General features: G+C 71.9%; 97 protein-coding genes, 1 tRNA gene and 1 pseudogene (1 of these 99 cut by a window edge). 54 read left to right on the plus strand and 45 right to left on the minus strand.

The window, feature by feature from the left end; translation table 11 throughout:
• The first annotated feature begins 445 nt into the window (after window positions 1–445).
• Window positions 446–1,804, plus strand: coding sequence for a pyridoxal phosphate-dependent decarboxylase family protein (locus tag ACZ7KF_RS31055; RefSeq protein ID WP_471082794.1), 1,359 nt, complete (start codon window positions 446–448; stop codon window positions 1,802–1,804).
• Window positions 1,801–3,213 carry a lysine N(6)-hydroxylase/L-ornithine N(5)-oxygenase family protein gene (locus ACZ7KF_RS31060; protein WP_471082326.1) on the plus strand — a complete coding sequence of 471 codons (1,413 nt, stop codon included), beginning with the start codon at window positions 1,801–1,803 and terminating at the stop codon, window positions 3,211–3,213. Before ACZ7KF_RS31055 ends, ACZ7KF_RS31060 begins: the two co-directional genes overlap by 4 nt.
• Window positions 3,214–3,232: 19 nt before the next feature.
• On the opposite strand, the gene ACZ7KF_RS31065 is transcribed toward ACZ7KF_RS31060, so the two are convergent.
• The gene (locus ACZ7KF_RS31065; protein ID WP_471082329.1) at window positions 3,233–5,038 is read right to left on the minus strand and encodes a bifunctional metallophosphatase/5'-nucleotidase; all 1,806 of its coding nucleotides are present in this window, start codon (window positions 5,036–5,038) and stop codon (window positions 3,233–3,235) included.
• 148 nt (window positions 5,039–5,186) lie between these two features.
• On the opposite strand from ACZ7KF_RS31065, the gene ACZ7KF_RS31070 reads away from it, so the two are divergent.
• Window positions 5,187–5,870, plus strand: a complete 684-nt coding sequence (locus ACZ7KF_RS31070; RefSeq protein ID WP_471082332.1) for an SIMPL domain-containing protein — start codon at window positions 5,187–5,189, stop codon at window positions 5,868–5,870.
• 135 nt (window positions 5,871–6,005) lie between these two features.
• Window positions 6,006–7,442 carry a pyruvate kinase gene (gene pyk / locus ACZ7KF_RS31075; protein ID WP_471082335.1) on the plus strand — a complete coding sequence of 479 codons (1,437 nt, stop codon included), beginning with the start codon at window positions 6,006–6,008 and terminating at the stop codon, window positions 7,440–7,442.
• 64 nt (window positions 7,443–7,506) lie between these two features.
• On the opposite strand, the gene ACZ7KF_RS31080 is transcribed toward pyk, so the two are convergent.
• A tRNA-Leu gene (locus tag ACZ7KF_RS31080) sits at window positions 7,507–7,581 on the minus strand.
• Between the two features lie 99 nt (window positions 7,582–7,680).
• Between ACZ7KF_RS31080 and ACZ7KF_RS31085 the strand changes: the two genes are divergently transcribed.
• Window positions 7,681–8,337 (plus strand): ANTAR domain-containing response regulator, encoded by a 657-nt coding sequence (locus ACZ7KF_RS31085; RefSeq protein WP_471082338.1) that lies wholly within the window; start codon window positions 7,681–7,683, stop codon window positions 8,335–8,337.
• A gap of 67 nt (window positions 8,338–8,404) precedes the next feature.
• Here ACZ7KF_RS31085 and ACZ7KF_RS31090 read toward each other — a convergent pair whose 3' ends face one another.
• The 9 genes from ACZ7KF_RS31090 to ACZ7KF_RS31130 form a co-directional block, all read right to left on the minus strand.
• Complete coding sequence (locus tag ACZ7KF_RS31090) at window positions 8,405–9,121, minus strand: ABC transporter ATP-binding protein (RefSeq protein ID WP_471082341.1); 717 nt, start codon at window positions 9,119–9,121, stop codon at window positions 8,405–8,407.
• Window positions 9,118–10,122: an ABC transporter ATP-binding protein gene (locus ACZ7KF_RS31095; protein WP_471082342.1), complete on the minus strand. Its 1,005-nt coding sequence runs from the start codon at window positions 10,120–10,122 to the stop codon at window positions 9,118–9,120. Before ACZ7KF_RS31095 ends, ACZ7KF_RS31090 begins: the two co-directional genes overlap by 4 nt.
• Window positions 10,123–10,127: 5 nt before the next feature.
• The gene (locus ACZ7KF_RS31100; protein ID WP_471082345.1) at window positions 10,128–11,954 is read right to left on the minus strand and encodes a branched-chain amino acid ABC transporter permease; all 1,827 of its coding nucleotides are present in this window, start codon (window positions 11,952–11,954) and stop codon (window positions 10,128–10,130) included.
• Between the two features lie 5 nt (window positions 11,955–11,959).
• Window positions 11,960–12,889, minus strand: coding sequence for a branched-chain amino acid ABC transporter permease (locus ACZ7KF_RS31105; protein ID WP_225822518.1), 930 nt, complete (start codon window positions 12,887–12,889; stop codon window positions 11,960–11,962).
• 111 nt (window positions 12,890–13,000) lie between these two features.
• Window positions 13,001–14,236, minus strand: a complete 1,236-nt coding sequence (locus tag ACZ7KF_RS31110) for a branched-chain amino acid ABC transporter substrate-binding protein (protein WP_471082349.1) — start codon at window positions 14,234–14,236, stop codon at window positions 13,001–13,003.
• Window positions 14,237–14,525: 289 nt separating this feature from the next.
• Window positions 14,526–15,155 (minus strand): Tat pathway signal sequence domain protein, encoded by a 630-nt coding sequence (locus tag ACZ7KF_RS31115; RefSeq protein WP_471082352.1) that lies wholly within the window; start codon window positions 15,153–15,155, stop codon window positions 14,526–14,528.
• The gene (locus ACZ7KF_RS31120) at window positions 15,152–15,577 is read right to left on the minus strand and encodes a hypothetical protein (RefSeq protein WP_471082355.1); all 426 of its coding nucleotides are present in this window, start codon (window positions 15,575–15,577) and stop codon (window positions 15,152–15,154) included. The genes ACZ7KF_RS31115 and ACZ7KF_RS31120 overlap by 4 nt, the downstream gene beginning before the upstream one ends.
• Window positions 15,578–15,686: 109 nt before the next feature.
• The gene (locus ACZ7KF_RS31125) at window positions 15,687–16,178 is read right to left on the minus strand and encodes a hotdog fold thioesterase (RefSeq protein ID WP_471082358.1); all 492 of its coding nucleotides are present in this window, start codon (window positions 16,176–16,178) and stop codon (window positions 15,687–15,689) included.
• Window positions 16,179–16,226: 48 nt separating this feature from the next.
• Window positions 16,227–18,539 (minus strand): FdhF/YdeP family oxidoreductase, encoded by a 2,313-nt coding sequence (locus ACZ7KF_RS31130; protein WP_471082361.1) that lies wholly within the window; start codon window positions 18,537–18,539, stop codon window positions 16,227–16,229.
• Window positions 18,540–18,776: 237 nt separating this feature from the next.
• Here ACZ7KF_RS31130 and polA point away from each other — a divergent pair, with 237 nt between their 5' ends.
• Both polA and ACZ7KF_RS31140 read left to right on the plus strand, forming a co-directional pair.
• Entirely contained in the window at window positions 18,777–21,503 is a 2,727-nt protein-coding gene (gene polA, locus ACZ7KF_RS31135) for a DNA polymerase I (protein WP_471082364.1), read from the plus strand.
• A gap of 568 nt (window positions 21,504–22,071) precedes the next feature.
• Entirely contained in the window at window positions 22,072–22,491 is a 420-nt protein-coding gene (locus tag ACZ7KF_RS31140) for a hypothetical protein (RefSeq protein WP_471082367.1), read from the plus strand.
• Here ACZ7KF_RS31140 and ACZ7KF_RS31145 read toward each other — a convergent pair.
• Entirely contained in the window at window positions 22,391–23,269 is an 879-nt protein-coding gene (locus ACZ7KF_RS31145; protein ID WP_471082370.1) for a DUF4184 family protein, read from the minus strand. The genes ACZ7KF_RS31140 and ACZ7KF_RS31145 overlap by 101 nt on opposite strands.
• Before the next feature lie 316 nt (window positions 23,270–23,585).
• Here ACZ7KF_RS31145 and ACZ7KF_RS31150 point away from each other — a divergent pair, with 316 nt between their 5' ends.
• The 3 genes from ACZ7KF_RS31150 to pgfA all read left to right on the plus strand — a co-directional run bounded on the left by ACZ7KF_RS31150 (window position 23,586) and on the right by pgfA (window position 26,675).
• Window positions 23,586–25,364, plus strand: a complete 1,779-nt coding sequence (locus ACZ7KF_RS31150) for a lytic transglycosylase domain-containing protein (protein ID WP_471082373.1) — start codon at window positions 23,586–23,588, stop codon at window positions 25,362–25,364.
• Window positions 25,365–25,519: 155 nt separating this feature from the next.
• Window positions 25,520–25,654: an SPW_0924 family protein gene (locus tag ACZ7KF_RS31155; protein WP_471082376.1), complete on the plus strand. Its 135-nt coding sequence runs from the start codon at window positions 25,520–25,522 to the stop codon at window positions 25,652–25,654.
• A gap of 28 nt (window positions 25,655–25,682) precedes the next feature.
• Window positions 25,683–26,675, plus strand: coding sequence for a cell envelope lipid trafficking protein PgfA (gene pgfA / locus ACZ7KF_RS31160; protein ID WP_471082379.1), 993 nt, complete (start codon window positions 25,683–25,685; stop codon window positions 26,673–26,675).
• Here pgfA and ACZ7KF_RS31165 read toward each other — a convergent pair.
• Both ACZ7KF_RS31165 and ACZ7KF_RS31170 read right to left on the minus strand, forming a co-directional pair.
• Window positions 26,665–29,373 (minus strand): ATP-dependent RNA helicase, encoded by a 2,709-nt coding sequence (locus tag ACZ7KF_RS31165; RefSeq protein ID WP_471082382.1) that lies wholly within the window; start codon window positions 29,371–29,373, stop codon window positions 26,665–26,667. The genes pgfA and ACZ7KF_RS31165 overlap by 11 nt on opposite strands.
• A gap of 199 nt (window positions 29,374–29,572) precedes the next feature.
• On the minus strand, window positions 29,573–30,409 hold the full coding sequence (locus tag ACZ7KF_RS31170; RefSeq protein ID WP_471082797.1) for a class I SAM-dependent methyltransferase: 837 nt from the start codon (window positions 30,407–30,409) through the stop codon (window positions 29,573–29,575).
• A 371-nt stretch (window positions 30,410–30,780) separates the two neighbouring features.
• Between ACZ7KF_RS31170 and rpsA the strand changes: the two genes are divergently transcribed.
• Window positions 30,781–32,271 (plus strand): 30S ribosomal protein S1, encoded by a 1,491-nt coding sequence (rpsA, locus tag ACZ7KF_RS31175; RefSeq protein ID WP_067042841.1) that lies wholly within the window; start codon window positions 30,781–30,783, stop codon window positions 32,269–32,271.
• A gap of 193 nt (window positions 32,272–32,464) precedes the next feature.
• Here the strand turns inward: rpsA and ACZ7KF_RS31180 are convergent, their stop codons facing one another.
• Complete coding sequence (locus tag ACZ7KF_RS31180; protein ID WP_471082386.1) at window positions 32,465–33,427, minus strand: right-handed parallel beta-helix repeat-containing protein; 963 nt, start codon at window positions 33,425–33,427, stop codon at window positions 32,465–32,467.
• Between the two features lie 225 nt (window positions 33,428–33,652).
• On the opposite strand from ACZ7KF_RS31180, the gene ACZ7KF_RS31185 reads away from it, so the two are divergent.
• The 3 genes from ACZ7KF_RS31185 to ACZ7KF_RS31195 all read left to right on the plus strand — a co-directional run bounded on the left by ACZ7KF_RS31185 (window position 33,653) and on the right by ACZ7KF_RS31195 (window position 35,759).
• Window positions 33,653–34,591 carry a PAC2 family protein gene (locus tag ACZ7KF_RS31185; RefSeq protein ID WP_471082389.1) on the plus strand — a complete coding sequence of 313 codons (939 nt, stop codon included), beginning with the start codon at window positions 33,653–33,655 and terminating at the stop codon, window positions 34,589–34,591.
• Between the two features lie 120 nt (window positions 34,592–34,711).
• Window positions 34,712–35,329 (plus strand): dephospho-CoA kinase, encoded by a 618-nt coding sequence (gene coaE, locus ACZ7KF_RS31190; protein ID WP_471082392.1) that lies wholly within the window; start codon window positions 34,712–34,714, stop codon window positions 35,327–35,329.
• Window positions 35,330–35,378: 49 nt separating this feature from the next.
• Window positions 35,379–35,759, plus strand: coding sequence for a tetratricopeptide repeat protein (locus ACZ7KF_RS31195; RefSeq protein WP_471082395.1), 381 nt, complete (start codon window positions 35,379–35,381; stop codon window positions 35,757–35,759).
• A 135-nt stretch (window positions 35,760–35,894) separates the two neighbouring features.
• On the opposite strand, the gene ACZ7KF_RS31200 is transcribed toward ACZ7KF_RS31195, so the two are convergent.
• Window positions 35,895–36,191, minus strand: a complete 297-nt coding sequence (locus ACZ7KF_RS31200; protein WP_471082398.1) for a DUF6343 family protein — start codon at window positions 36,189–36,191, stop codon at window positions 35,895–35,897.
• A 292-nt stretch (window positions 36,192–36,483) separates the two neighbouring features.
• On the opposite strand from ACZ7KF_RS31200, the gene ACZ7KF_RS31205 reads away from it, so the two are divergent.
• Together ACZ7KF_RS31205 and ACZ7KF_RS31210 are read left to right on the plus strand one after the other, a co-directional pair.
• Window positions 36,484–37,164: a class I SAM-dependent methyltransferase gene (locus ACZ7KF_RS31205; RefSeq protein WP_471082401.1), complete on the plus strand. Its 681-nt coding sequence runs from the start codon at window positions 36,484–36,486 to the stop codon at window positions 37,162–37,164.
• Window positions 37,165–37,284: 120 nt separating this feature from the next.
• Entirely contained in the window at window positions 37,285–37,734 is a 450-nt protein-coding gene (locus ACZ7KF_RS31210; RefSeq protein ID WP_471082404.1) for a DoxX family protein, read from the plus strand.
• A 122-nt stretch (window positions 37,735–37,856) separates the two neighbouring features.
• Here the strand turns inward: ACZ7KF_RS31210 and ACZ7KF_RS31215 are convergent, their stop codons facing one another.
• Window positions 37,857–38,600, minus strand: coding sequence for an RNA-binding S4 domain-containing protein (locus ACZ7KF_RS31215; protein ID WP_471082407.1), 744 nt, complete (start codon window positions 38,598–38,600; stop codon window positions 37,857–37,859).
• A 219-nt stretch (window positions 38,601–38,819) separates the two neighbouring features.
• Here ACZ7KF_RS31215 and ACZ7KF_RS31220 point away from each other — a divergent pair, with 219 nt between their 5' ends.
• Window positions 38,820–39,515, plus strand: a complete 696-nt coding sequence (locus ACZ7KF_RS31220) for a uracil-DNA glycosylase (RefSeq protein WP_471082410.1) — start codon at window positions 38,820–38,822, stop codon at window positions 39,513–39,515.
• A gap of 19 nt (window positions 39,516–39,534) precedes the next feature.
• Here the strand turns inward: ACZ7KF_RS31220 and ACZ7KF_RS31225 are convergent, their stop codons facing one another.
• Complete coding sequence (locus ACZ7KF_RS31225; RefSeq protein ID WP_471082413.1) at window positions 39,535–40,194, minus strand: GntR family transcriptional regulator; 660 nt, start codon at window positions 40,192–40,194, stop codon at window positions 39,535–39,537.
• A 144-nt stretch (window positions 40,195–40,338) separates the two neighbouring features.
• Here ACZ7KF_RS31225 and ACZ7KF_RS31230 point away from each other — a divergent pair, with 144 nt between their 5' ends.
• Entirely contained in the window at window positions 40,339–41,793 is a 1,455-nt protein-coding gene (locus ACZ7KF_RS31230) for an NCS1 family nucleobase:cation symporter-1 (RefSeq protein ID WP_471082416.1), read from the plus strand.
• A gap of 5 nt (window positions 41,794–41,798) precedes the next feature.
• Entirely contained in the window at window positions 41,799–42,515 is a 717-nt protein-coding gene (locus ACZ7KF_RS31235; protein ID WP_471082419.1) for an aspartate/glutamate racemase family protein, read from the plus strand.
• Window positions 42,516–42,565: 50 nt separating this feature from the next.
• Here the strand turns inward: ACZ7KF_RS31235 and ACZ7KF_RS31240 are convergent, their stop codons facing one another.
• The 3 genes from ACZ7KF_RS31240 to ACZ7KF_RS31250 all read right to left on the minus strand — a co-directional run bounded on the left by ACZ7KF_RS31240 (window position 42,566) and on the right by ACZ7KF_RS31250 (window position 44,345).
• The gene (locus ACZ7KF_RS31240) at window positions 42,566–43,021 is read right to left on the minus strand and encodes a GNAT family N-acetyltransferase (protein WP_471082422.1); all 456 of its coding nucleotides are present in this window, start codon (window positions 43,019–43,021) and stop codon (window positions 42,566–42,568) included.
• Window positions 43,018–43,437, minus strand: a complete 420-nt coding sequence (locus ACZ7KF_RS31245) for a RidA family protein (protein ID WP_471082425.1) — start codon at window positions 43,435–43,437, stop codon at window positions 43,018–43,020. Before ACZ7KF_RS31245 ends, ACZ7KF_RS31240 begins: the two co-directional genes overlap by 4 nt.
• A gap of 143 nt (window positions 43,438–43,580) precedes the next feature.
• Complete coding sequence (locus ACZ7KF_RS31250; protein ID WP_471082428.1) at window positions 43,581–44,345, minus strand: SAM-dependent methyltransferase; 765 nt, start codon at window positions 44,343–44,345, stop codon at window positions 43,581–43,583.
• 96 nt (window positions 44,346–44,441) lie between these two features.
• Here ACZ7KF_RS31250 and ACZ7KF_RS31255 point away from each other — a divergent pair, with 96 nt between their 5' ends.
• The 4 genes from ACZ7KF_RS31255 (at window position 44,442) to ACZ7KF_RS31270 (ending at window position 48,485) form a co-directional block, all read left to right on the plus strand.
• On the plus strand, window positions 44,442–45,227 hold the full coding sequence (locus ACZ7KF_RS31255) for a nucleotidyltransferase domain-containing protein (protein WP_471082431.1): 786 nt from the start codon (window positions 44,442–44,444) through the stop codon (window positions 45,225–45,227).
• Window positions 45,228–45,416: 189 nt separating this feature from the next.
• Complete coding sequence (locus ACZ7KF_RS31260) at window positions 45,417–47,306, plus strand: FUSC family protein (protein ID WP_471082434.1); 1,890 nt, start codon at window positions 45,417–45,419, stop codon at window positions 47,304–47,306.
• 204 nt (window positions 47,307–47,510) lie between these two features.
• On the plus strand, window positions 47,511–48,155 hold the full coding sequence (locus ACZ7KF_RS31265) for a DUF899 domain-containing protein (protein ID WP_471082437.1): 645 nt from the start codon (window positions 47,511–47,513) through the stop codon (window positions 48,153–48,155).
• 153 nt (window positions 48,156–48,308) lie between these two features.
• Window positions 48,309–48,485 (plus strand): hypothetical protein, encoded by a 177-nt coding sequence (locus ACZ7KF_RS31270; RefSeq protein ID WP_471082440.1) that lies wholly within the window; start codon window positions 48,309–48,311, stop codon window positions 48,483–48,485.
• Window positions 48,486–48,589: 104 nt separating this feature from the next.
• Here the strand turns inward: ACZ7KF_RS31270 and ACZ7KF_RS31275 are convergent, their stop codons facing one another.
• The 3 genes from ACZ7KF_RS31275 to ACZ7KF_RS31285 all read right to left on the minus strand — a co-directional run bounded on the left by ACZ7KF_RS31275 (window position 48,590) and on the right by ACZ7KF_RS31285 (window position 52,074).
• Window positions 48,590–50,524 carry an ABC transporter ATP-binding protein gene (locus ACZ7KF_RS31275; RefSeq protein WP_471082800.1) on the minus strand — a complete coding sequence of 645 codons (1,935 nt, stop codon included), beginning with the start codon at window positions 50,522–50,524 and terminating at the stop codon, window positions 48,590–48,592.
• A 234-nt stretch (window positions 50,525–50,758) separates the two neighbouring features.
• A complete protein-coding gene (locus tag ACZ7KF_RS31280) occupies window positions 50,759–51,151 on the minus strand; it encodes a hypothetical protein (RefSeq protein ID WP_471082802.1) in 393 nt (130 codons plus the stop codon).
• 152 nt (window positions 51,152–51,303) lie between these two features.
• Window positions 51,304–52,074, minus strand: coding sequence for an ATP-binding protein (locus tag ACZ7KF_RS31285; protein WP_471082443.1), 771 nt, complete (start codon window positions 52,072–52,074; stop codon window positions 51,304–51,306).
• A gap of 217 nt (window positions 52,075–52,291) precedes the next feature.
• Here ACZ7KF_RS31285 and ACZ7KF_RS31290 point away from each other — a divergent pair, with 217 nt between their 5' ends.
• The 3 genes from ACZ7KF_RS31290 (at window position 52,292) to ACZ7KF_RS31300 (ending at window position 53,990) form a co-directional block, all read left to right on the plus strand.
• A complete protein-coding gene (locus tag ACZ7KF_RS31290) occupies window positions 52,292–53,152 on the plus strand; it encodes a helix-turn-helix domain-containing protein (RefSeq protein ID WP_471082446.1) in 861 nt (286 codons plus the stop codon).
• Window positions 53,153–53,407: a DUF397 domain-containing protein gene (locus ACZ7KF_RS31295; RefSeq protein ID WP_225822550.1), complete on the plus strand. Its 255-nt coding sequence runs from the start codon at window positions 53,153–53,155 to the stop codon at window positions 53,405–53,407. It abuts the gene before it with no gap.
• Between the two features lie 112 nt (window positions 53,408–53,519).
• Complete coding sequence (locus ACZ7KF_RS31300) at window positions 53,520–53,990, plus strand: SAM-dependent methyltransferase (protein WP_471082449.1); 471 nt, start codon at window positions 53,520–53,522, stop codon at window positions 53,988–53,990.
• 113 nt (window positions 53,991–54,103) lie between these two features.
• Here the strand turns inward: ACZ7KF_RS31300 and pdxR are convergent, their stop codons facing one another.
• Window positions 54,104–55,576, minus strand: coding sequence for a MocR-like pyridoxine biosynthesis transcription factor PdxR (pdxR, locus tag ACZ7KF_RS31305; protein WP_471082452.1), 1,473 nt, complete (start codon window positions 55,574–55,576; stop codon window positions 54,104–54,106).
• A gap of 46 nt (window positions 55,577–55,622) precedes the next feature.
• Here pdxR and ACZ7KF_RS31310 point away from each other — a divergent pair, with 46 nt between their 5' ends.
• On the plus strand, window positions 55,623–56,141 hold the full coding sequence (locus ACZ7KF_RS31310) for a carboxymuconolactone decarboxylase family protein (RefSeq protein WP_471082455.1): 519 nt from the start codon (window positions 55,623–55,625) through the stop codon (window positions 56,139–56,141).
• A gap of 72 nt (window positions 56,142–56,213) precedes the next feature.
• On the opposite strand, the gene ACZ7KF_RS31315 is transcribed toward ACZ7KF_RS31310, so the two are convergent.
• The 3 genes from ACZ7KF_RS31315 to ACZ7KF_RS31325 all read right to left on the minus strand — a co-directional run bounded on the left by ACZ7KF_RS31315 (window position 56,214) and on the right by ACZ7KF_RS31325 (window position 59,531).
• A complete protein-coding gene (locus tag ACZ7KF_RS31315; RefSeq protein ID WP_471082458.1) occupies window positions 56,214–57,701 on the minus strand; it encodes a glutamate synthase subunit beta in 1,488 nt (495 codons plus the stop codon).
• A gap of 196 nt (window positions 57,702–57,897) precedes the next feature.
• Window positions 57,898–58,704, minus strand: a complete 807-nt coding sequence (locus tag ACZ7KF_RS31320) for a DUF2293 domain-containing protein (RefSeq protein ID WP_471082461.1) — start codon at window positions 58,702–58,704, stop codon at window positions 57,898–57,900.
• A gap of 134 nt (window positions 58,705–58,838) precedes the next feature.
• Complete coding sequence (locus ACZ7KF_RS31325) at window positions 58,839–59,531, minus strand: NAD(P)-dependent oxidoreductase (RefSeq protein WP_471082464.1); 693 nt, start codon at window positions 59,529–59,531, stop codon at window positions 58,839–58,841.
• A gap of 97 nt (window positions 59,532–59,628) precedes the next feature.
• Here ACZ7KF_RS31325 and ACZ7KF_RS31330 point away from each other — a divergent pair, with 97 nt between their 5' ends.
• Together ACZ7KF_RS31330 and ACZ7KF_RS31335 are read left to right on the plus strand one after the other, a co-directional pair.
• Entirely contained in the window at window positions 59,629–60,021 is a 393-nt protein-coding gene (locus ACZ7KF_RS31330; RefSeq protein ID WP_471082467.1) for a winged helix-turn-helix transcriptional regulator, read from the plus strand.
• Between the two features lie 305 nt (window positions 60,022–60,326).
• Window positions 60,327–60,959 carry a nucleoside/nucleotide kinase family protein gene (locus ACZ7KF_RS31335; RefSeq protein ID WP_471082470.1) on the plus strand — a complete coding sequence of 211 codons (633 nt, stop codon included), beginning with the start codon at window positions 60,327–60,329 and terminating at the stop codon, window positions 60,957–60,959.
• A gap of 215 nt (window positions 60,960–61,174) precedes the next feature.
• Here the strand turns inward: ACZ7KF_RS31335 and corA are convergent, their stop codons facing one another.
• Complete coding sequence (corA, locus tag ACZ7KF_RS31340) at window positions 61,175–62,302, minus strand: magnesium/cobalt transporter CorA (RefSeq protein ID WP_471082473.1); 1,128 nt, start codon at window positions 62,300–62,302, stop codon at window positions 61,175–61,177.
• A gap of 175 nt (window positions 62,303–62,477) precedes the next feature.
• On the opposite strand from corA, the pseudogene ACZ7KF_RS31345 reads away from it, so the two are divergent.
• Window positions 62,478–62,852 (plus strand): annotated as a pseudogene (locus ACZ7KF_RS31345) (class I SAM-dependent methyltransferase); the annotation flags it as partial.
• Window positions 62,853–62,859: 7 nt separating this feature from the next.
• Here ACZ7KF_RS31345 and ACZ7KF_RS31350 read toward each other — a convergent pair.
• From ACZ7KF_RS31350 to ACZ7KF_RS31365, 4 genes are all read right to left on the minus strand, one after another.
• Complete coding sequence (locus ACZ7KF_RS31350; protein WP_471082476.1) at window positions 62,860–63,888, minus strand: carbohydrate kinase family protein; 1,029 nt, start codon at window positions 63,886–63,888, stop codon at window positions 62,860–62,862.
• Window positions 63,885–64,793, minus strand: coding sequence for a pseudouridine-5'-phosphate glycosidase (locus ACZ7KF_RS31355; RefSeq protein WP_471082480.1), 909 nt, complete (start codon window positions 64,791–64,793; stop codon window positions 63,885–63,887). The genes ACZ7KF_RS31350 and ACZ7KF_RS31355 overlap by 4 nt, the downstream gene beginning before the upstream one ends.
• A gap of 218 nt (window positions 64,794–65,011) precedes the next feature.
• Window positions 65,012–65,566 (minus strand): methylated-DNA--[protein]-cysteine S-methyltransferase, encoded by a 555-nt coding sequence (locus tag ACZ7KF_RS31360; protein WP_471082483.1) that lies wholly within the window; start codon window positions 65,564–65,566, stop codon window positions 65,012–65,014.
• A 41-nt stretch (window positions 65,567–65,607) separates the two neighbouring features.
• On the minus strand, window positions 65,608–66,480 hold the full coding sequence (locus tag ACZ7KF_RS31365) for a glycerophosphodiester phosphodiesterase (RefSeq protein ID WP_471082486.1): 873 nt from the start codon (window positions 66,478–66,480) through the stop codon (window positions 65,608–65,610).
• A 278-nt stretch (window positions 66,481–66,758) separates the two neighbouring features.
• Here ACZ7KF_RS31365 and ACZ7KF_RS31370 point away from each other — a divergent pair, with 278 nt between their 5' ends.
• The 6 genes from ACZ7KF_RS31370 to ACZ7KF_RS31395 all read left to right on the plus strand — a co-directional run bounded on the left by ACZ7KF_RS31370 (window position 66,759) and on the right by ACZ7KF_RS31395 (window position 75,098).
• On the plus strand, window positions 66,759–67,637 hold the full coding sequence (locus tag ACZ7KF_RS31370; protein WP_471082489.1) for an MHYT domain-containing protein: 879 nt from the start codon (window positions 66,759–66,761) through the stop codon (window positions 67,635–67,637).
• A 40-nt stretch (window positions 67,638–67,677) separates the two neighbouring features.
• Window positions 67,678–69,807 (plus strand): excinuclease ABC subunit UvrB, encoded by a 2,130-nt coding sequence (gene uvrB / locus ACZ7KF_RS31375; RefSeq protein ID WP_471082492.1) that lies wholly within the window; start codon window positions 67,678–67,680, stop codon window positions 69,805–69,807.
• A gap of 172 nt (window positions 69,808–69,979) precedes the next feature.
• Window positions 69,980–70,558, plus strand: coding sequence for a TerD family protein (locus ACZ7KF_RS31380; RefSeq protein WP_471082495.1), 579 nt, complete (start codon window positions 69,980–69,982; stop codon window positions 70,556–70,558).
• Window positions 70,559–70,621: 63 nt separating this feature from the next.
• A complete protein-coding gene (locus tag ACZ7KF_RS31385; RefSeq protein ID WP_471082498.1) occupies window positions 70,622–72,610 on the plus strand; it encodes a TerD family protein in 1,989 nt (662 codons plus the stop codon).
• 223 nt (window positions 72,611–72,833) lie between these two features.
• A complete protein-coding gene (locus ACZ7KF_RS31390) occupies window positions 72,834–73,835 on the plus strand; it encodes a TerC/Alx family metal homeostasis membrane protein (protein WP_471082501.1) in 1,002 nt (333 codons plus the stop codon).
• A gap of 162 nt (window positions 73,836–73,997) precedes the next feature.
• On the plus strand, window positions 73,998–75,098 hold the full coding sequence (locus ACZ7KF_RS31395) for a calcium:cation antiporter (protein ID WP_471082504.1): 1,101 nt from the start codon (window positions 73,998–74,000) through the stop codon (window positions 75,096–75,098).
• A gap of 104 nt (window positions 75,099–75,202) precedes the next feature.
• Here ACZ7KF_RS31395 and ACZ7KF_RS31400 read toward each other — a convergent pair whose 3' ends face one another.
• Window positions 75,203–76,474, minus strand: a complete 1,272-nt coding sequence (locus tag ACZ7KF_RS31400; protein ID WP_471082804.1) for an MFS transporter — start codon at window positions 76,472–76,474, stop codon at window positions 75,203–75,205.
• Window positions 76,475–76,683: 209 nt separating this feature from the next.
• On the opposite strand from ACZ7KF_RS31400, the gene aroQ reads away from it, so the two are divergent.
• Window positions 76,684–77,157 (plus strand): type II 3-dehydroquinate dehydratase, encoded by a 474-nt coding sequence (gene aroQ / locus ACZ7KF_RS31405; protein WP_471082506.1) that lies wholly within the window; start codon window positions 76,684–76,686, stop codon window positions 77,155–77,157.
• Window positions 77,158–77,172: 15 nt separating this feature from the next.
• Here the strand turns inward: aroQ and ACZ7KF_RS31410 are convergent, their stop codons facing one another.
• From ACZ7KF_RS31410 to ACZ7KF_RS31430, 5 genes are all read right to left on the minus strand, one after another.
• Entirely contained in the window at window positions 77,173–77,958 is a 786-nt protein-coding gene (locus ACZ7KF_RS31410) for an amino acid ABC transporter ATP-binding protein (protein WP_471082509.1), read from the minus strand.
• A 19-nt stretch (window positions 77,959–77,977) separates the two neighbouring features.
• Window positions 77,978–78,913, minus strand: coding sequence for an amino acid ABC transporter permease (locus tag ACZ7KF_RS31415; RefSeq protein WP_471082512.1), 936 nt, complete (start codon window positions 78,911–78,913; stop codon window positions 77,978–77,980).
• Complete coding sequence (locus tag ACZ7KF_RS31420) at window positions 78,910–79,794, minus strand: ABC transporter substrate-binding protein (RefSeq protein ID WP_471082515.1); 885 nt, start codon at window positions 79,792–79,794, stop codon at window positions 78,910–78,912. The genes ACZ7KF_RS31415 and ACZ7KF_RS31420 overlap by 4 nt, the downstream gene beginning before the upstream one ends.
• 434 nt (window positions 79,795–80,228) lie before the next feature.
• The gene (locus ACZ7KF_RS31425) at window positions 80,229–80,885 is read right to left on the minus strand and encodes an MBL fold metallo-hydrolase (RefSeq protein ID WP_471082518.1); all 657 of its coding nucleotides are present in this window, start codon (window positions 80,883–80,885) and stop codon (window positions 80,229–80,231) included.
• A gap of 94 nt (window positions 80,886–80,979) precedes the next feature.
• A complete protein-coding gene (locus ACZ7KF_RS31430; RefSeq protein ID WP_471082521.1) occupies window positions 80,980–81,666 on the minus strand; it encodes a maleylpyruvate isomerase family mycothiol-dependent enzyme in 687 nt (228 codons plus the stop codon).
• Between the two features lie 224 nt (window positions 81,667–81,890).
• Here ACZ7KF_RS31430 and uvrA point away from each other — a divergent pair, with 224 nt between their 5' ends.
• Window positions 81,891–84,977, plus strand: coding sequence for an excinuclease ABC subunit UvrA (uvrA, locus tag ACZ7KF_RS31435; protein ID WP_471082524.1), 3,087 nt, complete (start codon window positions 81,891–81,893; stop codon window positions 84,975–84,977).
• Between the two features lie 200 nt (window positions 84,978–85,177).
• Here the strand turns inward: uvrA and ACZ7KF_RS31440 are convergent, their stop codons facing one another.
• Both ACZ7KF_RS31440 and ACZ7KF_RS31445 read right to left on the minus strand, forming a co-directional pair.
• Window positions 85,178–86,098 (minus strand): carbohydrate kinase family protein, encoded by a 921-nt coding sequence (locus tag ACZ7KF_RS31440; RefSeq protein ID WP_471082527.1) that lies wholly within the window; start codon window positions 86,096–86,098, stop codon window positions 85,178–85,180.
• Window positions 86,095–87,219 carry a LacI family DNA-binding transcriptional regulator gene (locus ACZ7KF_RS31445; RefSeq protein WP_471082530.1) on the minus strand — a complete coding sequence of 375 codons (1,125 nt, stop codon included), beginning with the start codon at window positions 87,217–87,219 and terminating at the stop codon, window positions 86,095–86,097. The genes ACZ7KF_RS31440 and ACZ7KF_RS31445 overlap by 4 nt, the downstream gene beginning before the upstream one ends.
• Before the next feature lie 360 nt (window positions 87,220–87,579).
• Between ACZ7KF_RS31445 and ACZ7KF_RS31450 the strand changes: the two genes are divergently transcribed.
• On the plus strand, window positions 87,580–88,008 hold the full coding sequence (locus ACZ7KF_RS31450; RefSeq protein WP_471082807.1) for a Rieske (2Fe-2S) protein: 429 nt from the start codon (window positions 87,580–87,582) through the stop codon (window positions 88,006–88,008).
• Between the two features lie 160 nt (window positions 88,009–88,168).
• Here the strand turns inward: ACZ7KF_RS31450 and ACZ7KF_RS31455 are convergent, their stop codons facing one another.
• Window positions 88,169–89,116: a hypothetical protein gene (locus tag ACZ7KF_RS31455; protein ID WP_471082533.1), complete on the minus strand. Its 948-nt coding sequence runs from the start codon at window positions 89,114–89,116 to the stop codon at window positions 88,169–88,171.
• 556 nt (window positions 89,117–89,672) lie between these two features.
• Between ACZ7KF_RS31455 and uvrC the strand changes: the two genes are divergently transcribed.
• From uvrC to pgi, 12 genes are all read left to right on the plus strand, one after another.
• Entirely contained in the window at window positions 89,673–91,895 is a 2,223-nt protein-coding gene (gene uvrC / locus ACZ7KF_RS31460) for an excinuclease ABC subunit UvrC (RefSeq protein WP_471082536.1), read from the plus strand.
• Window positions 91,892–92,902, plus strand: coding sequence for an RNase adapter RapZ (gene rapZ / locus ACZ7KF_RS31465; RefSeq protein ID WP_471082539.1), 1,011 nt, complete (start codon window positions 91,892–91,894; stop codon window positions 92,900–92,902). Before uvrC ends, rapZ begins: the two co-directional genes overlap by 4 nt.
• Entirely contained in the window at window positions 92,899–93,966 is a 1,068-nt protein-coding gene (locus ACZ7KF_RS31470) for a gluconeogenesis factor YvcK family protein (protein WP_471082542.1), read from the plus strand. The genes rapZ and ACZ7KF_RS31470 overlap by 4 nt, the downstream gene beginning before the upstream one ends.
• Window positions 93,957–94,946 carry a DNA-binding protein WhiA gene (gene whiA, locus ACZ7KF_RS31475; protein ID WP_061919442.1) on the plus strand — a complete coding sequence of 330 codons (990 nt, stop codon included), beginning with the start codon at window positions 93,957–93,959 and terminating at the stop codon, window positions 94,944–94,946. The genes ACZ7KF_RS31470 and whiA overlap by 10 nt, the downstream gene beginning before the upstream one ends.
• 174 nt (window positions 94,947–95,120) lie before the next feature.
• Complete coding sequence (locus ACZ7KF_RS31480; RefSeq protein WP_471082545.1) at window positions 95,121–98,075, plus strand: M14 family metallopeptidase; 2,955 nt, start codon at window positions 95,121–95,123, stop codon at window positions 98,073–98,075.
• 298 nt (window positions 98,076–98,373) lie between these two features.
• Window positions 98,374–99,381, plus strand: coding sequence for a type I glyceraldehyde-3-phosphate dehydrogenase (gene gap / locus ACZ7KF_RS31485; protein ID WP_225822585.1), 1,008 nt, complete (start codon window positions 98,374–98,376; stop codon window positions 99,379–99,381).
• A 136-nt stretch (window positions 99,382–99,517) separates the two neighbouring features.
• Window positions 99,518–100,729 (plus strand): phosphoglycerate kinase, encoded by a 1,212-nt coding sequence (locus tag ACZ7KF_RS31490; RefSeq protein ID WP_471082548.1) that lies wholly within the window; start codon window positions 99,518–99,520, stop codon window positions 100,727–100,729.
• Between the two features lie 3 nt (window positions 100,730–100,732).
• On the plus strand, window positions 100,733–101,509 hold the full coding sequence (tpiA, locus tag ACZ7KF_RS31495) for a triose-phosphate isomerase (RefSeq protein WP_471082551.1): 777 nt from the start codon (window positions 100,733–100,735) through the stop codon (window positions 101,507–101,509).
• Window positions 101,510–101,617: 108 nt separating this feature from the next.
• Window positions 101,618–101,854: a preprotein translocase subunit SecG gene (gene secG, locus ACZ7KF_RS31500; RefSeq protein ID WP_471082554.1), complete on the plus strand. Its 237-nt coding sequence runs from the start codon at window positions 101,618–101,620 to the stop codon at window positions 101,852–101,854.
• Window positions 101,855–102,099: 245 nt separating this feature from the next.
• The gene (locus ACZ7KF_RS31505; protein WP_003976875.1) at window positions 102,100–102,435 is read left to right on the plus strand and encodes an RNA polymerase-binding protein RbpA; all 336 of its coding nucleotides are present in this window, start codon (window positions 102,100–102,102) and stop codon (window positions 102,433–102,435) included.
• 194 nt (window positions 102,436–102,629) lie between these two features.
• Window positions 102,630–103,823: an MFS transporter gene (locus tag ACZ7KF_RS31510; RefSeq protein WP_471082810.1), complete on the plus strand. Its 1,194-nt coding sequence runs from the start codon at window positions 102,630–102,632 to the stop codon at window positions 103,821–103,823.
• 56 nt (window positions 103,824–103,879) lie between these two features.
• Complete coding sequence (gene pgi, locus ACZ7KF_RS31515) at window positions 103,880–105,568, plus strand: glucose-6-phosphate isomerase (RefSeq protein ID WP_471082557.1); 1,689 nt, start codon at window positions 103,880–103,882, stop codon at window positions 105,566–105,568.
• A 146-nt stretch (window positions 105,569–105,714) separates the two neighbouring features.
• Here the strand turns inward: pgi and ACZ7KF_RS31520 are convergent, their stop codons facing one another.
• The 3 genes from ACZ7KF_RS31520 to ACZ7KF_RS31530 form a co-directional block, all read right to left on the minus strand.
• Window positions 105,715–107,997, minus strand: coding sequence for an ABC transporter permease (locus ACZ7KF_RS31520; RefSeq protein WP_471082560.1), 2,283 nt, complete (start codon window positions 107,995–107,997; stop codon window positions 105,715–105,717).
• A 340-nt stretch (window positions 107,998–108,337) separates the two neighbouring features.
• Window positions 108,338–109,093 (minus strand): ABC transporter ATP-binding protein, encoded by a 756-nt coding sequence (locus ACZ7KF_RS31525; RefSeq protein ID WP_471082563.1) that lies wholly within the window; start codon window positions 109,091–109,093, stop codon window positions 108,338–108,340.
• Window positions 109,090–109,605 (minus strand): PadR family transcriptional regulator, encoded by a 516-nt coding sequence (locus tag ACZ7KF_RS31530; protein WP_471082566.1) that lies wholly within the window; start codon window positions 109,603–109,605, stop codon window positions 109,090–109,092. Before ACZ7KF_RS31530 ends, ACZ7KF_RS31525 begins: the two co-directional genes overlap by 4 nt.
• A gap of 123 nt (window positions 109,606–109,728) precedes the next feature.
• On the opposite strand from ACZ7KF_RS31530, the gene ACZ7KF_RS31535 reads away from it, so the two are divergent.
• From ACZ7KF_RS31535 to ACZ7KF_RS31545, 3 genes are all read left to right on the plus strand, one after another.
• Window positions 109,729–111,000, plus strand: a complete 1,272-nt coding sequence (locus tag ACZ7KF_RS31535; RefSeq protein WP_471082569.1) for an ABC transporter substrate-binding protein — start codon at window positions 109,729–109,731, stop codon at window positions 110,998–111,000.
• A 131-nt stretch (window positions 111,001–111,131) separates the two neighbouring features.
• Window positions 111,132–112,778, plus strand: coding sequence for a glycoside hydrolase family 13 protein (locus ACZ7KF_RS31540; protein WP_471082572.1), 1,647 nt, complete (start codon window positions 111,132–111,134; stop codon window positions 112,776–112,778).
• 38 nt (window positions 112,779–112,816) lie between these two features.
• Window positions 112,817–113,656 carry the 5' portion of an ABC transporter substrate-binding protein gene (locus tag ACZ7KF_RS31545; protein ID WP_471082575.1) on the plus strand. 486 nt of this gene lie beyond the right edge of the window, so 840 of the gene's 1,326 nt are visible here — the first part of the coding sequence; the start codon lies at window positions 112,817–112,819; its stop codon lies beyond the right edge, outside the window.

A 113,656-nucleotide genomic window follows, 5' to 3' on the forward strand; every position in this document is an offset into this window, starting at 1 on the left:
TGCCATGGCTCCGCCATGGCGCCCTCCTCCGCCTTGCGATGCACGGCACCAGACCCCGCTCCCTGATCCGGCCTGATCCAAACGAAAGACCCTAGACCTCTCGGCACCTTCCCGGCCGCCCCGCCCTTCGGACGGCGACGGGAATCCGGCGACACGCCCCGGTCGGCAGCGACCCGCCCCGGTCGGCGGCGGCTCCCCGCCCGCCTCAACAGCCTCTCCCGCTACGGCAGTACACACTTTCGGGTTTCGTTCGCCGGGCCTTCGGGACACGGGGCTCACTTCCGGTACAAGCTGGAACTCCACGCACAAGCCGGAAGCCCCGGGCCCCGAGAGCCCGCCGGGCGTCCCCGTGCCCGGAGGAGAGCCCATGAGCGGAGGAGAGGCCACGAGCAGGCCGCCCCTCGACTCCGGCCCGGACGGCCGGACGGCAGGCGGACAGCGGCCCATGAGCCCACCGCCGCTCGCCTCGGGCCCCGGCGGCCCCGAGGCCCTGCGCCCCCTCCTCGGCACCGTGCTCGACGCGCTCGCGGCCGGCGGCACCGAGCGCGGCGGACCGCTGCCCGCCGGCGGACCGGAGGCCGTCGCCGCGCGCGTCGCCGACGCCCTCGGGGACGTCCTGCCGGACACCGGCGACCCGGACGCCCTGCGCGCCCTCGTGCACACCCTCGCCGCGGGCGCCGCCGACCCCGCCGACCCCCTCTGCGCGGCCCATCTGCACTGCCCGCCGCTCGCCCTGGCCACCGCCGCCGACCTCGCCGCGAGCGCCCTCAACCCCTCCCTGGACTCCTGGGACCAGGCCCCGGCCGCCTCCGCCCTGGAGGCAGCGGTCACCCGCACCCTCGCCCGCACGGCCGGCCTCGCCGACGCCCTCGTCACCACCGGCGGCACCGAGTCCAACCAACTCGCCCTGCTGCTGGCCCGCGAGGCGCACGGCGGCAGTGTGCGGCTCGTGTGCGGGGCGGGCGCCCACCACTCGCTGCCGCGCGCCGCCTGGCTGCTCGGCCTGCCCGACCCGGTCGTGCTCCCGGCACCCAACGGCACCCTGGACCCGGCCGCCCTCGACGAGGCCCTCACCACGCTCTCCGGCCCGCTGCTGGTTGCCGCCACCGCCGGCACCACCGACGCCGGGCTCATCGATCCGCTGCCGCAGATCGCCGGCCTGTGCGCCGCGCACGGCGTCCGGCTGCACATCGACGCGGCCTACGGCGGGGGCCTCCTCTTCAGCGACCGGCACCGCGACAAACTCGCCGGCCTCGAAGCCGCCCACACCGTCACCCTGGACCTGCACAAACTCGGCTGGCAGCCGGTCGCCGCCGGAGTCCTCGCCGTCGCCCGCCCCGGCGAACTCGCCGTCCTCCACCAGCACGCCGACTATCTCAACGCCGCCGACGACACCGAGGCAGGACTCCCCGACCTGCTCGGCCGCTCCCTGCGCACCACCCGCCGCGCCGACATCCTCAAGATCGCCGTCACCCTGAAGACGCTGGGCCGCAGCGGGCTCGGCGCCCTGGTCGACCAGGTCTGCACCCGGGCCCGGGAATTCGCCGCGCTCGTCCGGGAGCACCCCGGCTTCGAGCTGTACGACCGGCCCGTCATCAGCACCGTGCTGTTCCGGCCCGCCGAGGCGGACGACGACGCCGTGGCCGCCGTGCGCCGACGACTGCTGTACGAGGGCCGGGCCGTTCTCGGGCGCGCCCGGCTCGACGGACGGCTCTGGCTCAAGGCCACCGTCCTCAACCCCCACACCCGGCCGGACGACCTGGCCCACCTGCTCAAACTCGCCGAAGGAAGCACCCCCGGATGACCCACCCCCCATGCCACGAGCCCGCCTCCCCCCGCGACCTGGTCGGCATCGGCATCGGCCCCTGCAACCTCTCCCTCGCCGCCCTCGCCCATCCGCTCGCCGAACTCGACGCGGTCTTCTACGACCAGCGCCCCGGCTTCGACTGGCACCCCGGACTGCTCATCGAGGGCGCCACCGTCCAGGTGCCGTTCCTCGCCGACCTGGTGACCCTCGTGGACCCCACCAGCCCCTGGAGCTTCCTCAACTACCTCAGGACCCGCGACCGGCTCTTCCCCTTCTACTTCGCCGAGCGCTTCCACATCCAGCGCGCCGAGTACGACGCCTACTGCCGCTGGGTGGCGGAGGGGCTGCCCGGGCTGCGCTTCCGCCACCAGGTCGACTCCGTGCGCTGGAACCCCGAACGGGACGTGTTCGAGGTCGACTTCACCCAGCTCGACGCCGAGGGCGAGGCCGAGGCCCTCGGCCGTACCTACGCCCGCAACATCGTCCTCGGCATCGGCACCGCCCCCTATGTGCCCGACCCCCTCAAGCCCCTGGTGGCGGCGCCCGGCGTGCCCGTCGTGCACGCCGCCGACTACCTCGACCACCGGGACTCCGTGCTCGCCGCCGGGCACGTCACCGTCGTCGGCTCCGGACAGTCCGGCGCCGAGGTCTTCCTGGACCTGCTCAAGCACCGCCCGGCAGGCCGGGAACAACTGCACTGGATCGGCCGCACCGAGGCGTTCGCCCCGATGGAGTACTCCAAGCTGGGCCTGGAACACTTCACGCCCGACTACACGCGCTACTTCCACGCCCTGGCCGAGCCCGTCCGCGACCGGCTGGTCGCGGCCCAGTGGCAGCTGCACAAGGGCATCGACGCCGGCACCCTCGCCGCCATCCACGACGAGCTGTACCGGCGGACCCTGGACGGCGGCTGGCCCGACGCCGTCCTCACCCCCGGCGTCCGGGTCCGCACCGCGGGCCGGATCGCCACCACCAAGATCGAGCTGCATCTGGAGCACCTCCAGCAGGACAGCCGCTCCCGGCTCATCACCGACGCCGTCGTCCTCGCCACCGGGTACCGCGACCGCCCCCTCGACCGGCTCCTCGCCGGCCTGGACCCCTATCTCCGCCGCGACAGCAGCGAACGCCCCCGCATCGACGAGGAGTTCCGGCTCGTCCTGGACCCCTCGGTCACCGGCTCGGTCCACGTCCAGAACGCGGAGCTGCACACCCACGGCATCGGCGCGCCCGACCTGGGCCTCGCCGCCTGGCGCAGCGCCACCATCCTCAACTCGGTCACCGGCAAGGACCCCTATCCGATGCCGTCCCGAACGGCCTTCACCTCGTTCGGGCTGGAGGAGCCGGCGGCCCGGGTGCCCCAGGGCAGACAGCCCAAGCGGCTCACCCCCCTCGTCGAGGGCAGGTGAGCCGCCGGCCGCGGGACCCCTAGAACACCGGCGTGCCGTTGCGCACCAGCTTCCAGTCCACGGAGGCGAAGTCCTTCGGGTCCAGGACGCCCTTCGCGGTCACCCACTCCGCGATCCGGGTGCGGATCTCCGTCGACTCCGCCCACAGCTCCTTGGCGGTGGCGACGTGCGGGAAGGCACCGCCGCCGTTGGCGCGGTAGTTGTTCACCGCGAACACGAACTGCCGGCTGTCGTCCAGCGCGGCCCCGTCGAAGGCGAGGTTCTTGATCCGCGAACCGGCCGGCTGGGCGATGTCGATGTCGTACGTCAGGCCCGAGACGTAGTCGTAGTTGTAGTCCGGGCGGTTGTTCGCGTTGGTCAGCTTGTCGACGTCGACCGTGGCGTCGGCGGCCGTCTGGACGTAGTACTCCGCCGAGTACTCCAGGTAGGCCCGCACCTGGGCGCCCGTCAGCAGCTTCGCGACCAGCGTGTTGTCGTAGACGTACAGGCTCGACAGGTCCCGGATGGTGACGTCGCCCGCCGGGATCTCGGAGGTCCGGGAGAACGGCGAGGCCTGGGCGATCACCGGCAGCGAGGCGTACTCGGTGCCCGCGAGCGCGGCCTTGACCACGTCCTCCTGGACCTTGGTGATCAGGTCGATGATCGGGGCGTCCTTGTAGCGGGCGTCCACGGTCGTCAGGGTCGCGGTCGCCCGGCCGACGACCTGGTTGACGTACGCGACGACCTTCTCGTGCTCGTCCTGCAGCAGCTTGGTGATCTTCGGGTCGTCGGCGACGGTGTTGGAGTTGCGCAGCGAGGCGGAGACCGACTCGACCTCCCAGCGGCCCTTGGAGAACACCAGCTCGATGTCGAAGAGGGTGAGCCGCTCGGCGTAGCACAGCGGCTCGGACAGCACGACGGTCTTGCCGGTCCGGTCGTTGACGACCTTCAGCTCCGGGATCTCCACGTGCGCGTGACCGACCAGGATCGCGTCGATGCCGGGCACCTGCTTGGCCACGTTGGCCGCCGCGTTCTCCACGTACGGCACCTGGTCGCCGTAGGACGACGTGCCGGAGGCACCCGAGTGCGCCGAGACGACGACCACGTCCGCGCCCATCGACCTCAGCTTCGGCACCCACGTGGCGGCCTGCTCCTCCAGGCCCGGGAAGGCCAGCTTGCCCTGGACGTAGGCCTTGTCCCAGATCGCGATGCCCGGGTTGGTCAGGCCGAGCACGGCGACCTTGACGGGCTTGGCACCCGGCACGTGGAACGTCTTCATGAAGTACGGCGGGAAGGCGGGCCGGAGCGTCTTCGCGTCCACGGCGTTGGCGCCGAGCAGCGGGAAGTCGAGCTGGTCCTCGAACTTCCGCAGCGTCTCGATGCCGTAGTTGAACTCGTGGTTGCCGAGGGCCGCCGCGTCGTACCCGATCGCGTTCATCGCCTGCGCCATCGGGTGCACCGGGCCGCCCTTGGCGGTGATCGGGTCGACCTTGGCGTAGTAGTAGGCCAGCGGAGTGCCCTGGATGGTGTCACCGGCGTCCAGCAGCAGGGTGTTGCAGCGGCCCTTCTCCTCGCGCACCTGGTTCACCAGCGTGGAGATGCGTGCCAGACCCATCGCGTTGCCCGCCTTGTCGGCGTACTCCGCGTCCTTGAAGTAGTCCCAGTTGAAGACGTGGCCGTGCAGGTCGGTGGTGCCCATGACGGTCAGGGAGTACCGCTTCACGGGATGCCCGGGCTTCCTGCCCTCCGCCGCCTCGGCCGCCGGGGCCGCCGCCGCGCCGGCGATCGCCACTCCGGCTCCGGTGACGGCGGACTTCTTCAGGAACTTGCGGCGGTTCAACGGCATGTCTCGGTCTCCTTGGCGAACAATGGACAACGCGCGTAGATTCTGACCTGAGCATGACTTACGGCAACAGGTCCGGGAGGTTGCGATCTGGTGACCTGTTCCCCGGGCCCCGGCCGCCGAAGCGGCCCCCGCGTGCCAGAGTGGGACCATGACCACCCCGTACGGCACCGCCGACGTCCCCCTTCTCGTGGTCCGCGGCGAGGCCGCGTTCGACGTCGAGCCCGAACTCGCCCGGATCGCCGTCACGGTGAGCGCCCGGGGCCGCGACCGCCGGGCCACGCTCGACGACCTCACCCGCCGCAACGCCCGCGCCCTCGACCTGGTGAGGTCCTACGGGGACGCCGTGACGCAGCTGTCCACCGGGGCCGTCTCGATCACCCCGGAACTCGCCGACCACGGCAGGGGCGAGCGCGTGCGCAGCCATCACGGCCGGGTCCAATGCAGCGCCGAACTGACCGACTTCACCCTCCTCGGCGAACTCACCGCCGCGCTGGCCGACTTGGAGCTGACCCGGGTCGACGGACCCTGGTGGTCGCTGCGCCCCGACTCGCCGGTGCACGCCGAGGCCCGGCGGCGGGCGGTGGGTGACGCGCTCCAGCGGGCCCGGGAGTACGCCGAGGCCCTCGGCACCTCGGTCGCCGCCCTCCTCGAACTCGCCGACACCGGCGTCGAACGCCCCCGCCCGGCCCGCGCCCCCTTCGGGCGGGGGATGCGCCGGGCGTCCCTCGCCGATCAGGAGCAGCCACCCGAGCCGCTCGACCTGGAGGTGCCGCAGCTGCGAGTCTCCGCTCAGGTGAGCGCGCAATTCAGCATGCGTCCCCCGCGTTTGTGATCACCGGCCCTTAATTCGCTCATAGGAGCGACCGGCCGCACAATTCAACAGTTGTCAATAAGCCTTTGCCGAAAGTGTGTTGAGTAGTCACGCAGGGCCAATTCTCTACCCACGGGTAAGCCCTAGGCTCGACTCATGCGCCGAGCGAAGATCGTCTGTACATTGGGGCCCGCCACCGACTCGTACGACCAGATCAAGGCACTGGTCGAGGCCGGAATGGACGTCGCCCGCTTCAACCTCAGCCACGGTACGCACGCCGAGCACGAGGAGCGTTATCAGCGTGTGCGAAAGGCGGCCGACGAGACCGGCCGCAGCGTCGGAATCCTCGCCGACCTTCAGGGCCCGAAGATCCGGCTCGGCCGATTCGCCGAAGGTCCCGTACTCCTTGAACGCGGCGACACCTTCACCATCACCGTGGAGGACGGCGTCGAGGGCGACCGCCACCGGTGCGGCACCACCTACGCCGGCCTCGCCGCCGATGTCAGCCCCGGCGAGCGCGTCCTCGTGGACGACGGCAAGGTCTGCCTGGAGGTCACCGCCGTCGACGGGCCCCGCGTCCACACCCGGGTGGTCGAGGGCGGGGTCGTCTCCGACCACAAGGGCCTGAACCTCCCCGGCGTCGCCGTCTCCGTCCCCGCCCTGTCCAAGAAGGACGAGGACGACCTGCGCTGGGCGCTGCGCACCGGCTTCGACGTCGTGGCCCTCTCCTTCGTGCGCAGCGGCGACGACGTCAGGGACGTGCACCGCATCATGGCCGAGGAGGGCCGCCGCCTCCCGGTGATCGCCAAGGTCGAGAAGCCGCAGGCGGTGGAGAACCTCGACGGCATCGTGGCCGCCTTCGACGGGCTGATGGTGGCTCGCGGTGACCTCGGCGTCGAGATGCCGCTGGAGCAGGTCCCGATCGTCCAGAAGCGTGCCGTCAAGCTGGCCAGGCGCAACGCCAAGCCGGTGATCGTCGCCACCCAGATGCTGGACTCGATGATCGAGAACTCCCGGCCCACCCGGGCCGAGGCGTCCGACGTCGCCAACGCCGTCCTGGACGGCACGGACGCGGTGATGCTCTCCGGCGAGACCAGCGTCGGCAAGTACGCCGTCGAGACCGTCCGCACCATGGCGAAGATCGTCACGGCGGCGGAGGAGGACATGCTGGCCAAGGGCCTGCCGCCGCTGACCGAGCGGAGCAAGCCGCGCACCCAGGGCGGCGCGGTCGCCCGGGCCGCCGCCGAGATGGGCGACTTCCTGGGCGCGAAGTTCCTGGTGGCGTTCACCCAGTCGGGAGACACCGCCCGGCGCCTCTCCCGCTACCGCTCGCCGATCCCGCTGCTCGCCTTCACCCCGGAGCAGGCCACCCGCTCCCAGCTCAGTCTCACCTGGGGCGCGGAGACCTTCCTCGGCCCGCACGTGGACTCCACGGACGCCATGGTCGACCAGGTGGACGAGCTGCTGCTGAAGTACGGCCGCTGCCGGAAGGGCGATGTCGTGGTGATCACGGCGGGCTCGCCGCCCGGCGTCTCCGGTTCGACCAACATGGTCCGGGTCCACCACATCGGCGAGGACGACAGCCCCCGGTGAACGCAACAGGGCCCCTCACCCGGAGGGGCCCTACGGAACACTGACCTTGGAATCCAAGGAAAAGTGCCCCGGGTCGGACTCGAACCGACACTGTACGGGTTTTGAATCCGTTGCCTGCTGCCAATTGGGCTACCGGGGCTCGCAGAATCCAAGGTTTCCCCCGACCCTCCGCGCGTCCACCATACCGTAGCTAGGTAGGCTCTTGTCAGCAGTACCCCTGCCTGAACGAGGAGCCCCTGTGACCGCCGAGTCGCCCCAGCCCGTAGACGCGCCCGACGACGACAAGTCGCACGTGCCTCCGCTGACGACCCGTGTCGTCATCGCCGAGGACGAGGCCCTGATCCGGCTCGACCTGAAGGAGATGCTGGAGGAGGAGGGGTACACCGTCGTCGGCGAGGCCGGCGACGGTGAGCAGGCCGTCGAGCTGGCCCGCGAGCACCGGCCGGATCTGGTCATCCTGGACGTGAAGATGCCCAAGCTGGACGGCATCTCCGCGGCCGAGAAGATCGCCGAGGAGTCCATCGCGCCGGTCCTGATGCTCACCGCCTTCTCGCAGCGCGACCTCGTCGAGCGCGCCCGGGACGCCGGCGCCATGGCGTACCTGGTCAAGCCCTTCAGCAAGAGCGACGTGGTCCCGGCCATCGAGATGGCCGTCTCCCGCTTCACCGAGCTGAAGCAGCTGGAGAAGGAGGTCGCCGACCTCACCCTGCGGCTGGAGACCCGCAAGCTGGTCGACCGCGCGAAGTCCATCCTGCAGACCGAGTACGGCCTGACCGAGCCGGCCGCCTTCCGCTGGATCCAGAAGACCTCCATGGACCGCCGCATGTCGATGCAGCAGGTCGCCGAGGCGGTCATCGCGGACAACGAGGAGAAGAAGTCCGCGAAGAAGGGCTGACACCTTCCCCACGACGAGGCCCGCGCCCCCGGAGAAGAGGGGCGCGGGCCTCGTCGTGTCCGAACGGTCAGTCCTCGCCCAGGTAGGCCTTGCGGACCGACTCGTCGTGCAGCAGGTCCTGGCCGGTGCCGGACAGGACGATGTTGCCGATCTCCATCACATGACCCCGGTCGGCGAGGGAGAGCGCCGCCTGGGCGTTCTGCTCGACCAGCAGGATCGTGGTGCCCTGCGACTTCAGCTCGGCGATCGTCGCCATGATCTTCTGCATCATGATCGGCGACAGACCCATCGAGGGCTCGTCCAGCATCAGCAGCTTCGGCTGGGACATCAGCGCCCTGCCCATCGCCAGCATCTGCTGCTCACCGCCGGAGAGGGTGCCGGCGGCCTGCTTCCGGCGTTCCCCGAGGATGGGGAAGAGGTCGTAGGCGCGCTGGATGTCCCGCTCGATGCCCGGCTTGTCGTTGCGCAGGAACGCGCCGAGGCGCAGGTTGTCCTCGATGCTCATGCGCGGGAAGATGTGCCGCCCCTCGGGGGAGTGGGCGAGGCCCAGCGAGACCACCTGGTGGGGCGGGACCTTCTTCAGCGATCTGCCGTTGAACTTGATCTGTCCGCCGACCGGCTTCAGCAGCCCGGACAGCGTGCGCAGGGTGGTGGTCTTGCCGGCGCCGTTGGTGCCGATGAGCGTGACCACCTGACCGGCATCGACCTTGAAGGAGATGCCCTTGACGGCCTCGATCTTGCCGTAGGCGACCCGCAGGTCCTCGACTTCGAGCAGTGCGGTCATCGGTCGTTCTCCTTGCCGGGCGCGGCGTCGGTCGTGGTCTCGGCGCCCTCCGCGGCGGCATCGGCGCCTGCCTCGGCCGTGGTGTCGGCGTCTGCCTCGGCCGTGGTGTCGGCGTGCGCCTCCGCCGTCGCCTCGGCGTGCGCCTCGGCGGCCTCCACCTCGGCCACCTCCTCGGCGCCGGGCGCGTTCTCGAACGGTTCGCCGAGGTAGGCCGCGATCACCCGCTCGTCGCCCTGGACGGTCGTGCTGTCGCCCTCGATCAGCTTCTCGCCCTGCACGAGCACGGCCACGCGGTCGCACAGGTTGAAGATGAAGCGCATGTCGTGCTCGATGACGAGGACGGCGATGCCCATGTCCCGGATCGCGAAGACCAGTTCCTCGGTGGTCCGGGTCTCCTGCGGGTTCATGCCGGCCGTCGGCTCGTCGAGCAGCAGCAGACCGGGCTCGCTGGCCAGCGCGCGCGCGATCTCCAGCTTGCGCTGCTCGCCGTAGGGCAGGTTGCGGGCGAGGTGCTCGGACTTGTGGTCCAGGCCCACGAACTCCAGCAGCTCCATGGCCCGGTCACGGGAGGCCTTCTCGGCCTTGTGGAAGCCGGGGCCGCGCAGCACGGCCGACCAGAAGCCCTCCTTGGTGCGGGTGTGCCGGCCGACGAGCACGTTCTCCAGGACGGTCATGTTGGCGAACAGCCGGATGTTCTGGAAGGTGCGCGCGATGCCGGCCGCGGTGACCTTGAAGGACTTGGGCGGCAGGACCTGGCCCTTGTACCGGACCTCGCCCTCGGTGGGCACGTACAGGCCGGTCAGGCAGTTGAAGAAGGTGGTCTTGCCGGCGCCGTTGGGGCCGATCAGGCCGACGATCTCGCCGGCGTTGACGGTGAGGTCGACGCCGCGTACGGCGGTCAGGCCGCCGAAGCGCATCGTCACGCCGCGGGCGTCGAGGACGGTCTCGCCGGGCGCGGCGGCGTCGGCGGTGGCGGCCTTCGTGGTGGTGTCGGTGGTCATGGTGGTCAGGCCCCCGCCTTCGTCAGGAGGGTGGGTGCTTCCGCGTCCTCGTGGAACTCGAGCTGGCGGCGCCGGTTCGGGATGAGGCCCTCGGGACGGAACCGCATCAGCAGGATGAGCGCGAGACCGAAGGCGAAGAGCTGGTAGTTGCCCAGGAACTGGAGCTTGTTCGGGATCAGGAAGAGCAGGGCCGCGCCGATCAGCGGGCCGCTGATGGTGCCCATGCCGCCGAGGACGACCGCGGCGAGCAGGAAGGCCGAGTTGGGCGGGATGGCACCGGCGAACAGGTACTGCTCGGGCGTCACGGTGTAGGTGACGTGGGCCTGGACCGTACCGGCGAGACCGGCGAGCGAGGCGCCGACGGCGAAGGCGATGAGCTTGACCCGGAAGCCGTTGATGCCCATGGCGAGCGCGGCGGTCTCGTCCTCGCGGATGGCCACCCAGGCGCGTCCGATGCGGGAGTTGCCGCTGCGGCGGAAGACCAGCACCACGATCGCGGTGATGAGCAGCATCAGGAAGAAGTAGTTGGCGAACCGGCCGATGGTGTAGCCGCCCATGTCGTGCTGGGCACCGAAGTCGAAGCCGAGGACGTCGAGGTTCGGGATCGAGGAGACACCGTTGGAGCCGTTGGTGATGTCGGGCCCGGAGGTGCCGTCGAGGTTGTTCGCCGTGATGCGGAAGATCTCACCGAAGCCGAGGGTGACGATGGCGAGGTAGTCGCCGCGCAGCCGGAGCGTGGGGGCGCCGATCAGCACACCGAAGACCAGCGAGGCGGCGGCGCCGACCAGGACCGCGGCCCAGAACGGGAAGTGCACGTCGAACGGCGAGCTGGGGGAGCCGGAGACCAGGGCCGCCGCGTAGGCGCCGACGCCGAGGAAGGCGACGTATCCGAGGTCGAGAAGGCCGGCCAGGCCGACGACGATGTTCAGGCCGAGGGCGACGGTGGCGAAGATGAGGATGTAGACGCCGAGGGTCGCGTACTGGTCGTTGGTCTGGGTGAAGGGGAACAGCGCCGCCGCGAGGAAGGCACCGGTGGTCGTGATGGCCTGGTGCCGGGAGGTGATCTGCGAGGCGTGGGCGATCAGGCCGGCCTTGTTCAGGGCGGCGAAGCCGAAGCCGGCGGTGATGAGGAAGCCGATGAACTGCTCGTCGTACTCGGTGCCGATGCCGTAGGTGAAGACGGTGAGGCCGAGCGCGAGGATCGCGACGATGATCAGGATCTCGGCGTACGACGGGAGCGCGGGCACGGGGCGCGGCGCACCGGCGGAGAAGACCGCCTTGATGGTCTCCCACTGGTACGCGGCCGAGTGCTTGAACTTCTCCCAGCCGCTGTCGTCGGGGTCGATCGGCTCGGGCTCGGGCCGCCGGAAGGGCAGGGCGAGCGCGCCGGTCAGGGCCGCGAGGCTGCCGGCGGCGGCGAGGAAGCCGCCGGGTTCGAGGTTGACCAGGCCGCCGAGTTCGGTGCTGATCGCGAGGACCGTGTACCAGCTGGTGGCGAAGGTGGCCAGGGTGGCGAACTTCAGGGCGGCGTCGGGACCGGCGGGTGCCAGCCAGCCGAGGCCGCGGACACCGTAGGAAGCGAGCGCGTACAGGGTGGCGACGAGCGCCCCGATGAGGACGAGGACCTGGAGGCCGCCCGGGTAGCCGTAGACGGTGAGGTCGCCGGGGAAGTCCGCCGTCCACGTCCAGGCGAGGAAGGTGGAGACGATCGTGAGCACGCTGCCGCCGAGGGCGAGGGCGCGAGCGGCCTTCTCGGGCAGCGGGATCAGGCCGGTGGGGGCGTCGGCCGTGCGGGCGCCGGGAGTGTCGGGTGCGGTGGTCTGTGTGGTCATCGGTGTCACGCCCTGTCCGCGACGCGCTCGCCGAGCAGGCCCTGCGGCCTGAACAGCAGTACGAGGATGAGGAGTACGAAGGCCCAGACGTCGGCCCAGGACTGGCTGCCGAACTTGTCCATGCCCGGGATGTCGGCGATGTAGGCGGTGGCCAGGGTCTCGGCCACGCCGAGGACCACGCCGCCGATCATGGCGCCGTAGATGTTCCCGATGCCGCCGAGGACGGCCGCGGTGAACGCCTTCAGGCCGAGGATGAAGCCCATCCGGAAGTTGATCTCGCCGTACTTCAGGCCGTAGGCGACGGCTCCGACCGCGGCGAACGCGGCGCCGAGCGCGAACGCGATCACGATGATGCGGTCGGTGTTGACGCCCATCAGCTTGGCGGTGTCCGGGTCCTGGGCGGTGGCCTGCATACCGCGGCCGGTACGCGTCTTCATCACGAAGTAGGCCAGGACGGCCATGCTGATCGGGGCGGCGGCGACCAGGAAGATGTCGCCGGTCTGGATGGTGACGCTGCCGATCTCGAACGGTCCGCCGGGGATCTGCGGGAAGGTGCGCGCGGACTTCGCCTCCGGGTACCAGGCCCACACCGCCTGCTGCAGCGCGAGGGAGAGGCCGATCGCGGTGATCAGGGGCGCGAGGCGCGGGGCGGTGCGGAGGGGCCGGTAGGCGAACCGTTCCGCCCCGACGGCGATGGCGACCGCGACGATGATGGCACCGACGATCATCAGCGGCAGCGCGAGCCACATGCTGGTGCCGCCGGGAAGCCAGAGCCAGACGGTGAGAGCGCCGAACGCTCCCGTCATGAATATCTCGCCGTGGGCGAAGTTGATGAGCTGGACAATGCCGTAGACCATTGTGTAGCCGATGGCGACCAGCCCGTACATGGATCCTAGTAGCAGGCCGTTGACCAGCTGCTGCGGCAGTTCGTTCACCGCATGTCCTCCGAGCGTTCGGAAAGTGCGAGGGAAGTGGCCGGATGCGAGTCCGCGCGGGGCGCCAGTGGAACAGCGCCCCGCGCGGCTCTTGAGTGGGTCGGGCGTGGATCAGCCGGAGTAGGTACCGGACTTGACGGGAACCCAGGCACCGTTCTTCACGGCGTACACGGTGAGCTGCTTGTTGGTGGCGTCACCGAACTCGTCGAAGGAGACCTTGCCGGTCACACCGTCGAAGGACACGCCCTGCATGGCCTCGGTGACCTTCGCGCGGCCGTCGCTGGGCAGCTTGCCGCCGTTGGCGTCGACGACCTTCTTCACGGCCTCGATGACCGCCCAGGCGGAGTCGTAGGCGTAACCGCCGTAGGCGGAGTACTCCTCCTTGTAGCCCGCGGCCTTGTAGTCGGCGACGAACTGCTTGGCGGAGGGGAGGTCCTCGACCGGGGCACCGACGGAGGTGGCCAGGTCGCCGGTGGCCTCGGAGCCGGCCAGCTTCATGAACGTGTCGTCCTTGATGCCGTCACCGCCGACCAGCGGGATCTTGGCACCGGCGGCCTTGATCTGCTTGCTGAGCGGGCCGGCCTGCGGGTACTCGCCGCCGTAGTAGACGACCTCGGCACCCGAGTTCTTCACCTTGGTGGCGACCGCGGAGAAGTCCTTGGCGTCGGGGTTGATGTGCTCGGTGCCGACCACCTTGCCGCCGAGCTTCTTGAACTCCTCGGTGAAGGTCGCGGCGAGGCCGGAGCCGTAGGTCTTCTTGTCGTCGATGACGAAGACCTTCTTCTTCTTGGCGGTGTTGTAGACGTACTGGGCGGCGAACGGGCCCTGGATGGCGTCCGTGGTCGCGGTGCGGAAGTACGACTTGTACCCGCGGACCTTCTTGGTCTGCCAGTCCGGGCCCTGGGTGAGGCCCGGGCCGGTGTTGGCCGGGGAGACCTCGACCAGCTTGGCGTCGTCGAAGACCTTCTGCATCGACTCGGCGACCGAGGAGTTCAGCGGGCCGACGACACCGAGGACCTCCGGCTCGGAGACGAACTTGGAGGCGTTCTGCTGGCCGGCGGACGGCTGCGCCTGGTCGTCGAGCGCCTCGACCTTGAAGGTGACGCCCTTGACGAGGTTCTGCTTGTTGGCGTTCTTGGCGGCGAGGTCCGCCGAGTTCTTGATGCCGAGGCCCATGGCGGACAGGTCGCCGGTCAGCGGGGCGTCGACGCCGATGACGACGGTCGTGCCGCCGTCGCCGGAGTCCGAGCCCTTCTTGTCGCCGCCGTCGCGCGAGCCGCAGGCGGTGAGGGTGAGCGCTCCCGCCGCCAGCGCGGCGGTGATGGCGATAAGCGAACGTTGACGCACGATCAGTCCTTTCCCCAGGCACAACCGCCTCCCCGTGGAAGCGGCCGAGTCGCGCGCCGCGCTGAATGGAGATTCGGAAGGCGCGGTGACTGGCCGTGACTCTAAGCGTGTGTGGGGAACGTGGAGGAGTGTCTGACCGAGGCTGTGACGCTCTTGTTATGACACGACGTAATGCAGAGCGGTACTGCGTGGGCGGGAAGGAGGAATTCAGGTGGATTCGCGGCGTCCGCATTTTGAGAACCCGCAGGACCCGCCATGATCCATTCAGGTGTCTCGGCCGTTTTGGTGATTACCCGGATCTGTTGCTGCAGGCTACCTCCAGGGCGCGTGAGAGGTCCCGCGCGTACCGCGGGCCCGGGATGAAGCTCTGCGTCTGTATTGCGCGCGTATTACGCAGAGTTACGTCCAGGAAAGGGAGGCTGGCGTTCCTGGGGACTTTCCCGCATTTCGTCACGTGCATCGTTATCGTGATCTTGCGGGCGGTACCCGCCTTTGTCTGGAACGGAACTGATGGCTCCGTGGTCAGCGAGAGCCCCGCGTACGGCTGCGTCACCCGGGCCACGGTGACCGGCGGACCGGACGTCACGCTCAGTAGGACGGCGAGGCTGAAGCTGCGCGGCGGGGCGCCCTCCGGAGTGGTCCGGCCGTCGAGGTAGGTCACGTCCACCACTTGGACGGGGTACGGCACCGGTGCGGGGGAGCGCGCGGTGCGCGGCTGCTGCGGCCGGGTCGCGTAGAGGTAGCCGCCGCCCGCCAGGAGGGCGATCGCGGCGAGGAGGGCGACGGCGATCCGCCGGTGGCGGGTGTACCGGGCGGCCAGGATGGCGCGCGCTCCTCCGGCCGGCCGCGGGTCCTCCGCCCCCGGGTCGTCCCACGCGCGTGTGCCCTCGCCGGGCTCCGGCGGACCGATGCCGGTCATGTCCAGGGGCCTCCGCTCGGGGTCCCGTGGCGATAGCGGTCGGCGCAGGCTCCGCGCACCTGACGGTCGATCAACTCCTGTGCCGCTCGGGCCCCCTGGCGTCGCTCGACGGCCCGCGCGGCGTCCACCACGTCCCTCAGGATCTGGTACTGCCCATGGGACAGGCCCATCGACTGGTAGTCCCCGTAGGTGCCGCCGTCGAGCACCTCGCGGGACCAGTGGCCGACGATCCTGGCGCAGAGGTCGGCGTCGGAGGTGGGGGTGGGGGCGGCGGGGGCGCTGGAGCGCGGGGAGCCCGGCGCGGGGAGGGGGCGCCGGGAAGCCGCGGGCTCGGCGCAGCCCGCCGCGCACAGCAGGGCCGGCAACGCCAGCCCGAGCACCAGGAACCTCACCCCCGGCCGGGGGCCTCCTCGCCGTCCCATGAGGCGAAGCTAAGGGGGCGGGACGGCGAGGGGCAACGCTCCGGCCGCGGACGCCCGGCTTCCGCCGCGCGCGGACCCGTCCGGCGGCCGAGCGCCGGCGTCGGGACGTTCAGCTTCCGGTGGTCTGCTCCGGGACGCCCTCGCCGGGCCGCACGTCTCGCAGCAGGCAGGTCAGCCGGGCGCTGCAGACCCGGCGGCCCTCCTCGTCGCTGATCACGATCTCGTACGTCGCCGTGGACCGGCCCCGGTGCACCGGCGTGGCCACGCCCGTCACCAGACCCGAGCGGACCCCGCGGTGGTGCGTGCAGTTCAGGTCCACACCCACCGCGATCTTCGAGCTGCCGCCGTGCAGCATGGAGCCGACCGACCCCAGGGTCTCCGCCAGCACCGCGGAGGCGCCGCCGTGCAGCAGGCCGTACGGCTGGGTGTTGCCCTCCACCGGCATGGTCCCGACGACCTTCTCCGCCGAGGCCTCGAGGATCTGCACACCCATGCGCGTGCCCAGATGCCCGGCCGAGAACAGGGCCGGCAGGTCCACGCCGAGCGCCGCGTACTCGTCGAGGACCTCCTGCGGGAACTTCACTCGCTGCTGCTCACCCATGGGGCCGGCTCCGTTCTTCGTCCACCTGTCCGCTCACTGAGCAAACGCTCAGTCGGTCGCCGATTGTTCCAGACGGCCGCCCGCGCTCCCGGTGTGATCTTCGAGACGTACGACGACGGACTTGCTGGCCGGGGTGTTGCTGGTGTCGGCGGTGGCGTCCAGCGGCACCAGCACGTTCGTCTCCGGGTAGTACGCCGCCGCGCACCCCCGGGCCGTCGGATACAGCACGACCCGGAAACCGGGCGCCCGCCGTTCCACCCCGTCCCGCCACTCGCTCACCAGGTCGACGTACGCTCCCTCGGCGACCCCGAGCGACCGCGCGTCCTCGGGGTGCACCAGCACCACCCGGCGCCCGCCCGTGATGCCCCGGTAGCGGTCGTCCAGTCCGTAGATCGTGGTGTTGTACTGATCGTGCGAGCGCAGGGTCTGCAGCAGCAGCCGGCCCTCGGGCAGCCTCGGGTACTCCACCGGCGCCGCCGTGAAGTTCGCCTTGCCCGTGGCGGTCGGGAAGCGGCGCTCGTCGCGCGGGGCGTGCGGCAGCGCGAAGCCGCCGGGCCGGGCCACGCGCGCGTTGAAGTCCTCGAAACCGGGGATCACCCGCGCGATGCGGTCCCGGACGGTCGCGTAGTCCTTCTCGAACTCCTCCCACGGCACGACGCTGCGCTCGCCGAGCACCCGGCGCGCGAGACCGCAGACGATCGCGGGCTCGGACCTGAGCTGCGGGCCCGCGGGCTTCAGGCGCCCGCGCGAGGCGTGCACCATGCCCATGGAGTCCTCCACCGTCACGAACTGCGCACCGCTGCTCTGCACATCACGCTCGGTCCGCCCCAGCGTCGGCAGGATCAGTGCCCGCGCGCCCGTGACCACGTGCGAGCGGTTCAGCTTCGTCGACACGTGCACGGTCAGCCGCGCGCGGCGCATCGCGGCCTCGGTGACCTCGGTGTCGGGCGAGGCGGAGACGAAGTTGCCGCCCATGGCGAAGAAGACCTTGGCCTCGCCGTCGCGCAGCGCGCGGATGGCCCGCACCACGTCGAAGCCGTGCTCGCGCGGCGGCGCGAACCCGAACTCCTTCTCCAGGGCGTCCAGGAAGGCCGGCGCGGGCCGTTCGAAGATGCCCATGGTGCGGTCGCCCTGGACGTTGCTGTGCCCGCGCACCGGGCACACGCCCGCGCCCGGGCGGCCGATGTTGCCGCGCAGCAGCAGGAAGTTGACCACCTCGCGGATGGTCGGCACGGCGTGCTTGTGCTGGGTGAGCCCCATGGCCCAGCAGACGATGGTCCGCTTCGAGGCGAGCACCATGCCGAGGACCTGCTCGATCTCCGCGCGCGTGAGGCCGGTCGCCGTGAGCGTCTCGTCCCAGTCGGCGGCGCGGGCTGCCTCGGCGAACTCCTCGTACCCGTGGGTGTGTTCGCGGACGAACTCCTCGTCGACCGCGCCCTCGGTCTGCAGGATCAGCTTGTTGAGGAGACGGAAGAGGGCCTGGTCGCCGCCGATGCGGATCTGCAGGAACAGATCGGTGAGGGCGGCGCCCTTGAGGAGGCCCTGCGGGGTCTGCGGGTTCTTGAAGCGCTCCAGGCCCGCCTCGGGCAGCGGGTTGACGCTGACGACCTTCGCGCCGTTCGCCTTGGCCTTCTCCAGCGCGGAGAGCATGCGCGGGTGGTTCGTGCCGGGGTTCTGGCCCGCGACGATGATCAGGTCGGCCTGGTACAGGTCCTCCAGCAGGACGCTGCCCTTGCCGATCCCGATCGTCTCGCTGAGCGCCGACCCGGACGACTCGTGGCACATGTTCGAGCAGTCCGGCAGGTTGTTCGTGCCCAGCTCGCGCGCGAAGAGCTGGTAGAGGAACGCCGCCTCGTTGCTGGTGCGGCCCGAGGTGTAGAAGACGGCCTCGTCCGGGGAGCCCAGAGCGGCGATCTCGTCGGCGACGATGCCGAAGGCCCGCTCCCAGGAGACCGGCTCGTAGTGCGTGCCCCCCTCGGGGAGGTACATGGGGTGCGTGAGCCGGCCCTGCTGCCCCAGCCAGTAGCCGCTGCGGCCGGACAGGTCCGCGACGGAGTGCGCGGCGAAGAACTCCGGCGTGACCCGGCGCAGCGTGGCCTCCTCGGCCACCGCCTTGGCACCGTTCTCGCAGAACTCCGCCGCGTGCCGGTGCTCCGGCTCCGGCCACGCGCAGCCCGGGCAGTCGAAGCCGTCCTTCTGGTTCACCCGCAGCAGCGTCAGCGCGGTGCGCCGCACTCCCATCTGCTGCTGGGCGATGCGGAGCGTGTGCCCGATGGCCGGCAGCCCCGCTGCCGCGTGCTTCGGCTCCGCGACCTGCGGCGCGTCCTGAACCGGATCACCCTTGGGCGGCTTCGTCGCCATCGCACGCTCCCCTTCGACTGCGTGTGAGAAGTACGCCGACGATCCTCCCACGGCGGACCGGCACCGCTGCCGTCCGGGCCGACGGAGGACGGCCCGCCCGCCCGCTCCACCGGCCGTCTCCTCGGCACCGGTCCCCTCTCCCTCCTCACCGGCCGCGCTTCGGCCGCTGTGGCGGCTCTCACATGCGCCGGAGGCGCGCGGCCCGGACTGTCAGTGGGGCGTGGCAGGATCGGGGGCGTGGCAGAGACAGCACCGAAGCAGACCGACAAGACCCCCGGCGGTCCCCGTCCCCGGCTGATGCTCATGGACGGGCACTCGCTGGCCTACCGCGCGTTCTTCGCGCTGCCCGCGGAGAACTTCACGACCGCGACCGGCCAGCCGACGAACGCGATCTACGGCTTCGCGTCGATGCTGGCCAACACCCTGCGCGACGAGGCGCCCACGCACTTCGCGGTGGCCTTCGACGTCTCCCGCAAGACCTGGCGCTCCGAGCGGTTCACCGAGTACAAGGCGAACCGCTCCAAGACCCCGGACGAGTTCAAGGGCCAGGTCGAGCTGATCGGCGAGCTGCTGGACGCGATGCACGCGCAGCGCTTCGCCGTGGCGGGCTTCGAGGCGGACGACATCATCGCCACCCTCGCCACCCAGGCCGAGGCCGAGGGCTTCGAGGTGCTGATCGTCACCGGCGACCGCGACTCCTTCCAGCTGGTCACCGAGAACATCACCGTGCTCTACCCGACGAAGGGCGTCTCGGAGCTGACCCGGTTCACCCCGGAGAAGGTTTTCGAGAAGTACGGCCTGACGCCCGCCCAGTACCCGGACTTCGCCGCCCTGCGCGGCGACCCGTCCGACAACCTCCCGGGCATCCCCGGCGTCGGCGAGAAGACCGCGGCGAAGTGGATCAACCAGTTCGGCTCGTTCGCCGAGCTGGTCGAGCGGGTCGAGGAGGTCAAGGGCAAGGCCGGCCAGAACCTCCGCGACCACCTGGAGTCGGTCAAGCTCAACCGCGTCCTCACCGAGCTGGAGCGCCAGGTCGAGCTGCCGAAGTCGGTCGCCGACCTGGAGCGGGCCCCGTACGACCGCAAGACCGTCGCGATGGTCCTGGACACCCTGGAGATCCGCAACCCGTCCCTGCGCGAACGCCTCTTCGCCGTCGACCCGGGCACGGAAGAGGCGGAGACCACCCCGGTGGTCGCCGAGGGCGTCGAGATCGACGGCACGGTCCTGGGCACCGGCGAGCTGGCCCCCTGGCTCGCCGGGCACGGCACCGGGACCCTCGGCGTCGCCACCGTCGACACCTGGGCGCTGGGCACCGGCTCGGTCGCCGAGGTCGCCCTCGCGGCGGCCGGGGGAGCGGCGGCCTGGTTCGACCCGTCCGAACTGGACGAGGCCGACGAGAACGCGTTCGCGGCCTGGCTGGCCGACCCGGACCGCCCGAAGGTGTTCCACAACGCCAAGGGCGCCATGCGCGTCCTCGCCGAGCACGGCTGGAGCGTCGAGGGCGTCACCATGGACACCGCGCTCGCGGCCTACCTGGTCAAGCCCGGCCGACGCTCCTTCGACCTGGACGCGCTGTCCATGGAGTACCTGCACCGCGAGCTGGCCCCCGCCGCCGCGGCCGACGGTCAGCTCGCCTTCGGCGCGGACGACGGTGCCGAGGCCGAGTCGCTGATGGTCCAGGCCCGCGCGGTCCTGGACCTCGGCGAGGCCTTCGAGGGCCGTCTGGAGGAGGTGGGCGCCGCCGACCTGCTCCGCGACATGGAGCTGCCCACCTCGGCCCTGCTCGCCCGCATGGAGCGCCACGGCATCGCGGCCGACCGTACGCACCTCGAAGCGATGGAACAGATGTTCGCGGGTGCGGTGCAGCAGGCCGTGAAGGAAGCGCACGCGGCGGCCGGTCACGAGTTCAACCTGGGGTCGCCCAAGCAGCTCCAGGAGGTCCTCTTCGGCGAGCTGGCCCTGCCGAAGACGAAGAAGACCAAGACCGGGTACACCACCGACGCCGATGCGCTGGCCTGGCTCGCCCACCAGACCGACAACGAACTCCCGGTGATCATGCTCCGCCACCGTGAGCAGGCGAAGCTGCGGGTCACCGTCGAGGGCCTGATCAAGACCATCGCGGGCGACGGCCGGATCCACACCACGTTCAACCAGACGGTGGCCGCGACCGGACGCCTCTCCTCCACGGACCCGAACCTCCAGAACATCCCCGTCCGCACCGACGAGGGCCGGGCGATCCGCCGGGGCTTCGTGGTCGGCGAGGGCTTCGAGTCCCTGATGACCGCGGACTACAGCCAGATCGAACTGCGCGTGATGGCTCACCTCTCCGAGGACGAGGGCCTGATCCGGGCGTTCACCTCCGGCGAGGACCTGCACACCACGGCCGCCTCCCAGGTGTTCGCCGTCGAGCCCGGCGCGGTGGACGCCGAGATGCGCCGCAAGATCAAGGCGATGTCGTACGGCCTCGCCTACGGTCTGTCCGCGTTCGGCCTCTCCCAGCAGCTGAACATCGAGGCGGCCGAGGCCCGCGCCCTCATGGACGCGTACTTCGAGCGCTTCGGCGGGGTCCGGGACTATCTGCGCCGGGCGGTGGACGAGGCGCGCGCGACGGGCTACACGGCGACGCTCTTCGGACGCCGGCGCTATCTGCCCGACCTCAACAGCGACAACCGGCAGCGCCGCGAGGCGGCCGAGCGCATGGCTCTCAACGCGCCCATCCAGGGCACGGCGGCGGACATCGTCAAGATCGCCATGCTCAAGGTGGACAGCGCGCTGCGCGAGGCGGACCTCCGGTCCCGCATGCTCCTCCAGGTCCACGACGAAATCGTGCTGGAGATCGCCCCCGGCGAGCGGGCGGCGGCCGAGGAGATCGTCCGCCGGGAGATGGCCGGCGCCGTCGACCTGAGGGCTCCGCTGGACGTCTCGGTGGGCGTGGGCCCGGACTGGGAGTCGGCCGCGCACTAGGCTGCCGCGCGGCAGCGGAGGGGCACCACGGCCGAGCGCACACGGGCGCCACAAGCCCCTGTGCGGCTCGACGCCCCCTCCGCCGCCGCACAGCCCGACGCGCCCCCTCCCGGTCGGCGCGCACCGGCCGCCACGCACCGGTCGGGCCGGGCCGAGTCGGGCTGGACCGAGCTGGGCCGGGCCGAGTCGGGCTGGACGGAGCTGGGCTGGGTCGAGCTGGGCTGGACGGAGCTGGGCTGGGCCGAGTCGGGTTGGACGGAGCTGGGCCGGGTCGGGACGGGCTTGGCTGGGCTGGGTCGGTCTGGGTCGGGTCGGGATGCGCCGGGTCGGTCCGGGTCGGGATGCGCCGGGTCGGTCCGGGTCGGGATGCGCTGGGTCGGGTCGGTGGGGGCTCCGGGGCGCAGCGGCGGTCCCTCCCCGCGACGCGAGCCGGTGGTGCCCGACCCGCCGTGACCGGAGGGGCCCTTACGCCACTCGCACCCACCGGGCCGAACCCCCGGAGGGACCCGTCACTCTCGTGGCCCCCGCCAGAACGCCCCGCACCCCCCGCAGCCGCAACACTGCGGGCATGGGTATACGCATGCTTCACCGCCGGACGCCCGAGGCAGCCACCGGGGTCTGGGCGGACACCGCCTCGGCGCAGGCCATGCCCGCCGCGCCGGTCCCGGCCCTCGCGGCCGACGCAAGCACCGCCCGCATCCCGGCCGACCTGGCCACGACCGTCCGCACGGTCACCGAGGACCTCCGGCGCCGGCTCACCGGCCGCCCGGCCCACCTGCCCGACTGGCGCCAGTGGACCGACCTGGCCCGCGGCTACCTCGCCCTCACGCTCGCGGCGATCCCGAGGACGCGCCCCCGGCCCACCCTCACGGTTTTCGTCGCCTCCCTCACCGAGCGGCCGGCCGCCCCCGCCCCGCACCGACCATCTCACCGGGATCCCCGGGCCCCCCAGGACCCCCGGGACCAGCGGCCGGACGCCAGACCCTGACCCCGACGGCGTACACCAGCACCCCCAGGACCACTCCCGCGCCCGCCCCGAAGCACAGGGTGGGCACCAGCTCCCACAGCGGCGCGGCCGTACCGCGCGCCTCCCGCCACTGCGCCGTCCGCTGCACCGCCCCGGCCACCGCGCAGCCGCCGATCACCGCGAGCGCCCACCACCGGTCCCGCGCGGACAGCACCGGCACCCCCGCCGGTCCCCCGTCCGGCGCCCGGCGCAGCGCACGCACCGCGGCCACCGCGATCAGCAGGGCACCCGCCACCGACGACCCGTACTGCAGCCAGGTGAACAGCGGCATGCCCGCCGGACGGGCCCGCCCGACGGCCGGAACCAGCCGCGTACCCCACCGGTCGTGATGCGTGAACGCGTCCCACACCACATGGGTGAGCGCACCGAGCACCGCGGAGGCGTACCACCGCCCCGCCGACACGGCCCCCAGGCGCGCACGGGGCGCACCACAGCGCAGCAGCCCGGCCGGCCGGCCCTGCCGGGCGCGCGGCAGCAGCGCGAGCAACGGCTCCCGGACCAGCAGCCACAGCCCCGCGAGCGCCCAGGCGATGAGCACGTCCACCGTGACGACCCCGGCGAACCCGTGCGTGACCGTGCCGAACTCCATGCCCCCCGGCAGGACACCGGCCGCGAAATAGGGCATGTCGGGCGCGAAGGAGCCCGTGACGAGCACCACGGGCACCAACGGCCCCCGGCCGCGCCCGTCCCGGCGGATCGCGGGCAGCACGGCCGCCGCATGGCTGAGAGTGAACGGCAACGGAGCCCCCAGAGCGTCGACGGCCCGGACTTCGGTGCCGGTGATCAGTCCCGGCCAGTATGCGCGACCGCCGTCCGGGCGCGTCCAGGGCGACGACAGTTGGCCAACCGGTGAAATACGGGAGCGAACAGGTGCCCGCTCACAGCAAGTTGTCGTAGGGTCACCTGGGTCACCGTGCGGGACGCACGGTCGTACACACGTCGCAGGGATGGAAGGGCGGCACAGGGGCAACCACAGCACCGGCTCAACCGTCACACCAGAGCGAGGCAGACAGGCGGAGACGGACGCACGGGCGTCCATGGGAGGGGTTCACTCTATGGCGGCGCATTTCGGCAGGCGGCTGCGCAAGGGGGCGGCGACCACCGCGGTGGCCGCGGCGGCGGTCGCGGCTCTCTCCGCGTCCCAGGCTCCGGGAGTGGCCGACGAGGATCACGGCAGACAGACGGCGACCGGCGCCTCCGCCCCGGTACCGGACGGGTCCGCCGGCGGCAACGCCACCGGCAACTCGCCGTACTACACGGACCTGCCGCCCCTCAACAGCCCCAACCCCAGCCCCTCCTCCAGCGCCGGCACCCCCGTCTCCCGGGGCGGGGGCGAGGCCGGCGTCCCGGCGACGGTGCTCGACGCCTACAAGAAGGCCGAAGCCGAACTGCGCTCCAGCAAGCCCGGCTGCAACCTGCCCTGGCAACTGCTCGCCGCCATCGGCAACGTCGAGTCCGGACAGGCCCGCGGCGGACAGGTCGACGCGAACGGCACCACGCTGCACCGGATCCTGGGCCCGCAGCTCGACGGCAACGGCTTCGCGCTCATCGCGGACACCGACGACGGCGCGTACGACGGCAACAGCGCCTACGACCAGGCCGTCGGCCCCATGCAGTTCATCCCGTCCACCTGGGCCTGGGCCGGCCGTGACGGCAACGGGGACGACAAGAAGGACCCCAACAACATCTACGACGCCGCGCTCGCCGCGGGTCACTACCTGTGCCGCAACAGCTGGGACATGTCCACCGAGGACGGCCTGCACCGCGCGATCCTCAGCTACAACAACTCGCAGGACTACCTCAACCTGGTCCTGAACTGGATGGAGTACTACCGCAAGGGCACCCACTCCGTCCCCGACGGCTCCGGCGACCTGCCCGAGCACCGCAGCGACAACGGCTCCGGCCACACCACGTCCCCGCAGCCCTCGAACCCGCCGAGGACCGAGCCGGACCAGAAGCCCGACAAGCCCGGCGGCGGCAAGGGGCACGAGGGGAACGGCGGCAACGAGACGCCCGCCCCCAAGCCGCCGAAGCCGCCGAAGCCGCCGAAGCCGCCGAAGCCGCCGTTCCCGCCGGTCCCGCCGACCCCTCCGAGCCAGACGGACCTGGTGGACCACCTGGAGGACGCGGGCACGGAGAAGCTCACGGCCATGGCCGGCGACGCCTTCACCGAACGGATCGGCACCCGCGCCGAGACCAAGGCCGGCAAGTCGGTCGCCAAGATCAGGGTCCGGTTCACCATCACCGGGGACACGGACGCCACCTTCGACGGCGGCGAGACCGTGGCCACGGTCGCGACCGACGCCAAGGGTGTCGCACTCGCCCCGGCGCTCCAGGCGGGCGAGAAGACCGGCGCCTTCAAGGTCACCGCGGCCGTCGTGGGCCGCTCGGTCGAGGGCGTCGACTACACGGCCACCGTCACCGCGCGCGCCGCCGACACCCTGGCCCGCACCAGCGACACCCCGCTCACCTGCACCGCGGGCGGCGAGTTCGCCGACCAGGTGCAGGTGAAGGCGACGTACAAGGGTGCCGTCGCGGACAAGGTCGCGGCGACCGCCACCCTCGTCACGTCTGCGACCGACGCCACGGAGAACGACAAGGGCCCCTACTTCAAGGACGCCGACGGCAAGACCGTACGCACGCTCGCCGGCCTCCAGACGGACGCGAAGGGCCTGATCACGCTGCCGAAGCTGTACGCGGACGACACCACCGGAACCTTCCTGCTCCGCATCACCACCACGGGCGGCGCGACGCTCACCGTGGAGCTGACGGTCACAGCCGCTGCCGCCGATTCCCCCGAGACCCCCTCCCCGAGCCCGTCCGCCTCCTCCTGAGCCCACGCGAGGGCGCCCTTCCCGCACCGGCGGGGAGGGCGCCCTCGTTCGTGCGTGCACCGCTGTTCTCATCTCGCCCGCCCGTTGCTACGGTGCCGGACCTGACGCACCATCAGAACCGCTCAGGACACCGACCGTCCGCCGGGAGGCCCCGCATGCGCGCCCTGATCGCCGCCGCGACCGGTCTCGCCCTCGCGTTCGCCCTGGTCCTCGCGATCAGTGCACTGGGCTCGCCGTCGGGCCGCACGTCCCCCAAGCCGCTGCTGACGACGGTGCCCTCGCACCCGTAACCGCGCCCGTCCGGGAGGGAGGCCTTCCATGCGCCGCAAGGCAAGCCTGGTCCTGCTCGCCTGCGCCGTCTTCTGCGCGGCGCTGGCCCCGCTCCTGCGCTGGTACGCCTTCCCGCGCCTGGCCCGGATCCCCGCGAACCAGTACCAGGACATGGTCCTGGAGGCCAGGGACGCCACCCTCCTCGACTACGGCACCATGCGCGCGAAGAAGGTCTCCAAGGTCACCATCGTGCAGACCCTCAAGGGCGATGTGGAGGCCGCGGAGAAGATCGAGAGGACGGCGGGCCGGCCGGTCGTCGTCTGGGACGGCCTGTCCTACGTCCAGGGCCCCGACGGCAAGATGGTCTCCAAGGTGCCCGAGCGGTACGTCTTCGACGCCCACAGCCAGGACCCCGTGCACGCCACCGGCGAGACGGTCGACGGCGACCCGGTGAAACGCGAGGGCATCGAGTTCAAGTGGCCCTTCCTGACGCAGAAACGGGACTACGAGTACTTCGACGCGCAGACCCGCACCACCAGCCCCATCCACTACCGGGGCACCCGGACCTTCCGCGGCCTGACGGTCTACTTCTTCGAGCAGACCGTCCCCTGGACCAGGGTCACGATGCCGAAGACCATGCCCGTGCAGGGCATCACACCGGAGTCGGTCGCCAAGACCGGCACCACCCGCTGGTACTCCACGGTCCGCAGGTTCTGGGTCGAGCCGGTCACCGGGGCACCCGTGTACGGCGAGGAGATCCACAAGGAGGAACTGCGCGGCGGCACCCTGCTCGGCGGTCGCCCCCGCGTCACCGCCTTCGCCGGGCACGTGAAGATGCGCGCGGACTACATCGACCACACGGTCGCCCTGGTCAAGCACAACCGCACGCTCGTCCTGGCCCTCACCTCCTACGTCCCCGGGGGCTCGCTCGCCCTCGGCGTGCTGCTCCTCGCCCTCGCCCTCTGGCTGGAGGCCCGCGCCCGCCGCCCGCGGGACCCCGCCCCCACGCAGTCGGAGGAACCCGAACCGGTCAGCGCCTGAGCCGCGCGTTGGTGTGCCGCGTGGGCTCCGCCGTCGCCGGGTCCTCGGGCCACGGATGCCTGGGGTACCGGCCGCGCAGCTCGGCCCGGACGGCGCGGTAGCCGTCCCGCCAGAAGGAGGCGAGGTCGGCCGTGACGGCGGCGGGCCGGCCGGCCGGGGAGAGCAGATGCACGAGCAGCGGCACGCCCGCCACCGTCGGCGTCTCCCGCAGCCCGAACATCTCCTGCAGCTTCACCGCGAGGACCGGGCGCTCGGGATCCTGGTAGTCGATCCGGATCCTGGACCCGCTCGGCACGGTGATCCGCTCGGGCGCCAGTTCGTCCAGCCGGGCCGCCTCCCCGCCCGCCCAGGGCAGCAGCCGCGCGAGGGCCTGCCCGGCATCGATCCGCGCGAGATCGGTGCGCCGCACGGCCCTGCTCAGCTCCGGCTCCAGCCACTCGTCCACGCGCGCGTGGAGTGCCGCGTCCGACACGTCCGGCCACGGCTCCCCGAGATGCGCCCGCAGGAACGCCAGCCGCTGCCGCAGCACCTGCGCGTCGGGCGACCAGCGCAGCAGCCCGAAGCCGTCCTGCCGCAGCCCTTCGAGGAGGGCGCCGCGGACGAGGGCCGGCTCGGCGCCCTTCAGCGGCCGTACGGCCAGTTCGATCGCCCCCAGCCGTTCGACATGCCGGGCCACGACCTCCCCGTCGGCCCAGTGCACCTCGTCCCGCTCCGCCAGCAGGGCCCCGGCGGCGGCCAGCGCCACGTCCTCCGCCACGGCGGCCCCGAGCCGCACGCGCGCGTGCCCCTTGCCGGAGGGCCGGTCGGCGACGGCCACGACGATCCAGGGAGCGCCGCCCAGAGCGGATCCCTCGGACAACTCGGCCCGGGTCCCGGACGCCATGAGATACGAACCACCGTCCAGCTTGGCCACGCGCTCGGGAAAGGCAAGGGCGGCGACAAGCCCGACGACCCCGTCGTCCTCCCCACCCCCGCCCCACACCCGGACCCCGCCGTTCCCCCCACCGGCAGCCACGGCACGCCCCGGCCCCGCACCGACCCCCGCCCGCCCCGGCCCCGCACCGACCCCCGCCCGTCCCTGCACCCCGCCGCCCACTCCGCGGCCCTGCTTCTCGCCCGCCGCCGGGTGCTCCCGCCTCCCGGCCTCGCCGGCCGGTCCTGCCCCGGCGTTCACCCGGTGCCGGTGGTCATGGGTGGGCGGGTGGGCGAACTCCGTGGAGACGGCACGCAGCCGCCGCACCTCCGCGGCCCACCGCCCCGCGTAGGCGTCACCCCCGCGCCGTACCCGCCGCAGAGCACCCGCGAGATCGTCCCCGTACTCCCGCGGCACCTCCTCCGACAGCAGAGCGACGACCTCGGCCCCCGCACCGGCCGTGTCCCGCAACGCCCGTCCCAGCCGAGGGTGCACCCCCAGCCGAGCCAACCGCACGCCGGACTCCGTCGCCCGCCCGGCGGAGTCCACCGCTCCCACGGCCGACAGCACCTCCCGCGCCGCCGCCATGGCCCCGCCCGGCGGCGGATCGAGCAGCGCCAGCCCGGAGGCGTCCGGGTCGCCCCAGCAGGCCGCCTGAAGGGCGAACGCGGTCAGGTCGGCCAGCTTGATCTCCGGAGCGGGAAACGCCGGCAGACGGCCGTCCTCGGCCTCCGCCCAGCACCGGTACACCGCACCGGGCGCCTCCCGCCCGGCGCGCCCGGCCCGCTGCCGTCCGGCCGCCCGCGACGCCCGTACGGTCGTCAGCCCGCTCAGCCCGCGCGCGTGATCCACCCGCGGCTCCCGCGCCAGCCCCGAGTCGACCACCGTCCGCACCCCGGGCACGGTCAGCGAGGACTCCGCCACGGCCGTCGCCAGCACCACCCGGCGCCGCCGCCCGGCCGCCAGCACCGCGTCCTGCACCGCGGCCGGCGCCCGCCCGTGCACCTGGAGCACCTCGACGTCACCGAGGTCCCCCAGCAGGGCCGCCACGCGCGCGATCTCGCCCATGCCCGGCAAGAAGCACAGCACGTCCCCGGCCCGCTCGGCCAGCGCCCGCCGCACCACCGACGCCACGTGCGCCAGCAGCGCCGGATCCACCCGCATCCCGTGGGGCGGCCGGACCGGACGGGCCGGCGGCGACCACACCACCTCCACCGGATGCGCCGCACCCGCCGCCTCGACGACCGGTGCCCCGCCGAGCAGCCGCGCCCACCCCTCCGCGTCCGTGGTCGCCGACGCGGCCACCAGCCGCAGCTCCGGCCGCAGCGCCTGCCGTACGTCCCACAGGAACGCGGCCACCGTGTCGGCGTCCAGATGCCGCTCGTGGACCTCGTCCAGGACGACGACGTCCACACCGGCCAGCTCCTGGTCGCGCTGGAGCCGCTGCAGCAGGACACCGGTCGTCACGACCTCCACCCGCGTGTGCCGCCCCACGGCCCGCTCGCCGCGCACCGTGAAACCGACGCTCCGGCCGGGCTGCTCGCCCAGCAGCCACGCCATCCGCCGGGCCGCCGCCCGCGCCGCGATCCGCCGCGGCTCGGCCACCACGACCCGCCGCGCCGGACCGCCCCCGACCAGCCCCGCGAGCACCAGCGGCACCAGCGTCGTCTTGCCGGTGCCGGGCGGTGCCACGAGCACGGCGGTGCCGTCACCCTCCAGGGCGTCGGTCAGGGCGGGCAGGGCGGACCGCACGGGCAGTGCGTCCAGAGCGTCGTAACGGATCACGCCCCCAGTGTCGTACGAGGACCGAAACGGCCCCGCACGCGTGCGTGCGGGGCCGCAGGTACGCCGCTCACACACACGCGTCACGCACACGCGCGCGCGTGTGCGTGTGAAAGGAGGTGCCGCGTGCGCGTACGTGAGAGAAGGCGCAGGGACGCGTACGGGAAAGGAGGTGCGGGCAGGCGCGCGGCGGCGGCTGCCCTCAGTCCCGCTCGCACACGAAGATCGCCGTGCCGGGGATCAGGTTCCCGCGCAGGGGCGACCAGCCGCCCCACTCCGAGGTGTTCCAGGCCGGCCACTCCGGCTCCACCAGGTCCACCAGCCGGAAACCGGCGGCCACGACGTCCCGCACCCGGTCGCCGAGCGTCCTGTGATGCTCGACGTAGACCGCGTGGCCCTGGTCGTCCTGTTCCACGTAGGGCGTGCGGTCGAAGTAGGACGCGGACACCGACAGGCCCTCGGGGCCCGGCTCGTCCGGGAACGCCCAGCGGATGGGGTGCGTCACCGAGAACACGAACCGTCCGCCCGGTCGCAGCACCCGGCGCACCTCGCGCAGCACGAGCCGCGGATCGGCCACGAACGGCAGCGCCCCGTACGCGGAGCACGCCAGGTCGAAGGAGGCGTCCGCGAAGGGCAGCGCGCCGGCGTCGGCACAGACCAGCGGAAACGATCCGCCGATGCGCAGCGCGTGCTGCAGCTGGCGGTGCGAGAGGTCCAGCGCCACCGGGTGCGCGCCCTGGGCGGCCAGCCAGCGCGCGCACTGCGCCGCGCCCGCGCCGATCTCCAGGACGTCCTTGCCCTTCAGCTCCTCCACCGGACCGAGCAGCTCGGCCTCCACCTCGTCCAGGCCCTCCGGGCCCCACACGAAGCGGTCGTCGCCGAGGAACGTGCCGTGCTCGATCTGGTACTCGTCCGCGTTACGGTCCCACCAGCCGCGATTGGCCCGGGAACTCTCCGTGACATCCGCGTCACGTCGCGTGGCCTCCGGCTCGAAACCCTCGGAGACCTCAGGGTCGTGCGCTTCCGACTCTTGGATGATCGGCTCCCTCGTCGTACTCTTCCGTCCAACCCGCCGGAGGTCCGCGCGGAAGGGTTCCCATGGGCCTGTGTGGCCCGTTGGGGTGAATATTCCGCCGGGAATGCGGCGATCCGCCCCGGGTGGGCGCCTTCGCGCATTGACCCTGTCCGGCTGCCCCCGTATGCTACAAGTTGCGCTGCGAGCCTGCGCACCTCAGACGTAGCAGGCTGCGCTCGCATCTGTATGTATGTCCCCTCGGTTGTCGAGGCGCCACCGGGCACCCGGTGCTCAATGTGGCGCTTCCTTGGCTGTCCGGCTTCTGCAGAGCGAAACGGGCTCCCGGCGTAAGCAGTACCTACGACTTCAATGTCCGTACCGGAGCCCTTTCCCACATGACGAGCAGCACCGAGACCACCGCCACCACCCCGCAGGTTGCGGTCAACGACATCGGTAACGAGGAAGCCTTCCTCGCAGCGATCGACGAGACGATCAAGTACTTCAACGACGGCGACATCGTCGACGGCGTCATCGTGAAGGTCGACCGGGACGAGGTCCTGCTCGACATCGGTTACAAGACCGAAGGTGTCATCCCGAGCCGCGAGCTCTCGATCAAGCACGACGTCGACCCGAACGAGGTCGTGGCCGTCGGCGACGAGATCGAGGCCCTGGTCCTCCAGAAGGAGGACAAGGAAGGCCGCCTGATCCTCTCGAAGAAGCGCGCCCAGTACGAGCGTGCCTGGGGCACCATCGAGAAGATCAAGGAAGAGGACGGCATCGTCACCGGTACCGTCATCGAGGTCGTCAAGGGTGGTCTCATCCTCGACATCGGCCTCCGCGGCTTCCTCCCGGCCTCCCTGGTCGAGATGCGCCGCGTCCGCGACCTCCAGCCCTACGTGGGCAAGGAGCTCGAGGCGAAGATCATCGAGCTGGACAAGAACCGCAACAACGTGGTCCTGTCCCGCCGTGCCTGGCTGGAGCAGACCCAGTCCGAGGTCCGCCAGACGTTCCTCACGACCCTCCAGAAGGGTCAGGTCCGCTCCGGTGTGGTCTCCTCGATCGTCAACTTCGGTGCCTTCGTGGACCTGGGTGGCGTCGACGGTCTGGTCCACGTCTCCGAGCTGTCCTGGAAGCACATCGACCACCCCTCCGAGGTTGTCGAGGTCGGCCAGGAGGTCACCGTCGAGGTTCTCGACGTCGACATGGACCGCGAGCGTGTCTCCCTGTCGCTGAAGGCGACCCAGGAAGACCCGTGGCAGCAGTTCGCCCGCACCCACCAGATCGGCCAGGTCGTGCCCGGCAAGGTCACGAAGCTGGTGCCGTTCGGTGCGTTCGTCCGCGTGGACGAGGGCATCGAGGGTCTGGTCCACATCTCCGAGCTGGCCGAGCGCCACGTGGAGATCCCGGAGCAGGTCGTCCAGGTCAACGACGAGATCTTCGTCAAGGTCATCGACATCGACCTCGAGCGTCGCCGCATCAGCCTCTCGCTGAAGCAGGCCAACGAGTCCTTCGGTGCCGACCCGGCCTCGGTCGAGTTCGACCCGACCCTGTACGGCATGGCCGCGTCCTACGACGACCAGGGCAACTACATCTACCCCGAGGGCTTCGACCCCGAGACCAACGACTGGCTCGAGGGCTACGAGAAGCAGCGCGAGGAGTGGGAGCGCCAGTACGCCGAGGCGCAGCAGCGCTTCGAGCAGCACCAGCAGCAGGTCATCAAGTCCCGCGAGGCCGACGCCGCTGCCGCGGCCGAGGGCGGCGAGGCTGCGGCTCCGGCCGCGACCGGCGGTTCGTACTCCTCCGAGGGTGCCGACACGTCCGGCGCGCTTGCCTCGGACGAGGCGCTTGCCGCGCTGCGCGAGAAGCTGGCCGGCGGCCAGAGCTGAACGCTGCCGCTGAGGCTTAGCCGTTAGTGCCGAGGGGCCGTACCTTTCGAGGTGCGGCCCCTCGGAGTTTTCCGCACCCGGCCCCCGCGCTTCGGGCGTCGGGCCGGTGGTGGCCGGTCGGGCGGTTCCCGGGTCTCCCGGCGGGCGCCGCGTCCCCCGTCAGGACGCTCTCCGGCGGGCGCCGCGTCCCTCGTCAGGAAGTGACCGGGATGTTCGTCAGACCCTTGCCGCCTGTCACCGTGTTGCCGGTGTAGACCGTCGTCCTGCAGCTCGCGCTGTTGTTGGTGACGTCGATGGCGAGCTGGGTGGAGCCGGTGGCACCCGACAATGTCGACTTGTTGCCCTTGAACACCGTGCCGCAGCCCCAGCCGGACTGCTGGGTGTGGGTCTGGTAGCCGTCGTTGGTGGTGTTCTTGCCGGTGTTGTCCTGGACGAGGACGTCGTCGCCCTTCACGTCGACCCAGGAGTCGTCGTAGTTGGCGCCGGTCAGACCGCTGCCGTCGAAGGTGTTGCCGATGATGCGGGCACCGGTCGTGCCCTCCTTGATGTCGATGTTCTCGCCGCCGACGTCCGGGCCGATCGTGTTGCCCAGGATCTGGATGCGGTCGCTGTTGTCGGACAGCGTGTTCGCGGTCCCCACGTACACGCCCTCGCCCATGCCCCGGCCGTCGTTGCCGGTGTCGTAGATCTTCGAGTTCCTGATCACGCCGTCCGTGCTGGAGTTGCGGAAGTGCACGCCCTCCATGTCCAGGTCGTGCACCGTCACGCCGTCCACCACGACACCCCTGGACGCGTCGATCATGATGCCCTTCTGGCCGCCGGTCACGGTCAGGCCGCCGACCGTCCAGTAGGAGGCGCCGTTCAGGTGCAGTCCGTAACCGCCGCCGGCGGTGAGCACGGCCCGGGGGGAGCCGGTGAGGGTGATGCGGGCGGATGCCGTGGCCGGGGTGGTCGCCTTGAAGTTCCCGGTGTAGGTGCCGTCCGCCAGGTGGATCGTGTCGCCGGGTGCGGCGGCGCCGAGAGCGGTCTTCAGCTGGGCCGCGGTCGTCACCTCGATCGTGGTGGCGGCCGCGGAGGGGCCGCCGGCGGTCAGCAGCAGGCCGCCGGCTGCGAGCGCCGTGGCGAGCAGGGAAGTGAGCGGTGTGCGTATGCGCATGGGGCTCTCCTGTCGGACGGATCGATCGGTCTCATACATGAACGATGGTTCGATCTCATACATGAACGATGGACGCCAACGTGAACGCCGATGGCCGTGAAGGTACGGACCAGGTGACGGGGCGTCAAGATGTCCCGCGCGAGATCGCAGATCAGCGGCGTGTCGCGGGAATTCCCGCATTCCAGGGCGCGTTGTCCAGGGGGAACACGAGGAGGAGCGGTCACAGTGCTTGATCCGCAGGGTTTGTACGCATGGGAGCCGAAGGGCCTCGCCGTGGTCGACATGGCGCTCGCCCAGGAGTCGGCCGGCCTTGTCATGCTCTACCACTTCGACGGATACATCGACGCGGGTGAGACCGGAGACCAGATCGTCGACCGGCTGCTCGACTCACTGCCCCACCAGATCGTGGCCCGGTTCGACCACGACCGGCTCGTGGACTACCGGGCCCGGCGGCCCCTGCTGACCTTCAAGCGGGACCGCTGGACGGACTACGAGATCCCGGCCATCGAAGTCCACCTCGTCCAGGACGCCACCGGTGCCCCCTTCCTGCTGCTGTCCGGTCCCGAGCCGGACGTGGAGTGGGAGCGGTTCGCGGCGGCGGTGCGCCAGATGGTGGAGCGGCTGGGTGTGCGCCTGTCCGTGAACTTCCACGGCATCCCGATGGGCGTGCCGCACACCCGCCCCGTGGGCCTGACCCCGCACGGCAACCGCACCGACCTGGTCCCCGGCCACCGCAGCCCCTTCGACGAGGCGCAAGTGCCCGGCAGCGCCGAGTCGCTGGTCGAGTACCGCCTCATGGAGGCAGGGCACGACGTCCTGGGAGTCGCGGCGCACGTCCCGCACTACATCGCCCGGTCCGCGTACCCGGACGCCGCGCTGACCGTCCTGGAGGCGATCACGGCCGCCACCGGCCTGGTCCTGCCCGGCGTCGCGCACTCCCTGCGCACCGACGCCCACCGCACCCAGACCGAGATCGACCGGCAGATCCAGGAGGGCGACGAGGAACTGACCGCGCTCGTCCAGGGCCTGGAGCACCAGTACGACGCCGCGGCCGGTGCCGAGACCCGGGGCAACATGCTGGCCGAGCCCGTGGAGATCCCCTCCGCCGACGAGATCGGGCAGGAGTTCGAGCGGTTCCTGGCGGAGCGCGAGGGCGACAACTGACCCGCGCCCGCCGAGGCGCGGGGCCGCGTCGATGTGCGGCCCCACCACGCGGGCACGACCGGTTCCGTCGGCCCGCACCCGTCGGACCGGCCGCGGGGCGAAGCGTCTAGGCTTCCGCTCATGCTGACAGTGGGCCTGACCGGCGGGATCGGCGCCGGCAAGAGCGAGGTGTCGCGGCTGCTCGTGGAGCACGGGGCCGTGCTGATCGACGCGGACCGCATCGCGCGTGAGGTCGTGGCGCCGGGCACCCCCGGCCTCGCGGCCGTGGTCGACGCCTTCGGAGCGGACGTCCTGGCCGCCGACGGCAGCCTGGACCGCCCCCGGCTCGGCTCGATCGTCTTCGCCGACCCGGACAAACTCGCCGTCCTGAACTCGATCGTGCACCCCCTGGTGGGCGCCCGCTCCCGCGAACTGGAGAGCGCCGCGGCCGAGGACGCCGTGGTGGTCCACGACGTGCCCCTGCTCACCGAGAACGGTCTCGCCCCGCTCTACGACGTCGTGATCGTCGTGGACGCGAGCCCCGAGACCCAGCTGGACCGGCTGGTGCGGCTGCGCGGGACGACCGAGGAGGACGCCCGCGCGCGCATGGCCGCGCAGGCGACGCGCGAGCAGCGCCGGGAGATCGCCGACATCCTGATCGACAACGACGTACCCCTGGACGCGCTGAGGAAGCGCGTCGCCGAGGTCTGGGACGAGCTCGTCCGCCGGGCCCGGCGGGAGGCCACGGACGCGGAATAGGCGGCCGGTCCGGGGCGTTGAAGCGCTGGAGCAAGGGAAGGACTCAGCCGTGCCCGAGACCAGCGGTTCCACCGGACGTACTCCGGAGACGCATGTCATCGACTTCCGCGCTGCCGAGCAGCTGCTCAACGCGCGGGATCCGCGGGGCGCGGTGAAGCTGCTCGACGGAGTCATCGCCGCGCATCCCGAGAACACCGCCGCCCGTCTGCTTCGTGCGCGTGCCTTCTTCGCCGCCGCGCAACTGCGGCCCGCCGAGCTGGAGTTCACGATCGTGCTGGAGCGCGAGCCGGACAACGCGTTCGCGCACTTCGCCCTCGCCCGGACCTATGAGCGCCAGGGCCGCCCCGACCAGGCCAAGCGCCATTTCAGGCTGGCAGCCGCGCTCGACCCCAACCCGCGGTACCTGCGGGCGGCGCGCTTCGAGGACTGACGGCCGGCGAGCCGACGGTGCGCGGCGTCGACACGGCCGCTCGGCGGACGGTGCGCGGCGTCGGCACGGCTCCTCGGCGGACGGTGCGGGGCGCCGGCACGGCCGCTCGGCCGGAGGGGCGCTGGGTCGTGCCGCTCAGGGGTGGCGGTGCCTCGGCGGACCCGGATACGGCGGCCCGCCCTCCGGCGGCGGGTACGGCGGAACGTCGCGCCCCGGCTGGTAGTGCGGGCCCTGCCGGATGTGTCTGAGGATCATGGCCATGTCGATGGTGACCAGCAGCCACAGCACGCCGCAGGCCGCCGCCCAGCCCGGGCGCCCGACCAGCGCGAAAGCCGCCGTCCCGAAGACTGTCCAGACCAGTCCCCACACGCTCAGCCAGAACCGCGCCCGCAGTGCACTGCGCGCGGTCACCGGTTCACTGCCCGTACGCATCGGATCACCGCTCCTGCTGGCAACGTACTCCTCGACGCGCACGTCCATCAACACCCGACGGGCGGGCCCACCACGGGATCCCGGCCGCGATCTCCCGGTACCTGCCGGTGACCTGGCTGCCGCGCCCGCCCTCCGTGGGGCGGGCGGTCGGCGGCCGTCGGCGGCCGGCCGGCTGCTCGTACATCGGGCACGGAGAGTTCCCGTTCCGGGCTGAATAGCTCGAACGGGTGAACTGGGGGAGTGTGGGAACGGGTGTGCGGGAGCGGGCCGTTGTCCGGGCATGAGGATCGACATGCGTGAGGGATACGAGGGCACGGGACCGGGAGCGATCACCCCGGACGGCTGCGCGGTCGAGCTGTACACACGGCTCCCGGTGGGCGACGAGCCGGACATCATCGCGGCGGCGGTGCCGGCCGGGGCGCACATCCTGGAGCTGGGCAGCGGGGTGGGCCGGGTGACCCATCCCCTGCTGGAGCGCGGCTTCACGGTCACGGCGGTCGACGAGTCCGCCGACATGCTGGCCCGGGTCCGCGGGGCGCGCACGATATGCGCCGCCGTCGAGGAGCTCGACCTCGGCGAGAAGTTCGACGTGGTGATGCTCGCGTCGTTCCTGGTGCACAGCGGTGACGAGGAGGTGCGCAGGGGCATGCTGCGCACCTGTGCCCGGCATGTGGCGGAGGGCGGCTGTGTGCTCATCCAGCGGGAGGGCCCGGACTACCACACCGACGTGCCCAGAGAGCGGGTCGACCCCAGCGGCTTCACGGTACGGATCGCGTCGGTGGAGCCGGCCGGGGAAGGGGTGAACTCCGTCCGCGCGGAGTACGCGTTCCCGGACGCGGTCTGGACACAGACGTTCCTCGCCAGACCCCTGACGAAGGAGCAGTTCGAGTCTGCGCTGGCCGAAGCGGGACTGGAGGTGGACCGCTATCTGACACCGGACGGGATGTGGGTGAGGGCGGTGCGCGCGGCGTAGGGGCGTAGGGGAGGACAGGGCGGACGGGACGGGGTGATGGTCTCGCCGGCGATGAGTTCTCGGCCTCTGATCGGTCTACCTCCATGAAAGCAACCGGCACCGCTTCATCAGGAGACCCTCATGTCCGAGACCACCGCCCCCGTCAGCTCCCCGACATCCGTGGGCTCCACCGGCTCGCCCACCGGCCGGGTACGGGCGGCCCGGGGCGCGCTGCGGACCGTGCAGATCCTGCTCGCCCTGTTCTTCGGCATCGCGAGCGCCCTGCCCAAGCTCATAGCGCACCCGACGGCCGTCGAGTCCTTCGACAAGATCGGCTGGGGCAGCGGGGCGATGTACACCATCGGCGCGCTCGAACTCGCCGGAGCGGTCGCGCTGTTGATCCCGATGCTGCAGTCCGTGGCCGCGATCGCTCTCGGTGCGCTCATGGCGGGAGCGTTCATCGTCCAGCTCACCGCGTTCGACGGCCAGAACGCGGCGACCCCGCTGATCCTGATCGCACCGCTCGCCCTGATCGCCTGGACCCGCCGGGCGCACAACGGCGACCTGCTGCGGCTGCTGAGCCGACGGTGACACCGCCGACGGTGGCGGGCACGGCCGGGAGGGCCGTCCCCGCCACCTGGGCGCTGTGAGCCTGGGGCGGCGATGAACGCGGTTGGGCGTGGGGAGGCAGTGCTGGGTGGCTCCTCGTCCGCTCACCGTCCGCGCGGGGGCCCACCCGAGCCGCCGGGTGCACCGGAGCCACCGCCCGCCCCGGCGCTTCCGGAGCCCCCACGTCGCCCACGCCCGCCGGAGCCGCCCGAGCCACCGGGCCCGCTCGCTCCGGTGAAGCCTGCGAAGCCTCCGGGGGCGCCCTGGGCGAGTCCGCGGAGGCGTTCCAGTTCGCGGCGGTCGCGCTTGGTGGGGCGGCCGGTGCCGGGGTCGCGGAGGCCCGCGGGGGCGACGGCCTCGCGGGGCGGAGGCGGAGGGGAGTTGTCGATGTAGCACTGGACGGCCACGGGCGCACCGACCCGCTTGCGGATCAGGCGCTTGACGATCACGATCCGTTCCCGGCCCTCGTGCCGCAGCCGTACCTCGTCGCCCACGCGCAGGGAATAGGCGGGCTTCACCCGCTCGCCGTTCACGTGGACATGTCCACCCCGGCAGGCGGTGGCGCCGAGAGAGCGGGTCTTGATCAGACGGACGGCCCAGATCCAGCTGTCGACGCGGACGGATTCGCCGTTGGCGGGCCCGGCGGCCTCGGCGGCGGCCACCGCCGCGGCGATCTTGGGATCGAGCGGTTGCCCGGCAGGGGCGGAGCCCGTCCCAGCAGACCCGCCAAGCTCACCGGTCCCGTCAGCACCAGAGCCGACGGCGCCGGCCCCGCCGGTTCCGCCAGGGCCGCCGGTTTCCTCGCCGGTCGCACGGTCCACGTTCTCGTCCGCATCCTCGGAAGCCATGCCCCGACCCTAACGCCCGGGGGCCGCCGAGCCGGAAGCGTTTTTCGGTGACCGCGCCGGCCATCACCCAGCGTGCACCGCGGACCGCCGACCGCCGACCGCCGACCGCCGACCCGCCATGCCGCCGACCCCGACCGTCCGCCGCGCCCGCCATGCCCCCCCGCGCCGCATCGATCCTCGCCCTGCTCAGGCCGGCCTCACGGGGCATACGGTGACGACATGGACGACAGCAGCGCCCTCGCCCGCCTCGATCGGCGCGTCGCCGACTGCCGGGCCTGTCCCCGGCTGGTCGACTGGCGTGAGGAGGTGGCCCGTACGAAGCGAGCCGCGTTCGCCGACTGGACGTACTGGGGACGGCCGGTGCCCGGGTTCGGCCCGGCCGACGCCCGGCTGGCGATCATCGGACTGGCCCCGGCCGCGCACGGCGGCAACCGGACCGGCCGTATGTTCACCGGCGACCGCTCGGGAGACGTGCTGTACCAGGCGCTGTACGACGTGGGGCTCGCCTCGCAGCCCACCTCCGTCAGCGCCGACGACGGCCTCCAGCTGCACGGCGTGCGGGTCACCGCGCCCGTGCACTGTGCGCCGCCCGCCAACAAGCCGACCCCCGGGGAACGCGACACCTGCCGGCCCTGGCTGGTCCAGGAGCTGACGCTGCTGCGGCCGATGCTGCGGGCCGCGGTCGTCCTCGGCGCCTTCGGCTGGCAGGCCGCGCTGCCCGCGTTCGCGGAGGCGGGCTGGACGGTGCCCCGCCCCCGTCCTGCCTTCGCTCACGGCACCCGGGTCGCGCTCGACGGCCTGGACCTCTTCGGCTGCTTCCACGTCAGCCAGCGCAACACCTTCACCGGGCGGCTGACCGCCGAGATGCTGCGCGAGGTCCTGCGCGGGGCGGCGGAGGCGGCCGGGCTGCCGTGACGAGTCCCGGGGGCCTCCCTCAGCCGGCCTCGGAGTCCTCGCCGAACAGGTGCCGTACCGTCGAGCGGTAGTTGGCGCGGACGTGGCCGAGGGCGTGGGTGCGGGCACGGTCCGGGTCGCCGGAGGCGATGGCCTCGTACAGCTCGCGGTGTTCGGCGAGGAGTTGGGGCCATTCCTCGTTCCGCCGGGTGAGCCAGCGCAGGCGGCCGTCGACCGGTTCCATGACCGAGATCAGCAGGCCGTTGCCGGCCATGGCGAGGACGCGGTCGTGGAAGCGCGTGTTGACGTCCGTGATCGCCTCGGCGTCCTCGTCCTTGGTCGCCAGGGCCGCCTGGTCGAGCAGGTCCCGCAGCTCCGCCAGCGCCTCGGGGGTCGTCCGGGCCGCCGCCAGCCCCGCCGCGTACACCTCCAACGCCTCGCGCAGCTCGAAGAGTTCCCTGACATCGGCCGGGGTGAGCCGGCGCACGACCGTGCGGCGGGCCGACTCGAAGAGGACGAAGCCCTCGGCGACCAGGGCGCGGATCGCCTCTCGCACCGGCACCCGCGAGACGCCGAACCGCTCGGCCAGTTCCCGCTCGACGAGCCGGTCACCGGGGCCGAGGCGCCCGGCGATGATGTCCTCCCGCAGGCTCGCCAGGACCCGTTCGCGCACCGCGCCCAGGGGTTCGGTCTTCGTCATGGGCCCATCTTCGCCGAAGCCGGCGGTCTTTTACGGGGCCGTAATGGCGACGACATCGGTCCGAACGCTTGACGGCGGGACCATGGCGGCAGTTTGGTATACCAAACGGCCGCCGTCCTCCGTCCCCTCGTCCATGGAGGCCCCGTGTCCCTCGCCGACCGCACCCACGCCACCGGCGCCCCCGCGTCCGGCCCCGATCCCCGCCTCGTCAACGAGGACCTCGCCCCCGCGAAGCAGCGGAACTGGAAGGTCTTCGATCTGTTCGCCATGTGGATGTCGGACGTCCACAACCTCGGCAACTACACCTTCGCCGCCGGCCTGCTGGTCCTCGGCATGAACGTCTGGCAGGTCTTCACCTCCCTCCTCGTGGGCTTCGTGCTGATCTACGCCGGCATGAACCGGATGGGGAGGATCGGCCAGCGGCACGGGGTGCCGTTCCCGGTCGTCAGCCGCATCAGCTTCGGCGTCTGGGGCGCCAACATCCCGGCGCTGATCCGGGCGGTGATCGCCATCATGTGGTACGGCATCCAGACCTATCTGGCCTCCGTCGCCGTCAATGTGATGCTGCTGGCGGCCTGGCCGGGCCTGGAGTCGCTGACGCACCACTCCTTCCTCGGTCTGGACGCGCTCGGCTGGATCTCCTTCGTCTCGCTCTGGCTGCTCCAAGCACTGATCATCAGCCGGGGGATGGAGTCGGTACGGAAGTTCCAGGACTTCTGCGGCCCGGCGATCTGGCTGGTGATGATCGCGCTGGCGGTGTGGGTGCTCGCCGAGGCCCACTGGAGCATCTCGCTGACCTCCACCCCGCACCCGGTCTCCGTCGGCGAGCAGTGGCGGCAGTGGTTCGGCGCGATCGGCCTGATCCTCGCCACCTACGGCACGCTCATGCTGAACTTCTGCGACTTCTCCCGCTTCGCGCCCGACCACAGGACCGTCCGCCGCGGCAACTTCTGGGGTCTGCCGATCAACTCCACCGCGTTCGTGGTCGTCTCGGTCATCGTCACAGCGGGCTCGTCGGAAGCGTTCGGGCAGGCCATCACCGACCCGGCGGAGCTGGTCGCCAGGGTGGGCAACACCTGGGTGCTCGTCGTCGCCGCGCTGACCTTCGCCATCGCCACCATGGGCGTCAACATCGTCGCCAACTTCGTCTCACCGGCGTACGACCTCGCCAACGTCTGGCCGCAGAAGATCACCTTCAAGGCGGGCGGCCTGATCAGCACGGTGGCGGCCCTGGTCGTCACCCCCTGGAACCTCTTCTCCAACCCGACCGTCGTCAACTACTTCCTCGGCGGACTCGGTGCCTTCCTGGGCCCGCTCTTCGGCGTGATCATGGTGGACTACTACTGGGTGAAGCGCGGCACGGTCGACGCCGACGCGCTCTTCGACGCCCGGCCCGGCACCCCGTACCACTACCGCAAGGGCGTCAACCCCAAGGCGCTGTGGGCGTTCCTGCCCTCCGCCGCGGTCGCCGCCGTCCTCGCGCTCGTGCGGAGCTTCAGCGCCGTGTCCCCGTACTCCTGGTTCATCGGCACCGCACTCGCGGCGGCACTGTACGCGACGCTGTGCCGTCGGGAGCGCGCGGCGGCGGGGGAGGGCTGACGGGCGTGCGGATCATCGTCACCAACTGCAACACCACGCGGGAGATGACCGAGGAGATCGTCCGCGGCGCCCGGGGTGCCGCGGGCCCGGGCACCACCGTCGCCGGCCTGACCCCCGGCTGGGGCCCCGAGTCCGCCGAGGGCTGGCTGGACAGCTATCTGTCGGCCGCGGCCGTCCTCGACGCGCTGCGGACGTACGACGGTCCGGCCTACGACGCGGTCGTGCTGGCCGGGTTCGGGGAGCACGGGCGGGAAGGCGTACGGGAGTTGGCGGACGTGCCGGTCGTGGACATCACCGAGGCCGCGGCACACCTCGCCTGTCTCCTCGGGCGCCGCTACGGCGTCGTCACCACCCTCGACCGGTCCCGCGGCCAGATCGAGGACAGCCTGGAGACAGCGGGCGTGGCCCGCAACTGCGCCGCCGTCGTCGGCAGCGGCCTCGGCGTTCTCGATCTCGCCGCGGATCCGGCCCGTACCGAGGCCGCGTTCCTGGCCGCCGCCGAACGCGTCCGGGACGCCGGCGCCGAGGTCCTCGTCCTCGGCTGCGCCGGGATGACGGGTCTGCAGCGGACGGTGGGCGAGAAGCTGGGGCTGCCGGTGGTCGACGGCGTCGGGGCGGCGGTGAAGCTCGCGGAGTCGCTGGTGGGCCTGGGACTGACGACGAGCCGGGCGGGCGGCTATGAGAAGCCGCTCCCGAAGAGAAGGGTGTGGGGCCGGGCGTGACGGACATCCAGGGGCTCAGGGGCGCCGGACGGGGCGGATATCCGGGAGGCTCAGGGCTGCCAGACGTAACGGACGTCCGGTTCGCGCTCCTCGTTGCCGCTGCCGTCCGTGTGCTCGGCGGCGACGAAACCGTGCCGCTCGTAGAAGCGATGGGCGGGCTCGTTGACCTGGAACGTCCACAGGCTCAGCCCGCCCGGAGCGCGCTCCTTGGCCAGCGCGACGAACCGGTCCCCGATGCCCCGCCCGCGCCACTCGGGCGCCAGGTACAGCTGGGACAGCAGGGCCCCCTCCAGGACCATCAGGCCGACGACACCCGTCCCGGCCGCTTCCGCGACCCAGGTCTCCCGCGAGGGCACCACGACGTCCCGGATGTAGTCCCGGACCTCGTCGTCGGTGCGCGCGCGGACGACCGTCGGCAACGCGGCGTCGAAGGACCGCAGATAGACGTCCGCGGCGGCGCGGGCGTCCGCCGCCACGGCACGGCGCAGCACCACCGCGCCCGTCATCGGTCCCCGCCTTCCCGCTCGGGCACCACGGCCGTCGCCGTGATCTCCACCAGCTGCCCGGTGTACCCGAGACAGGAGACCCCGAGCAGCGTCGACGAGTGCGGACCCCGGCTCAGGCCCGACGCCTCCACCACGTTCCACACCTCGGACAGGGTGGCGGGCTCGCTGCTCACCACGTACACCTCGGTCGCCACCACATGCTCCAAGTCGCTGCCGATGGACAGCAGTTGCTCGCGCAGATTGGCGATCACCTGCTCGGCCTGGCGCACCGGATCCCCGGGCCCCACCAGCTCGCCGCCGGCGGTGAGCGGCACCGCCCCGGCGAGGAACGCGAGCTTCGTGCCGGCCTCGACGACGGAGGCGTGGGCGTAGGTGGGCGGAGGGAAGAGAGCGGGGGCGGTGACGCGCCGGATCACGGAAGCGGCTCCTGAAGGATCGACGAACGGCCTGCCGGACGGATCGACGTACGGCCTGCCGATGATGGGACGTTCCCGGCCCCGCCCGCATCCGAATTACCGTCCGGACGCGCCGGCCAAGCCCGCGACGACCGCGCCGGCGGTCACCTCTTGCGGGCGGTCACCAGGGCGAAGGAGAGGAACTCCCCACCGTCCTCGGTGAGCATGTCGATCACTGGCTGGTCGGCCGCCGCGCCGTCCGGCCGCTGCTCGGCACAGGCCCGCGCCCACAGCAGCCAGTCCCGCCAGGCGTCCTCCTGGAGCCGAGCGGACGTGACCTCCACCAGCTCGGTGATCTCCCACTGGAAGCGCCACCACTCGGGCGTGTGCCAGGCGATGGCCTCCCAGCCGACCACCCGCTTGATGTGGTCGGGGATCGCGCCGAGTGCGCGGACCTCCCGGGTCATGCCGGGCGTGGCCACGCCCAGTTGGCCGCCGGGGCGCAGGAACCGCACCAGGTAGGGCAGGTAGCCGTCCGCCGTGCCGAAGTACTCGAAGGCGTCGATGCTCACGATCGCGTCGAAGCTCTCCGGCTCGAACGGCAGGACGTGCGCCTCCGTCCGTACGGCCTCGACCCGGTCGGCGACCCCCGCCTCGGCGAAGACCGCGGCCGCGTCCCGCGCGGGGATCCACCAGTCGGCGGCGACGACGTCCACGCCGTACTCACGGGCCAGGAACACCGACGTGGCGCCCTTGCCGGAGCCGAGGTCCAGGACCCGCATCCCGGGACGCAGATCGAGGTCCCGGGCCAGGTCCTCCAGGAGCCACAGCGGGTTGGGTCCCATGTCGAGACCGACGAGCCACGCCGGGTCGTAACGGGACGAGCGCGGGTAGCGGTCCGGTCGTACAAGATCAGTCAAAGCAGTCACGATCACGAACTCAAATCGACGCCCCGTCTCCGTACAACTCGATTTCCGTCGGAATTTCAGGAGCGGAACTCCACGGGTCCGCGCCAGGCTGGACACATGCCCCAGATCTCCGACGCCGACTTCCTCGCCGTCACCGCCGACCGCCTGGCCGCCCTCCCCACCGTCCGGGCGGTGGCCCTCGGCGGATCCCGCGCCGCGGGCACCCACCGCCCGGACAGCGACTGGGACCTGGCCGTCTACTACCGCGGCCCCTTCGACCCGGACGACCTGCGCGCGGTCGGCTGGCCGGGCGAGGTGTCCGAGATCGGCGGCTGGGGCGGCGGTGTCTTCAACGGCGGCGCCTGGCTGACCATCGACGGACGCCGGGTCGACGTGCACTACCGGGACCTGGACGTCGTCGAACACGAACTGACCGAGGCACGGCAGGGCCGCTTCCGGGTGGAGCCGCTGCTGTTCCACCTGGCCGGGATCCCCAGCTACCTGGTCGTCGCCGAGCTGGCGCTCAACCAGGTGCTGCGGGGCGACCTCCCGCGCCCGTCCGGGTATCCGCCCGAGCTGCGCCGCACCGCCGCCGACCGCTGGTCCGGCACCGCGCGCGCCACCCTCTCCTACGCCAAGGCCCACCACGCCCCGCACGGCCGCCTCACCGAGACCGCCGGAGCCCTCGCCACGGCCGCCACCCAGTCCGCCCACGCCGTGCTCGCGGCCCGCGGGGAGTGGGTGACGAACGAGAAGCGGCTGCTGGAGCGGGCCGGGCTGCGCGGGATCGACGCGGTGGTGGACGCCCTGCGGGCCGAGCCCGACGCCCTCGCCGCCGCCGTGGCCGAGACCGAGGAGATCATCGCCGGTGCGTTGCGCACCGCGCGCCCGTCCCCTTCGTGAGAACGGCGCGGGCGCTCGCGGGCATCCGTTCCTGAGGGCACCGAAGGCATTGCGTTCATAAAGAAACCGGACGTCCGTGGCATCTTTCACCTCCCTGAAACGTGATCGTCCCGTTTGCTCAGGGAACGCGATCTACCGTGGAACCACCTCCACCGGCCACCGTCGTCCGAAGGCCCACCCCGCCCTCGTATGAACAGGAACCCCGTGACCCGGCTCGCCGTACCCCTCTGGCTCGCCCACGCCTTCCGTGCCCAGCGCGGTCCCGTCCCCTGGAGCGCGGTCTGCCGAGGGGCGCTGGCCGCCGGACCGCTGCTGCTCGCCGGGCTGCTCCTCGGGCAGCCGGCCGACGGGGTGCTCGCCGCCATCGGCGCGATGCTCGCCGGCATCAACGACCGCCCCGGCGGCCGGCGGGCGTCCGTCCAGCGACTCGGGGCCCCCGCCCTGGCCGGAGCCCTGGGGTTGCTCGCGGGAACGTACGCGGGTCAGGGGCTCGCCGCCGTACCGCTGACCCTGGCGCTCACCGCGCTGGGACTGGTCGCCGGCGGCATCAGTGCCGTCGGGCCCGTCGCCTCCGCCGCCGGTACGCAGCTGCTCGTCGCCGCGGCCGTCGGCGCCGGGATGCCGGCTGCCGAGAGCGGCTGGCAGCGGGCCCTGGCCTTCCTGGCCGGCGCCGGCTGGCTGCTGGTGCTGCGGCTCGTCCTGCCCACCCCCGGCTCCCTCGCCGGTGACTTCCGGTTCGACGGGGAGCGGGCAGCGGTCGCCGACGTGTACGACGCGATCGCCGCGCTCGTCGATGCCGCGGGCGGCGAGCGGGCCACAGCCCGACGGGCCGCGCTGACCGCCGCGCTCGACCACGCCCAGGACGCCCTCGCCGGCCCCCGGCTGCGCCGGTACACCGGATCCGCCGCCGAGCGCCGACTGCACGCCCGGTTCGCGGCGGCCCTGCCCCTCGCCGAGGCCGCCACCGCCCTCCACTGGGCCGGGGAGCCCGTGCCGGCGCGGGCGGCGGAGGGACCCCGGCGGCTCGCCGCCGCCGTCCGCGGTGACACCGGGACCGGCCCGCTGCCCGCGCCGCACCTCCCCGGCGCCCGGCTTCGCTCGCGCGGCGGGACCCCCACGATCCCCGCCCTGCGCGCCCTGGACGACGCCCTGCTGCGTGCCGCCGAGGCCTTCGACCGGGGCGAGGGCGCCGAGCGCGGGCTGCTCGGCCGGCGCCGCGGGTTCCGGGACGCGTTGCGGGCCGCGCTCGGTGCCGGCGGACGCGAGTACGGGCTGCGTGTCGCCCTCTGCTTCGGCGCCAGCGCCGCCATCGCCCAGGCCCTGCACCACACCCGCTGGTACGGGCAGCACGCGCACTGGTACTGGCTGCCCGCCACCGCCGTCTTCCTCGTCAAGCCCGACCTCGGCCCGCTCGCCTCGCGCGTGCTGTGCCGGGCCGCCGGCACCGTGCTCGGCGCCGTGGTGTTCGCCGGCCTCGCCGCGCTGCTGCCCCGCCCGGCCGGGCTGATCGCGCTGGTGGCGGTGTGCGGTGCCGCCATACCGGTCGCCACCCGGCACTTCGCGGCGCTCACCGCAGTCGTCACCGTCCTCGTCCTCGCCCTGGTCATGGCCGGCGGCGAGCCGCAGGCATCGGTCAGCCGGATCGGCGAGACCCTGCTGGCCTGCGCGCTCGTGCTGGTCGTCGGGCACCTGCCGATGCCGGGAAAGCGGGGCGGCGGGGTGCGCGACCGGCTCGCGGCGGCCGGCGGCGCCGCGCACGCCTATCTCCTGCACGTGCTCGGCGAGACCGACGACCGCGCCGAGCGGTGGGCGCTGCGCCGGGAGGCCTACCGCACCCTCGCCGAGGCCCGTACCGCCATCGCGGTCTCCGCCGCCGAACTGCCCGCCCTCGCCCGGCACACCGCGGGCACGGACGCCGTCGCCGAGGAACTGGAACGGCTCGTGGACACCACCACCGCCTGCGCCGTGCACCTCGACGACAGCGGGCGGCTAACCTCCCGGCACCTTCGCCAACTGCGGGAAGCGGTGGGGGAGCTGGAGCGGCGCGGGGTGCGGGTACCGCTGCCCACGGCCGCGTAGCCGTACGGGGCGCCGCCCGGCCCCGGCAGGAGCCGGGCGTAGGACGAGTGCGCGGGTGCGCGGATGCGGGTGCGTGGGTGCGGCCCCGAGCCCTGGCCGACAACGATCCGCCGAGGGTTGGCCGAAAAAATCCCCCTGTCCGGCGATGAGTTCCGCTCCCGTCGGCGGTCACCACCCCGAACCGACCGTCGGACAGGAGGGCCCATGTCGCTTCCGGAGATCGTCTCGCGCGAGCAGTGGCGCGCGGCGCGCGAGGAGTTGCTGCGCAAGGAGGAGGCGGTCAGACGGGCGCGCGAGGTCATCGGCGCCGAGCGCCGGCGGCTGCCCATGGTCGAGGTCGACCCGGAGTACGTCTTCGAGGGCGGCGACGGCAAGGCCACCCTGCTCGACCTCTTCGAGGGACGGGCGCAGCTCGTCGTCCATCACTTCATGTTCGCGCCGGAGTGGGCGGCCGGCTGCCCGTGCTGCGCGGCCTTCCTGGACCAGGTCGGCCACCTCGCCCATCTGCGTGCCCGGAACACCTCCTTCGCGGCCGTCTCCCGGGCGCCGTTCATCCGGATCCTGCCGTTCAAGGCGCGGATGGGCTGGGCGGTGCCCTGGTACTCCTCGTCGCACAGCGACTTCAACCGAGACTTCGAGGCCACCGTCGACTCGGGCGGCGGCCAGGTCGAGCGCCCGGGGCTCAGCTGTTTCCTGCGCGACCACGACCGGGTCTTCCACACCTATTCGGTGTACGACGACGGGCTGGACGAACTGGGCACCACGGCGGCCCTGCTCGACCTGACCGCGCTCGGCCGCAGGCCCGCCGGCAGCGACCGGCTCCGCCTGCACGACGAGTACGACTTCTGACACGGAGGGTGCGGTTCGTGTCACAAGGTGAACGGATCCTCACGGTCCGCGCCGAACCAGTGTCGGTAATGTCTCAGTCGGGTGACTGAGCGAGCCCTTTCCCCTCTCCAGAGCGTTAACTCCCTTACGGACGAGGCTTTCTGGAGGTGCGAGATGGTGAACGGGCGAACGGTGCTCGAACGCTTTCCCGCCGGTGGTCCGCGGGGCTCCTGGCCCGCGGAGGAGTTCGCGCACGCCCGGCGTCTGGAAGGGCTGCCCGCCGAGGTCGTCATGGACCTCGCGACGGACACGTTCCTGGTGATCGTCCGCGGTGGAGAGGCGGCCGAATGAGCCGGCTCCGGCTTCGGATCCGGATCCGGGGCCAGGGCCGGGGCCGGGGCCGTGTCCAGGCGGGTGCCGTGGCGGGGTTCGGGGGCGGGTGACGCCGGGGTGACTCAGGCCGGCTTCGGCGCGGGTACCTTCCGTGGGGTCCGTGCCGGGCTCTCCGCCGTGAACTGCCGCGCCTGCAGCGAGTACAGCTCCGCGTAGACACCGCCCCTGGCCAGCAGCTCCTCCGGAGCGCCGGACTCCACCAGACGCCCGTGCTCCAGCACGTGCACCAGGTCGGCATGCCGGACCGAGGCCAGCCGGTGGGTGATCAGGACGACCGTCTGCCCGCCGCCCGCCAGCGCGCGGATCTTCTCGAAGACCTCCAGCTCGGCCCGCGCGTCCAGCGCCGCCGTCGGTTCGTCCACGATCAGGATGCTCCCGCGCCGATAGGCCGCCCGGGCGATGCCGAGCCGCTGCCACTGGCCGCCGGACAACTCGTGCCCGCCGCTGAAGTTCCGGGCCAGCAGCGTGTCCAGGCCGCGCGGCAGCTCCCCGACCACCTCCTCGGCCCCCGCCTCGGCGATCGACGTGGCCAGGCGCTCCTCGGTCATGGGCGCGGCGGAGCGGCCGACGGCCACGTTGACCCGGGCGGTGAACGGCCAGCGCTTGAAGTCCTGGGCCACCATCGCGATGCGCTCGGCGAGCAGCCGCCGGTCGGCACGCGAGGCGTCCACCCCGTCCCACAGGATCCGGCCGCGGTCCGGCGTGTACAGCCCCGCGAGCAGCTTGACCAGCGTCGTCTTGCCCGAGCCGTTCTCCCCGACGAGCGCGATGATGCGGCCGAGGGGGAGGGTGAGGGTGACGTCGTCGAGGGCGGGGCGGGCGGTGTGCGGCAGCGCTTCTCCCGGCGGGGCGTCCGCCGGCTCCGGGCGCGGATCGCTGGGATAGCTGAACGTGACGTGCTCGAAGCGGATCTCCTCGGGGTCCTCCGGCAGCGGCTCCCCGCCCACCGGGATCGCCCGCTCGGCCGCCGCGGTGTACATCCGCTGGAGATCACCCACGAACAGGGCCTCCTCGTGCAGCTGGTTGATCTCCAGGACCAGCGTGTCCAGGCTCGCCGCACCCGTACGGATCGCGATCACCGCCGTACCGGCCACCGACAGGGCCATCGCACCGGCCAGCAGCAGCGCACCCAGCGTCGCGTACGTCGCGAGGGTGGCGAGGCCCGTCCAGGTCGCGGCGATCAGACCGGTCCGGGCGGCCAGCCGGGACAGCCGGGCCTGCTCCGCCTCCGCGGTCTCCGACATGGACCGGAAGTGGCGCAGCAGGAACGGCCCCACGCCGTGCACCCGGATCTCGGGGGCGGCGGCCGGCTCGGTGAGCAGGCTGCTGATCAGCTGGCCGGCCCGGGCGTGCTGCACCCAGGTGTGGAAGGACTCGTAGCGGCGCCGGGCGTTGGTCAGCGCGCTCCAGGCGCTGGGCAGGGTCATGGTGACGAGCAGGGGCAGCAGCAGCGGATGCAGCACGGTCAGGACGCTCGCCGCGGCGACCAGCGAGATCATCGCGTTGATCACCCGGGCGCTGTAGCTCATCATGTGCCGGGCGGACCGGGCGCCGTACTGGGCCGTGTCCAGCAGCTTGTGGAAGGCGTGGTCCTCGATCGCGGCCAGCTCGACGTTGGCCGCGCGCTCCAGGTACAGCTCCGTCGCCACCCGCTCCACCTTGGGCTCCAGCCGTCCCGTGGCGTAGGTGGAGGCGGCCCGCAGCAGCGCGGCGACCAGCATCACGGCGGCCATCACGACGAGGGCGGGGCCCGCCGAACGCAGCCGCTGCTCGATGTCCGAGCCGGTCAGCAGCTTGCCGAGCGCGTTGTTCACGGCGAGCAGGCTCACCGCCTGGGCCGCGCCCCGGCCCACCTCGGCGGCCAGCACCACCCTGGCGGCCCGCGCGTCGGCCTGCCGGGCGAGCCGGAGACTGGACGCCAGCATTCCGGGGAGCCGGACCAGCATCGCCCGGAAGCTCAGCGCCAGGAAGGCGTCCGCGTGCTGGTTCCAGCCCATGTCGTAGCGCAGCGGCCCGCCGAACAGCAGCCGTTCCGACGCCGACACCACGGGCTCGGCCGCCTCGCGTCGCTTCCTCACCGTGACCTCCCGGACCCCGACTGGACGGCCACTATCGCGGCCTGGGCCGCGCCTCGGCAGGGCGCGAGACGGAGTACGAGGGGCGCGGAGGAAGCGCGAACGCGATGCACGGGGCCCGACGGGACCCGACGGGCTACGTCGAGACGGCTGTGGCTACGCCGAGACTGCCCGGGACCAGTCCGGTGCCGTTCCCGTCACCCGGCACAGGGCCAGGTACAGCGGGATCGGCGGTGTGTACGGGACCGTGCCCTGCGGGCGGTGGATCAGCCGGGCGGCGCCGGTGACCAGGGCGCCGGTGGCGTAGTGGGCCGGGGCCGGCCAGGGGAGGGCGTAGTCGGAGTCCGACGGAACGATCCACCACCAGTGGGAGCCGTCGGTGTACACGCAGCCCACCCGCGGCAGCTTGGGTACGACGAGCGGGCCGAGGCGGTCGGGCACGGCCACGGCGTCACAGCCGAGCGGAGCCGTCATGCCCTCCGGCAGCGACAGCCGGTGACCCCGGTCCGGGGCCGGTCGCCGGCGCTGCAGACGTACCAGGGTGTCCAGACCGAGGGCCTGCGCGCCGAGGGAGTGTTCGGCGCCGGCACGCCCCTTGCTGTCGCGCCCACTGCCGTCGTGCCCACCGGTACTGCGCTCAGCGGCGGCGCGTTCCGGGCCGGCACCGATGCCGCCGGGCTGCCCTGAGCCCCCGGTGCCCGTCACGGCCGCTCCCCGGGAAGCCGCTGCTCCGGCGCCCGGTACCGCCGCTGCTCCGGCGCCGTGTGCCGAAGCCGCTCCGGACGGGTGACCTGCCGGTGCTGCTCGGGCTCCGCCTGCCCGCCCTGTTCCTGCTCCCGCCGGCTCGCTTCGGCCGGCCGGTCCTCGTCGGAGTCGTCGGGGCGGCCCGGCTTGGGGCGGGCGCCCCAGCCCAGGTCGCCGCGCGGCTCGGCGATGTCGTGGCCGGTGTCGGCCCCGCGGTGCAGTTCGGCCCAGACCAGCAGGCCGGGGCCGTGCTCCTGGGCACCCCAGGCCCGGCACAGCGCGTCGACGAGAAGCAACCCCCTCCCGTGCTCCTCATCGGGTCGCTGCGGAGACGGATGGGGTTCACCAGGAGCACAGCCCTCGTCTCGTACGGCGATGCGCACCGTGTCGTCGTGGTCGTGCAGTTCGCACACGACCCGGCTGCCGGCCGTGTGCACGATCGCGTTGGTGACCAGCTCGGATATGACCAGAGCCGCGGTGTCACAGGTGTCCGCGCAGACCGACCAGCCGGACAGCCGAGCGCGCGTCAGGCGTCTTGCCTGGGCGGCGGAACCCGGATGTGCGGCCAGCTCGAAGTGGAACCTGCGCCGGGCGGCGCCCCCGAGGGGGGATGTTCCTCCCCCCGGGCCCGAACGGGCTTGCGCGGGGGGACTCCCGGCGGCACCGAGACCGGAGGGGTCTGCGGCGGCGTCTGTTCCTAAGGGCGCGGACGGAATCACGCTTGCCACTATCTCCCCGCCGTGGACACTTGGCAAGGGTCACTCTGAAAATTGCAGAGTGCAGTGTGACTCGGTCAGAGGCCGTGGCACACTGCTCGCAACAGCACCTCGCGCGGCGCCAATTGAAGTCCTCGGAGATCCGACCCGGTCTTCGAATGAACCTTCGAATGGCGCCGTAGGGCTGTCAGGAAACTTTCGGTGGAGGCTTTTCGGTGGAGGTGGGAGCGTGAGCGAACCGCGGTCCGCGCCGACGGTGGGCCAGGTGGTCCTCGGCCGGCGCCTGCTGGACCTGCGGGAACGCGCCGGACTGAAGCGCGAGGAGGCCGCCCGGGTCCTCCGAGTCGCCCCCGCCACCGTCCGCCGCATGGAGATGGCCGAGGTCTCCCTCAAGATCCCGTACCTGCAACTGCTGCTGAAGGCCTACGGCGTCCCCGACGACGAGGCGGAGGTCTTCGTCCAGCTGGCCGAGGAGGCGAACAAGCCCGGCTGGTGGCAGCGGTTCCACGACATCCTGCCGAACTGGTTCTCGATGTACGTGAGCCTGGAGGGCGCGGCCAGCCTCATCCGCTCCTACGAGCCGCACTTCGTCCCCGGCCTCCTCCAGACCGAGGACTACGCGCGCGCGGTGCTGAAATCCGGCGCCATCGGCCAGACGAGCCCGGACGACATCGAGCGGCACGTCGCGCTGCGCATGCAACGCCAGGACCTGCTCACCCGTTCCGACGCCCCCCGCTTCTGGGCGGTGATGGACGAGACCGCCCTGCGCCGCCCGGTCGGCGGCCCGGAGGTGATGCGCGCGCAGATCGACAAGTTGCTCCAGGCCACGAAGCTGTCCCATGTGACGCTCCAGGTCGCCCCGTTCGAGAACGGGCCGCACCCGGGAACGTACGGACCCTTCGTGCTGTTCCGATTCGCCATGTCAGAACTGCCGGACATGGTCTACAGCGAGTACCTGACCGGCGCCGTCTACCTGGACGCGCGCACCGAGGTGGCGACCCACCTGGAGGTCATGGACCGCATGGCGGCGCAGGCCGCTACGGCACAACGCACGAAGGAGATCCTCCGGGATCTCCGCAAGGAGCTGTGAATGGATCGCATCAAGCCGCGCGGACGCGTCTACAACGGCATGCCCGCGCGGGAGTTGGGCAGCGAGGGGTGGCACAAGCCCTGGAGCGGCGGCAACGGCGGCAACTGCCTGGAGGCGATGAAGCTGGCCGACGGCCGGATCGCCGTGCGCCAGTCGACCGACCCGGACGGCCCGGCGCTGATCTACACCATGGCCGAGATGACCGCGTTCATCGAGGGCGCCAAGGCGGGGGAGGCCGACTTCCTGCTGTCCTGAACTCACCGGCGGACCGGCCCGTGTGCCCGTCGACTTTTTTGTGCTGTGCCCCACTTGCTTATCGTGAATCCGACGTGATCACCCGACGCGTTCGACGCTTACGGAATGCCGCATGACAGGGCAGGACCCGACGGCCATCGAGATCGACACCAGCAAGCCGCACCCCGCGAGGATGTACGACTGGTATCTCGGCGGCAAGGACAACTACCCCGTCGACGAGGCGACGGGCCGGCAGCCGCTGGCCCTGGAGCCCCGGGTGCCGGTGATGGCCCGGGTCAACCGCACGTTCATGCACCGCGCCACGCGCCGGCTGGCCCAGCAGGGCGTACGGCAGTTCCTGGACATCGGCACCGGCATACCCACCGAGCCGAACCTGCACCAGGTCGCCCAGCGGACCGCCCCCGACGCCCGGGTCGTCTCCTGCGACAACGACCCGATCGTGCTGGCCCACGCGGCGGCCCTGCTGCGCAGCACCCCGGAGGGCGCCACCGAGTATCTGCAGGCCGCCGAACTGGGCGAGCCGGTCCCCGGCCAGGACGACGGCGTCATCCCGGGATACGGGGCGGTGGCACGCAAGCCGTAGCACGAGGGCGGCGAGGCGCGCGGGTGCCCACGTCACCGCCGCCGACCCCCGCTCTCCGAACCGGCCCACCCCCACGACCTCCGGATCGGCCCACCCCGACCGTTCTCCCGGGCTCACCCCGGCGGCAGCACCTCGCACAGCGCCTCCAGCGCCGCCCCGTAGGCATGTTCGGCGGGGGCCGCGTACCCCACCACCAGGCCGTCGACGGCCGCCGTCGGACTCTGCGGATGCCGGAACGCGGCAAGACCGTCGAGGGCGACGCCCTGCCACACGGCGGCCTTCAGCGTCGACCGCTCCGTGCCGGGCGGCAGCCGCAGCACCGCGTGCAGTCCGGCCGCGATGCCCGTCACCTCGATGTGCGGCGCGTGCTCGGCGAGGGCGGCGACGAGCCGGTCACGGCGGCGCCGGTACGCCTGCCGCATGCGCCGCACATGACGGTCGTACGATCCGCAGGCGATGAAGTCCGCGAGAGCGAGCTGGTCCAGGACGCTCGCCCATGCCTCCCGCTCGCCCTTCGCCCTCAGCACCGGCTCCACATACCGTTGCGGCAGGACCATCCAGCCCAGCCGCAACGCCGGTGACAGACTCTTGCTGACCGACCCGATGTAGATCACCCGGTCCGGATCGAGCCCCTGCAGCGCGCCGACGGGCCGGCGGTCGTACCGGAACTCGCCGTCGTAGTCGTCCTCCAGCACCACCGTCCCCCGCGCGCGTGCCCAGTCGATCACCCCGGCCCGACGCTCCGGGTGCAGCGGGCCGCCGGTCGGGAACTGATGGGCGGGCGTCAGCAGCACGGCCCGCTCGCGCCCGAGCCCCTCCACCCGCGCACCGTCCTCGTCGAGCGGCAGCGGCACGGTCCGCACGCCGGCCGCCGCGAGCAGCTCCCGGTGGAAGCCCAGCCCCAACGCCTCCACGCCCAGCGGACCGCGCAGCACCCCGCCCCCGCCCGGCCCGTCCCGCGTACCCCGGTCGAACAGCAGCCGCAGCGCGTGCGCGAAGCCCGAGCAGATCACGATCCGGTCCGGCTCGGTCCGCACCCCCCGCGCGCGTGCCAGGTAGTCCGTCAGCGTCTCCCGCAGCTCCCGGCGCCCGGCGGGATCGCCCGGCCCGAACACCTCGCTCGGAGCCTCCTGCAGCGCCCGGCGGTAGGAGGCCGCCCAGGCCGCGCGCGGGAACGCCGACGCGTCCGGCGTGCCCTGCCGCAGGTCGTGCCGCGGCCCCCGCGCGCGGAGGGGCGCCTTCACGGGCGTCCGTACGGCGTGGCGCAGCGGCCCGGCGTCCCCCCGCCGCCCCAAGGACGAGGGAAGCACCCCCGCGGCGACCCGCGTCCCGGAACCCTGCCGGGCGGTCAGCCAGCCCTCCGCGACCAGCTCCGCGTACGCGTCGGCCACCGTGTTGCGGGCCACGCCCAGGTCCGCCGCCAGCGACCGGTACGGCGGCAGCCGGGTGCCCGGCGCCAGCCGGCCGCTGCGTACGGCGTCTCGCAGCGCCCTGGTGAGCGCCGCCCGTCGACCCCCCGGTCCCGACAGCTCCAGGTGCAGATCGGCACCGATCCGCTCCGCGGAATTGACCCATGATTCCGTCATGGAAATGCACCCTACAGCCGGTCTTTCCGACCCATAGATTAAAGACATGACGACGAACACGAACCCCGCCGCCACCGACATCACCACCGGGATCGCCGCCGCCGAGGCCGCCCGTACCCGCCTGGACTTCGCGAAGGCGGCCCCGAAGGTCTTCCGTGCGATCATCGGCTTCGACGCCGCCGCCCGTCAGGGGCTCGACCCGGCCCTCGTCGAACTGATCCAGATCCGCGCCTCGCATCTCAACCACTGCGCCTACTGCCTGCACATGCACACCAACGACGCCCGCAAGGCCGGCGAGAGCGAGGACCGGCTGCACCTGGTCGCCGTCTGGCGAGAGGCCCGGCACTTCTTCACCCCGAAGGAACAGGCCGCCCTCGCCCTGACGGAGGCGGTGACCCTGGTCGCCGACGGCGGCGTCCCCGACACCGTCTACGCCGAGGCCGCCGCCCAGTTCGACGACGAGGAACTGGCCCACGTCCTCTCCCTGATCCTCACGATCAACACGTGGAACCGCGTGGCCCTGGCCACGGGCAAGGTGGCGGGCACGGACGAGCGCAGGGGCTGACACCGCCCCCGTAGCGTCCCTGTGTACCTCCCCCCGTGCATCGCCGCCCGACACCCGCCCCCTGACGAGGCCTCAGACCACCATCGGCCGGTCCGTGGCCGAGATCGGGGACGGGAGCCGGGAACTCCCCGTCAGATAGTGGTCGACGGCCGCCGCGACCGCCCGTCCCTCCGCTATCGCCCACACGATGAGCGACTGCCCGCGCGCCGCGTCCCCGGCCGCGAACACCCCGGGGACATTGGTCGCGAAGCCGTCGTCCCGGGCGACCGTGCCGCGCGGCTGCAGCGCCAGCCCCAGCTGGTCGATCAGCCCGTCCTCCCGGTCGGGCCCGGAGAATCCGAGGGCGAGCAGCACCAGGTCGGCGGGGAGCGTCCGCCCGGTGCCCGGCACCGCAAGGCGTTGCTCGTCGACCTCCACCAGATGCAGTGACCGCACATACCCCCGCTCGTCTCCGGTGAAGCGGAGCGTGGACGCCGCGAACAGCCGCGCGTCCGCGTCCGCCGCCGGTGCCGTGCCCAGTTCCCCCGCCTCCTGGTGCGCGGCCGACAGCCGGTAGATCTTCGGATACGTCGGCCACGGCTCGGTGTCCTCGTCGCGCTCCGCACCCGGCTGCGCGTAGATGTCCAGCTGGGTCACGGACGCGGCCTTCTCCCGCACCGCGGTGCCCAGACAGTCCGCCCCGGTGTCACCACCACCGACGATCACCACATGCTTGCCGGCGGCCGACAGCGGCGAGACCTCCAGATCCCCCTCGCACACCCGGTTCGCCAGCGGCAGATACTCCATCGCCTGGTGTATCCCGTGCAACGACCGGCCCGGCACGTCGAGTTCCCGCCACGCCGTCGCTCCCGTCGCGATCACCACCGCGTCGTACCGGGTCCGCAACTCGTCCGCCGGAACGTCCCGGCCGACCGCCGTCGACGTACGGAACTTCGTCCCCTCGGCCCGCATCTGCTCGATCCGCCGCTCCAGATGCCGCTTCTCCATCTTGAACGCGGGGATGCCGTAGCGCATCAGCCCGCCGATCCGGTCGTCCCTCTCGTACACCGCGACCGTGTGCCCGGCACGGGTCAGCTGCTGCGCCGCGGCGAGTCCGGTGGGCCCGGAGCCGATGACGGCGACCGTCTTCCCGGTCAGCCGCTCGGGCGGCCGGGGCGGTGTGAAACCCTCCTCCCACGCCTTGTCCGCGATCGCGCACTCGACGTTCTTGATGGTGACGGCCGGCTGGTTGATCGCCAGCACGCACCCCGCCTCGCACGGCGCCGGACACAGCCGCCCGGTGAACTCCGGAAAGTTGTTGGTGGCGTGCAGCCGGTCGCTCGCGGCCCGCCAGTCCTCCCGGGAGACCAGGTCGTTCCACTCGGGGATGAGATTGCCCAGCGGGCAGGCCTGATGGCAGAACGGGATGCCGCAGTCCATGCAGCGATCGGCCTGCTTGCTGATGATGGGCAGCAGCGCTCCCGGGACGTACACCTCGTCCCAGTCCCGCACCCGCTGCTCGACGGGCCGCCGCGGCCATTCCTGGCGCGGCGTGGTCATGAACCCCTTGGGATCGGCCATGGTGTCTTCCTCGCGTACGGGCACCGGAGGCACCGGGTGTACGAAGGGCCGTGCGTCATCGGGCGGCACTCTTCCGGCCACGATACGTCCGCGCCGACGGCCGCGCAGAGTGGCGGACAGCGCTTTCTCCACGGGTTCCTCGGCCCACGGCCGGCCGGCTCCGGCCGCGCTCAGGACCGCCGCTCAGGACCGCCGCTCAGGGCCGCCGCTCAGGGCGGAGCCGTGGGAGTCCCGGAGGACGGAGGGCCTGGTGAGCCGTAACGGCCCGTCGATCATCTCCACGCCCGCGCTCCGTTCCACCCGGGCCGCGCCCGGCACCCTGCTGTCCCTCCCGCCACTCCCGCAACACGGTCTCCACGACCGGCGCGATCCGACGCCGTGCCTCGTACCGGGGTGTCCCGCTCATCAGCAGCTCGTCGTAGGGCGTGTCCACATGTCTGACACCCGCCACGACCGCCGAGATCACCGCTCCCTCGGTCAGCGCCCGCCCGGCCGCGCTGCGCCCGACCCGCCCGCTGCCACGCACCGACGCGTGGGCCGCGATGCCCCGGGCCCGCTCGGCCGGACAGCCGGGGAACAGCCGCAGGATCTCGGCCGCGAACGCAGCCGCGAACCGTTCGTCCTCCGCCGCCCTGTGCCGCGCGTCCCGGGCCCGCCGTCGCCGCCGCGCCTCCGCGTCCGCGAGACAACGGGCCTCGGCCCGGGCCAGCGCGTCCTCCTCCACGAGCACGCCCTGACGCTCGTAGCGGCTCCTGCGCCGGTTGAAGCGCACCACGACGGCCGACAACGTGCTCTCCTCCCGCGACCTGCGGGTCAGAGCGGTGTCGCCCCGCGGCAGGAACACCAGATGCCCGAGGTCGGCACAGTCCAGGCACCGCGGTACGCCCTCCTCCAGCACCAGCAGCGACAGCGGACCGCGCTTGCAGCCGGCGCACCGCTTGCGCTTCAACGGCTGGAAGACGACAAGCCGACCCGGGGAGCGGGGAGTTGCGGGGAGCGCCATACGCGGTACTTTCCCCGCCGCCGGCCACGTCTCCCACGCCGTCTCCTCGTCCGCCGATCCCGCCGCCGTACTCGCTCCCGCCCGTCCTCCGGTCCCGCCCCCCGGTGCCTCCTCCGCCTCTGCGCTCCTCGGAACTACCCCCTCTCGTTGCGGAAGTTGAACACCGACACCCGCGTACGGTGCCGCTTCGGTCCCTCGATCTCGTCCACCGTCGCCACCGCGAGATCCGCGTACGACAGCCACGGCTCACGGTCGTCGCCGGGCACCCGCTCCCCGCCGAAGCGGTACCGTCCGGTCCGGGCACCACCCTGCTCCAGGTGCCCGGCGGGGGTGAGCATCACCCAGTCGACGGGCCCGTCCCCGCGTTCCCGCAGCCGGTGGAGCCCGGCGGTGTGGGCCAGCGCGAACGGCCGGATCTCCGGCGGGAACGCGAGCGGGTCGTCCATCACGGGCCGCCCGTCCGCGCCGAGCAGGTTCGCGCCCAGGCCGACCGCGACGAGCCGGCCCACACCTGCCGCGGCGAGCCCGTCGAGCAGCGCGTCGGCCGCCGCCACGAAGAACCCGGGATCCAGCGTGTCGAAGCCCTGCTCCGGCCCGCTGAACGGCGAGACGGCGTGCACGGCGCCGGCATGCCCCGCAGCGGTCCGGGCGACCGCTACCGGATCCGTGACGTCACCCCGCACGACCGTGACGCCTTCCGCGCCGAGATCCGGATACCGCGCCGGATCCCGCACCACGGCCGTCACCGCGTACCCACGCGCGCGTGCCTCCGAGGTCACCGCCCGGCCGGCCCGGCCGCCGGCGCCGAAGACCACGATTCCGCTCATCCCAACCTCCCAGTCGTCGCACGCTGTTCGCGTCCGACCAGGACGTTAGGAAGCAGACCCCCGGTTACCGCAACGGAACCGGCGCTACCCTCGACGCATGACCGACGCGACGGACCGCGACCGTCCCGCACCTCTCGATCCCGACATGTTCCACCCCCTCTGTCCGTCCACCGCCATGCCCGTCCGGGTCGGTGACAAGTGGTCCGGCATGGTGATCCGCTGTCTCCAGAACGGTCCGCGCCGCTTCGGTGAACTGAGGGTCCCGCTCAAGGCCGTCACTCCCAAGGTCCTCAGCGAGACCCTGCGCGCGATGGAACGCGACGGCCTGGTGACCCGCACCGCCTACGACGAGAACCCACCCCGCGTCGAATACGCCCTCACCTCCCTCGGTCGCACCCTGATCCCCCTGCTCGACGCGGCCCGCGCCTGGAGCGAGACCCACCTCCCCGCCCTGCTCGCGGCCCGCCGCGCGGCCAGCCCCCTCGACTGACCGGCACCGCCGCTCCGGACCGGCACCGCGGGACCACCTCGGCCGGCCCACACCCCTGCGACCAGGCTCACTCCGGCGCCTCCCGCGCCTCCCGCGCCTCCCGCGCCTCCCGCGCCTCCCGCGCCTCACCGACCGGCCGACCGGGCTCGCTTCGGTGCGCCCACCGCCTCACCGACCGCACGCCGTCGTTCGCCACCCCTGTCCGAGGGGCTTCCTTCACGGCGGTCCTGTCGGCGGCCTTCCACCATCCGGTTCCCGCACCGGCAGCCGCGCCGCTCTCCCGGGCCACCCGGCATCATGGGCCTGTGCGACTCGAAGCGATCACCTGGGACCGACTGGCCGAGCAGCTCGCCGACCGGCTGGCCGGTGCGGCACCGGACGAGGGAGGGGCCTGGCAGCGCGCCGGCTTCGACGGTGCCCCGGCCGCTCAGCCCGGAGACCTGGCCGTGCGTGTCGGAGAGGCGCTGCGGGTCCGTGGCCGGCCCTCGCTGGTGATAGGGACCGAGGGCTTCCTGCGTCCCGCCTCGCTGCGGCTGGAACACGGGCGGCGGGACGCGGAGTCGTATTACAGCGGGTGGTTCGACACGGGTGCCCTCTGGCGTGAGGTCTTCGGCCCGCTCGACCCCGGAGGCAGCGGGCGGGTCCTGCCGGACTTGTGGGATCCGGCCACCGACCGGGCCACCCGCAGCCCCTACGTCCACCTCCCGCCCGGCGGGATCCTGTTGCTCCACGGCCCCCTCCTGCTGCGCCACTGGTTCCCCTTCGATCTCACCGTGCACCTCCTCCTCTCCCCGGGCGCCCTGCGCCGCCGTACCCCGGAGGCCGACCACTGGACCCTCCCCGCCTTCGAACGCTACGAGTCCGAGACCGACCCGGCGGGGACGGCGGATGTACTGGTACGCGCCGACGACCCACGCCACCCCGCCTGGAGCGGCTGATGCGGAATGCGCTGTCCGAGGCCCGGTCCGGCGATGCAGCCAGTCATGTGCCGACCCGGTCAGCCCCTGCCGGGACAGTCGAAGCGCTGCCGGGACGGCCCACCCCCTGCCGCGGCCACACCTCTGCAAGGCGGGTCGGATCCTCGCCGATCAGTCCCCGACGCGCCCCCGCTCCACCCCGGTGGCGCGCCCGCAGCCGCCGCGTGCCCCGGTGCTCAGAGCCAGCCGTTGCGCCGGAAGCCCCGGTACAGCGCCAGACACGCCCCCGCCATCACGGTCATCACCAGGGGATAGCCGAACTGCCAGTGCAGCTCCGGCATGTGCTCGAAGTTCATGCCGTACACCCCGCACACCATCGTCGGCACGGCGATCACCGCGGCCCAGGCAGTGATCTTCCGCATGTCCTCGTTCTGCGCGACGGTCACCTGCGCGAGATGCGCCTGGAGGATGGAGTTGAGGAGTTCGTCGAACGCGGCGATCTGTTCCTTGGCCCGGATCAGATGGTCGAGGACATCCCGGAAGTAGGCCTGTATCTCCGGGGCGACGGCCCGTATCGGCCGGGTGGCCAGGTCCTCCACCGGGCGGCCCAGAGGGACCACCGCCCGCTTCAGCTCCAGCAGTTCACGCTTCATCTGGTAGATGCGGCCCGGGTCGAGACGCGCGCCGTTCTCCGAGAACACCTCCGTCTCGACCTGGTCGATGTCGGCCTGCACCGCGTCCGTGACGTTCAGATACTCGTCGACCACATGGTCGGCGATCGCGTGCAGCACCGCGGCTGGCCCCTTGGCCAGCTGGTGCGGATCCGCCTCCAACTCCTCGCGCAGCGGGCCCAGTGAGCCGTGCCGGCCGTGCCGGACCGTGATCACGAAGTCCTCGCCGACGAACACCATGATCTCGCCGGTGTCCACCACCTCGCTGGTCGCCGTCAGCTGCTCGTGCTCCACGTAACAGACGGTCTTGAACACCGCGAAGAGCGTGTCCCCGTAATGCTCCAGCTTCGGCCGCTGATGCGCCTCGACCGCGTCCTCCACCGCCAGCGGATGCAGATCGAACAACTCGGCGATGCCGGCGAACTCCCGTTCCGTCGGCTCGTGCAGCCCCAGCCACACGAAGCCCTCGCCGGTCTTGCGCACCAGCCGCACGGCATCCACCAGGTCGGCGCACTCGGGCACGCGCACGCCGTCCTGGTACGTCACGCAGTTCACCACCGAGGAGCCCAGCGGCGACCTGGCGGGATGGCTCAGGTCCACGCGCGGCCGACGCCGGGCCAGCCGCGCCACCTTGCGCAGCCCGCCGACCCTGCCGAGGCCCGTGACCTTCCGCAGATTCCCTGCCATCGACATCTGGATCTCCTCGCGTGGATCTCCTCGCGGCACTTCCGCGCCTTGCCCGGCAAGTCTGCCAGCCGCGGGCACAGCGCGGGCAAGCCTGTGGGAACAGGGAGTTCCGCTTTGTTCCCGCCTGTGGACGGAGGACGCGCCGAACCGGACAAGCCGGGCGACTGGGGTGATCGGAGGCGTGACGCGATCTGATGGATACCTCCTGGACAACCAGCAGACCGAGGCGGGCCGGCGCTTCGACGCCTTCACCGCCCTCTTCGACCCCACGACCTTCCGGCACATCGAAGGACTCGGCATCGGGCCGGGGCGGCGCTGCTGGGAAGTCGGGGCCGGAGGAACCTCCGTCGTGTCGTGGCTCGCCGAGAAGGTGGGGCCGACCGGCCAGGTCGTCGCCACCGACGTCGACACCACGCGGCTCGCCCCTGCGGCACGGCCGCCGGTGGAGGTCCGCGTCCACGACGTGGGCGCCGAGGAGCCGCCGGGAGAGCGCTTCGACCTGGTCCACGCCCGGCTCGTCCTCGTCCATGTGCCGGACCGGGAACGGGCGTTGCAGTATGGGGCTACACAGCCTGATCGTCGGCGCCGCGGCCCTCGCGAGCCAGGACCGTCCTCGCCGTCGGCAGGCCGCCCGCGCCCGGGGACCGGCCCGGGGCGTCCCCGTCCGCCCAGCCCCCGTCGCCCCGACGAGGGGGTCTGCCGCCCACCCCTCGCACCGCCCGCGCGCCCGCCCGACAGCCGCATGCCGCCGCCTCCTCGGGAGCCGCGCCCGCGAGCAGGGCGGCGAGAAAGGCGCCGGTGAAGGCGTCACCCGCGCCCGTGGTGTCCCGAGGCACCGCGGGCTCGGCCGGGACCCGGACCTGTACGGTGCCGGACCGCGCCACCAGCGCCCCGTCCGTGCCCGCCTTGGCCACCACCAGCGGCACGAGACGGCTCAACTCGGCCGCCGCGTCCGCCGGCTCCGGCAGCCCCGTCAACAGACACGCCTCGTCCCGGCTCGGCAGCAGCAGGTCCACCTCCTGCGCGAACGCCAGGAAGCGATCCGCCCCCAGCTCTCGCAGAAAACCGGCGGACGCCGGGTCCAGGCTCACCGGCACACCACGTGCGCGTGCCGCCGCGAGAGCCGTCTCGGCGAGCGCCCGGCTGGACCGCGTGAACAGCAGGTAGCCCGACAGATGCAGCCGGTCCACTCCGTCGAGCAACGCATCCGACCAGTCGGCGGGTCCGAGCCGCAGGGACGCCCCGCTGTCCGTCAGAAAAGTCCGCTCGGCCGCCGCACCCGTGTCGACGAGACAGATCACCGTCCCGGTCGCCGCCTCCGGATCCACCACCAGCCGGGGCCGCACCCCCGCCGCGACCAGTTCCCGTTCGTGCCACGCGGCGGCGTCCGCGCCGACCCGCCCCAGCAGCCGCACGTCCCCGCAGCCCTCGTGGGCGGCCCAGCAGGCCACATTGGCGCCCGCGCCGCCCGGCAGCGTCCGGATCACGGCGGCCGTGTCGGTGCCGGCCGCGAGCGGTCCCCGATGCCGGGCGACCACGTCCGTGACCACGTCCCCGACGACCAGCAGCGCTCCGTTCCGGCCCGTGCTCACCCCCTGGTCCACGCCGTGGCGATGCGCGCCGCCAGCCGTACGTTCCCGCGCACCGCCGCCAGGTTGGCGCGCAGCGAGGCTCCGTCGGTGTGTTGGACCAGGTAGTCCAGCAGAAACGGTGTGACCGCCTGACCGGTGACCCCCTGCTCCGCGCAGGCGCGCAGCGCGTCGGCGAGCACACGCGCGTGCAGCTCGGGATCGAGCTGCTCCGCCTCCGGGACGGGATGGGCGACGATCAGCGCCGACGCCGGCGCGTCCAGCGCGTCCTGGCCGCGCATGACGGCTGCGACCTGCTCCGGGGTGTCCAGTGTCCAGTCGACGGGATGGCCCGAGTCCGACAGATAGAAGCCGGGGAACCGGTGCGTGCCGTACCCGGCGACGGCCACGCCCAGGGTCTCCAGCCGCTGGAGCGTCGCGGGTACGTCCAGGATCGACTTCACGCCCGCGCACACCACCGTGATCCGCGTGCGCGCCAGCAGACCCAGGTCGGCCGACTCGTCCTGGGTCACCGTCCACTCCCGGTGCACACCGCCCAGCCCGCCGGTGGCGAACACCCGGACCCCCGCCAGCGCGGCCAGCTGCGCCGTCGCCGACACGGTGGTCGCCCCGCTCGCCCCCGCCGCCACGGCGAGCGGCAGGTCACGGTGGCCCAGCTTGCGGATGCCGTCCTCGTTCGCGACCCGCTCCAGCTGATCCTTGTCCAGACCGACCCGGGGCCGCCCGTCGAGCACGGCTATGGTCGCCGGCACGGCGCCCTCCCGCCGCACCGCCTCCTCCAGCTCATGCGCCACCTGCAGGTTGCGCGGGCGGGGCAGGCCGTGCGCGATGATCGTGGACTCCAGGGCCACCACCGGCCGCCGCGCGTCGATCGCCTCCCGGACTTCTTCCGACACCACCAGCACCATGTGCCCGCCTCCTGTCCGTCGGTCCTTCCTCATCTCTGGCGGTCACCGGCCGCGGATAAACGCTTGTGACCCGTGGAGGACGCCACCGTCCCGGCGCGCAGGAAGGACCGGACGGGCGGCGCCGCCGGCGGAACCGGGCGGCATCTTCCGTCGTTCGGCGAGGCCGACGGCACCGCCTTCGAGGCGCGGCACCACGAGGACCGACCGTCTCCGGCCGGTCAGAACAGCGGCTCGGGCAGCACACCCTCCAGCGCGAGCAGCTTCCGCTTGGTCTCCAGTCCGCCCCCGAAACCGCCGATGCCGCCGTCGCTCTCGACGACCCGGTGGCACGGCACCACCACCGGCAGCGGATTGGCCCCCATCGCCGCGCCGACCGCCTGCGCCCCGCCGGGCTGTCCGACCCGGCCCGCCAGATCGCCGTATCCCACCACGCTGCCGTACGGCACGCCGGACGCCAGCTCACGCAGCACCTGCCGGTTGAACCCCGAGATCAGCGACCAGTCCAACGGCAGGTCGAAGTCGTGCCGCTCACCCGTGAAGTAGGCCCGGATCTGGCTTATCGCCGCTGCCAGCAGCGGTGCCTCGGGATCCTCCGCGAGCCGGCCGCCCAACCGGGCGGCCAGCCGCTCCAGCGCCCGGTCGCGCACCGCGTCCGAGGCGTGGAAGACGACGTTGACCAGGCCGTCCCGGGTCGCCGCCAGCATCAGCGGACCGATGTCCGTGCCGACCACGGCCCACACGACCCGCCGCTCGTCCTGCCCATGGCTGTCCATGCGCCCACGGTACGACCCACCACTGACAGCGCCCGCCCGGCTCAGTCCGAAGCCAGCGCCGCCCGCACCACGTCGGGCTTGTTGCTGATGATCCCGTCGACCCCGTAGCCCGCGACGTCACGGGCGGTGGCGGCGTCGTCCACCGTCCAGGCGAACACCCCGAGCCGCCGGCCGTGGGGCCCGGCGAGAGCGTGCACGGCCGAGACGTAGCCCGTGGTCAGCGCCCCGTGGGAGGGGTTGACCAGATCCGCGAAGCGTGCGAATTCGGGCAGCTGCGGCACGGTGGGGGCACCGAGGTAGGCGGTGGTGACCGCGGGCTTCAGCTCGTGGACGGTCCGCACACTGTCCGCGCTGAAGCTCTGCACGACCAGCCGTCGCAGATGCCCGCCGTCCAGCCAGCCCTCATTGCCGAGGAGCTTCAGCGTCTGCTGCTCGATGCCCGGGTACGACTCCGGGTTCTTGATCTCCAGCAGCAGTTTCTCGTGGTTGTGCTCGACCCGGCGCATGTACTGCCGCAGCGTCGGCACGCGCGCGCCCGCGTAAGCGGGGGAGAACCAGCCGCCCGCGTCCAGCCGGGAGATCTCGGCGGCTGTGAAGTCCTTCACCTTCCACGGCGCGCGGCCGGGAAAGACGTCCTCGACGTTCGTCGTGCGCCGCAGGCTGTCGTCGTGAAGAACGACCAGCTCGCCGTCCTTCGTGCGCTGGACGTCGTTCTCGACCCAGGCGAAGCCCAGCTCAGCGGCCTTGTCGATGGCAGGCAGCGTGTTCTCGGGTGCGTAGGAGGAGGCACCCCGGTGGGCGATCACCGTGGGCACGCGGTCCTCGTGGGCCCGGGCGTCGGACGTGGGGCTCAGCAGGACCGTCACCGCCCCCAGGGCCGCGGCGGCCGTGGCGGCTACTGCGCGTGCGTACATGCGTACTCCTCGCGTCGATCGGATACCGACAGCTCCAGCCTGACAGCAGAGGGTCAACGGCACCCGGGTGCACGATGACCACAGATTGAACGGAGATGTCCCAGGCCGCTCACCGGTGCCGCACATCTGGGGCAAGGCCGTGTTTCTTTGCCGGAAAATCGTTCGACCATTCCGGTGGGGGTCATACTCTCTGCGACAACCCTGACCGCCCGCGCGGTCCTGGGACGGGGGCACTTTCAGGTATTCCGGGACGCAAGAAGGCGGAAGGGCAGCCGCGGATGCAAGGCACGGTCGACGGATTCAGTTACGGGGCCGTCACCCCGTTGGTGGCCTATCTGATGGCCTGCCTCGGCGGCGCCCTCGGCCTGCGCTGCACCACACGGGCGTTGCTGGTCACCCACTCCCGGCGTCCCGCCTGGCTGGCCCTCGGCTCGGCGGCCATCGGCTCCGGCATATGGACCATGCACTTCGTCGCCATGATGGGTTTCACCGTCAAGGAGACGGCGCTCCACTACGACAAGCCGCTCACCTACGCGAGCCTCGGACTCGCCATCCTCATGGTCGGCGTAGGGATCTTCATCGTCGGCTACCGGGGCGCCACCGGCACCCCGCTCTTCACCGGGGGCACGATCACCGGCCTGGGCGTCGCCTCGATGCACTACCTCGGCATGGCGGGCGTCCACTTCCCCGGACGGTTCGGCTACAACACGTTCACCGTCGCCGCCTCCGTCGTCATAGCGGTCGTGGCCGCCACCGCCGCCCTGTGGGCCGCCGGACAGGTGCGCGGCTTCGTGTGGAGCGTGGGCGCGAGCCTGGTCATGGGGCTCGCGGTCAGCGGCATGCACTACACCGGGATGGCCGCCCTCAGCGTCCACCTCGACGGGGCCTCCCACTCCGCGGAGGGCGCGCCCGCGGCCTCCGCGCTCGCGCCGATGCTGATCGGTCCGCTCGCCTTCCTGCTCCTCGCGGGCGTCGTCGTGATCTTCGACCCGTTGTTGGTCACGGGCCGGCGCCACTGGACGCCCGTCGAGCACAAACCGGGTGTACCGGCCTCGGCCGTCGCCTCCCACGCGGACCGCCGCCCCACCCTCCACGAGGAACGCCACCCGGCTCGCCGGCCCGAGCACCACGGCTCCCGCACCCCGCAGAACCGCTGATCGGGACCCGTTGTCAGTGCGGGGTCGTACGGTTGATGACATGCGGCCCGTTTCCCACATCGAACGCACGGTGGCGCCTTTCGAGGTCGTCAGTCCCTACCAGCCCAGCGGCGACCAGCCGACCGCCATCGCCGACCTGGCCAAGCGCGTCCAGGCCGGTGAGAAGGACGTCGTCCTCCTGGGCGCGACCGGCACCGGCAAGTCCGCCACCACCGCGTGGATGATCGAGAAGGTCCAGCGCCCCACGCTGGTGATGGCGCCGAACAAGACCCTGGCCGCCCAGCTGGCCAACGAGTTCCGCGAGCTGTTGCCGAACAACGCGGTCGAGTACTTCGTCTCGTACTACGACTACTACCAGCCCGAGGCCTACGTCCCCCAGTCGGACACCTACATCGAGAAGGACTCCTCGATCAACGAGGAGGTCGAGCGCCTCCGCCACTCGGCCACCAACTCGCTGCTCACCCGCCGTGACGTCGTCGTGGTCGCCTCGGTGTCCTGCATCTACGGCCTCGGCACTCCGCAGGAGTACGTGGACCGCATGGTCCCGCTCAGGGTCGGCGACGAGATCGACCGGGACGAGCTGCTGCGCCGCTTCGTCGACATCCAGTACACGCGCAACGACATGGCCTTCACCCGGGGCACCTTCCGGGTCCGCGGCGACACCATCGAGATCTTCCCGGTCTACGAGGAGCTGGCCGTCCGCATCGAGATGTTCGGCGACGAGATCGAGGCGCTGTCCACGCTCCACCCGATCACCGGCGAGATCATCAGCGACGACCAGCACCTCTACGTCTTCCCCGCCTCGCACTACGTCGCCGGCCCCGAGCGCATGGAGCGGGCCGTCAACGACATCGAGAAGGAGCTGGGGGAGCGCCTGGCGGAGCTGGAGAAGCAGGGCAAGCTCCTGGAGGCCCAGCGCCTGCGGATGCGCACCACGTACGACATCGAGATGCTCCGCCAGATCGGCACCTGCTCCGGCGTGGAGAACTACTCGATGCACTTCGACGGCCGTCTGCCCGGTTCCCCGCCCAACACCCTGCTGGACTACTTCCCCGACGACTTCCTGCTCGTCATCGACGAGTCGCACGTCACCGTTCCGCAGATCGGCGCCATGTACGAGGGCGACGCCTCCCGCAAGCGCACCCTCGTGGACCACGGCTTCCGCCTGCCCTCCGCCCTGGACAACCGCCCTCTGAAGTGGGAGGAGTTCCAGGAGCGCATCGGCCAGACCGTCTACCTGTCGGCCACCCCGGGCACCTACGAGATGTCGCGCTCGGACGGCGTCGTCGAGCAGATCATCCGCCCGACCGGCCTGGTCGACCCGGAGGTCGTGGTCAAGCCCACCGAGGGCCAGATCGACGACCTGGTGCACGAGATCCGCAAGCGCACCGAGAAGGACGAGCGGGTCCTCGTCACCACACTGACCAAGAAGATGGCCGAGGACCTCACCGACTACTTCCTGGAACTCGGCATCCAGGTGCGCTATCTGCACAGCGACGTCGACACGCTCCGCCGTATCGAACTGCTGCGAGAGCTGCGCGCCGGTGAGTACGACGTCCTGGTCGGCATCAACCTCCTCCGCGAGGGCCTCGACCTGCCCGAGGTGTCCCTGGTGGCGATCCTGGACGCCGACAAGGAGGGCTTCCTCCGCTCCGGTACCTCGCTGATCCAGACCATCGGCCGCGCGGCGCGCAACGTCTCCGGCCAGGTCCACATGTACGCCGACAAGATCACCCCGGCGATGGAGAAGGCCATCGACGAGACCAACCGCCGCCGGGAGAAGCAGATCGCCTACAACAAGGCGAACGGCATCGATCCACAGCCGCTGCGCAAGAAGATCAACGACATCGTGGCGCAGATCGCCCGCGAAGAGGTCGACACCGAGCAGCTCCTCGGCTCCGGCTACCGCAAGACGAAGGACGGCAAGGGCGCCAAGGCCCCCGTTCCCTCGCTCGGCGACAAGGCGGCCAAGGGCGCCAAGGCCGCCAAGGGGAAGGCGGTGCCCACGGACCGTCCGGCCGCCGAGCTGGCCGAGCAGATCGAGGAGATGACCGAGCGGATGCGCGCCGCAGCCGCGGAGCTGCAGTTCGAGATCGCTGCCCGGCTGCGCGACGAGGTCTCCGAGATGAAGAAGGAACTGCGCCAGATGCGGGAGGCCGGCCTCGCCTGACCCTCCGCATCACCGCCGACCACGGCATTTACGCCAAGTGTTGCAACACCGACACAAAGCGCGGACCGGGGTCGGCACTGTCGGTGGCCCTGCGTAGGGTTCTGGACAACCGCGCGGGGCGCAGCAAGCAGCTCGGCGCGGCAACAGGGGACCGTCGAAAGGGGATTCAGCCGTGTCCGTCAACTTGTCCAAGGGTCAGGCCATCAGCCTGGAGAAGAAGGACGGGGCCTCCCTGACCGCGGTCCGCATGGGGCTCGGCTGGCAGGCGGCGAAGCGGCGCGGCCTGTTCGGCTCCCGCACCCGCGAGATCGACCTGGACGCCTCGGCGGTCCTCTTCGCCGGCGGGAACCCCGAGGACGTCGTCTTCTTCCGCCACCTGGTGAGCGACGACGGTTCCGTGCGCCACACCGGTGACAACCTCGTGGGCGGCGTCGGCCAGGGCGGGGACGACGAGGCGATCCTGGTGGACCTGCAGCGCGTCCCGGTCCACATCGACCAGATCGTCTTCACGGTGAACTCCTTCACCGGCCAGACCTTCCAGGAGGTGCAGAACGCGTTCTGCCGTCTCGTGGACGAGACCACCGGCCAGGAACTGGCCCGCTACACCCTGGCCGGCGGCGGCGAGTACACCGCCCAGATCATGGCCAAGGTGCAGCGGGCAGGCTCCGGCTGGACGATGACCGCCATCGGCGCCCCGGCCAACGGCCGCACCTTCCAGGACCTGATGCCGACGATCCTGCCGCACCTCTAGGGCGGGACCGCCGGCCCACCGGGCGCGGAACGCACGACGGAACGACACAGGGGGGCGACGGCGATGACGGCTGAGCTGGTGCGAGGGCAGAACCACCCGCTGTCCCAGGTGCGGCTGGAGATCCGGATCTCGGCCGGGGTGCCGGTCCTGGCCGGAGCCACCCTCGGTGACGAGCACGGCACCGTGCACGGCCGCGAGTGGGTGGCCCACTCCGGATCCCCCGTACAGCCCGGTGTCGAGACACCCCGGCAGGCCGCCGCCGAGCACCGCCTCACCGTCGACCTGGGCGCACTGCCCGAGGCCGTGCACCGCGTGGGTGTGTTCCTGGCCCTGCCGATCGGCACCACGGGCAGCCCGCTGCGCTTCGGTGCCGTCCCGGCCCCGCACACCACGGTGAACGGCCTCGACGGCACCGAACTCGCCTGCTTCACCCTCACCGGCCTGGACGCCGAGGCCGCGGTGATCGCCCTGGAGCTGTACCGCAGGCAGGGCGCCTGGAAAGTGCGTGCGATGGGCCAGGGGTATGCGGGTGGCCTTCCCGCACTCCTCGCCGACCAGGGGCTGCGCGACGCCGACGACCTCGCGACGGCCATCCACGAGGCGGCCGCCCACAGCCTGCCCCGCCCGATCCCCACCCCGTCGACCGAGCCGGCGTCGCGGACCGCCTCCACGGCCGCGCCGCAGACCCCTCCGGCACCGCCGCTCTCTCCCACCCCGCTGGCCTCTCCGGCTCCGCAGGCGGCTTCCGCTTCCGCACCGGCGGAGCCGTCCCACCCGCACGCCTGGCAGGACCCGCACGAGGGCAGCGGTCCGGACATCCGGCCTCCCGGCGGCCCGGTCGACTACACACACCCGCGCCGCGCCCGTGACACCCCGCCCCCACCCCCGCCCCCGGCCCCCTCGCTCGTTGACGGACAGGCCGCCCGGCCCGTCGCCGGAGACGCCGTCGGCTGGTCGATGGAGGAGCGGCTGTACAACCAGGTCTGGGGCATGTTCGAGGACCTGGCCCGCACCACGGCCGCCTACCGCAGGGCGGTCGAGTTCGCGGACTCCCGGTTGGAGCGGGAGCTGGACCAAGCCCTCGCCGACCCGCGCCAACGGCTCGGCACGGCGGGAGACGCCGCCCGCGAGGCGGCCCACGCTCGCCGGACCGAGCTGGCCGACCAGGCGCGCGCGGCTCTCGACCGCGACCTCGACCAGCTCACGGCCGAAGCCGAGGTGGTCGAGCCCGCGCTGTCGCCCGCCTGCGCCCGGTGGGACGACCCCGTCTGGCACGCCTACCGCGTCCCCGCCGAGTCGCCGATGGCCCTGCGGCTCGGCGATCTCCACCTCCCCGAAAGCGTCCCCCTGCGCATTCCCCTGCTGGTCCGGCTGCCACTGGAACGGGGCCTGTGGATCGACAGCGGTCCCGCGGCAGCCGACGACGACCACGTTGCTGACTGCGCCGAGCTGCGGCACCTGGCCATGGAAGCGGCGGTCGCCCTCGCGGCGCGCCTGCTGGCCGTCCACCCCGCCGGGGCGTTCGCCGTGCGGGTCATCGACCCGGCCGGTGCCGGGGCCCGGGCCCTGCTGCCGCTGACGCAGGCGGGAGTCCTCGCGGCGCCGCCCGCGACCGGCGCGGCGGGGGTCGCCCAGGTGCTGGAGAGGCTCACCCGGCGGGTCGACCTGGTGCAGATGGCGGTGCGCGGCGACGCGGCCGAGTCGCTGCCGGCCGACGTGGACACCGCGCGGCAGCTCCTGATCGTCAACGACTTCCCGCACGGCTTCGACGAGCGGTCGGTGACCCGGCTGCGCTATCTGGCCGACGAGGGGCCGGCCGTCGGCGTGCATCTCCTGCTGGTCGCCGACCGGGAGGACGCCGCCGCCTACGGGCCGTTGCTCGATCCCCTGTGGCGTTCGCTGCTGCGACTCACTCCCTTTCCCGACGACCATCTCGCCGATCCGTGGATCGGTCACGCCTGGACGTACGAGCCCTCACTCGTACCGGTCGGCAGCCGCGTCCTGCAAGAGGTCCTGGCCGAGGTGGCCAAGTCCCGCACCAAGCAACAGTAAAGGCGTATTGACCAGGCAACTTGGAATTTGTTTTACCAATCCCTTTACCTTTCCTTGGTGATTGGGGTACTGTCTTCCGTGCGGAGGGGAGTACTCCCTGATTGCGGCGCACCCGTCAGTACGGACCGTTTCGAGTCCCGGGGCGTCGGCCCGACGTGGGTGGAGGAGACCTCCGGCAGCGACAGCGCTGATGTGTTTGCCGTGACGTACTGCCGGAGGTGCAATGGAAGTCTCCCTGACCCTGTGGGTCCTCACCATCGCGGGATTGGCCGCCTTGATCGCGGTCGATTTCTTCATCGGTCGCAAGCCGCACGAGGTGTCGATCAAGGAAGCGGGAATCTGGACGGTCGTCTGGATCGCCCTGGCCGGGCTCTTCGGTCTCGGTCTCCTCGTCTTCGGCGGCGGACAGCCGGCCGGCGAGTTCTTCGCGGGCTTCATCACCGAGAAGTCGCTGAGCGTCGACAACCTCTTCGTCTTCGTCCTGATCATGGCGAAGTTCGCGGTGCCCGCCCAGTACCAGCAGCGCGTCCTGCTCGTGGGTGTCCTCATAGCCCTGGTCCTGAGGGCCGTCTTCATCGCCGCCGGAGCCGCGATCATCGCGAGCTTCTCCTGGGTGTTCTTCCTCTTCGGCGCGTTCCTGATCTGGACCGCCTGGAAGCTGGTCCAGGAGGCCCGCGCGGACGAGGACGACGAGGAGTACGAGGAGAACAAGCTGCTGAAGGCCGCGGAGCGCAAGTTCGGCGTGGCCGACCAGTACCACGGCACCAAGCTGTGGATCCAGCAGAACGGCAAGCGCGTCATGACGCCGATGCTGGTCGTGATGCTCGCCATCGGTACCACGGACGTACTGTTCGCCCTGGACTCCATCCCCGCGATCTTCGGACTGACCCAGGACCCGTACATCGTCTTCACCGCCAACGCGTTCGCCCTGATGGGGCTGCGTCAGCTGTACTTCCTCATCGGCGGGCTGCTCAGGAAGCTGGTCCACCTCTCGTACGGGCTGTCGATCATCCTCGGCTTCATCGGCGTCAAGCTGGTGCTGCACGCCCTGCACGAGTCCGGTGTCCATGTGCCCGAGATCAGCATCCCCGTGTCGCTCGGTGTGATCTGCGCGGTCCTCGTCGTCACGACGGTCACCAGCCTGCTGGCCTCCAAGAAGCAGGCGGCGGCAGAGGCGGCGAACGCCGCCGGCGAAGGCGCCCGCAAGGACAAGGCCGACGTCTGACCGCCGTCCGGGAAGCCCGCGCTCCCGCACTGCCCCTCAGTGGCATCTCCTCGCGACGCGGGGGGCCGGTCCCACCGGCACCGGCCCCCCGCACCGGAAAGGATGAGAGGTATCCGAAAAGAACGGAATGCGAACCCTGTACGCCTCTGCGACCATCGCCGCATGATCACTCGGCTCCGGTCGCTCACCCGTCAATGGACGATCCTCGTGCCGGTGCTCGCGGTCGTCCTGCTGGTCTTCACCTGGGGCCGGCACCTGCCCGGCGCAGTCGTGGCCCTGGTGACCCTCGTACTCGCCGGTGCCGTTCTGGCGGCGGTGCACCACGCCGAGGTGATCGCCCACCGGGTGGGCGAGCCCTTCGGATCCCTGGTCCTCGCCATCGCCGTCACGATCATCGAGGTGGCCCTGATCGTCACCCTCATGGCCGACGGCGGCGACAAGAGTTCCACCCTCGCCCGGGACACCGTCTTCGCCGCCGTGATGATCACCTGCAACGGCATCGTCGGGCTCTGTCTGCTGGTCGCCTCCCTGCGGCACGGCACGGCGGTCTTCAACCCCGAGGGCACCGGTGCGGCACTGGCGACCGTGGCGACGTTGGCCACGCTCAGCCTCGTCCTGCCGACCTTCACCACCAGCAAGCCCGGCCCCGAGTTCTCCTCGGTCCAGCTGACCTTCGCGGCGCTGTCCTCACTGATCCTGTACGGGTTGTTCGTGACCACCCAGACCGTGCGGCACCGTGACTACTTCCTGCCCGTCTCCCGGCAGGGCGAGGTCATCACCGCGGACGGTCACGCCACACCTCCGTCCGCGCGCACCGCCTGGATCAGCCTCGGCCTGCTCGGCCTGGCACTCGTCGGAGTGGTCGGCCTGGCCAAGAGCGTGTCACCCACCATCGAGTCGGGTGTGGCGGCGGCGGGGCTGCCGCAGGCGGTGGTCGGTGTGATCATCGCCCTGCTCGTCCTGCTGCCGGAGACGATCGCCGCGCTGCGCTCGGCACGCCGTGACCGGGTGCAGACCAGCCTCAACCTCGCGCTCGGCTCCGCGATGGCCAGCATCGGCCTGACCATCCCCGCCGTGGCGCTCGCCTCCATCTGGCTGTCGGGGCCGCTCGTCCTCGGCCTCGGCTCGACCCACATGCTGCTGCTCGCGCTGACGGTCGTGGTCAGTTCCCTGACCGTGGTGCCGGGCCGGGCCACGCCCCTGCAGGGCGGTGTCCATCTGGTGGTGTTCGCCGCCTACCTGGAACTGGCGATCAACCCCTAGCCGACGCCCGGCCCGCACCACGTCCGGCCGGCAGGCCCCACCGTCCGGCCCCCCACGTCCGGATGGCACCACAGCGTCCGGCCCGCCCCGGGTCCGTCTTCCGGTCAGCTCGTGACCGGTTCCACCGCCGGAGCCGGTACCGGGCGGGTCTCCGGCAGCAGTGCGAAACACACCAGGCTGATCAGCGCGATGCCCGTCAGATACGCCCCCACGCCCCACGGGACCCGTCCCCCACGCTCCGCGAGCGCCGTGGCCACGATCGGGGTGAGGGCGCCGCCCAGGACCCCGCCGAGGTTGTAGCCGACAGCGGCGCCCGTGCAGCGCACCCGGGGCTCGTACAACTCCGGCAGGTAGGCGGCGATCACCGCGAACATGGTGACGAAGGCGAGCAGGGCACCCAGGATGGCGACGAACATCAGCAGCGGCTCACCGGTCGCCAGCAGGGCGACCATCGGAAACATCCACAGGACGCAGGCCGCGCATCCGGTCAGGCACATCGGCCGGCGTCCGTACCGGTCGCCGAAGAGGGCGACGACGGGCGTCAGCACGCCGTTCACGACCACCGCGCCCATGATGCACATCAGCATGACCGTACGGCTCACGCCGAGCCGATCCGTCGCGTACGCCAGCGACCAGGTCGTCACCGCGTAGAACACCGCGTAACCGACCGCCAGCGCCCCCGCCGTCAGCAGCACCAGCCGCCCGTGGTGCCGTACGACCTCGACGAGCGGCACGCGCGCGGGGTCGTCGATCTCCAGGAACCGCGGGCTCTCCGCGAGGGACGAGCGCAACCACAGACCGGCCAGTGCGAGCACGCCGGCCGCCCAGAACGGCACGCGCCAGCCCCAGCCCGCGAACTCGGCGTCGGACAGCGCCGTGGACAGGGCGAGCATCACCCCGTTGGCCAGGGCGAAGCCGAGCGCCGGCCCCACCTGGGGGAAGCTCGACCACAGGGCGCGCCGCCCGGCGGGAGCGTGCTCGGCGGTCAGCAGCACCGCCCCTCCCCACTCCCCGCCGAGCCCCAGCCCCTGCAGGAAGCGCAGGACGAGCAGCAGCACGGGCGCGGCCACGCCGATGGATCCGTACGTCGGCACACAGCCCACCGCGACGGTGGAGGCGCCGGTGAGCAGCAGCGAGGCGACGAGCACCGGCCGACGCCCGCGCCGGTCCCCGAGGTGCCCGAAGAGCACCGAGCCGAGCGGCCGGGCCACGAACCCGACCCCGAACGTCCCGAAGGCCGCCAGCGTCGCCGCGACCGGTGAGAACGTCGGGAAGAACAGCGGCCCCAGAACCAGGGCCGCAGCGGTCCCGTAGACGAAGAAGTCGTAGAACTCGATCGCCGTCCCGGCGAGCGAGGCGGCGGCGAGCCGCAGCATGGACGGGGTGCTTACGGCGCGTACATCGTGCATGCTGCGTCAACTACCCACAGTGATCGAGGGTTACGGGGGCGTGCGGAGGTGATCACGGGACCAGGGTGAGCGCCGTGGCGACCGGCGTGCACGGCCCGCCGACCGCCCGGGCCGGCGTGATAGACCGGGTGCGAGCAGCGGTCGTAGACGCACCGCCCGAACCGACCGGAGGAATCGTGCCCCGCACCCTGGCCAACGCCCCGATCATGATCCTCAACGGGCCCAACCTGAATCTGCTCGGCCAGCGCCAGCCCGAGATCTACGGCAGGGACACACTGGCCGACGTGGAGGCGCTGTGCGCCAAGGCCGCGGCCGCACACGGCGGCACGGTGGACTTCCGGCAGTCCAACCACGAGGGCGAACTGGTCGACTGGATCCACGAGGCACGGCTGAACCACTGCGGGATCGTCATCAACCCGGGAGCCTACTCGCACACGTCGGTCGCCCTCCTGGACGCGCTCAACACCTGCGACGGCCTGCCGGTGCTGGAGGTGCACATCTCCAACATCCACCAGCGCGAATCGTTCCGGCACCACTCGTACGTCTCGCTGCGCGCCGACGGCGTGATCGCCGGCTGCGGAGTGCAGGGCTATGTGTTCGGCGTGGAGCGGGTCGCGGCGCTGATCGGGGCGGCGCGGGCGGACGCGTAGCCCCGCGCGCGGGGACTACAGCCGCCCCGCCTCCACGATCCGCCGCAGGAACCGCCGCGTGCGCTCCTGCCGCGGGTCGCCGAAGACCTGTTCGGCGGTGCCGCGCTCCAGCACGACCCCGCCGTCCAGGAAGCACACCTGGTCGGCGACGTCCCGCGCGAACCCCATCTCGTGCGTGGCCAGGACCATCGTCATGCCCTCGTCCTTCAGACCGCGGACCACCTCCAGCACCTCGCCCACGAGTTCGGGGTCGAGCGCGGCCGTGATCTCGTCCAGCAGCAACAGCCGGGGCCTCGCCGCGAGGGCTCGTACGATCGCCACACGCTGCTGCTGGCCGCCGCTGAGCCGGTCCGGGTAGGCATCCGCCTTGCCACCGAGTCCGAGGCGCTCCAGCAGGGTCCTGGCCCGCTCCTCGGCCTCGGCGCGGGAGGCACCGTGCACCCGGCGCGGCGCGAGCGTGATGTTGTCGAGCACGGTCATGTGCGGGAAGAGGTTGTACGCCTGGAAGACGACGCCGATCCGGCGCCGGACCGCGTCCTGGTCCGCCCGTGGGTCGGTGATCTCCTCGCCGTCCAGCCAGATCGCGCCGTCGTCGATCTCCTCCAGCAGGTTGGCACAGCGCAGCAGTGTGGACTTGCCCGAGCCGGAGGCGCCGATCAGCGCGGTCACCGTGTGCGGGGCGACCTCCAGGTCGACGTCCCGCAGGACGACCGAGCCGCCGAAGGTCTTGCGGACGGATTCCATCCGCAGGACGGGAGCACCGCTCGGGGGCGTGCTCACGGTGCTCTCATGCGTGCTCATCGGGATCCTCCCCAGGCGCTCACAGGGATCCTCCCTGGGCCCGCTGCCGGTCCATCCGGGCCGTGACCCAGTCGGTGAACCGGGTCATCGGAATGGTCAGCGCCACGAACACCAGGCCCGCGACGATGTACGGCGTGTAGTTCAGACTGCGGCCCACGATGATGTCGGCCGCCCGTACGGCGTCCACCGCGCCCCCGATGGACACCAGACCGGTGTCCTTCTGCAGTGACACCAGGTCGTTGAGCAGCGGCGGCACCTGGCGGCGCACCGCTTGGGGCAGCACGACGTAGCGCAGGGCCTGCCGGTTGGTGAGACCCAGCGAGCGCGCCGCCGCGCGCTGCGAGGGATGGACGGACTCGATGCCGGCCCGGAACACCTCCGCCACGTACGCCGAGTACGTCAGTGTCAACGCCGTGCCGCCGAGCAGCACCGGATCGACCGTCACCCCCTGCAGCCGCAGCGCCGGCACGCCCAGGACCACGATCATCAGGTTGATGATCAGCGGCAGACCGCGGAAGAAGTCGGTGTAGGCCGCCGCCAGCACCCGGAGCGGGAAGAACACCGGGCCGCGCAGGGTCCGTGCGATGGCGATCAGCATGCCCAGGACCAGCACGGCGGCACCGCAGATCAGCAGCAGACGGACGTTCAGCCACAGCCCGTCGAGGACCTTCGGCAGCGCCTCGCGCGCGTAGTGCGCGCTGAAGAACGTCTCCTTGGTGCGCGGCCAGCCCGGGGCCTCGACCACGACCAGGTAGAGCACGGCGGCCGTGACGAGGGTCGACAGCGCCGCGACGGCCGTGGCACGGCGGGCCCGCCCGCGCTGGTAGCGCTCACGTGCCAGCCGCCGCTCGGAGGGGACGTAGGCGTCGCCGGGGACCCCGTCACCGGCGCCACCGGTCATGTCACCCTCGTCGTCCGCCCCTTCTCGGGCCGACTCGCCCTTGACGACCGTCACTTGAGCACCGGAGCGTCGACGGCGTCCGAGAGCCACTGCTTCTCGATCCGGGCCAGCGTGCCGTCCTTGCGCAGGGCGTCGACGGCACCGGTCACGCACGAGGTCAGCGCGCTGCCCTTGTCCAGCACGAGCCCGAACTGCTCGGGCGTGCCGCCCTGGTTCTCGAACTGGCCGACGATCTGCGCGTCCGTCACCTCGGCCGCGGTGATGTAGAACGCCGTCGGCAGGTCGGTGACGATGGCGTCGACCTGACCGTTCTTCAGCGCGGACTTGGCCTGGTCGTTCTTGGCGTAGACGGCTGCGTCCTGCGTCGGCTTCACGAGGTCGGTGATGTAGTCGAGGCTGGTGGTGCCCACCTGGGCGCCCAGCTTCAGCTTCCTCAGGTCCGCGACGCTCGTCGCCTTGGCGGCCTTGCCGCCCTTGAGCGCGATGACGGCCTGGCGCACGTCGTAGTAACCGGAGGAGAAGTCCACGGCCTTCTTGCGCTCGGCACTGATCGACACCTGGTTGATGTCGAAGTCGAACGTCTTCTCCCCGGGCGCGAACGCCTTGTTGAAGGGCACGCTCTGCCATACGACCGCGCTCTTGTCGTACCCCAGCTGCTTCGCCACGGCGTAGGCGACCGCCGACTCGAAGCCCTTGCCGTTGGCGGGCTTGTCGTCCTTGAACCAGGGCTCGTACGCCGGTTCGTCCGTCGCGATCGTCAGCTTCCCGGACGTCTCGGTCGCGAGCTTGCCCTGGGCGCAGCTCTGCGCGGCCGAACCGGACGGGGCGGCCGATGCCTTCTCCTCGGGCTGCGGAGCGCAGCCGACGGCGGTGGCGAGCAGGGCTACGGTGGCGGCGGCGACCGCGCGGCGCAGGGCGCGAGGGGCAGGATGCATGGCGGGAGAGTGACAGCGAACGCCGCGTCTGTCCAGGTCAAGGCGGTCTTTGTCCGCATGCTGGGAACGGGTGTTGCGGCTGTGTGAACGCGGCGGTACGGCGCCCACGCGCGCGTGGGCGGGCCTGGGCCGCCGGCCGAGGGCGGGGTTGGAGACCGGCGGCCCCTACCGCTCAGGAGCCGTCATCCTGCGCGGGGCTGCTACCAGTTGACTGCGGACGACGGCTCTCCGGGAGTGCGTACGGGGGTTCGGTGCGTGCGAAAGGTTCACACGGGGCGCGCGGGAGTGGTACGCGCCGGGCGTTGGTGCGAGGCGTGCGCCCGGCGCGTGGGTGACTTGGGCCCGGGGGGCGGGTGTACGGCCTGCGCGCCGGAGCTTCTCCTCGGCACCAGGCGCTGGCCGAGGGGGCGCGCCGTGAGCCGCCCCGCGCCCGCTCACCACCCGCGCGCGTGCCACTCCGGCAGATGCGGGCGTTCCGCGCCCAGCGTGGTGTCGTTGCCGTGGCCCGGATACACCCAGGTCTCGTCCGGCAGCACGCCGAAGATCTTCGTCTCCACGTCGTGGATCAGGCTGGCGAAGGCCTTCGGGTCCTTGCGCGTGTTGCCGACGCCGCCCGGGAAGAGGCAGTCGCCGGTGAAGACGTGCGGATGGCCGTGCGGGTCGTCGTAGACCAGCGCGATCGAACCGGGCGTGTGCCCCACGAGATGGCGCGCGGTGAGCTCGACCTGGCCCACCCTGATGACATCGCCGTCGTCGACGGGGACGTCGGTGGGCACCGGGATGCCGGCGGTGTCGTCGCGACCGGCGTACGTACGCGCGCCCGTGGCCGCGACGACCTCGGCCAGTGCCTGCCAGTGGTCACCGTGCTGATGCGTGGTGACGACGGACGCGATGCCGTCGTGACCGATCATGCCGAGAAGCGTCCCCGCCTCGTTGGCGGCGTCGATCAGGAGCTGCTCGTCGGTGGCCCGGCAGCGCAGCAGATAGGCGTTGTTGTCCATCGGGCCGACCGCGATCTTGGTGATCATCAGGTCTTTCAGCTCGTGCACATCCGCCGGTCCGCCGACCTTGACCTCTCCGGAGTACGTCATGACGGCCAGCCTATAGCGGGGGAGCCCCCGTGGACGGCCGTCCGGCGGGCGGGCCCCGGGACGACCGTCCGGGCGGCCCCGGGCGGCGGTCCGCCTAGAGCGGAGGGAGCTTCGGCAGGGCCCCGCCCCGCACCTCCAGCGCCGCCCCGTCACGGCGCCCGGCGAGCCAGCCCACCAGGTCCGCCGGCCGGCCGGAGACCGTGACCTCGGGCTCGTCCGCCGCGCGCCCCGTGTCCCACGCGCGCGTCCCGTCCGTGACCCGGGTCGCCGGGACGTCGGGGTGGCCGGCGAAGCGATCGGTGAGGAAGCCGGTCTCCCGCTCCAGGAACTCTTCCGGAAGATCCTCCAGCTCGTAGCCGGTCCCCAGGTCGACGTGGTGCAGCTCCACCTCCCCCCACCGGCGGAACGGCACGCGGGACGCGGAGTCGGTGACACCGTTGCGCAGCTCCACGGTGCGCGACCAGTCGGCGGGCGCGTCCCCGGCCGCCTGGAAGCGGGCCGCGCTCTCCCGGACGTCGGCGACCTGCTCCGCCAGCGGCCGCGGGGCGTCCCGCTCGATGTCGGCGTCCCGTGCCGCGGCGCTCTCGTACATGGGCCGGCCGTCGAGGACGTTCACGAGCGCGTCCGCGTTCCGGGCGAGGTGGGCGAGGACGTGCCCGCGGCTCCACCCCGGAAGCCGTGACGGCTCGGCGAGCGAGGCGTTGTCCAGTTCGGCGACCGCGGTGAGGAGCCGATCCGTCGCTTCCCGTACACGGGCCAGGTCATGAGCGTGATCAATCATGGCGCCGACCCTAGTGCGGCCACCCCTTCGGGTGAAGGTGACGAACCTCGTCCGTAATTCGAATGCACGTGCTATATGGTCGAAGGCGACGTCGGGCATGCTGGAGAGCCGGGGGTTGTTATGCAACCGGGTAATCCGACCGGCGTTGTCAGTGGCTCCCCCTAGTCTGAAGAAGCACGGGGGCCCCGCCCCTGTCACTTCTCTCAAGAAAGGTGCGGACCGGCGTGGCCGACCGTCTCATCGTCCGTGGCGCGCGCGAGCACAACCTGAAGAATGTCTCGCTCGACCTGCCTCGTGACTCGCTCATCGTCTTCACGGGCCTGTCCGGGTCGGGCAAGTCCTCCCTGGCCTTCGACACGATCTTCGCCGAGGGCCAGCGCCGTTACGTGGAGTCGCTCTCCTCGTACGCACGGCAGTTCCTCGGCCAGATGGACAAGCCCGACGTCGACTTCATCGAGGGCCTCTCTCCGGCGGTGTCCATCGACCAGAAGTCGACCTCGCGCAACCCGCGCTCGACGGTCGGCACGATCACCGAGGTCTACGACTACCTGCGTCTGCTCTTCGCGCGCATCGGCAAGCCGCACTGTCCCGAGTGCGGCCGCCCGATCTCGCGCCAGTCGCCGCAGGCCATCGTCGACAAGGTCCTGGAGCTGCCGGAGGGCAGCCGCTTCCAGGTGCTGTCCCCGCTGGTGCGCGAGCGCAAGGGCGAGTTCGTCGACCTCTTCGCCGACCTGCAGACCAAGGGCTACTCCCGCGCGCGGGTGGACGGCCAGACCGTCCAGCTGTCCGAACCGCCGACCCTGAAGAAGCAGGAGAAGCACACCATCGAGGTGGTCGTGGACCGCCTCACGGTGAAGGAGTCCGCCAAGCGCCGCCTCACCGACTCGGTGGAGACCGCCCTCGGCCTGTCCGGCGGCATGGTCGTGCTCGACTTCGTGGATCTCCCGGAGGACGACCCCGAGCGCGAGCGCATGTACTCGGAGCACCTGTACTGCCCGTACGACGACCTGTCCTTCGAGGAGCTGGAGCCCCGCTCCTTCTCCTTCAACTCGCCCTTCGGCGCCTGCCCCGAGTGCACCGGCATCGGCACGCGCATGGAGGTCGACCCGGAGCTGATCGTCCCGGACGAGGACAAGTCCCTGGACGAGGGGGCCATCCACCCCTGGTCGCACGGGCACACCAAGGACTACTTCGGCCGCTTGATCGGCGCCCTCGCCGACGCCCTCGGGTTCCGCACGGACATCCCCTTCGCGGGCCTGCCGCAGCGGGCCAAGAAGGCCCTGCTGCACGGCCACAAGACCCAGATCGAGGTGCGCTACCGCAACCGGTACGGCAGGGAGCGCGTCTACACCACGCCCTTCGAAGGCGCCGTGCCCTTCGTCAAGCGCCGGCACAGCGAGGCCGAGAGCGACGCCAGCCGCGAGCGCTTCGAGGGCTACATGCGCGAGGTGCCCTGCCCCTCCTGCGAGGGCACGCGTCTGAAGCCGATCGTCCTCGCGGTCACGATCATGGAGAAGTCGATCGCCGAGGTCTCCGCGATGTCGATCAGCGACTGCGCGGAATTCCTGGGCGAGCTGAAGCTGAACGCCCGCGACAAGAAGATCGCCGAGCGGGTGCTGAAGGAGGTCAACGAGCGGCTGCGGTTCCTGGTCGACGTCGGCCTGGACTACCTCTCGCTCAACCGCGCGGCCGGCACCCTGTCCGGCGGTGAGGCCCAGCGCATCCGTCTGGCCACCCAGATCGGCTCCGGCCTCGTCGGCGTCCTGTACGTCCTGGACGAGCCGTCCATCGGTCTGCACCAGCGGGACAACCACCGGCTGATCGAGACCCTCGTCCGCCTGCGCGACATGGGCAACACGCTCATCGTCGTCGAGCACGACGAGGACACGATCAAGGTCGCCGACTGGATCGTGGACATCGGCCCCGGCGCCGGCGAGCACGGCGGCAAGGTCGTGCACAGCGGTTCCCTGAAGGAGCTGCTGGCCAACACCGAGTCGCAGACCGGTGCCTATCTCTCGGGTCGCAGGTCGATCCCGCTGCCGGACATCCGGCGCCCCCTCGACCCCTCCCGGCAGCTGACCGTGCACGGCGCCCGCGAGAACAACCTCCAGGACATCGACGTGTCCTTCCCGCTGGGCGTGTTCACCGCCGTCACCGGCGTCTCCGGCTCCGGCAAGTCGACCCTGGTCAACGACATCCTCTACACGCACCTGGCCCGCGAGCTGAACGGCGCGCGGAACGTCCCCGGACGGCACACGCGCGTGGACGGCGACGACCTGGTCGACAAGGTCGTGCACGTCGACCAGTCGCCGATCGGCCGCACCCCGCGGTCCAACCCGGCGACCTACACCGGTGTCTTCGACCACATCCGCAAGCTGTTCGCCGAGACCACCGAGGCGAAGGTCCGGGGCTACCTGCCCGGACGCTTCTCCTTCAACGTCAAGGGCGGCCGCTGCGAGAACTGCGCGGGCGACGGCACGATCAAGATCGAGATGAACTTCCTCCCGGACGTCTACGTCCCGTGCGAGGTCTGCCACGGCGCCCGGTACAACCGGGAGACCCTGGAGGTCCACTACAAGGGCAAGTCCATCGCCGAGGTGCTGAACATGCCGATCGAGGAGGCCATGCACTTCTTCGAGGCGGTCCCGGCGATCTCCCGCCACCTCAACACGCTGAACGACGTCGGTCTCGGCTACGTCCGCCTCGGCCAGTCCGCCACCACCCTGTCCGGTGGCGAGGCGCAGCGCGTCAAGCTCGCCAGCGAACTGCAGAAGCGGTCCACCGGACGCACGGTCTACGTCCTGGACGAGCCGACCACCGGTCTGCACTTCGAGGACATCAGCAAGCTGCTCAAGGTCCTCGGCGGACTCGTCGACAAGGGCAACACGGTCATCGTCATCGAGCACAACCTCGACGTGATCAAGACCGCCGACTGGATCGTGGACATGGGCCCGGAGGGCGGCGCCGGCGGTGGCCTGGTGGTCGCCGAGGGCACACCCGAGGAGGTCGCCGGGGTTCCGGCGAGCCACACGGGCAAGTTCCTGAGGGAGATCCTCGGCGCCGACCGCGTCAGCGACGCCGGGCCGGTGAGGGCGCAGCGCGGCGGCACGACCCGGAAGGCGGCGGCCAAGTCCACGGCGAAGAAGACGGTGGCGGCCAAGTCCACGGCGAAGAAGACGGTGGCGGCCAAGTCCACGGCGAAGAAGACGGTGACGGCCAAGGCCAACAACACCGCGACCAAGAAGGCCGCCGCCAAGACCACGAAGAAGGCGACGCCCGCGAAGAAGACCACGCGGGCCCGCACGGCCTGAGACGGCCGGCCCGGAGGGCGTGGAACAACGCCCTCCGGTGCTCTCTGACACCACGTCAAACATTCGGTGCCCCGCGGGAACTTCCCGCGGGGCACCGCTCGTTCTCTCATCAGCCGGCCCGGTCCAGCGGCCCGAGAGGTCCCACCCCTGCGCCGCGGGTCCGGCCGTACCGTGTCAACAGCACAGGGAAAGCAGACCGCTCACAGCGCGGCCGACTCACCCAGTTCCGCCGCGTACGGCGGCTCGGCCCCCGCACGCGAGCAGGTGATCGCCGCCGCCCGTGCCGCGAAGCGCAGCAGCCGTGTCCAGCCCTCCGTCCCGAGGGTGGCGAGTGCTTCCGCGGACAGCGCGTCCCGGACGGCCAGTCCGTGCAGCAAGGCCGCGTTCACCGTGTCACCGGCGCCGATGGTGTCCACGACCTCGGTCTTCGCACCGGGTACGGAATGCTCCCCGCCGTCCCGGGTGAACGCGGTCAGACCGTCGCCGCCCCGCGTGACCACCACCGCCGCCGGTCCCGCGGCCAGCCACTCGCGCGGGGTGCCGCCGAGCCACGCCGCGTCCTCCTCGGACAGCTTCAGCAGCGTCACCGAGGGCAGCCAGCTTTTGAACCGCGCCCGGTAGGCGTCCGCGTCCGGGATGAGTCCCGCCCGCACATTGGGGTCGAGCGCGGTGAACACCCCGTCCGCGGCAGCGGTCCGCATCAGCTCCTCGTAGGCGCTCGCCCCCGGTTCCAGGACGAGCGAGCAGGTGCCGAAGGACACCGCGCGCGTACCGGCGGGGAGCGCGGCGGGGGCGGTGAACAGCCGGTCGGCGGTGCCGTCGACATAGAAGGAGTAGGCGGCCGAGCCGGCGGCGTCGATCGTGGCGACGGCGAGGGTCGTCGGTTCCGGCCCCCGCTGGACGCCGGACACGTCGACCCCGGCCCGCCGCAGCCCGGCGAGCAGGGCCTCACCGAAGGCGTCGTCCGACGTCCGGGAGCAGAAGGCGGTGCGGGAACCGAGCCGGCCGAGGGCCACCGCGGTGTTGTACGGGCCGCCGCCGAGCGCCGGCTTCAGGTCCGCCAGGGCACCGCGGCCCTGTGGTACCAGGTCGATCAGAGCCTCACCGGCAACGACGATCACGAGGCGGTTCCCTTCTCGGACAGCGTGGATGATGCGGGGCGCCCGGCCGCGCCGCCCGGCTCCTCCGGGCAGCCGCAGGACGTGCGGTGGACGAACGCGCACGGCAGCCGGACCGTCCGGGACGGCCGGTCCGGCTCGTCCAGCCGGTCCAGGAGCAGCCGGACGGCTTCGGTGCCCAGCTCCCGGCTGGGTTGCGCGACGGCGGTCAGCCGGGGCGAGAACAGGTCGGCCCAGGCGAAGTCGTCGAAGCAGCACAGCGCGATGTCGTCCGGCACGGACCGGCCGTCCCGGCGCAGCCCGCGCAGGGCACCGATGGTCATCGCGTTGTTGGCGGTGACGAGCGCCGTGGGCGGATCGGGCAGAGCGAGCAGGGCCGCGGTGGCCCGCTCCGCGCCGCCCGACTCGGAGTTGCCGGACACGAGGAGACGCTCGTCGTAGGCCAGACCGGCGGTGGCCAGGCCCTCCTTGTAGCCGGAGACGCGTTCTCCGGTGGTGCTGAGTCCGGGCAGTCCGGCGATGAGGCCGATCCGGCGGTGCCCCAGTCCGGTGAGGTGGCCGACCAGCAGGGCGGTCGGCGCGGTGCTCTCGGCACAGACCTGGTCGAACCATGCTGTGTCCGGGGGAGTGGCCGCATCCGCGCCGCGGCCCGGCCGACCGTCCCCCGCGCCGGGCTCGTCGATCAGCCGGTCCAGGAACACCGTGGGTACCGCGTGGCGCCGCAGGTAGCCGATGAGGTCGCGTGGCTCCGCGGACGGGGCGACGATCAGGCCGTCCACCCGGCGCTCGTGGAGCAACTGCACGACCTTGCGCTCGTGCCGGGGGTCGTCGTGCGGATCGGCGATGAGCAGGCTGTAGCCCGCCTCCAGGGCGGCGGCCTCGACACCTTGGAGGATCTCCGTGAAGTACGGGTTGCTGATGGCCGACACCGCGAGGCCGATGGAGCGGGTGCGCGAGGTCACCAGGGAACGGGCCAGGGTGTTGGGGGTGTAGCCCAGGGCGTCGACCGCGTCCAGCACGGCCTGGCGGGTGTGGGGCAGCACCGGGCGCGTGCCGTTGAGGACGTGGGAGACGGTCGCCACGGAGACCCCGGCACTCCGGGCGACATCCGTCATGGTGGCCATCGCGCTTCCTTCCCCGAGCCGGCGGGCCGACGAGCGACGGCCCGGTGGATCGTCGTCCGACCGGGCCCGAGGTGACCGCCCGCCCACCCGAGCCAGGGCCACTCGAACGCCGCTTCTCCATCCTTCAGGCCGGGACGTTATCCCATGACCGCCCGCGCGTAAACGCTTGCGCAAACGTTTACGTCCGCCCGTGCGTCCCCGGCCTCCCCGCTCCTCCCACCCGGCGCGGCCTGGCCTCCCACCCGGGTTCCACGCCGGGTTCCCCGTCGGTTCCGCTCCCGGTCCGCCCTGCCCCGCCCCGAGGCCGGTCCCTCCGCCCCGGTATCGTCGCCGTGCACACCCTTGACCAGTGGAGTCCAGATGTCCGCCCGCTCCTCCGCCAGCCGCCGTACCGTTCTTCGAGGGGCCGCCGCTGCCCCGGTCGCCGGGCTCGGCCTGGCCGCATGCTCGGCCCCCGGCGGCAGCGGTTCGGCCTCGGCCGCCCCGACCGCGCCGGTGGACCTCGGTGCCGACGGCGAGGTCGCGAAGGGCGGAGCCAAGCTCTACCGGGATCACAACGTGGTGGTCAGCCGTGACAAGGACGGCGCGCTGAAGGCGTACAGCACGATCTGCTCGCACGCGGGGTGCCCGATCAACAAGCTGCAGGGGACGACCCTGATCTGCCCCTGTCACGGCAGCCAGTTCGATGCCGTGACGGGCAAGGTGGTCCAGGCGCCGGCCACCGAGCCCCTGACCGAGCTGACGGTGAAGACCACGAACGGCAGGATCATCGCCGGTCCGGCGGACTGACCGGGCGGCGGCGGGCCGGGGAACGCGGCTCAGCGGAAGGAGAATGCGGAACCGAGCACTCGCGCTGCGGGACCGCCCACCTCCGATCCGGGACCGTGCACTCGCGATGCGTGACCGCCCACGCCCAATGCGGAACCGCACACCCCCGATCCGGGACCGCTCACTCCCAGTCCCAGGCGATCCCCACGATGCCCGGCCGGATCCGGGGCTCGACCACGTGGGCGCTGTGGTGCGGGCCGGTCACGGACAGTTCCTGGCGGCCGCCGCGCGGAGCCGCCGCCGAGTGCTGGGCGAAGCGGTGGCAGCGCACCGGCAGGGCGGCCGTGTCGAAGCGCACCTGCAGTGCGTACTGGCCGCCGGGGAAGCCGAACCGGCGGAGATACTCGCGGGACGTTCCGGCCGTGCCGTCGTCGATGCCGTAGCGGAACAGGAAGGTGTCGCCGGAGCGCAGCCGGGTGCCGAAGAGCAGCTCGGCCACGAGGACGCCGGTGTCCTGGTCCCAGCGGAGACGACCGGTGCGGCAGTTCTCCAGGGCGTGCACCGTGATGCGGCGCGGATCGCAGCCCGGGTCACCGTGGTGGACGGCGACGAAGCGGTCGACGCCGTCGCGGTGGGCCCGCACGATGTGGTGGGCCTCGCGGCTCACCAGCTCGCGCCGGGCGCCGATCCGGACGCATTCGTGATGGCCCAGGGTGTGCAGTCCACCGTCCAGGGACCAGCCGAGGTCGGCGGTGAGCCGGTCCAGGACGTCCGAGGCCTCGACCAGGGAGCGGTAGGAGCGGCCCGCCGGGCGGCCGGCCGCCGCCGGCTCGGCGGACTCGGCGAGCAGCCGGATCAGTGACTCGTCCGGCAGCTGGAGGATCTCCTCCAGCGCCCGTACGGCGCGCAGGGACTCCGGGCGCTGCGGGCGGCGGGCGCCCTGCTGCCAGTAACTGAGGCTCGTGACGCCCACCTTCACCCCATGGCGTGACAGATGGTGCTGCACACGCTGGAGCGGCAGTCCGCGTGCGGCGATGGCGGCGCGCAGCGCCACATGGAAGGGACCGCCCCGCAGGGCCGTGTCCAGTTCCGCGGTGGGGACGTCCGCGTGCTCTGTGGCATGCAGCATGCCGACGGGCCTTTCTGTGAGGTGTCGCTACGGCTGGTCAGACCGCCTGTGCGGGTGTGCGGGGCCACCCCCGTGGGCGTCGCGAACGCCCATGGCTGGGCACGCCGCGCCCGTACGCATGTGTGCACGGCCCCGAGTTCCTCCGCATTGAAGCGTGTTGACCAGAACCCGACAACACCTCGGACCCGGTCGTTCCGGACGACTGGCCGGACCCAGCCGTTCCACGCACGCCGGCCGGGGCCGGCGCGGGCTCTCGCGGGCTTCGTCCAGGGCCTCGCCGAGCAGACGGCGGCAGACGGCACGCCTCCGGCATGGCCGGAACAGGCCACCGGACGTGCCGCGCCTCCTTGGAGCCGCCTCGGAGGACACCCAGGAAGGACTCCGGAGCCCCGGACAGCACGGCGGGGATCCGGGGAGCCGCCCCGGGGACCGGGAGGCTGCCCCGGAGGGATCCGGGAGGCCGGCCGCCGCCCCGGAGGGCGCGGGCCGCCGTACGGGTGCGGGCGTTGTCCACAGGCCCGACGCGGTGTCGGTGCTCGCCAGTAGGGTGTGAGACATGGCCGACCCCTCCAGCTACCGCCCCAGGCCGGGTGAGATCCCGGACACTCCCGGGGTGTACAGGTTCCGTGACGAGCACCGCCGGGTGATCTACGTCGGAAAGGCGAAGAGCCTGCGCCAGCGCCTGGCGAACTACTTCCAGGACCTGGCGAACCTGCACCCGCGCACCCGGACGATGGTGACCACCGCCGCGTCGGTCGAGTGGACGGTGGTGTCCACGGAGGTCGAGGCGCTGCAGCTGGAGTACTCCTGGATCAAGGAGTACGACCCCCGGTTCAACGTGAAGTACCGCGACGACAAGAGCTACCCGTACCTCGCGGTCACGATGAACGAGCAGTTCCCCCGCGTGCAGGTGATGCGCGGTCACAAGAAGAAGGGCGTCCGGTACTTCGGGCCGTACGCGCACGCCTGGGCCATCCGGGACACCGTCGACCTGCTGCTGCGGGTGTTCCCGGTGCGCACCTGCTCGGCCGGCGTCTTCAAGAACGCCGCCCGCACCGGCCGGCCCTGCCTGCTCGGTTACATCGGCAAGTGCTCCGCCCCCTGTGTCGGCCGGATCACTCCCGAGGACCACCTGGAGCTGGCCGAGGAGTTCTGCGACTTCATGGCCGGCCGGACCGGCACCTACCTCCGCCGTCTGGAGAAGCAGATGATGGAGGCGGCGGAGGAGATGGAGTACGAGCGGGCGGGCCGTCTGCGCGACGACATCGAGGCCCTGAAGAAGGCCATGGAGAAGAACGCGGTCGTCCTCGCCGACGCGACCGACGCCGACCTCATCGCCGTCGCCGAGGACGAGCTGGAGGCGGCCGTGCAGATCTTCCATGTGCGCGGTGGGCGGGTCCGTGGTCAGCGCGGCTGGGTCACGGACAAGGTCGAGGAGGTCACCACCGGCGCCCTGGTCGAGCACGCCCTGCAGCAGCTCTACGGCGAGGAGAGCGGGGACGCGGTCCCCAAGGAGGTGCTGGTCCCGGCCCTGCCCGAGCCGGTGGAGCCGGTCCAGGAGTGGCTGACCGGCCGCCGGGGGGCGAACGTGTCGCTGCGCATCCCGCAGCGCGGTGACAAGAAGGCGCTCATGGAGACCGTGCAGCGCAACGCCCAGCAGGCGCTCGCGCTGCACAAGACCAAGCGCGCGTCGGACCTGACCACGCGCTCGCGTGCGCTGGAGGAGATCGCCGACGCCCTCGACCTGGACAGCGCCCCGCTGCGGATCGAGTGCTACGACATCTCGCATCTCCAGGGCGACGACGTGGTGGCCTCCATGGTCGTCTTCGAGGACGGCCTGCAGCGCAAGAGCGAGTACCGCCGCTTCCAGATCAAGGGCTTCGCCGGCCAGGACGACGTCCGCTCCATGCACGAGGTGATCACCCGCCGCTTCAGGCGCTACCTCGCCGAGAAGGAGCGGACGGGTGAGTGGACCAACGGCTCCGACGCGACCGGCTCGGGCCCTGACGTCACCGGCTCCGGCCCCGACGGCTCCGACGTCACCGGCTCCGTCACCGGCGGCTCCGGTCTCACCGGCCCGGGCACCGGCGGCTCCGGCGTCACCACCCCCGGCGCCGAGGGCCCTCTCGCCGACGGTGACGGCGCGCTCACCGGCACGGACGCGATCACCGACTCCCTCAAGGACGACGACGGCCGCCCCAAGAAGTTCGCGTACCCGCCCCAGCTGGTCGTGGTCGACGGCGGCCAGCCGCAGGTCGCGGCGGCCCGGCGCGCCCTGGACGAGCTGGGCATCGACGACATCGCCGTGTGCGGCCTCGCCAAGCGCCTGGAGGAGGTCTGGGTGCCCGGCGACGACGACCCGGTGGTCCTGCCCCGCACCAGCGAGGGCCTCTACCTGCTCCAGCGGGTCCGTGACGAGGCCCACCGGTTCGCGATCACCTACCAGCGCACCAAGCGCGCCAAGCGGTTCCGCGCGGGCCCGCTGGACGACGTCCCCGGCCTCGGCGAGACCCGCAAACAGGCGCTCATCAAGCATTTCGGCTCGGTGAAGAAGCTGCGGTCCGCCACAATCGAGCAGATCCAGGAAGTGCCCGGAATAGGCCGGAAGACGGCCGAGACCATCGCCGTGGCCCTCGCCCAGGCGGCCCCGGCCGCACCCGCCGTGAACACGGCGACCGGAGAGATCATTGAGGACGAGGAACCCGATACGACGGGGGGTTCCTCGGGGGAGCCCGTGACCGCGGGCGCCCCGGACGAACGACGGGGGCAGGAGACATGAGCGAGCACGAGACACAGCCCACGGCACAGCGAGATCAAGCGCACAACGACACGGGCGACGATGTCGTCCGGCACGACGCGGACACGGGCCAGGACAACGGAGCACAGGTGAGTACGGGCAGCGAGACGGCCGGGGTGCCGGAGACGGCCATCCCCGAGCTGGTGATCATCTCCGGCATGTCCGGAGCCGGCCGGTCCACGGCCGCGAAGTGCCTGGAGGACCTCGGCTGGTTCGTCGTGGACAACCTCCCGCCCGCCCTCATCCCCACGATGGTGGAGCTGGGCGCCCGCTCACAGGGCAACGTGGCGCGGATCGCGGTCGTGGTGGACGTGCGTGGCCGGCGTTTCTTCGACAATCTGCGAGAGTCCCTCGCCGACCTGGACACGCGGGGCGTCACCCGGCGGATCGTCTTCCTGGAGTCCTCCGACGACGCCCTGGTCCGCCGCTTCGAGTCGGTGCGCCGCCCGCACCCGCTCCAGGGCGACGGACGCATCGTGGACGGCATCGCCGCCGAGCGGGAGCTGCTGCGCGAGCTGCGCGGCGACGCCGACCTGGTGATCGACACCTCCAGCCTCAACGTGCACGAGCTGCGCGCCAAGATGGACGCCCAGTTCGCCGGCGAGGAGGAGCCCGAGCTGCGGGCCACCGTGATGTCCTTCGGCTTCAAGTACGGCCTGCCGGTCGACGCCGACCTGGTCGCGGACATGCGGTTCCTGCCCAACCCGCACTGGGTCCCGGAGCTGCGCCCGTACACCGGCCTCAACGAGGAGGTCGCCGCCTACGTCTTCAACCAGCCCGGTGCGAAGGAGTTCCTCGACCGGTACGCCGAACTGCTGCGGCTCATCGCCGCCGGGTACCGGCGCGAGGGCAAGCGCTATGTGACCATCGCCATCGGCTGTACCGGCGGCAAGCACCGCTCGGTGGCGATGTCGGAGAAGCTCGCCGCGCGGCTCGCGGCCGAGGGCGTGGAGACGGTGGTCGTGCACCGGGACATGGGACGGGAATGACGGAACGTACACCGCGGCTGAGCAGGCTCCGCCGGAGGGTGCCCGACGCGCGAGCCGGCCGCCCGGCCGAGGCCCGCGGGGCCCGTCCCCGCCGGCGTGGCGCCCAGCCCAAGGTGGTCGCGCTCGGCGGCGGCATGGGCCTGTCCGCCTCGCTCGCCGCGCTGCGCCGGATCACCGGCGACCTCACCGCCGTCGTCACCGTGGCCGACGACGGCGGCTCCAGCGGCCGGCTCCGGGACGAGCTGGGCGTGCTGCCGCCCGGTGACCTGCGCAAGGCGCTGGCCGCGCTGTGCGGCGACGACGACTGGGGCCAGACCTGGGCCCGGGTCATCCAGCACCGCTTCCAGTCCCAGGGCGATCTGCACGATCACGCGGTCGGCAATCTGCTGATCGTCGCCCTGTGGGAGCAGCTCGGCGACCATGTGCAGGCGCTGGACCTGGTCGGCAAACTGCTCGGCGCGCACGGGCGCGTGCTGCCGATGTCCGCCGTGCCGCTGGAACTGCAGGCCCTGGTCAAGGGGCACGATCCGGAGCGTCCGGAGGACGTGGACACGGTGCTCGGGCAGGCGACCGTCGCCCTGACGCCCGGCGAGGTGCAGTCGGTGCATCTCGTGCCCCACGACCCGCCGGCCGTCCCCGAGGCGGTGGCGGCGGTCCTGGACGCGGACTGGGTGGTGCTCGGCCCCGGCTCCTGGTTCTCCTCGGTGATCCCGCACCTGCTCGTCCCGGAGTTGCTGGACGCCCTCACCGAGACCAAGGCCCGCCGGGTGCTCTCCTTGAACCTCGCGCCGCAGCCGGGAGAAACCGAGGGCTTCTCCCCGCAGCGTCATTTGGAGGTTTTGGGGCGACACGCCCCTAAACTCGCCCTGGACGTGGTGCTGGCCGACGAGGCCGCCGTGCCCGACCGCGACTCGCTCACCGAGGCCGCCAAGCGGCTGGGAGCCGCGGTCGAGCTGGCGCCGGTGGCCCGGACCGACGGATCACCCCGGCACGATCCGGAGCTGTTGGCCGCCGCGTACGACCGTATTTTTCGGATGCATGGAAGGATCGGCCCATGGCGATGACGGCAGCGGTGAAGGATGAGATCTCCCGGCTCCCCGTCACCCGGACCTGCTGCAGGAAGGCGGAGGTTTCCGCCATTCTGCGGTTCGCCGGCGGCCTCCACCTGGTGAGCGGACGCATCGTGATCGAAGCGGAGCTGGACACCGCGATGGCGGCACGCCGGCTCAAGCGGGACATCCTGGAGATCTTCGGCCACAGCTCCGAGCTGATCGTGATGGCGCCCGGCGGACTGCGCCGCGGCTCGCGCTATGTCGTGCGGGTCGTGGCGGGCGGTGACCAGCTGGCCCGGCAGACGGGTCTCGTGGACGGCCGGGGCCGCCCGATCCGCGGTCTCCCCCCGCAGGTGGTCTCGGGGGCCACCTGTGACGCGGAGGCGGCCTGGCGCGGGGCCTTCCTGGCACACGGCTCGCTGACCGAGCCGGGGCGTTCCTCCTCCCTCGAGGTGACCTGCCCGGGCCCCGAGGCGGCCCTCGCGCTGGTCGGTGCCGCGCGCAGACTGTCGATCGCCGCGAAGGCCCGTGAGGTGCGCGGGGTCGACCGGGTGGTCGTCCGGGACGGCGATGCGATCGGCGCCCTGCTCACCCGGCTGGGCGCGCACGAGTCGGTGCTCGCCTGGGAGGAGCGCCGGATGCGGCGCGAGGTGCGGGCCACGGCCAACCGGCTCGCCAACTTCGACGACGCCAACCTGCGCCGCTCCGCCCGTGCCGCCGTGGCCGCCGGGGCCCGGGTCCAGCGCGCCCTGGAGATCCTGGGCGAAGAGGTTCCCGAGCACCTCGCCGCCGCCGGGCGGCTGCGCATGGAGCACAAGCAGGCCTCCCTGGAGGAGCTGGGCGCCCTCGCCGACCCGCCGCTGACGAAGGACGCGGTCGCGGGCCGTATCCGCCGTCTGCTGGCGATGGCCGACAAGCGCGCCAGCGACCTGGGCATCCCGGGCACGGAGGCGAACCTCAGCGAGGAGCTGGCGGACAACCTGGCCGGCTGACCGGCCCGCGGCCAACTCGCCGGTGCCGACGGCACCTTGGACCCGTCGGCGCCGGCCTTTCACACCCGTACCGTCCCCGTTTGCCTGTCCGTGCTGCGCTCTTGACTCGATCATCGAGTGACATGAGCCTGGCACCCTGTTCGCCGCTGTGGCGGACCACCGCTAGGGGGGTTCATGAGACACAGAGCGAGATCGATCCTCGCTGTCGGCGCGCTTCTGCTCGGCGGAGCGAGCCTTGCACCCACAGCCCAGGCACAGAGCGGAAGCCCGGCGAAGTCCGACCGGGACGACGTCAAGGTCTTCCGTGCCGACGTCACCCGGAAGCAGATCCCCCTGCTGCTCAAGGCCGGCCAGGACGGCCATGAACTCGGCGAGCGGGTGACCGGGAGCGGGAAGACCGAGGTGGAGGTCTACCTCACCGACAAGCAGGCGGCGCAACTGCGCGAGCAGGGTGTCGACCTGACCGAGCGCACCCTCTCGGCCAAGGCGGTGGCCCGGACCGAGGACGCCGCCCAGGGCGTGTTCCGCCCGTACGGCGGAAGCGGCGGGCTCAAGGCGGAGATCCTCCGGACCGCCCGGGCCCACCCCGGCCTGACCAAGGTCGAGTCCATCGGCAGGACCGTCAACGGCCAGGACATCCTCGCGCTCAAACTGACCAGGAACGCGAAGAAGTCGAAGGACGGCTCCAGGCCCGCCGTGCTGTACATGTCCAACCAGCACGCGCGCGAGTGGATCACGCCGGAGATGACCCGGCGGCTGCTCCACTACTACCTGGACCACTACCGGACCGACAAGCGCGTCAAGAAGATCGTCGACTCGACCGAGCTGTGGTTCGTGCTCTCGGCCAACCCGGACGGCTACGACTACACCTTCCAGGACCCCGGCAACCGCCTGTGGCGCAAGAACCTGCGCGACGTCAACGGCGACGGCGTCATCAGCACCGGCGACGGTGTCGACCTCAACCGCAACTTCGCCTACAAGTGGGGCTACGACGACGAGGGTTCGTCCCCCAACCCCACCAGCCAGACCTACCGCGGCGCGAGCCCCGGGTCCGAGCCCGAGACGAAGGCCCTGGACGGCTTCGAGAAGCGCATCGGCTTCGCGTACGGCATCAACTACCACTCCGCCGCCGAACTCCTGCTGTACGGCGTCGGCTGGCAGGTGGCGACGCCCACGCCCGACGACGTCCTGTACAAGGCGCTGGCCGGCACGCCCGACAACCCGGCCGTCCCCGGCTACCGTTCGCAGGTCTCCTCGGAGCTGTACACCACCAACGGCGAGGCGGACGGCCACGCGTCGAACGTCAACGGGATGGCGATGTTCACCCCGGAGATGTCGACCTGCGAGACCGCGTCCGACCTCGACCCGAACGACGCCTGGAAGAGCCAGGACTGCCGGTCGGTCTTCAACTTCCCCGACGACGAGAAGCTGATCCAGCAGGAGTTCGCCAAGAACGTCCCGTTCGCGCTCTCCGTCGCCGAGACCGCCGCGCACCCCGACAAGCCGGCCTCCTCGGTCGGCCTGGAGGCCGCCGACTTCACCCCGGCCGCGTTCGGCACGTCGTACTCCCGGGGCGCGGACCAGGAGGTCTCGGTCGTCGCCCGCAAGGCCGTCCGGGACAAGGAGCTGAAGTACCGCGTCAACGGCGGCCGTACGCTCGACCAGGCGCTGAAGCCCTGGAAGGGCGGAGGGACCTACGGCGGCGAGGACGATCTCTACTTCGACGAGTACCGGGCGAAGGTGCAGGACGGCGAGCCGGGCGACCAGGTCGAGGTGTGGTTCACCGGTGAGACCAGGAGCGGGAAGAAGGTCTCCAGCACCCACTTCACCTACACCGTCGCGAAGCGGCCGAAGGCGGACACCCTGCTGGTCGCCGAGGAGGGTACGGCAGCCACGCAGGCGCGGACGTACGCGGACGCGCTGAAGGCCGCCGGGCACAAAGCCCTCGTCTGGGACGTGGCCACGCAGGGCGCCCCCGACGCGCTCGGCGTGCTGGGGCACTTCCGGACGGTGGTGCACTACTCCGGCGCGAACGGCCCCGGCAACGCCACCCAGCTCCGGCTGCGCGCCTACCTCAACGAGGGCGGGCGGCTGATCGAGGCCGGCGAGCTGGCGGGCGGCACCGTCGACCTCGGCGACGGCACCCCGTCGGACGACTTCAGCCAGTACTACCTGGGCGCCTACAGCCGTACGTCGACCAAGGGGGCCACCGGGTTCACCGGCTCCGGCGCGCTCGACGGCTTCACCGGCGCCCTCGGCGACGCGCCCGGCAACCCGCTGGACAAGGCCGGTACCTACGGCGTCACCTCCGACGAACTGCCGGCTGCCACCTACCCGCAGTTCGAGAGCGCGGGCGCGGGCGCCTTCGCCGGGACCGTCAACCCGTACGGGCCGTACACGGGGACGGCCATGGCCGCGGCCGTGCACACCGACGACGCCTACAAGCGCCTCACCCGCACCATCGACCTCAGTGGTGTCGCCGCGGCCGACAGGCCGGCCCTGAGCACCCGGCTGCTGTGGGACACCGAGCCCGGGTACGACCACGCGGTGGTCGAGGCGCACACCGTGGGTGCCGACGACTGGACGACCCTGCCGGAGGCCGGCGGAGCCACGAGGACGGCCGTGCCCGCGGACTGCGGCGCCGGATTCCTGATCGGCGAGCACCCGTGGCTGAAGCACTACCTGACGTCGGCCGGCAACGCCTGCACCGCGACCGGGACCACCGGCACCTGGAACAGCCTCACCGGCAGCTCCGGCGGCTGGCAGCAGGTGAGCTTCGACCTGAGCGCGTATGCCGGCCGGTCCGTCGAGGTCTCGATCAGCTACGTCACCGACCCCGGCAGCGGCGGGCACGGTGTCCTCGCCGACGACGCCTCGCTGGTCGTCGGCGGCGACGCGAAGGAGACCGAGGGCTTCGAGTCGTCCCTGGGCGCGTGGCGGGCGGCCGGAGCGCCCGCGGGCAGCCCGGCGGTCCTGAAGGACTGGGCGCGCACCGGGACCCTGTTCCAGACCTATGGAGCGGTCGCCACGGACGACACCGTGCTGCTCGGTTTCGGCCTGGAACAGGTGGCGTCGGCGGCCGACCGGACCGCCCTGTTGAGAAAGGCGTTCGCCTCACTCGACAGGTGAGCGGAACCCCCTCTCAACGGTGCACGGATGAGGCACTCATCAAGTGAGCCGACCCGCTCACGAACGAGTGAAAAAAGCGTCAGGAGTGCCTGGCATTCCGCAAGAAATACGGACTAATCCACTGCCGATCCGAGGTGGTCCGTACCCCTACTGGCGGGTACGGACTGCCTGCCCGTGTATGCGCCATCTCGATGTCACTCCGGGGCCCTCTGGGAGGTAGGGTCGGTGGTGGTCGGGGACATCCCAAACAGAGCTCGCCGGCACCGCATGGCCGGCGTACCAACGAGGAGATCGGTTCGTGACGATCCGCGTAGGCATCAACGGCTTCGGCCGCATCGGGCGTAACTACTTCCGCGCGCTGCTGGAGCAGGGTGCGGACATCGAGGTCGTGGCTGTCAACGACCTGGGTGACACCGCGACCACTGCGCACCTGCTCAAGTACGACACGATCCTGGGCCGCCTCAAGCAGGAGGTCTCCCACACCGCCGACACCATCACCGTCGACGGTCACACGATCAAGGTGCTCTCCGAGCGCAACCCGGCCGACATCCCGTGGGGCGAGCTGGGCGTCGACATCGTCATCGAGTCGACGGGCATCTTCACCAAGAAGGAAGACGCCGCGAAGCACATCGCCGGCGGCGCCAAGAAGGTCCTCATCTCGGCTCCGGCCAAGGACGAGGACATCACCATCGTGATGGGCGTCAACCAGGACAAGTACGACCCGGCGAACCACCACGTCATCTCCAACGCCTCCTGCACCACCAACTGTGTGGCCCCGATGGCGAAGGTCCTCGACGAGAACTTCGGCATCGTCAAGGGTCTGATGACCACGGTGCACGCGTACACGAACGACCAGCGCATCCTGGACTTCCCGCACAAGGACCTGCGCCGCGCCCGTGCCGCCGCCGAGAACATCATCCCGACCACCACCGGTGCCGCCAAGGCCACCGCTCTGGTGCTCCCGCAGCTCAAGGGCAAGCTGGACGGCATCGCCATGCGCGTCCCGGTCCCGACCGGCTCGGTCACCGACCTGGTCGTCGAGCTCTCCCGCGAGGTCACCAAGGAAGAGGTCAACGCCGCCTTCCAGAAGGCCGCCGAGGGCGAGCTGAAGGGCCTCCTCGAGTACACCGAGGACGCGATCGTCTCCTCCGACATCGTCAACGAGCCGGCCTCCTGCACCTTCGACTCCTCCCTGACCATGGTTCAGGAGGGCAAGAACGTGAAGGTCATCGGCTGGTACGACAACGAGTGGGGCTACTCGAACCGCCTCGTGGACCTCACGGTCTTCGTCGGCAACCAGCTCTGATCGCACACAGCAGGACCACGCAGTGAGAGCAGGGCCCGGGCAGCGCAAGGCCGCGCCGCCCGGGCCCTGCTCTCACGTACTGACCACGCCCTTTTACGATCAGGTGCACCACGAGCCCTCCTCAGGAGTCCACTCAATGAAGACGATCGACGAACTTCTCGCCGACGGCGTGAGCGGCAAGCGGGTCTTCGTCCGCGCCGACCTCAACGTGCCGCTGGCCGACGGGACGATCACCGACGACGGCCGCATCCGCGCCGTCCTGCCCACCGTCAAGGCCCTCGCCGAGGCCGGCGCCAAGGTGATCGTCGCCTCGCACCTGGGCCGCCCCAAGGGCGCCCCGGACCCCGCCTTCTCGCTGCTGCCCGCCGCCGAGCGCCTCGGTGAACTGCTCGGTGCCCCGGTCGCCTTCGCCCAGGACACCGTCGGCCCCGCCGCCCACGACGCCGTGGACGGCCTCCAGCCCGGCCAGGTCGCGGTCATCGAGAACCTGCGCTTCAACCCCGGCGAGACGTCGAAGGACGACACCGAGCGGGGCGAGTTCGCCGACCGGCTCGCCGCCCTCGCCGACGTCTACGTCGGTGACGGCTTCGGCGCCGTCCACCGCAAGCACGCCTCCGTCTACGACCTCCCGGCCCGGCTGCCGCACTACGCCGGCTACCTGATCACCGCCGAGGTCGGCGTCCTGAAGAAGCTCACCGAGGACGTCAAGCGCCCCTACGTCGTCGCGCTCGGCGGCGCCAAGGTCTCCGACAAGCTCGCCGTCATCGACCAGCTGCTCGGCAAGGCCGACCGGCTGCTCATCGGCGGCGGCATGGCCTACACCTTCCTGAAGGCCAAGGGCCACGAGGTCGGCATCTCCCTCCTGCAGGAGGACCAGATCCCGGCCGTCACCGAGTACATGGAGCGCGCCGAGAAGCAGGGCGTCGAGCTGCTGCTCCCCGTCGACGTCCTCGTCTCGCCGGAGTTCCCGGACCTGAAGACGAAGGCCCCGGCCAACCCCACGACGGTCGCCGCGGACGCGATCCCCGCCGACCAGGAGGGCCTGGACATCGGCCCGGAGACCCGCAAGCTGTACGCCTCGAAGCTCGCCGACGCGGCCACCGTCTTCTGGAACGGCCCCATGGGCGTCTTCGAGCACCCTGATTTCGCCGAGGGCACCAAGGCGGTCGCCCAGGCTCTCGTCGACTCGGACGGCTTCACCGTCGTCGGCGGCGGTGATTCCGCCGCGGCCGTGCGTACGCTCGGCTTCGACGAAACCGCATTCGGCCACATCTCGACCGGTGGCGGCGCCTCCCTCGAATACCTCGAGGGCAAGACGCTCCCCGGCCTCGCCGCACTGGAGGACTGACCCTTGAGCACGCGCACGCCGCTGATGGCGGGCAACTGGAAGATGAACCTCAACCACCTGGAGGCCATCGCCCACGTCCAGAAGCTCGCCTTCGCCCTGGCCGACAAGGACTACGAGGCCGTGGAGGTCGCCGTCCTGCCGCCCTTCACCGACCTGCGCTCCGTGCAGACCCTGGTCGACGGTGACAAGCTCAAGATCAAGTACGGTGCCCAGGACATCTCGCAGCACGACTCCGGTGCCTACACCGGCGAGATCTCCGGCCCGATGCTGGCCAAGCTGAAGTGCACCTATGCCGTGATCGGCCACTCCGAGCGCCGCCAGTACCACAACGAGACCGACGACATCGTCAACGCCAAGGTGAAGGCCGCCTACAAGCACGGCCTGACCCCGATCCTGTGTGTCGGCGAGGAGCTGGACGTCCGCGAGGCGGGCAACCACGTCACCCACACCCTCGCCCAGGTCGAGGGCGGCCTGAAGGACCTCCCGGCCGAGCAGGCCGAGACCGTCGTGGTCGCCTACGAGCCCGTGTGGGCCATCGGCACCGGCAAGGTCTGCGGCGCCGACGACGCCCAGGAGGTCTGCGCCGCCATCCGCGCGAAGATCGCCGAGCTGTACTCGCAGGACGTGGCCGACAAGGTCCGCATCCAGTACGGCGGCTCCGTGAAGTCGGGCAACGTCGCCGAGATCATGGCCAAGGCCGACATCGACGGCGCCCTGATCGGCGGTGCCTCGCTGGACGCCGACGAGTTCGTCAAGATCGTGCGCTTCCGCGATCAGTGACGCGGGCCGTGAGTAGGCGGTAGCGGCGATACGTCGTACTCTTGCGGGGGCACAGCGGAGGCGCTGTGCCCCCGTCGTCCATCCGAATCCGAGGAAGTTGGTCCAGCCGTGGTTTTGGGGTTCTCGATCGCCCTGATCGTCTTCAGCCTGCTGCTGATGCTGCTGGTGCTGATGCACAAGGGGAAGGGCGGCGGCCTCTCCGACATGTTCGGTGGCGGCATGCAGTCCTCCGTCGGCGGCTCCTCGGTCGCCGAGCGCAACCTCGACCGGATCACCATCGTGATCGGCGTGCTGTGGTTCGCGTGCATCATCGTCCTCGGCATCCTGATGAAGACGACCAGCTGACGACCAGCTGACGCGCGGAGAGCGCAAACCGGGCGAACACCCGGCACATTCCGTATATTCCACACGTAAAGCCCCATGTTCGGTACGTGCTCCTGAGCGCGGCCTATCATGGGGCTTGCGTCTGGATGTGGGGACCGGTAACTCCAATCACTGGACGCGCGTTGGGCCTTACGTAGACTGAGGCGCTCGCAACGAAGCGAAACGCCGACTCGCTTCGCGGCACCATCACGCAGGGAGTTACGACCGTGGCAAGTGGCAACGCGATCCGAGGAAGCCGGGTCGGGGCGGGGCCGATGGGCGAGGCCGAGCGCGGCGAGTCCGCGCCGCGTCTGCGCATCTCCTTCTGGTGCTCCAACGGGCATGAGACGCAGCCGAGCTTCGCCAGCGACGCGCAGGTTCCCGAGACCTGGGACTGCCCGCGCTGCGGCTTCCCGGCCGGCCAGGACCGGGACAACCCGCCGGACCCGCCGCGCACCGAGCCGTACAAGACGCATCTGGCGTACGTACGGGAGCGGCGCAGCGACGCGGACGGCGAGGCGATCCTCGCCGAGGCGCTCGCCAAACTGCGGGGCGAGATCTAGCAGTTCTCACCGGCCGGGTGCCCGCGGGCGCCTGGCCGGAGCCGTTTCGCAGCCGCGGACGGCCCGTTGTCAGTGGTGCCCTTTACGGTTCGTGTATCGGCGGATCGTGAGGGGGACGTGTGGCTGTGGCCGAGACGGCGAACAGGGTCGCGCCCGCATGGCGCGGGGGATTCGGGCGGCTGTGGACGGCCGCCGTGGTCTCCCGCTTCGGCGACGCGTTACGCACGTCCGCGCTCCCGCTGCTCGCGGTGAGCCTCACCGACGAGCCCCTCGTCATCGCGTCCGTCACCGCCTGCGGCTATCTGCCGTGGCTGCTGTTCGGGCTGTTCGGCGGCGCCCTCGCGGACCGCGTCGACCAGCGGCGGGCGATGTGGCTCGTGGACACGGTACGAGGTCTGCTCGTCGCCGGATTCGCCCTCGCCGTCGGCCTGGGGCACGCCTCCGTCCCGCTCCTGATCGCTCTCGCCTTCTCCCTCACCGCGCTCCAGACGCTCTTCGACAACGCCTCCACGGCCCTGTTGCCCTCCCTGGTGAAGCGCGAGGTCCTGGGCAGTGCGAACGCCCGGCTGATGACGAGTCAGCAGCTCGCCGGCGGACTGCTCGCGGGGCCGGTCGTGCCGCTGCTGCTGGCGGCCGGGGCGTTCCTGCCCTTCGCGGTGGACGCAGGCACGTATCTGGCGGCGGCGGCCCTCGTCGCGTCCCTGCGGACACGTCCTGCGGAGCGGGAGCCGCGCCCGGCCGGCAGCACCCTGCGCACGGAGATCCGGGCGGGCCTGGGCGCTCTGTGGCAGGACCGGGTCCTGCGCGCGGTCTGCCTGGCCACGCTGCTGTGCAACATCGGCATGGGCGCCCTGATCGCCACGCTGGCGCTGCACGTCACCCGCTGGCTGGACGCGGGCAACACCGGATACGTCGCCGCCATGACCGCCTACGCGGCCGGCAGTCTGGCCGGCGGATTCGTCGCCCAGCGGATCGCGCGCCGCACCGGACGGGTGCGGGCCCTGCTGATCGGGGGTGCCGTGCAGACGGGCTCGCTGCTGCTCATCGGCTCCGTGCGGCAGTTGCCCGCCCTCGTCGCCGGGATGCTGCTGCTCGGCATGATGAGCATGGTCTGGAACGTCAACCAGGTCACGTTGATGCAGCAGCGCAGCCCCGCGCCGATGGTGGGCCGCGTCGCCTCCGCCTTCCGCACCTCCTCGACTTCCGGAGCCCCGCTCGGCGCGCTGCTCGGCGGGGCCGTGGCCCGGCTGTACGGCCTCAACGCGCCCGCCCTGCTCGCCGCCGCCCTCTTCGCCGCGGCGGTCACCGCACTGATACCGGCGCGCCGTCCCGACGTACCACTGCTCGCCCACGAGGCCGGCGTCTCGACCGCTCCTCCCGCGCCCTGATCAATTAGGTTGGGAACGGCAGCGGGACAGGTACCGAAAGAAGGCTGAAGTCGGAAATGAACGCAGACGGCCGTACCAGGCTCCACCAGACGCCCGAATGGACCGCTCTCGCCAAGCACCGGGAGGCGCTGGCGGACACCGGTCTGAGGGATCTGTTCGCCGCCGACCCCGAGCGCGGCACCGGGTACACGCTCCAGGTCGGCGACCTCTACATCGACTACTCCAAGCACCTGGTCACCGACGAGACGCTGCGCCTGCTGCGCGAGCTGGCCACGGCGACGGACGTCTTCGGCCTCCGGGACGCCATGTTCCGCGGCGAGAAGATCAACGTCACGGAGGACCGGGCGGTGCTGCACACCGCGCTGCGTGCTCCGCGGGACGCGGTGATCGAGGTCGACGGCGAGAACGTGGTCCCGGCCGTGCACGCCGTGCTGGACAAGATGGCCGGCTTCGCCGAGCGGGTCCGCTCCGGCGAGTGGACCGGGCACACCGGCAAGCGGATCCGGAACGTGGTCAACATCGGCATCGGCGGCTCCGACCTCGGCCCCGCGATGGCCTACGAGGTGCTGCGCAGCTTCACCGACCGCGACATCACGGTCCGTTTCGTCTCCAACGTGGACGGCGCCGACCTGCACGAGGCCACCCGGGACCTGGACCCGGCGGAGACCCTGTTCATCGTCGCCTCCAAGACCTTCACCACCATCGAGACCATCACCAACGCGACCTCGGCGCGGCAGTGGCTGCTGGCCGCACCGGACGGGGGCACCTCCCGCTCGGGCGAAGCCGGGAGCGGGGGAGAGGCCGCGGTGGCCAAGCACTTCGTGGCACTGTCCACGAACGCGGAGAAGGTCACCGCGTTCGGCATCGACCCGGAGAACATGTTCGAGTTCTGGGACTGGGTCGGCGGCCGGTACTCCTACGACTCCGCGATCGGCCTGTCCCTGATGATCGCCATCGGGCCCGACCGCTTCCGCGAGATGCTCGACGGCTTCCGGATCGTCGACGACCACTTCCGCACCGCGCCCGCCGAGGCCAACGTCCCCCTGCTGCTGGGCCTGTTGGGCATCTGGTACGACAACTTCCACGACGCCCAGTCGCACGCCGTGCTGCCGTACTCGCACTACCTCTCCAAGTTCACGGCGTACCTCCAGCAGCTCGACATGGAGTCCAACGGCAAGTACGTCGCCCGGGACGGCAAGCAGGTCGAATGGCAGACCGGTCCGGTGGTCTGGGGCACGCCCGGCACCAACGGCCAGCACGCCTACTACCAGCTGATCCACCAGGGCACCAAGCTGATCCCGGCGGACTTCATCGGCTTCGCCGAGCCGGTCGCCGAGCTGAGCGAGGAACTCAAGGCCCAGCACGATCTGTTGATGGCCAACTTCTTCGCCCAGACGCAGGCGCTCGCCTTCGGCAAGACCGCCGAGGAGGTCCGCGCGGAGGGCGTGCCCGAGGAGCTGGTCCCGCACAAGACCTTCCAGGGGAACCGGCCGACCACCACGATCCTCGCCCGCGAGCTGACCCCTTCCGTCCTCGGCCAGCTCGTCGCCCTCTACGAACACAAGGTGTTCGTGCAGGGCGCGGTGTGGAACATCGACTCCTTCGACCAGTGGGGCGTGGAACTGGGCAAGGTCCTCGCCAAGCGCGTCGAGCCCGCCCTCACCGAGGGCGCCGACGTCCCCGGCCTGGACGCGTCGACGAAGGCGCTGGTCGCCACGTACCGGGAGCTGCGCGGCCGCGGCTGATCCACCACGGGGGGCGTCGCGGCGCCGTCCTCGACGCCGTCGCGGTGACGTTCCGGCGCGAGGCCGCCGCGGCGAGGACCGTGCCGCAGGGCCGGCCCCCGCCGCGGCGTCCTGGCCAGGGCCGGGCCGGCGTGCTCCGGGCAGGCTCAGGCCACCGCGCTCAGCGTGTCCGCGAGGCGGCGGCGGGCCGACCGGGCTGCGGGCAGCACGGCCAGTGCCGCCGCCCCCAGCACGGCGGCCGAGCCCAGCAGGAGCAGCAGCCCGGGGGAGGGGGACTGGGCGATCCCGGCGCCGATGCCGCTGGAGCCGCCCTGGGCGTCGATCAGCCGACGGGCCAGCGGCAGCCCGAGCGCGGTACCGGCGACGACCGCCGCCAGGGCTGTGCAGCTCGTCGCCGTGACGGTGATCGCGGTGATCTGGCGCGGCGACATCCCGATCGCCCGGAGCGCCAGCACATCGCGCTCGCCCTCGCGGACGCTGCCGCCGATCGCGGTGAGCAGCTCGACCAGTCCGATCAGGGCCAGGACGGCGATCAGCCCGGCGACGACACCGCGCAGCGGGGACAGCCCGTCGGCGGGGTTCGTCACGGGGTGCACCTCCAGATGGCCATGGCCGGCGGAGGCGAGCGCGGCGGCCACCCGACGCGGGTCGGCACCCGGGCGCAGCCGTAGCTCGTAGAAGGCGGGGGACAGCTCCGGGTCGTTCTCGCGGAGGGTGTCCAGGGACGTGGTCACCACCCGGCCGGCGTTGCGGGGCTCGATGCCGCGGCCCACGATGTGCAGGATCTGCGGCCGGTCGCCGACCGTCATCCGGACCCAGTCGCCGACCCGCGCGTGCAGCAGGTCGAGCAGGCCCTGGCCGGCCACCGCCTCGTCCGGTCCGCGCGCGGCGCGGCCCTCGGCGAGGGCGTAGGGGTAGGGCTCGGCGCGGGTGCCGATGCCGCGCAGGGCGATGGTCCCGGTCTGGCCGGGGACCAGCGCGGCCACCTCGACGCCCGGATAGGCGGCGGCGACCCGGGAGTCGCGGGTCAGCGCGGCCCGTACGCCGGACGCGTCCAGGGCGCCGTCGGAGCGGAGGGTCAGTGCCGTCGGCAGGCCCACCCGCTCGGGGCTGCTGTGGAAGCGGTCGATCGTGGTCCACGCGCTGAGCGCCACCACGATCAGCAGCAGTGGCAGCGTCAGCCGGGCCACGGTGGCCAGGGACCGGCCGCGTCCCGCGAACGCCTTGTGGCAGCCGAGGACCAGTGCGGCCGGCAGCCGCAGCCCCAGCGCCCGCCGGGCCGGTCCGCTCAGCCGTCCGCCCGTCGGCGCGGCCGGGCGCGGCACCGGAACCGGCGGCACCCGCCCCGCCCGCCAGGCCGCGAGCCCCGTGGTCAGGCCGATGAGCAACACGGCGCCCGCCGGCACCGCGCACAGCGCCAGGGTGTGGCCGGGCAGTCCCTGCCACACGCCCACGGCGTCCCCGAGCCGCCCCGGGACCCGGCTGCCCAGCCCCTCGGTGAGCGCTGCCGCGGCGAAGGCGCCGAGCAGGGCGTACGCCAGGTGCTGGAGCAGGAAGATCCGCACGACCTGGGCGGGCGTGAAGCCGATCGCCTTCAGCACCGAGAGGTCCCGCAGATGCCCGCGGATACGGGTGGCGATCGCCCCGTGCACCGCGAACCCCGCGGCGATCAGGGCGCCCAGCCCGAACAGTCCGAGCACCTGGCCCAGCAGCCGGTTGTCGCCCTGTGCCTCGGCGCGGGCCTGCTGCCAGGTGGAGACCTCGCCGACCGCGCCCGCGCCCAGCACGGTGACGGCGCGCTGCACCGCGTAGTCCGTGTCGGCCGGGTCGCCGAGCCGCAGTCCGACGACCTGGACGGTCGGGGCGGGCACCGCGGACGGCAGCGCCCACACCACTCCCGGCTGGTCGCCCGGGCGGTACGGGGGTTCGGCGCTGTCCGCGATGCCCTCGACGGTGAGCGTGCGGGCCGTCCCCGGCAGTGTCAGGGTGTCGCCGGGCTCGGCCAGCAGGGCCCGGGCGAGGCTGCTCTCCAGCACCACGCCGTCCGGGGCGGCCGGGTCCAGCCAGTGCCCGGCGGTGAGCACAGGGCGGCCGACGGAGGGCAGCCGCGGAGTGCCGCGCAGCTCCACGGAGGCGCGGATGCCGCGGGCGGCGACGGTGGCGGACTCGGCGCGGTAGGGGCCGGCGACGGCGGCGACGCCGTCCAGCCGGGCCAGTGCGCGGGCGTCCGCGGACGACGCGGTGTGCAGCCAGACGTGGGCGCCGCGCGCTTCGGCGAAGGTCCGCTGCCAGGGGTTCGTGGCGTAGCCGAACAGGGCGGTGGCGAGCAGCAGGGAGGTGACGATGCCGGCGGTCGCCAGCACCAGGAAGAGCGCTTCGCCGCGGTGCGCGCGCAGATCGGAGTGCGCCCAGCGCAGAGTGGCCCGCACGCGCCTCAGCCCCTCGCCCCGACCCGCACCACGCAGCGCCCGCCGTCCGCGCCCCGCGTCCCGAGAGGCATCACGCACTGCGCGGCGTCCCTGCCCCGCGTCCCGAGACGCATCACGCAGCGCGTGCCACCGAAGCCCCGCGCGCCAGGGCGCAGCACCGACCCCGCCTCGCAGGACCCGTCACGACACGCCTCGGCGCACCCACCGGGACGGGCCTCGGACCGCCCGCCGGGACCCGCCTCGAAAGGACGCTCCCGGTGACAGCTCCCGGACCGCGTCCCGGAACAGGCCCCGGAACGCCCCGCCACCGGCCCCTGCGCCGGTTCCTCGGTCGAGCGGTTCACCGGTCCCTCAGCTCCAGCACCCCGGAGATGCCGCCGCGCCGGGACGGCGGTGTGCCGTCCAGGGCCGCGTCGTCGGCTATGCGGCCGTCGAAGAAGCTGATCACGCGGTCGGCGGCGCTGGCCAGCCGGGCGTCGTGGGTGACGAGCACGATGCTCTGCCCGCGTCCGTGGAAGCGGGAGAGCAGCCGCATGACCTCGCGCGTGCCCTTGCTGTCCAGGCTGCCGGCCGGCTCGTCCGCGAGCAGCAGCGGCGGATGGTTGACCAGGGCCCGCGCGAGCGCGACCCGCTGCTGCTCGCCGCCGGACAGCTCGCCCGGCATGCTGCGCTCCTTGCCCTCCAGCCCCAGTTCGGCGAGGAGCGCCTCCCGCTCGGCGCGCGCCTTCTTCGGCGGGACGCCGGCCAGCAGCGCGGGCAGTTCGACGTTGTCGGCGACCGACAGGTTCGACACCAGGTTGAAGAACTGGAAGACGATCCCGATGGCCTTGCGCCGCTCCACCGCCCAGCGGGCCTCGCCGAAGGAGTCCGTGCACCGGCCGTCGAGCCACACGCTGCCCTCGTCCGGCCGCTGCAGCCCGCCGAGCAGATGCAGCAGGGTCGACTTGCCGGCCCCGGACGGTCCCGTGATCGCCACGAACTCGCCCCGTGCCACGCTCAGATCGACCCCGCGGACGGCATGGGCGGGCGCGCCCTCACCGTAGTGGGTCTTCACCAGGCCCTCGGCCCGCAGCACGGGAGGGTGGATGTCGGTCACTCCAGCTCCTCCAGTTCCTCCTGGCACCGCTCCAGCCAGTCGAGGTCGGCCTGCAGGTGCAGCATCGCGCCCTCGATCAGCAGATGGGCGATTCGGTTGTCCCGGTTCTCGGCCGCGGCCAGCTTCGACAGATTGCGCATGGTGTTGAGGTACTGGCGGCGCTGCCGGTTGATGAGGGCGATCTGGTCGGCGAGGCCGGTCTGCGGAGCGAGGGCGAGCTTCATGAAGAACTCGTCCCGCACCCGCGGCTCGTCCTCGGTCTCCTCGAACCAGACGCGCAGCGCCTCACGACCGGCCTCGGTGAGGTGGTAGACCTTCTTGTTGGGCCGGCTGGACTGCTCGACGTCCTCGCCCGCGATCAGCCCGGACTTCTCCAGGCGGCCGAGGGTGACGTAGATCTGGCCGACGTTCGGCTGAGGGTACGCGGCGCCCAGCAGTTGCTCAAGGTCCTGCTTCAGCTCGTAGCCGTGGGCCGGGCCGCGGGCCAGGAGTGCCAGGAGGGGCAGGCGCACTCGTGCTGTCCTCCTGTCTGCTCCATGTGCTCCAGGCCCTAGTATCGCGCATACCTAACAGGTATACATGGCCTCTGTCCGCGGGCGAGGGTGCCCGGGGTGCCGGTGTACAGGGAGGAACCTATGCGGTGGATGCGCACCGCCGGTAGGGGCCTGCTCGTTCTCGTCGTGATCATGACCGGGTACGTCGCCTCCGGCGCCCGCGCCGACGAGGGTGCCCGCGGCGGTCGCGGCCCGCTCACCCTGGCCACCGCCGGCGACCTCACCGGCTATCTGGGCCCGCTGCTGCGGGGCTGGAACCGCACCCACCCCGGCGAGCGGGTCACCCTGGTCGAGCTGCCGGACTCCGCCGACGAGACGCACGCGCAGATGACGACCGACCTGCGCGGCGGCGACCGGGGCCGGTTCGACGTCCTGAACATCGACGTCGACTGGACCTCCGAGTTCGCGGCGGCCGGCTGGATCCGCCCGCTGCCCCGCGACCGCTTCCCGCTGGGCAGTTTCCTGCCGCCGGTCGTGGACACGGCGACGTACGAGGGCCGGCTGTACGCGGTCCCGTACGTCACGAACGCCGGACTTCTCCTGTACCGCAAGGACGTCCTGGCCAAGGAGGGCGTACCCCCGCCGCGCACCTGGGCCGAGCTGGAGCACGACGCGAGGACCATCGCGCCGAAGTACGGGCTCGACGGCTACGCGGGCCAGTTCCTGCCCTACGAGGGCCTCACCGTGAACGCGGCCGAGGCGGTCTACTCGGCGGGCGGCACGATCCTCGGCGGCGAGGGCACCCGCGTCACCGTGGACTCGGCCGCCGCCCGCGAGGGCATCGGCTTCCTCGCCCGCGGTGTCCGCGAGGGCTGGATCCCGAAGCGCGCGCTGACGTACAAGGAGGAGGAGTCCAAGCAGGCCTTCCAGGACGGCGGGCTGCTCTTCCTGCGGAACTGGCCCTACGCCTACGCCGTCGCCTCGGAGCGGGGCTCGAAGGTCGCCGGGCGGATCGGCGCCGTGCCGCTGCCCGGGACCGACGGGCCGGGCACGAGCGTCCTCGGCGGCTCCAACCTCGCGGTCAACACCCATGCCCGGCACCCGGACTCCGCCGCGCGCCTGATCGCTTATCTGACCAGCGAGTCCGTCCAGCGCCAGGTGCTCACGCGGGGCGCGCTGCCGCCCGTGCGCGCCGCGCTGTACGCGGACCCCGCGCTGGTCCGGCGGTTCCCCTATCTGCCGACCCTGCGCACCGCCGTCCTCACGGCCCGTCCGCGCCCCAAGAGCCCGCACTACGACCAGGTGAGCCTGGCCGTGCAGGCGGTCGTGCAGGACGCGCTCACCGGGCGGGAGACGCCCGGGCAGGCCGTCCGCCGGCTGGCGGACGAACTCGACGCCATCGCTCGTCGCTAGTTACTTGTTAAGTAACGCCACCATCACGACTGCGCGCACCTTGCGGTAATTTGTCCCTGTTTGGAAACCCAACTGGCCAGTAGTTTTCGTTCACTTCGTTGACACCTCCGCGCGCCGCCTACCTAACATGCATGCACAACAGCCCCCCTTCAGAGACAGGTTCCACTGGGTTGAACAGGCATCATTGGTGGCGGGACGCGGTCATCTACCAGGTGTACGTCCGCAGCTTCCTGGACAGCACCGGCGACGGCATCGGCGACCTGGCCGGCGTCCGTGCCGGACTGCCGTATCTGAAGAAGCTCGGCGTCGACGGCATCTGGCTGAGCCCCTTCTACCCCTCGCCCCAGCACGACCACGGTTACGACGTGGCGGACTACCGCGACGTCGACCCGCTCTTCGGCGACCTCGCCGAGTTCGACCTGCTGATGGCGGCGGCCCGCCGGCTCGGCGTCAAGGTGCTCCTCGACATCGTCCCCAACCACTGCTCCAGCGAGCACCCCTGGTTCCGCGAGGCGCTGCGGAGCGCCCCCGGCAGCCCGGCCCGCGCCCGCTTCCACTTCGCCGACGGCCGCGGTCCCGACGGCAGCGAGCCGCCCAACAACTGGCACGCCATGTTCGGCGGCCCCGCCTGGACCAGGGTCGGCGACGGCCAGTGGTACCTGCACATGTTCACCCCCGAGCAGCCCGACTGGAACTGGCGCGACCCCGAGATCCCCGACGAGTTCGACCGCGTCCTGCGGTTCTGGCTGGACCGGGGCGTGGACGGCTTCCGCATCGACGTCGCCGCCGGCCTGTACAAGCACCCCGAGCTGCCCGACTCCGAGGACCCGGAGGCCGACGCCCGCACCCGCGACTCGGTCAACCCGCTCGCCTGGAACCAGCCCGAGGTGCACGACGTGTGGCGCCGCTGGCGCTCGATATGCGAGGAGTACGCCGACCGGGACGGCCGCGAACGCCTGCTCGTCGGCGAGGTCTCCGTCCCCACCGCCCGCGAACACGCCCTGTACGTCCGCCCCGACGAACTCCACCAGGCCTTCTTCTTCGACCTGCTCGGCGCCCCCTGGGACGCCGACGCCTTCCGCAAGGTCATCTCCGAGGCCATGCAGGACATCGCCGGCACCGGCTCCACGGTCACCTGGGTGCTCAACAACCACGACCAGGTCCGCACCGTCACCCGCTACGGCGAGCCCGCCACCGAAGGCAGCGGCCTCGGCGCCGCCCGCGCCCGCGCCGCCGCGCTGCTGATGCTGGCGCTGCCCGGTGCCGCGTACATCTACCAGGGCGAGGAACTGGGCCTGCCCGAGGTCGTCGACCTGCCCGACGACGTCCTCACCGACCCGATCTTCCACCGCACCGGCAGCCGCGCCCGGATCCGCGACGGCTGCCGGGTGCCGCTGCCCTGGTCCGGGCAGGCCTCGCCGTTCGGCTTCACCTCCGGCGCGGAGAGCGCCAAGCCCTGGCTGCCACAGCCCGAGTACTTCGCCGAGTACGCCACCGACCGCGCCCTCGCCGACACCCGCTCCTTCTGGCACCTGTACCGCGACGGGCTCCAACTGCGCTCCTCACTGCCCCAGTTGGGCGAGGGCACGCTGGAGTGGCTGGACACCCCGCCGGGCGTCCTCGCCTTCACCCGCGGCGACGGCCTGGTCTGCGCCGTCAACTTCGGCGCGGCCAACGCCCCCGCACCGGTCTCCGGCACCCCCCTGCTCTCCAGCGGCCCCTGCCCGCCCGGTGTCCTGCCCGGCGCCACGGCGGCCTGGTGGCTGAACGACCTCTGACCACCCGTCCCTCACCTCGATCGAAAGGTCCGTCAACGATGATGCGACGACGCACGACCCTCCTCACCGGCTGCACCGCTCTCGCGCTCGCCCTCGGCGCCACCGCCTGCGGCGGCGGAGAGGTCTCCGCGGGCGGCGGCGACAAGGCGCTCAGCGGCCAGACCGTCACCGTGGCCGGTGTCTGGTCCGGCAGCGAGCAGAAGAACTTCCAGAAGGTCCTGGACGCCTTCACCGAGAAGACCGGCGCGAAGACCCAGTTCGTGTCGACCGGCGACAACGTCTCCACGGTCGTCGGCAGCAAGATCGAGGGCGGCAACGCGCCCGACGTGGTGATGGTCCCCCAGGTCGGCGTCCTCCAGCAGTTCGCGAAGAAGGGCTGGCTGAAGCCGCTGTCGGCGACCGCCCAGCAGACCGTCACCGCCGACTACGCGCCCGTGTGGAAGAAGTACGGCAGCGTCGACGGCGCCCTCTACGGCCTGTACTTCAAGGCCGCCCACAAGTCGACGGTCTGGTACAGCCCCGACGCGCTCGGCCAGGCCGGGGTCCAGCCGCCGAAGACGTACGACGAGCTGCTCAAGGCCGGGCACACCGTCTCCGACTCCGGCCTCGCCGCCTTCTCGGTCGGCGGACAGGACGGCTGGACCCTCACCGACTGGTTCGAGAACGTCTACCTCTCCCAGGCAGGCCCCGAGAAGTACGACGCCCTCGCCGCCCACCGGCTGAAGTGGACCGACCCCACCGTCGTCAAGGCGCTCACCACGCTCGGCAAGCTGTTCAAGGACAAGCAGCTCGTCGCCGGCGGCCAGAAGGAGGCCCTCAACACCGACTTCCCGGGCTCGGTGGAGAAGGTGTTCGGCCCCAAGCCCGAGGCCGGCATG

This window comes from Streptomyces sp. NPDC038200 (genome assembly GCF_055600785.1).

What these genes read in the sequence shown, in the direction of transcription:
- ACZ7KF_RS31535 (WP_471082569.1), top strand. Translation starts at nt 109,729, where the DNA reads ATGCGGTGGATGCGCACCGCCGGTAGGGGCCTGCTCGTTCTCGTCGTG.
- corA (WP_471082473.1), bottom strand. Translation starts at nt 62,302, where the DNA reads ATGTCGATGGCAGGGAATCTGCGGAAGGTCACGGGCCTCGGCAGGGTC.
- ACZ7KF_RS31365 (WP_471082486.1), bottom strand. Translation starts at nt 66,480, where the DNA reads ATGTACGCACGCGCAGTAGCCGCCACGGCCGCCGCGGCCCTGGGGGCG.
- ACZ7KF_RS31150 (WP_471082373.1), top strand. Translation starts at nt 23,586, where the DNA reads ATGGCGGCGCATTTCGGCAGGCGGCTGCGCAAGGGGGCGGCGACCACC.
- uvrC (WP_471082536.1), top strand. Translation starts at nt 89,673, where the DNA reads ATGGCCGACCCCTCCAGCTACCGCCCCAGGCCGGGTGAGATCCCGGAC.
- ACZ7KF_RS31155 (WP_471082376.1), top strand. Translation starts at nt 25,520, where the DNA reads ATGCGCGCCCTGATCGCCGCCGCGACCGGTCTCGCCCTCGCGTTCGCC.
- ACZ7KF_RS31070 (WP_471082332.1), top strand. Translation starts at nt 5,187, where the DNA reads ATGACCACCCCGTACGGCACCGCCGACGTCCCCCTTCTCGTGGTCCGC.
- ACZ7KF_RS31390 (WP_471082501.1), top strand. Translation starts at nt 72,834, where the DNA reads ATGGAAGTCTCCCTGACCCTGTGGGTCCTCACCATCGCGGGATTGGCC.
- ACZ7KF_RS31325 (WP_471082464.1), bottom strand. Translation starts at nt 59,531, where the DNA reads ATGAGCGGAATCGTGGTCTTCGGCGCCGGCGGCCGGGCCGGCCGGGCG.
- ACZ7KF_RS31430 (WP_471082521.1), bottom strand. Translation starts at nt 81,666, where the DNA reads ATGATTGATCACGCTCATGACCTGGCCCGTGTACGGGAAGCGACGGAT.
- ACZ7KF_RS31420 (WP_471082515.1), bottom strand. Translation starts at nt 79,794, where the DNA reads ATGCATCCTGCCCCTCGCGCCCTGCGCCGCGCGGTCGCCGCCGCCACC.
- ACZ7KF_RS31455 (WP_471082533.1), bottom strand. Translation starts at nt 89,116, where the DNA reads ATGCTGCATGCCACAGAGCACGCGGACGTCCCCACCGCGGAACTGGAC.
- ACZ7KF_RS31255 (WP_471082431.1), top strand. Translation starts at nt 44,442, where the DNA reads ATGCCCCAGATCTCCGACGCCGACTTCCTCGCCGTCACCGCCGACCGC.
- ACZ7KF_RS31275 (WP_471082800.1), bottom strand. Translation starts at nt 50,524, where the DNA reads ATGGGCTGGAACCAGCACGCGGACGCCTTCCTGGCGCTGAGCTTCCGG.
- ACZ7KF_RS31095 (WP_471082342.1), bottom strand. Translation starts at nt 10,122, where the DNA reads ATGACCACCGACACCACCACGAAGGCCGCCACCGCCGACGCCGCCGCG.
- pyk (WP_471082335.1), top strand. Translation starts at nt 6,006, where the DNA reads ATGCGCCGAGCGAAGATCGTCTGTACATTGGGGCCCGCCACCGACTCG.
- ACZ7KF_RS31295 (WP_225822550.1), top strand. Translation starts at nt 53,153, where the DNA reads ATGGATCGCATCAAGCCGCGCGGACGCGTCTACAACGGCATGCCCGCG.
- ACZ7KF_RS31370 (WP_471082489.1), top strand. Translation starts at nt 66,759, where the DNA reads ATGCAAGGCACGGTCGACGGATTCAGTTACGGGGCCGTCACCCCGTTG.
- pgfA (WP_471082379.1), top strand. Translation starts at nt 25,683, where the DNA reads ATGCGCCGCAAGGCAAGCCTGGTCCTGCTCGCCTGCGCCGTCTTCTGC.
- ACZ7KF_RS31315 (WP_471082458.1), bottom strand. Translation starts at nt 57,701, where the DNA reads ATGGCCGATCCCAAGGGGTTCATGACCACGCCGCGCCAGGAATGGCCG.
- pdxR (WP_471082452.1), bottom strand. Translation starts at nt 55,576, where the DNA reads ATGACGGAATCATGGGTCAATTCCGCGGAGCGGATCGGTGCCGATCTG.
- whiA (WP_061919442.1), top strand. Translation starts at nt 93,957, where the DNA reads ATGGCGATGACGGCAGCGGTGAAGGATGAGATCTCCCGGCTCCCCGTC.
- ACZ7KF_RS31140 (WP_471082367.1), top strand. Translation starts at nt 22,072, where the DNA reads ATGGGTATACGCATGCTTCACCGCCGGACGCCCGAGGCAGCCACCGGG.
- ACZ7KF_RS31425 (WP_471082518.1), bottom strand. Translation starts at nt 80,885, where the DNA reads ATGACGTACTCCGGAGAGGTCAAGGTCGGCGGACCGGCGGATGTGCAC.
- ACZ7KF_RS31115 (WP_471082352.1), bottom strand. Translation starts at nt 15,155, where the DNA reads ATGACCGGCATCGGTCCGCCGGAGCCCGGCGAGGGCACACGCGCGTGG.
- coaE (WP_471082392.1), top strand. Translation starts at nt 34,712, where the DNA reads ATGCTGACAGTGGGCCTGACCGGCGGGATCGGCGCCGGCAAGAGCGAG.
- rapZ (WP_471082539.1), top strand. Translation starts at nt 91,892, where the DNA reads ATGAGCGAGCACGAGACACAGCCCACGGCACAGCGAGATCAAGCGCAC.
- ACZ7KF_RS31400 (WP_471082804.1), bottom strand. Translation starts at nt 76,474, where the DNA reads ATGCTGCGGCTCGCCGCCGCCTCGCTCGCCGGGACGGCGATCGAGTTC.
- ACZ7KF_RS31100 (WP_471082345.1), bottom strand. Translation starts at nt 11,954, where the DNA reads ATGACCACACAGACCACCGCACCCGACACTCCCGGCGCCCGCACGGCC.
- ACZ7KF_RS31480 (WP_471082545.1), top strand. Translation starts at nt 95,121, where the DNA reads ATGAGACACAGAGCGAGATCGATCCTCGCTGTCGGCGCGCTTCTGCTC.
- ACZ7KF_RS31240 (WP_471082422.1), bottom strand. Translation starts at nt 43,021, where the DNA reads ATGACGGGCGCGGTGGTGCTGCGCCGTGCCGTGGCGGCGGACGCCCGC.
- ACZ7KF_RS31210 (WP_471082404.1), top strand. Translation starts at nt 37,285, where the DNA reads ATGTCCGAGACCACCGCCCCCGTCAGCTCCCCGACATCCGTGGGCTCC.
- rpsA (WP_067042841.1), top strand. Translation starts at nt 30,781, where the DNA reads ATGACGAGCAGCACCGAGACCACCGCCACCACCCCGCAGGTTGCGGTC.
- ACZ7KF_RS31065 (WP_471082329.1), bottom strand. Translation starts at nt 5,038, where the DNA reads ATGCCGTTGAACCGCCGCAAGTTCCTGAAGAAGTCCGCCGTCACCGGA.
- ACZ7KF_RS31490 (WP_471082548.1), top strand. Translation starts at nt 99,518, where the DNA reads ATGAAGACGATCGACGAACTTCTCGCCGACGGCGTGAGCGGCAAGCGG.
- ACZ7KF_RS31220 (WP_471082410.1), top strand. Translation starts at nt 38,820, where the DNA reads ATGGACGACAGCAGCGCCCTCGCCCGCCTCGATCGGCGCGTCGCCGAC.
- ACZ7KF_RS31450 (WP_471082807.1), top strand. Translation starts at nt 87,580, where the DNA reads ATGTCCGCCCGCTCCTCCGCCAGCCGCCGTACCGTTCTTCGAGGGGCC.
- ACZ7KF_RS31355 (WP_471082480.1), bottom strand. Translation starts at nt 64,793, where the DNA reads ATGGTGCTGGTGGTGTCGGAAGAAGTCCGGGAGGCGATCGACGCGCGG.
- ACZ7KF_RS31180 (WP_471082386.1), bottom strand. Translation starts at nt 33,427, where the DNA reads ATGCGCATACGCACACCGCTCACTTCCCTGCTCGCCACGGCGCTCGCA.
- ACZ7KF_RS31215 (WP_471082407.1), bottom strand. Translation starts at nt 38,600, where the DNA reads ATGGCTTCCGAGGATGCGGACGAGAACGTGGACCGTGCGACCGGCGAG.
- ACZ7KF_RS31470 (WP_471082542.1), top strand. Translation starts at nt 92,899, where the DNA reads ATGACGGAACGTACACCGCGGCTGAGCAGGCTCCGCCGGAGGGTGCCC.
- ACZ7KF_RS31090 (WP_471082341.1), bottom strand. Translation starts at nt 9,121, where the DNA reads ATGACCGCACTGCTCGAAGTCGAGGACCTGCGGGTCGCCTACGGCAAG.
- ACZ7KF_RS31445 (WP_471082530.1), bottom strand. Translation starts at nt 87,219, where the DNA reads ATGGCCACCATGACGGATGTCGCCCGGAGTGCCGGGGTCTCCGTGGCG.
- ACZ7KF_RS31395 (WP_471082504.1), top strand. Translation starts at nt 73,998, where the DNA reads ATGATCACTCGGCTCCGGTCGCTCACCCGTCAATGGACGATCCTCGTG.
- ACZ7KF_RS31540 (WP_471082572.1), top strand. Translation starts at nt 111,132, where the DNA reads ATGCACAACAGCCCCCCTTCAGAGACAGGTTCCACTGGGTTGAACAGG.
- ACZ7KF_RS31125 (WP_471082358.1), bottom strand. Translation starts at nt 16,178, where the DNA reads ATGGGTGAGCAGCAGCGAGTGAAGTTCCCGCAGGAGGTCCTCGACGAG.
- ACZ7KF_RS31265 (WP_471082437.1), top strand. Translation starts at nt 47,511, where the DNA reads ATGTCGCTTCCGGAGATCGTCTCGCGCGAGCAGTGGCGCGCGGCGCGC.
- ACZ7KF_RS31205 (WP_471082401.1), top strand. Translation starts at nt 36,484, where the DNA reads ATGCGTGAGGGATACGAGGGCACGGGACCGGGAGCGATCACCCCGGAC.
- ACZ7KF_RS31130 (WP_471082361.1), bottom strand. Translation starts at nt 18,539, where the DNA reads ATGGCGACGAAGCCGCCCAAGGGTGATCCGGTTCAGGACGCGCCGCAG.
- uvrB (WP_471082492.1), top strand. Translation starts at nt 67,678, where the DNA reads ATGCGGCCCGTTTCCCACATCGAACGCACGGTGGCGCCTTTCGAGGTC.
- pgi (WP_471082557.1), top strand. Translation starts at nt 103,880, where the DNA reads ATGAACGCAGACGGCCGTACCAGGCTCCACCAGACGCCCGAATGGACC.
- ACZ7KF_RS31200 (WP_471082398.1), bottom strand. Translation starts at nt 36,191, where the DNA reads ATGCGTACGGGCAGTGAACCGGTGACCGCGCGCAGTGCACTGCGGGCG.
- ACZ7KF_RS31320 (WP_471082461.1), bottom strand. Translation starts at nt 58,704, where the DNA reads ATGGCGCTCCCCGCAACTCCCCGCTCCCCGGGTCGGCTTGTCGTCTTC.
- ACZ7KF_RS31120 (WP_471082355.1), bottom strand. Translation starts at nt 15,577, where the DNA reads ATGGGACGGCGAGGAGGCCCCCGGCCGGGGGTGAGGTTCCTGGTGCTC.
- ACZ7KF_RS31055 (WP_471082794.1), top strand. Translation starts at nt 446, where the DNA reads ATGAGCCCACCGCCGCTCGCCTCGGGCCCCGGCGGCCCCGAGGCCCTG.
- ACZ7KF_RS31385 (WP_471082498.1), top strand. Translation starts at nt 70,622, where the DNA reads ATGACGGCTGAGCTGGTGCGAGGGCAGAACCACCCGCTGTCCCAGGTG.
- ACZ7KF_RS31310 (WP_471082455.1), top strand. Translation starts at nt 55,623, where the DNA reads ATGACGACGAACACGAACCCCGCCGCCACCGACATCACCACCGGGATC.
- ACZ7KF_RS31060 (WP_471082326.1), top strand. Translation starts at nt 1,801, where the DNA reads ATGACCCACCCCCCATGCCACGAGCCCGCCTCCCCCCGCGACCTGGTC.
- ACZ7KF_RS31270 (WP_471082440.1), top strand. Translation starts at nt 48,309, where the DNA reads ATGGTGAACGGGCGAACGGTGCTCGAACGCTTTCCCGCCGGTGGTCCG.
- ACZ7KF_RS31225 (WP_471082413.1), bottom strand. Translation starts at nt 40,194, where the DNA reads ATGACGAAGACCGAACCCCTGGGCGCGGTGCGCGAACGGGTCCTGGCG.
- ACZ7KF_RS31360 (WP_471082483.1), bottom strand. Translation starts at nt 65,566, where the DNA reads ATGGACAGCCATGGGCAGGACGAGCGGCGGGTCGTGTGGGCCGTGGTC.
- ACZ7KF_RS31330 (WP_471082467.1), top strand. Translation starts at nt 59,629, where the DNA reads ATGACCGACGCGACGGACCGCGACCGTCCCGCACCTCTCGATCCCGAC.
- ACZ7KF_RS31260 (WP_471082434.1), top strand. Translation starts at nt 45,417, where the DNA reads ATGAACAGGAACCCCGTGACCCGGCTCGCCGTACCCCTCTGGCTCGCC.
- ACZ7KF_RS31300 (WP_471082449.1), top strand. Translation starts at nt 53,520, where the DNA reads ATGACAGGGCAGGACCCGACGGCCATCGAGATCGACACCAGCAAGCCG.
- ACZ7KF_RS31410 (WP_471082509.1), bottom strand. Translation starts at nt 77,958, where the DNA reads ATGAGCACGCATGAGAGCACCGTGAGCACGCCCCCGAGCGGTGCTCCC.